The organism is Pseudomonas sp. GW823-FHT02E01 (genome assembly GCF_058797535.1).
This window is the reverse complement of sequence record NZ_JBXAJS010000002.1, coordinates 509861-622147: the sequence shown is the minus strand read 5'-3', so window position 1 is coordinate 622147 and position 112287 is coordinate 509861. Positions and strand designations below refer to the sequence as shown.

The following is a 112287-nucleotide window of genomic DNA, read 5'->3' as shown; positions in this document are numbered from 1 at the left end:
CTTCGAGGTGCCCACCGGCGCCACCGCCGAGCAAGCCTGCGAGTGTGCGGTACGGGGTTTGAACGATGTACGGGCGATGACCCTGCGGACCATGGTCAAACAGATGTACACCAGCAGCGCGACCATCTTGCCGGCGGTGCGCCAGGCGATCGACAAGCAGTTGTTGCCGGCGCTGGCGGAGTATCAGCAGAGCCACACAGGCCGATAAACAGCCTTCGCGAGCAAGCTCGCTCCCACATTAGATCTGTGTCGTTCACAAAACCAATGTGGGAGCGAGCTTGCTCGCGATGAAGGCGCCTCGGTCTAGAGCCTTACACTGGCAAACGTAGACTCATTACGCGCCTGGCTCAGCGCCGACAACGGCCCGGACAACGGCGACAGCACCAGCGCTTGAGGCAACGGCATCATCGCCACTTGCTGGGTGGTGTTGGACCCTACGCGCTCGTCACGCGGCGGAATGCCGAAGTATTCGCGGTAGCACTTGGAGAAGTGCGGCGTGGACACAAACCCGCACACCGAAGCCACTTCGATGATCGACATCGGCGTTTGCTTGAGCAGCTGGCGCGCGCGGATCAGGCGCAGCTTGAGGTAGTAACGCGACGGCGAGCAGTGCAGGTACTTCTGGAACAGGCGTTCGAGCTGACGACGGGACACCGCGACATACACCGCCAGTTCGTCCAGGTCGATCGGCTCTTCAAGATTGGCCTCCATCAACGCGACGATTTCCTGCAACTTCGGCTGGTTGGTGCCGAGCATGTGCTTGAGCGGCACACGCTGGTGATCCTGCTCGTTGCGGATGCGCTCGTAGACGAACATTTCCGAAATGGCCGCCGACAGTTCACGTCCGTGATCGCGACTGATCAGGTGCAGCATCATGTCCAGCGGCGCGGTGCCGCCGGAGCTGGTGAAGCGGTTACGGTCGAGGGTGAACAAGCGGGTGCTCATCGCTACACGCGGGAAAGCTTCCTGCATCGCCGCCAGGCATTCCCAGTGCACGCTGCAATCGAAACCATCGAGCAGGCCGGCGCAAGCCAGGGCCCAGCTGCCGGTGCACACCGCGCCGAGGCGGCGGGACTGACGAGCCTGGCTTTGCAGCCATGACACGTGTTCCCGGGTAACAGTGCGCTGGATGCCGATGCCGCCGCACACGATGACGGTGTCCATCGGCGGGGCTTTGTGCATGGAAGCGTCGGGGGTGATTTGCAGGCCGTCACTGGCCCAGACCTGGCCGCCATCGACGGTGAGGGTGGTCCAGCGATAAAGCTCGCGACCGGACAACTGGTTGGCCATGCGCAGCGGTTCCACTGCGGAGGCCAGAGAAATCAGCGTGAAATTGTCCAGCAGCAGAAAGCCGATGGATTGAGGCGCACGGTTCTGGGGTTGGGCCCCGGAGTTGAACGTCGTCATCGCGGTATCTCCTCACACAAAGCGGGTGATGGCCTCAGGCGGAGGCTCTTTTTATTGCCATCGTTCTCGCGTGGGAGACGGGCTTTGTAATGACAGAGCAATTGCCATGCCTAAATTTGAATGCGCGTTCAATAACTCCTAAAAACGACGTCGGAATGTGTCTATGTATGTCTTGCAAGGCATGGGGATTTAAATGGCCATCAGGACTGGCAAGCGCCCCGGCCCACAAGCTGTGAGCAATTCGGTAGCACTTGTGGGAACGGCGTTTCGCCGCATCGCAGAGGAGTGTCACCGCAAGCACGGGTGACGAATGGTCGAAGCCTTGAATGACCCCGACCGCTGGCAAGACGATTTATCTGTAAGCGACGCACTAAAAGATGGCGCGACTTCGAGCGGGTGTTCACTTGGCGCGCAGTTTTGACTGGTCTGCCGCCTTCGCGAGCAAGCTCGCTCCCACAGGGATCGAGGTGAACACAACTTTTGTGACCGACGCAAAACCTGTGGGAGCGAGCTTGCTCGCGATGGGGTCAACGCGGTCTCAACACTCCACCGCACTCACCGCCAACCCACCCCGCGATGTCTCCTTATATTTGTCATGCATGTCGGCACCGGTATCGCGCATGGTGCGGATCACCCGATCCAGCGAAATGAAGTGCTGACCATCACCGCGCAATGCCATTTGCGCGGCGTTGATCGCCTTCACCGCGGCAATTGCGTTGCGCTCGATGCACGGCACCTGGACCAGCCCACCCACCGGGTCGCAGGTCAGGCCGAGGTTGTGCTCCAGACCGATCTCCGCCGCGTTGCACAGCTGCTCTGGCGTGGCGCCAAGGATTTCCGCCAGCCCCGCCGCCGCCATGGCGCAGGCCGAACCGACTTCGCCCTGGCAACCGACTTCGGCACCGGAGATCGAGGCGTTCTTCTTGCACAGGATTCCCACCGCCGCCGCGCCGAGGAAGTAGTCGACGACATTGGCGTCGGTCACGGCCTCGCTGAATTTCATGAAGTAGTGCAGCACCGCCGGAATGATCCCCGCCGCGCCGTTGGTCGGTGCCGTGACCATACGCCCGCCGGCGGCGTTTTCTTCGTTGACCGCCAGGGCGAACAGGTTGACCCATTCCATGGCGCTCAAGGTCGAGCCGATCACGTTGGGTTTGTTCAGTTCCTGCAGGCTGCGATGCAGCTTGGCCGCGCGGCGGCGCACGTTCAACCCGCCGGGCAGGATGCCTTCGTGTTTGAGGCCCTGTTCAACGCAATCCTGCATGGCGCGCCAGAGCTTCATCAGGCCGCTGCGGATTTCATCCTCGCTGCGCCACACCCTCTCGTTGGCCATCATTAACTCAGCCACGCGCAGGTTGTGTTTTTTACACAGTTCCAGCAGTTCGGCGGCGCTGGAAAAATCATAAGGCAACACAGTGCTGTCGAGGTCGACGACACCGCTGGAAGCCTGCGCTTCATCGACGACAAAACCGCCGCCGACCGAATAGTAGGTGTCGCGATGCAACTCGCCGGCATCACCCTCGACAATCAGGGTCATGGCGTTGGGATGGAATGGCAGGTTCTCGTCGATCAGGCGCATGTCCCGGCCCCAGATGAAGGGCACCGGCAAGCGACCGTCGAGCAGCAGCGTATCGGTCTCGCGCAGGTTGGCGATACAGATGCCGATTTGCGACGGATCAATCGCATCCGGCCACTCGCCCATCAGCCCCATGATCACTGCATTGTCGCTGCCGTGGCCGATACCGGTGGCCGACAACGAGCCGAACAGCTGGACTTCGACACGCCGCACCTGCTCAAGCAACCCACGCTCGCGCAGGCCCTGCACAAACAACGCCGCCGCCCGCATGGGCCCCACGGTGTGCGAACTGGAAGGGCCGATGCCGATTTTGAACAGGTCGAAAACACTGATAGCCATTACTGCCGAACTCCTGGATGGGCCCACTGCGCACGCAAAAACGCACGGTGACGGAGCTGCTACGCTCAAGCTGCAATCCGCCGAGATGACCGCATCATCAAGCTTTTATCGTGTTGTTCGACGTCTCTAACCGACGCACTCATGCCCACCAGCGCCGCGTGTCTTTTACGCCGTGTTTTCGCCGTTTTTTTGCGGTTCAGAAGAGGAAAAGGGCCTGAAAAAATCTGTAAACGACGTCACCGACACTGGATGCGACCATCCCTGTACTGGATACGACGCACCCTGTAGGCGTCAGATTTTCACTGGTACATGATCATATCGACTCGATTGCAAGGCGCTGCGGTAGAGCTGTCTCCAGAACGCCATCCAACCGCAACCTATAAGTGCGGTGGTCCAGTCGGAACACTGCCAAAAAAAACACCAAGGAGTCCATCCATGAAAGGTTCCCCGTCGTTGTTGTTGGCCGCCATGCTTAGTCTGCCGGTTCTGGCGCAAGCCGCAGAACCGGCGCAGTGCAGTACCGTAAACTTCTCCGATGTCGGCTGGACCGACATCACCGCGACTACCGCGACCACCAGCGTCGTGCTCAACGCCCTCGGCTACAAGACCAAGACCACCATGATTTCCGTGCCCGTGACCTACAAGTCCCTGGCCGACGGCAAGAACATGGACGTGTTTCTGGGCAACTGGATGCCGACCATGGAAAACGACATCAAGGCCTACCGCGATGCCGGCACCGTGGAAACCGTACGCACCAACCTCAAGGGCGCCAAGTACACCCTCGCCGTCCCTCAGGCGCTGTACGACAAGGGCCTGCATGACTTCGCCGACATCGCCAAATTCAAGAAAGAGCTCGACGGCAAAATCTACGGCATCGAGCCTGGCAACGACGGTAACCGTCTGATCCAGAGCATGATCGACAAGGATGCCTTCGGCCTGAAGACCGCCGGTTTCAAAGTCGTCGAATCCTCCGAAGCAGGCATGCTGTCGCAGGTCGACCGCGCACAGAAACGCGACACCGCCGTGGTGTTCCTCGGCTGGGCGCCGCACCCGATGAACAAGCGCTTCAAAATTCAATACCTGACCGGTGGCGATGACTTCTTCGGCCCCGACTTCGGTGCCGCCACCGTGGCGACCAACACCCGCAAGGGTTACGCGCAGGAGTGCAGCAACGTTGGTCAGTTGTTGAAGAACCTGGAGTTCACCGTCGACATGGAAAGCGAACTGATGGGCAACATCCTGGACGACAAGATGAAGCCTGACGCGGCCGCCAAGGCCTGGCTGAAAAACAATCCACAGGTGCTCGATACCTGGCTCGCTGGCGTGACCACCATTGACGGTAAACCAGGCCTGGAGGCCGTGAAAGCCACACTGGCCAAGTAATCGCTTATGCCGGGCGGCCTCGGCCGTCCGGGCTGTTTATTTCCTTGCATGCGGACGTTCACTACCATGCTGATTGATCAGAAAATCCCCTTAGGCCAGTACATCGCGGGCTTCGTTGAATGGTTGACGCAACACGGCGCCAACACCTTCGACGCCATCGCCGTGTCACTGGAAACGATGATCCACGGCGTGACGTTTGCGCTGACCTGGTTCAACCCGCTGGTACTGATCGGCGTAATCGCACTACTGGCACACTTCATTCAACGTAAATGGGGCCTGACAGCGTTTGTCGTTGCCTCCTTTCTGCTGATCCTCAATCTGGGGTACTGGCAGGAGACCATGGAAACCCTCGCCCAGGTGTTGTTCGCCACCCTGGTCTGCGTGATCATCGGCGTGCCGCTGGGCATCGTCGCCGCGCACAAACCGATGTTCTATACTTTAATGCGTCCGGTACTCGATCTGATGCAGACCGTACCGACGTTCGTGTACCTCATTCCTACCCTGACCCTCTTCGGGCTGGGTGTGGTCCCGGGTCTGATCTCCACGGTGGTGTTCGCGATTGCCGCGCCCATCCGCCTGACCTACCTGGGTATCCGCGATGTCCCGGAAGAATTGATGGACGCCGGCAAGGCCTTTGGCTGCTCGCGCCGTCAACTGCTCTCGCGAATTGAACTGCCTCATGCCATGCCAAGCATCGCGGCCGGCATCACCCAGTGCATCATGCTGTCGTTGTCGATGGTGGTGATCGCGGCACTGGTTGGCGCCGACGGTTTGGGCAAACCCGTGGTCAACGCACTGAATACCGCTGATATCGCCCTGGGCTTCGAAGCAGGTCTGGCGATCGTACTGCTGGCGATCATGCTCGACCGTATCTGCAAACAACCCGACGCCAAAGTAGGGGGTGACGCATGAGCATTATTCGCTTCGATAACGTTGACGTTATCTTCTCCAAGGATCCACGCGAGGCACTCAAGCTGCTGGATCAAGGCATGACCCGTAACGAGATCCTGAAAAAGACCGGGCAGATTGTTGGTGTTGAAAAAGCCAGCCTGGACATCGAAAAAGGTGAGATCTGCGTACTGATGGGCCTGTCCGGCTCCGGTAAATCCAGCCTGCTGCGCTGCATCAACGGCCTCAACACCGTCAGCCGCGGCAAGCTGTTCGTCGAGCACGAAGGCAAGCAGATCGACATTGCCTCCTGCACCCCGGCAGAACTGAAAATGATGCGCACCAAGCGCATTGCGATGGTGTTCCAGAAGTTCGCCCTGATGCCCTGGCTGACCGTTCGCGAGAACATCAGCTTCGGTCTGGAGATGCAGGGTCGTCCCGAGAAGGAACGCCGCAAGCTGGTGGACGACAAGCTGGAGCTGGTGGGCCTGACCCAGTGGCGCAACAAGAAACCCAACGAGCTGTCCGGTGGTATGCAACAACGCGTGGGCCTGGCCCGTGCCTTGGCGATGGACGCCGACATTCTGTTGATGGACGAACCGTTCTCGGCGCTCGACCCACTGATCCGCCAGGGTCTGCAAGACGAGCTGTTGGAACTGCAACGCAAGCTGAGCAAGACCATCGTATTCGTAAGCCACGACCTCGATGAAGCCCTGAAACTTGGCAGCCGTATCGCGATCATGAAAGACGGCCGGATCATCCAGTACAGTGTGCCGGAAGAGATCGTGCTGAACCCGGCGGACGACTACGTGCGGACCTTCGTGGCCCACACCAACCCGCTGAACGTACTGTGCGGCCGCAGCCTGATGCGCACCCTGGACAACTGCAAACGCATCAACGGTTCGGTGTGCCTCGATCCGGGCGGCGATTCGTGGCTGGACCTGGCGGAAGGCAACACTATCAAAGGTGCACGTCAAAACGGTTCTGCTCTGGATCTGCAGAACTGGGTACCGGGCCAGGCTGTTGAAGGCCTGGGTCGTCGGCCAACCCTGGTGGACTCGAACATCGGCATGCGCGATGCGCTGCAGATTCGTTATCAGACCGGCAACAAACTGGTGCTGCACGATAACAACCATGTAGTGGGGATTCTTGGCGACAGCGAGCTGTATCACGCACTGCTCGGCAAGAACCTGGGGTAAGGCAACAGACACAAAAACGCCGCGAGAGTATCGCGGCGTTTTTGTTTGTGGGGATATCGGGTGACGCAGCTTTGTGGCCGATGGCCCCATCGCGGGCAAGCCCGTTCTCACATGGACGCAGAACAACCTGTGGGAGCGAGCTTGCTCGCGATGAGGGCTTAACATTCAACATGAGTGTTGACTGTCCCTCCGCTATCGCGAGCAAGCTCGCTCCCACAGGGGGTTGCGGAGCATTCACTGCACCGCAGTTCCTCACACCTTAGCTATAAACCCGGCCAAGGAGCTGCCGATGGCTTTCAAACTGATCGAGCACGTCACGGGTGATCTGATCCTGGGTGAAGCCCATCAAGTCGTAGTCCTGGCTACCGTTGTGCAGATACACCTCGGCACGATAGTAACGCTGACGCGCCTCATCGGATTGAGCCGATTCGGTTGGCGTGGCCAGGTAGCCATCCAGGCTGACTTCGTAGACAAACGGGTTGCCCTCTTCCATCTCGACCCGTACGCCCATGCAACGCTTGGACTTGCCCAGCAGCGTCTGCACTTCCAGGCCTTGCGTACGCAGCTGCACAGCCGCATCGTCCAGCGCCGGAGTCACGTGCTTGTCCATGAAGCGCTGGACCACCGACTGGCTCGGTTGCAGGTCCAGCTGGGTCAAGCGCTCAGTGAAACCACGGCGACCACGTGCCGCCAGTTCCGCTTGCTCCTGTTCGATCTGCACGTCCTGGCGCATGGCCTTGTGCAAGCCGAACATGAAGAACACCAGCACCACCGAGAACGGCAGACCGGCCAGCACCACCATGGTCTGCATGGCTTCGAAGTTGCCGGCGAACAGCAGGCCGATGGTCACCAGGGTGATCACCGCCGACCAGAAGATCCGCAGCCAGTGCGGCGCGTCTTCGTCGACATTGCCGCCCTTGCACGAAAGGTTGGCCATCATCACCGCGCCGGAGTCCGCCGGGGTCAGGAACAGCACGAAACCGACAAAGATCGACACGCCGATCACAACCTTCGACGCCGGGTAATGCTCAAGCAACTGGTAGATCGCCATGGACGGCTGTTCCAGCGCCGTCTTCCCGAGCTCCACCGCCCCATGGTTCATCACCAGGTCCAGGGCAGAGTTACCGAAGATCGACAGCCACGCCAGGGTGAAGCCCAGCGGAATCAGCAGCACGCCGGCCACCAGTTCGCGCACGGTGCGACCACGGGAAATACGCGCGATGAACATGCCCACGAATGGCGCCCAGGAAATCCACCAGGCCCAGTAGAACAGGGTCCACAGGCCCAGCCAGCGGTCGGACTTCTCACTGTCGCCTTCGTACACATACAGATCGAAAGTCTTCAGCACCACGCCGTTCAGGTAGTCGCCGACGTTCTGTACGAAGCCGTTGAGCAGGTGCAAGGTCGGGCCGAACAACAGGACGAAAATCAGCAGGCCGCTGAACAGCACGATGTTGAGGTTGGACAGACGGCGGATGCCGTTTTCCACGCCCGACACGGCAGCGATGGTCGCCACGGTGCTCATCACGATGATCACGATCAGCAGGTTGGTGTTGCTGTGCTCCATGCCGAACAGGTTTTCCAGCCCCGACGACACTTGCAGCGAACCGATCCCCAGGTTCGTCACCAGCCCCAGCAGGGTCACGAACATGCCGAAGCCGTCCACCGCGTGCCCGGCCGCGCCCTTGACCCAACGCTCTCCCACCAGCGGATACAACGCCGAACGCAACGCCAGCGGCTGGTTGTGCCGGTAGGCAAAGTACGCCACGGCCAGGCCGACCAGCGCGTAGATCGCCCAGCCATGCAAGCCCCAGTGCAGGAAGGTCAGCTGCACCGCCTGACGGGCCGCCAGGTTGCTGCCAGCCACGCCTTCCGGTGGGTTGAAGTAGTGGTCCAGCGGCTCGGACGCGCCGAAGTACAGCAGCGAAATACCGATACCCGAGGAGAACAGCATCCCCGCCCAGGCGCCATAGCTGAAGTCCGGGGTGTCGTCTTTGCTGCCCAGTTTCAATTTGCCGTAGGACGAAAACGCCAGACCAACGACAAAAATCAGGTAGGCGGCGATCACCACCATGTAGTACCAGCCGAAGCTGCGGGACAACCAGGCTTGCGCCGTACCCAGCATTCTGCCGGCCTCTTGCGGGGCGATGATCAGAATGGCGGTCAACAACAGAATCAACGCGGTAGAGGTGTAGAACACCCAACCGTTGACCGTCACCTTCTCGGGTGGGGTCTTTATTAGCGAGGCAGAACTCATGGCACAGATGCTCCGGGCAGTGCGAGAGAAGAACGCAAGACAAACGAGTTACCCGACCAATCGGTTAGTGGGCAGCCGACCGGCGGGTGATATAAAGACAGCCCGAAAAAAGCCCGAAGCCCTTGAGACGCCGTGGCGTATAGGCTTCGAGCTATTTCGGATGTCGGTTTGCCGCCATTTACATGTAGGAAAAATCTGTAAGCAGCGACGATTTGTCGCAGATCTTATTCTTTGTTGATTGAACGTTCAATCAAAACAAAATAGACTGGCCCTCAAGCCGATGGACGTTCTGCGTCTGCGGGAAGGCCTAAGGAGATGTGCAAGATGCCCAAGGTCGGTATGCAACCCATCCGCCGCCAGCAATTGATCGAAGCCACTTTGCAGGCCGTCGATCAGGTCGGAATGGGGGACGCCAGCATTGCGCTGATCGCCCGTTTGGCCGGTGTCTCGAATGGCATCATCAGTCACTACTTTCAGGACAAGAATGGCCTGATCGCCGCCACCATGGGGTACCTGATGACCGTCCTGAGCGAGAACGTCACCCTGCGCCGACAGGCGCTGACAGATGACAGCCCGAGGGCTCATCTGCAGGTGATCATCGAAGGCAACTTCGACGCCAGCCAGGTCAATGGCCCGGCAATGAAAACCTGGCTGGCCTTCTGGGCCACCAGCATGCACCAGCCGTCTTTGCACAGGTTGCAGCGGATCAACGATCACCGTCTGTATTCCAACCTGTGCTGCCAGTTTCGCCGCGTGCTGCCGCTCAATGATGCGCGCAGTGCGGCCCGAGGCCTGGCAGCGTTGATCGACGGCCTGTGGTTGCGCGGCGCGTTGTCGGGAGATGCTTTCGACACCGAGCAGGCGCAACAGATTGCTTACGAATACATGGATACCCAACTGGCCAAGCGGGTGAGTTAGAGCACACATAAACGCTCAACCACCGAACCGCGCCAGCCACTTAATGCTCTTGCGAGGACTTTATGGCCCGTTTCGAACTGCAAAAACTCTACATCGATGGCGCGTACAGCGACGCCAGCAGCGACGCCACTTTCGAAGCCATCAACCCGGCTAACGGTGAAGTCCTCGCAAAAGTGCAACGTGCTACCAAGGAAGACGTCGAACGCGCCGTCGTCAGCGCCGAAAAGGGCCAGAAGATCTGGGCCGCCATGACCGCCATGGAGCGTTCGCGCATCCTGCGTCGTGCCGTGGAAATCCTGCGCGAGCGCAACGACGAACTGGCCGCCCTGGAAACCCTGGACACCGGCAAGGCCTACTCCGAAACCCGCTACGTCGACATCGTCACCGGCGCTGACGTGCTGGAGTACTACGCAGGCCTGGTACCGGCCATCGAAGGCGAGCAGATTCCGCTGCGCACCACTTCGTTCGTCTACACCCGTCGCGAGCCGCTGGGCGTCGTGGCCGGTATCGGCGCGTGGAACTACCCGATCCAGATCGCCCTGTGGAAATCCGCACCAGCCCTGGCGGCCGGTAACGCGATGATCTTCAAGCCAAGCGAAGTCACCTCGCTGACCACCCTGAAACTGGCCGAGATCTACACCGAAGCCGGCGTGCCAAACGGCGTGTTCAACGTCCTGACCGGCAGTGGCCGTGAAGTCGGCACCTGGCTGACCGAACACCCACGCATCGAGAAAGTCTCGTTCACCGGCGGCACCGATACCGGCAAGAAAGTCATGGCCAGCGCTTCGAGCTCTTCGCTCAAGGACGTGACCATGGAACTGGGTGGCAAGTCGCCACTGATCATCTGCGACGACGCCGACCTCGATCGCGCCGCCGACACCGCGATGATGGCCAACTTCTACAGCTCCGGCCAGGTTTGCACCAACGGCACTCGCGTGTTCGTACCGGCTCACCTGAAGGCCGCTTTCGAAGCCAAGATCGCTGAGCGCGTTGCGCGCATCCGCATCGGCAACCCGGAAGACGAAAACACCAACTTCGGTCCGCTGGTCAGCTTTGCGCACATGGAAAGCGTGCTGGGCTACATCGCCAAGGGCAAGGAAGAAGGTGCCCGCCTGCTGTGCGGCGGTGAGCGCCTGACCGACGGTGAATTCGCCAAGGGTGCGTTCGTGGCGCCGACCGTGTTCACCGACTGCACCGACGACATGACCATCGTCCGTGAAGAAATCTTTGGCCCGGTGATGGCGATCCTCTCCTACGAAACCGAAGAAGAAGTGATCCGCCGCGCCAACGACACCGACTTCGGCCTGGCCGCCGGTATCGTCACCAAGGACCTGAACCGCGCCCACCGTGTGATTCATCAGCTGGAAGCCGGTATCTGCTGGATCAACGCCTGGGGCGAATCCGACGCGAAGATGCCGGTCGGTGGCTACAAGCAGTCGGGTGTCGGCCGTGAGAACGGCATCAGTTCGCTGAACAACTTCACCCGCATCAAATCGGTACAGGTCGAGCTGGGCGATTACGTCTCGGTGTTCTAAGTACTGCGAGGTCTCTGTGGCGAGGGGGCTTGCCCCCGTTGGGCTGCGAAGCAGCCCCCTCTCCAGACACCGCAAGTCTTCAGATAGAAAGCAGTCGCTGATTTTACGACTGCTGCGCAGCCGAACGGGGGCAAGCCCCCTCGCCACAGGTTGTGCAGTGTCCCAGCGACCGCGACCTGACCAACTTCAAAGAGGGTGCATTCAATGTCCCAAGAATTCGACTACATCATCATCGGTGCCGGCTCTGCCGGTAACACCCTGGCGACCCGTCTGACCGAAGACGCAGGCGTCACCGTCCTGCTGCTCGAAGCGGGCGGCCCGGACTACCGTTCCGATTTCCGCACACAGATGCCGGCCGCCCTGGCGTTCCCGCTGCAAGGCCGTCGCTACAACTGGGCCTACGAAACCGATCCGGAGCCACACATGGACGGTCGTCGCATGGAGTGCGGTCGCGGCAAGGGCCTGGGCGGTTCCTCGCTGATCAACGGCATGTGCTACATCCGCGGCAACGCCATGGACTACGACGGCTGGGCAAAATTGCCAGGCCTTGAGGACTGGTCGTACCTGGACTGCCTGCCGTATTTCCGTAAAGCGGAAACCCGCGACATCGGCCCTAACGACTACCACGGTGGCGACGGCCCGGTCAGCGTGACCACGCCGAAAGCCGGCAACAACCCGCTGTTCCACGCCATGGTTGAAGCCGGCGTACAGGCCGGTTACCCGCGCACCGAAGACTTGAACGGCTACCAGCAGGAAGGCTTCGGCCCGATGGACCGCACCGTGACGCCGAAAGGTCGTCGTGCCTCCACCGCCCGCGGCTACCTGGACGTCGCCAAGAAGCGTTCGACCCTGACCATCGTCACCCACGCCCTGACCGACAAGATCCTGTTCGAAGGCAAGCGTGCGGTCGGCGTGCGTTACCTGGTCGGCGCCGCCGAGGAGCGCGTTGAAGTCAAGGCGCGCAAGGAAGTGCTGCTGTGCTCCGGCGCCATCGCTTCGCCGCAGATCCTGCAACGCTCCGGCGTGGGCCCTGCCGAACTGCTGAACAAACTCGACATTCCGGTGGTCCACGATCTGCCGGGCGTCGGTGAAAACCTGCAGGATCACCTTGAGCTGTACCTGCAATACGCTTGCACCCAACCGGTCTCGCTGTACCCGTCGCTGCTCTGGTACAACCAGCCGGCCATCGGTGCCGAGTGGCTGTTCAACGGCACCGGCATCGGCGCCAGCAACCAGTTCGAAGCCGGCGGTTTCATCCGTACCCGTCCGGAGTTCGAATGGCCGAACATCCAGTACCACTTCCTGCCGGTAGCGATTAACTACAACGGCAGCAACGGTGTGAAAGAGCACGGCTTCCAGGCGCACATGGGCTCCATGCGTTCGCCAAGCCGCGGGCGCATCCAGGCCAAGTCCAAGGATCCGCGCCAGCACCCGAGCATCCTGTTCAACTACATGGCCACCGAGCAGGACTGGCAAGAGTTCCGCGACGGCATCCGCCTGACCCGGGAAATCATGCAGCAACCTGCACTGGACGCCTTCCGCGGTCGCGAGATCAGCCCGGGCATCGAGGTGCAAACCGACGAGCAACTGGACAAGTTCATCCGCGAACACGCCGAAACCGCGTTCCACCCGTCCTGCTCGTGCAAGATGGGCACCGACGAAATGGCCGTGGTCGATGGCGAAGGTCGCGTGCATGGCATGCAAGGCCTGCGTGTGGTCGATGCGTCGATCATGCCGATCATCACCACCGGCAACCTCAATGCACCGACGATCATGATGGCCGAGAAAATCGCCGACAAGATCCGTGGTCGCAAGCCATTGCCGCGCAGCACCGCCACTTACTATGTGGCGGGTGAAGCGCCGGTGAAGGGCAAGCCGGTGCGGGAAGTGAGCCAGACTGCATAAGTCGCTACACCGCGTCACGGCCAATCGCGAGCAAGCTCGCTCCCACAGGTTTCGGGTTGGATTGCAGATTTGTGATCCAGCCCGGACTACTGTGGGAGCGAGCTTGCTCGCGATGGGGCCCTGACAACCAACACACATCTTCCGGCCGAACCCGATAATCCCTCTCTACACCGTTTCACCCTTGATCCTCCCCCCTCGCAGGCCTAATCTAGCGCCACGCAATCGTTTCACCTCTCCCCTCGCAGCACCGCTCCATCGCCACTCCATACCCAGGAGGTTCACGAATGTTCGATTTCTACCCCCAGCTCAAGCAGCGCTTCGCTGCCTTGCGCACGGGTGCTGAATTCTTTTCCCTGCGTTATGTGCGCGAATCCGGGCAGTACCTGTCGGTGCGCAAGAACGTCGCCGAACCACCGAGCCTGAGCCGTGACGAAGGGGCGATGCTGACCGTGCGGGTCAATGGCGTCGAGGCCTATGCGGCCACTAACGACCTGTCGCAACAGGGCTTGCAAGCCGCCCTCGAACGCGCCGAATTCCAGGCCCGTCGACTCAAGCCCCACGCCTTGCTGGACCTACGCGAGCAGGCTGTTTCCAGCGACCGCGCCGATTACTTTTCACCCAACCTCGACCAGGCCTTCCCGTCCCTGAGCGACTGCTTCCAACTGCTTGGCACCGAGTCGGCCGCCGTGCCCAAGGACGAGCGCTTGGTGAACTGGCAGGTCAGCCTCGGTATCACCCACGTCGAGCAGATTTACCTCAACAGCGCCGGTGCCGAACTGCGCCAGGCCCAACGCTTTGTGTACCCCGGCCTGGACGTCACGGCCTACGACGGCAACGACAGCCAGACCCGCAGCCTTGGCCGCGAGAACTTCGGCCAGCAAGGCGCGGCGGACGTCATCAGCCGCTGCGGCCTGATCGGTGCCGGTGCCCAGGTGGCCGATCAGGCCCTGCAATTGCTCCTGGCGCCAAACACCCCGCAAGGCAAGCGCGACCTGCTGCTGATGCCCGACCAGATGATGCTGCAAATCCACGAATCCATCGGCCATCCGCTGGAACTGGACCGCATTCTCGGCGACGAGCGCAATTACGCCGGTACCAGTTTCGTCAAAGCCAGCGATTTCGGCCACCTGCAATACGGTTCCGGCCTGCTCAACGTGACCTTCGATCCCGACATCCCCGAGGAGCTCGCCAGTTACGCTCATGACGACGACGGTACACCCGCCAGCAAACAGTTCCTGATCCGCGAAGGCCTGTTGCTGCGCCCGCTGGGCGGTGCGTTGTCGCAATTCCGTGCCGGCATGGACGGCGTCGCCAACAGCCGCGCCTGCGGCTGGAACCGCCCACCCATCGACCGCATGGCCAACCTCAATATCGAGCCCGGCGATCAGTCCATCGAGCAACTGATCGCTGGCATCGAACACGGCGTGCTGATGTCGACCAACCGCTCATGGTCGATCGACGATGCACGCAACAAATTCCAGTTCGGCTGCGAATGGGGCCAACTGATCGAAAACGGCGAACTCAAGGGCGTGGTGAAGAATCCCAACTATAGGGGCATCTCCGCGCAGTTCTGGAAAAGCCTCAGCGCCGTCGGCGATGCCGGTACCCTCAAGGTCCTCGGCACACCGAACTGCGGCAAGGGCGAACCGAACCAGGTGATCCGCGTCGGCCACGCGTCACCGGCCTGCGTGTTCAGCAACGTTGATGTATTCGGAGGAGACGCCTGATGAATCCTTCAAACAGCCAGTCCGCGTCGTTCAAGGCGCTGGTCAACAGCCTGCGTGCAGCCCTGCAAGAGCCCGAGCAGTTCACCCTCAGCTACGCCGCCGAGTCGTCGGCCTTCGTGCGTTTCAACCACGCCAAGGTGCGCCAGGCCGGTCAGGTGCAGCAGGCGAGTATCGGCTTGAAGCTGATCAACGAAGGCCGTCATGCCGACCTGAACATCACCCTGGCCGGCGATCCCCAGGTTGATCTGCGACGGTTGACCGAAGGCCTGCAACAGCTGCGGGAAACCTTGCCGCTGCTGCCTCCGGATCCTTACTTACTGCTCAACCACAATGGCTGGCAGAGCAACAACGTGCAGTCGCATCCACTGCCGGACACCGAACAGGTGGTCGCGCAAATCACCCAGGCTGCCGAAGGCCTGGATCTTGTCGGTTTCTACGCTGCCGGACCGATCAGTCGCGGCTTTGCCAGTTCTTCGGGTGCCTTCGGCTGGCATCAGGCCAACAGCTTCAATTTCGACTTCAGCCTGTTCCACGAGAATGGCCAGGCCGTGAAAGCCAGCTACGCCGGGCATGACTGGAACAGCGAAGGCTTTGCCAGACGCTTCCAGCAAGCCCGCGAGCAGCTTGAGTTTCTGGGCCGGCCGCTGCGCACTTTGGCGCCCGGCCAATATCGCGCCTACCTGGCACCGGCGGCGCTGGAAGAAATCATGGGCATGCTGTGCTGGGGGGGATTCTCTGCACAGTCGATTGCCAGCAAAAGCAGCCCGCTGCAAAAGCTTTACGGAGGCGACAGCGCGTTCAGCCCGCTGGTCTCGCTGGATGAAAAAGTCAGCGGCTCGCTGAGCCCGGCGTTTTCCGATGAAGGTTATCCACGCAGCGACCTGGGGTTGATCGTCGACGGCAAGGCCGGGGCACAACTGGTCAGCTCGCGCAGCGCCGCGGAATACGGCTTGACCGCCAATGGCGCCAGCGGCGGTGAATCACCGAGTGCGCTGAACATGAAGGCCGGGGCATTGCCTGACGCGGACATCCTCAAGCAACTGGGCACCGGGTTGTACATCAGCAACCTGTGGTACCTGAACTTCTCGGATCAACCGGCCGCCCGCCTGACCGGCATGACCCGGTTTGCCACGTTCTGGGTCGAAAACGGCGTGATTCAGGCACCGGTCAGCACCATGCGTTTTGATGACAGCGCCTTCAGCCTGCTCGGTTCGCAGTTGGAAGCGTTGACCCAGGAGCGGGAATTGTTGCTGTCGGCGAGTACGTACAGCCAGCGGGCGACGGCGTCGGCGTTGTTGCCGGGGGCGCTCGTAAACCGGCTCACATTAACGCTGTAACCACAAACTCCCGGAACACCGGGAACCTTGTGGGAGCGAGCTTGCTCGCGATGAGGCCATTTCATTCAACATCATTGTCGACTGATCTACCGCTATCGCGAGCAAGCTCGCTCCCACAATGACTGTGATCACAAATCATTTAGCATTGACTTCATCCACAAGAGGTCCCATGCCCAACCGCCCGCCTCTCGACGCTGTGACTGCCCGCTGGATACCCTGGGTCGTCGCCATTGCCTTCTTCATGCAGTCCCTCGACGGGACGATCCTCAACACCGCCCTGCCCGCCATGGCCCGGGACCTGGCCGAAGATCCGCTGCGCATGCAAGGTGTGATCATCGCCTACATGCTCACGGTCGCCTTGCTGATTCCCGCGTCCGGCTGGATCGCCGATCGCTTCGGCACCCGGAAAATCTTCTTCAGTGCGATTTTGCTGTTCAGCCTCGGCTCGCTGCTCTGCGCATTGTCGACCAGCCTGACCCAGTTGATCGGCTCCCGGGTGATCCAGGGCTTGGGCGGCGCGTTGATGCTGCCGGTCGGGCGGCTGGTGGTGTTGCGCGCCTACCCGCGCTCGGAGCTGGTGCGGATCATGGGTTTCATCACCATTCCCGGGCTGCTCGGCCCGTTGATCGGCCCGACCATGGGCGGCTGGATGGTGCAATACCTGACGTGGCACTGGATATTCCTGATCAACCTGCCGGTGGGGCTGGTCGGCTGCTACGCCGTGTGGAAGTTCATCCCGGATCTGCGCGGCACCGAGCGCACCCGTTTCGATAGCCTGGGCTTTGTGCTGTTCGGCGCGGCTATGATTCTGATCACCATCGCCATGGAAGGCCTGGGCGAACTGCACCTGCCGCACCTGCGGGTGATGTTGCTGCTGTTCGGCGGCATGGCGTGCCTGGCGGCGTACTGGCTGCGTGCCGGGCATATCGAAAACCCGCTGTTCGCGCCGTCGCTGTTCAAGACCCGGACCTTTGCCGTGGGCATTCTCGGCAACCTGTTCGCCCGCCTCGGCAGCGGCGCCCTGCCCTTTCTGGTGCCGTTGCTGCTGCAAGTGGCGCTGGGCTATTCGCCGTCCCAGGCCGGGATGAGCATGCTGCCGCTGGCGGCGGCGGCGATGATCGCCAAGTGGGTGGCGCGGCCGCTGATCGAACATCTGGGTTACCGCATCGTGCTCACCGGCAACACCCTGGCGCTGGGGATCATGCTGGCGAGCATGGGCCTGGTCAGCGAGCAGACGCCGTACTGGCTGCTGCTGTGCCAGCTGGCGATCCTTGGCGCGATCAACTCCCTGCAGTTCACCGCGATGAACACCGTGACCCTGATCGACCTCGACGATGCCAGCGCCAGCAGCGGCAACAGCCTGCTGTCGGTGGTCGCGCAATTGTCACTGAGTCTGGGGGTAGCCTGCGCCGGTGCATTGCTCGGCGGGTTCACGGCCGAGATCGGAAATGACGGTGTGGACACGGTTTTGGGCGCCTTTCAACTGACGTTTGTGACGGTTGGAATCATGGCAATGCTGGCCGCGACGATCTTTTCCCAGCTGTCACGGAATGACGGACGGCGAGTCAAACGTCCGGAAGAACACATAGAGCCTTAGGGCGAATGGCCATCGGACTGGTACACTGCGCGACATTTTGTTTTGCAGGCCAGTCCCGTGACCACCATCGCCACCGAATTTAATACTTTGCCGCTGTCCGCCGCCATGCTGGCTAACCTCGACTCCCTCGGTTATGCCCAGATGACGCCGATCCAGGCGCAAAGCTTGCCGGTGATCCTCAAGGGGATGGACCTGATCGCCCAAGCCAAGACCGGCAGCGGCAAGACCGCCGCGTTCGGCATCGGCCTGCTGAACCCGATCAATCCGCGTTACTTCGGTTGCCAGGCGCTGATCCTGTGCCCGACCCGCGAGCTGGCCGACCAGGTCGCCAAGGAAATCCGTCGCCTGGCCCGTGCCGAAGACAACATCAAGGTCCTGACCCTGTGCGGCGGCGTGTCCCTCGGCCCGCAGATCGCTTCGCTGGAGCACGGCGCGCACATCATCGTCGGCACTCCGGGGCGCATCCAGCAGCACCTGCGCAAGGGCTCGCTGGTGCTCCACGGCCTGAACACCCTGATCCTCGACGAAGCCGACCGCATGCTCGACATGGGTTTCTACGATTCCATCGAAGAAATCATCATGCAGGCCCCGGAACGTCGCCAGACCCTGCTGTTCTCCGCCACCTACCCGGTCGGTATCAAGCAGCTGGCCTCGAAATTCATGCGCAATCCGCAGCAGGTCAAGGCCGAGGCGTTCCACGACGACACGCAGATCGAGCAGCGCTTCTACGAGATTTCCCCGGATGACCGCATGAGTGCGGTGACCAAGGTGCTTGGCCACTTCCGTCCGGCCTCCTGCGTGGCTTTCTGCTTCACCAAGCAGCAAGTTCAGGAAACCGTCGATCACCTGACCGCCAAGGGCATCTCCGCCGTCGGCCTGCACGGCGATCTGGAACAACGTGACCGCGACCAGGTGCTGGCGATGTTCGCCAACCGCAGCACTTCGGTGCTGGTGGCAACCGACGTCGCTGCGCGCGGCCTCGATATCGATTCCCTGGACATGGTGATCAACGTCGAACTGGCCCGTGATTCGGAAATCCACATTCACCGCGTCGGCCGTACTGGCCGCGCCGGTGAGAAAGGCCTCGCGATCAGCCTGGTGGCGCCGTCCGAAGCACAGCGCGCCCAGGCTATCGAGCAATTGCAGAAGACACCATTGACCTGGGATCAGGTGGACAACCTCACCTCCAAGGGTGGTGGTCCGCTGTTGCCGCAGATGAGCACCCTGTGCATTGCTGGCGGCCGTAAGGACAAGGTTCGTCCGGGCGACATTCTTGGCGCACTGACCGGTGACGCCGGCATCCCCGGTGCCCAGGTCGGCAAGATCGCGATTTTCGACTTCCAGGCCTATGTGGCCGTGGAGCGCGGCGTCGCCAAGCAGGCCTTGCAGCGTTTGAACGACGGCAAGATCAAGGGCCGTTCGTTGCGCGTTCGCATCCTGTAACAACACGCCCCCCCCTGTAGGAGCGAGCTTGCTCGCGAAAAACCTGAGCTCACCGCGGTGAGCCAGACTGCCAGCGTTATCGTTCACGCCCATCGCGAGCAAGCTCGCTCCTACAGGGACCGCAATAGTTTTTTGTGAGGACACCGTTTTGCGCTCTACCGAAGTCGTGATCATTGGCGCTGGCGCCGCAGGGTTGATGTGTGCGCTGACCGCCGCCGGGCGCGGGCGCAAGGTGTTGCTGCTCGACCATGCCAACAAGGCCGGCAAGAAAATCCTGATGTCGGGCGGTGGCCGCTGCAATTTCACCAACATGTACACTGAACCGAGCAATTTCCTCTCGCAGAACGCTCACTTCTGCAAATCCGCCCTGGCCCGTTATACCCAGTGGGATTTCATCGGCATGGTGGCCAAGCACGGCGTGCCGTACCACGAGAAAAAACTCGGCCAGTTGTTCTGCGATAACAAATCCAGTGACATTCTCGAAATGCTGCTCAACGAGTGCAATCAGGTCGGCGTCAGCCTGCACCTGGACACCTCGATCCAGACCATCGAGAGGCTTGAAAAAGGCTACTTGCTCGACACGACGCTTGACCAAATCACCTGCGAATCCCTGGTGATCGCCACCGGCGGCCTGTCGATCCCGACCCTGGGCGCCACCGGTTTCGGCTATCAAGTGGCCAAGCAGTTCGGCCACGAACTGCTGCCGACCCGCGCCGGCCTGGTGCCGTTCACCATTACCGATCAGCTCAAAGCCTTGTGCACCGAGTTGTCCGGCACGTCGGTGGATTGCCTGGTGAGCTGCAACGACCAGAGCTTTCGCGAGAACATCCTGTTCACCCACCGCGGCCTCAGCGGCCCGGCGATTTTGCAGATTTCGTCGTTCTGGGAATCCGGCGACACCGTCGAGATCAACCTTCTGCCGGATCACGACGTACCGAGCTGGCTGCAACAGCAACAGGCCGAACGCCCCAACAGCGAGCTGAAAACCCTGCTCGGTGAAATCTTCACCAAGAAGATGGCCAACCTGCTGGCGGACAACTGGTTCGTCTCCAAACCGATGAAACAGTACACCCACGCGGAACTGGCCGATATCGCGGAAAAACTGGCGAGCTGGAAAGTCGTGCCGGCGGGCACCGAAGGCTATCGCACCGCCGAGGTGACCCTGGGCGGCGTCAACACCAATGAAGTGTCGTCCAAGACCATGGAATCGCTGAAAAGCCCGGGGCTGTACTTCGTCGGCGAAGTGCTCGACGTGACCGGGCATCTGGGCGGGTTCAACTTCCAGTGGGCGTGGGCATCGGGCTACGCGGCTGCGCAGTACGTCTGATTCAAAAATCAATACAACCCCTGTGGGAGCGAGCTTGCTCGCGATGAGGCCATAACATTCAACAGAGATGTTGACTGACAGGCCGCCATCGCGAGCAAGCTCGCTCCCACAGTGGTTTGAAGTGCCTGACAAGGAACAGATTTTGCTGTCTGATGTGATCGACGCCATTGCGTCGGCGTCATTAGTGGCTCAATTTAGCGTCATTGCCTCGGAAGGCCTTCGCATTTCATGTCATCGACTTCGTTCCGCCAGTCTCTGCGTCGCCTTTGGGCGCTGGATAAGTTCAGCTACAGCGTGCGGGTATTCATTGCCCTGACCGGCACCATGGCGCTGTGTTGGTATCAGGATGAAATGGGCCTTCTGATCCCGTTGTTCCTGGGGATCATCGCCAGTGCCCTGGCCGAGACCGACGACAGCTGGCAGGGCCGTCTCAACGCACTGGCGGTGACGCTGGTGTGTTTCGCGGTCGCCGCCCTCTCCGTCGAACTGCTCTTCCCCTACCCCCCGCTGTTTATCATCGCCTTCGCCCTGGCCGCGTTCTGCCTGACCATGCTCGGCGCCCTCGGCGAGCGCTATGGCGCGATTGCCTCGGCGACGTTGATCCTTTCGGTCTACACCATGATCGGCGTGGACCAACGTGGCGGTGCGGTCATCGACGTCTGGCACGAGCCGATGCTGCTGGTGGCCGGTGCTGCCTGGTACGGCTTGCTGTCGGTGTTGTGGCAGGCGCTGTTTTCCAATCAGCCGGTGCAGCAGAGCCTGGCGCGGCTGTTCCGCGAGCTGGGCTTTTACCTGAAGCTCAAATCCTCGCTGTTCGAGCCGATCCGGCAGATGGACGTGGAGGCGCGGCGCCTGGAGTTGGCCCAACAGAACGGCCGGGTGGTGGCGGCACTGAACGCCGCCAAGGAGATCATCCTGCACCGGGTCGGCAACGGGCGCCCGGGGTCGAAAGTCAGCCGCTACCTCAAACTGTACTTCCTCGCCCAGGACATCCACGAGCGTGCCAGTTCGTCGCACTACCCGTACAACGCCCTGGCCGACGCCTTCTTCCACAGCGACGTGCTGTTCCGCTGCCAGCGCCTGTTGCGCCAGCAAGGCAAGGCCTGCCGGGCCTTGGCCGAATCGATCCAGATGCGCCAGCCGTTCACCTATGACGCCAGTTTCGCCGAGGCACTGAGCGACCTGGATGCCTCTCTCGAACACCTGCGCATCCAGAGCAACCCGGCCTGGCGCGGCTTGCTGCGTTCACTGCGGGCACTGGCGGCCAACCTCGGCACCCTCGACCGCTTGCTCAGCGATGCCAGTAACCCCGACGCCCTGGCCGACGCCACCGACAGCAGCCTGCTCGACCGTTCGCCGCGCAGCCTCAAGGACGTGTGGCTTCGCTTGCGCACGCAGCTGACGCCGACCTCGCTGCTGTTCCGCCATGCCCTGCGATTGCCCCTGGCCTTGAGCATCGGCTACGCCATGGTGCATTTGATTCACCCGTCCCAAGGCTACTGGATCATCCTCACCACGCTGTTCGTTTGCCAACCGAACTACGGCGCCACTCGCCGCAAACTCGGTCAACGGATCATCGGCACCGCCATTGGCCTGACACTGGCCTGGGCGCTGTTCGACCTGTTCCCGAACCCGCTGATCCAGTCATGCTTCGCCATCGCCGCCGGGGTGGTGTTCTTTACCAACCGCACCACCCGCTACACCCTGGCGACGGCGGCAATCACCCTGATGGTGCTGTTCTGCTTCAATCAGGTAGGTGACGGTTACGGACTGTTCCTGCCACGCTTGTTCGATACCTTGCTCGGCAGCCTGATTGCCGGGCTGGCGGTGTTCCTGTTCCTGCCGGACTGGCAGGGCAGACGCCTGAACAAAGTGCTGGCCAACACCCTGGCCTGCAACAGCATCTACCTGCGCCAGATCATGCAGCAATACGCTGCGGGTAAAAGCGACGACCTGGCTTACCGCCTGGCCCGCCGCAACGCGCACAACGCCGACGCGGCACTGTCGACCACACTGGCCAACATGCTGATGGAGCCGGGACATTTCCGAAAGGAGGCGGATGTGGGCTTCCGCTTCCTGGTGCTGTCACACACGCTACTCAGTTACCTGTCGGGCCTGGGCGCGCACCGGGAAACCCAACTGCCGACGGACGTGCGTGAACATTTGATCGAAGGGGCCGGAGTGAAACTGGCCGCCAGCATCGACGAGATCGCCCAAGGGCTGGCGAGCAAGTCTTCGATTGAAATTCAGAGCGATGAAGAAGAAGCACTGGCCAATGAACTGGAACAGATGCCTGATGAAATCGATGAGGGGCAGCGGTTGGTGCAGACGCAACTGGCTTTGATCTGCCGGCAGTTGGGGCCGCTGAGGACGTTGGCGGCGCATCTGATCAAGGACACCAGTGAGGATTGAGATCTGTGGTGTCTGGGCGGGCCTCATCGCGAGCAAGCTCGCTCCCACAGGGGGCTCTGGTGCTCACAAAACTTGTGTCGACTGAAGATCTACTGTGGGAGCGAGCTTGCTCGCGATGAGGCCATCAGCAACAACACAGAAACTGGCTAAACCCACTCACATCCCATGCCGTTTCATCAACTTGTCATAACTCCCGTCCACCTTCATCGCCGCTATCTCGCGGTCGAAACCGGCGACGATCCGTGCATGCTCGGGATTCTTCAGACTGACCATGATATGCAGGCTGTTCTCGCTCAATGGCTTGGGCAGGAACTCCACGGCGTTCCGCACCTTGGGTGACTCACGGGCCAGGTAGTAACGGGCGACGAATTCATCTTCCAGCGTCAGCTTGACCCGGTCGGCCGCGAGCATGCGCACCGCCATGGCGAAACTGTGCACAGGGACTTTCTGCAACGACTCGTCGTTGTCGAACGGGGGCGAATAGGCGTATCCACGCACCACAGCAATCGGATAGGTGTGCAATTGCTGCAGGTTATTGAATTCAATGGGCGCGTCCTTGCGCTTGAGAAAGCGCACGCGATTGAGCAGGTACTCGCCGGAGAACTGGCCAAGCCTGGTCCGCTCCTCCGAGTACCAGGCGTTGACCAGCACGTCGTATCGGCCCTCGCCCAATCCCATCAAGGCCCGTGCCCAGGGCACCTGCTCGAACTCACTGGCGTAGCCAGCCCTGGCGAGCGCGGTACTGACAATATCCGTCGCCAGACCGCCGTTGACGAGCGTGGAATCGGTAAAGGGAGGCCAGGCATCAGCGACCAGCCGCAGTTTTTCTGCCGCAGCTCCCTGACCCAGCAACAGCAATCCAATCAAGGCCAAAGCTCGATGCAATCGCGGCATGCCAGAAAATCCTTAGCGGGCGGCTTGCCCGACGTGTTTTCAGCCAAAACCCCAAGGCCCCTGTACCGGCAAGGCCCGGGTACTCAACATTCGCTCATCGAAGCCATAGCACAGCGCTTCGGTCCAGATTACACAAAGAAGACATCCGCGCGAAAAATGAATGATGGCATTTTGGCCTTTGTCACAGATTCTTCCGCCATAAAGACTTCTGGCGTGAGTGCGCTTAGTATCGGAACGACGTTTTCAGGGAATCAAAACATGACAGTCGACTGGATCTGCAAACACCACAGCGACCTGGGCAAGGAGCAGCTGTACGCCATTTTGCAGCTGCGTGCAGAAGTGTTCGTCGTTGAACAGAAATGCGTTTACCAGGATATCGATGGCCAGGATCTGGAAGGTGACACCCTCCACGTGATGGCCTGGGACGGTAACCGGCTGGTGGCCTACTTGCGCCTGCTTGACCCGCAATCACAGGGCGGCGACGTGGTGATCGGGCGGGTGATCATTGCACCCCAGGCACGCGGTGCCGGGCTGGGGCATGAGCTGATGGAACAGGCACTCAAACAGATCGAAAAATACTGGCCCGGTCTGCCGGTCTACCTCTCGGCCCAGGCGCATTTGCAGGGGTATTACGGGCGGTACGGGTTTGTCGTGGCGGGTGAGGAATATGTCGAGGATGGCATTCCACACATTGGCATGCGTCGCCCCTGAAGGCCCTATCGCGAGCAAGCTCGCTCCCACACTGGATTGGGTTCACAACTCAAATCAACTGTGGGAGCGAGCTTGCTCGCGATGGCGTCAGCTCAGGCACCGCAAATCTCAGGGATACTCCAACACCGCCTTGATCTGCCGCAGATTGCGCTCGATCCAACCGCGATCGATCGCACCCCACTCGCGAATCCGATAGCGCCCCGCATGGTTGCGCGCGCCCTCTTCCTGCTCGAACTCACAAATGATATCCAGATCCGCCAACGCCGCGATGGTGTCCTGTGCCGTGCGCCGGGGCATACCGGTGACTTCGGTCAGCGCCGGGACGCTGCTGGCCAGCCCGCTGTCGATCAGGTACGCCACGTACAACCGGCGATAGAAGCTGCTCTTGGTCTTGCTCACGTCCATCCAATGCTCCTTAAAAGGTCGCAGCCTGCGGCAGCTCCTACAGATCCCGCCACGTCAGGTACACCCGCACATCAAATTCCACCTGGTGATAACCCGGCAGCATGTGTTCGCACAGTTTGTAGAATGCCTTGTTGTGGTCCGATTCCTTGAAGTGCGCCAGCTCATGCACCACGATCATTTTCAGGAACTCGCAAGGCGCTTCCTTGAACAGCGAAGCGATGCGGATTTCCTTCTTGGCCTTGAGCTTGCCACCCTGCACCCGTGAAATCGTGGTGTGCAGGCCAAGGGCACGGTGGGTCAGGTCCAGACGGTTGTCGAACAGCACCTTGTCGATGGCCGGAGCGTTACGCAAGTACTCCTGCTTGAGGTCCAGAGCATAGGTGTACAGCGCCTTGTCGCTCTGCACCCCGTGCTTTTGCGGGTAACGCTGGTTCAGGTAATCGCCCAGCCGACCGTCGGCGATCAGCTGGCGTACCTGGTCCTGCAAGGTGGCGGGATAGGCCTGGAGATATTTCAACACGGTCATCGGGGCGGCAATACAGGTCACTAAAAGGTCGCCAGTGTAGCGAATTCAGCGGGGCAGCGCGCTCCAGTCAAACGGCTGGACAAAGACCCCGGTGTCTTCGGCCATCATCGGCCGGGCCACCAGAAAACCTTGCACATACTCACAGCTGTTGGCTTGCAGCCATTCATACTGAGCGACGGTTTCCACCCCTTCGGCAATCACCAATATTCCGAACTGCTTGCACAGGTCGATCACACTGCGCACCAGCGCCGCATCCCTTGCCGAATCCGGCAACCGGGCGATCAAATGGCGGTCGATCTTCAGAGTATCCAGCGCCAGGTCGCGCAAGTGCGTCAGGGAGCAGGGTCCGACCCCAAAGTCATCCAATGCCACGCGTACGCCCAGGTTGTGCAGCAGGCGCAATTGCTTGCGGGTTTCTTCAGGGTTGCGCATCAAGGCCTCTTCCGTGACCTCGACTTCCAGGTGACGCGGTTGCAGGCCATGGCGCTCCAGCACCTGGCGCAACTCAGTGACCAGGTTGGGCATACCGAACTGCGTACTGCTCAAACTGACGCCGAGCACCAGGTCCTCGGTAAACAGGGATTCCCAGGCTTTGCGTTGCCCGGCGCTGCGATGATAGATCCAGCTGCCCAGACGACTGATCAGCCGCGCCTCTTCCAGCAGCGGCAAAAACAGCCCCGGGGGGACATCGCCAACGCTCGGATGCTGCCAGCGCAACAAGGCCTCGAAGCCACGAATCCGCCCGTCGGCAATCGCAACCTGAGGCTGATACACCAGATTGAAATCCCGGTTCTCGATGGCTGCGCGCACACTTTCTTCCAGCATCAACCGCGAGCGCGCCCGGCCGTTCATATCGTGATCGTAGAAGCGATATTGCTGGCGACCGGCACGCTTGGCTTCGTACATGGCGATATCGGCCGCTCGCAGCATCCCGTCCAGATTGGCGCCACAATCAGGGAATGTGGCGATGCCGATGCTGGCACCCAGGGCAATATCGAGGCCGTCGACCTGCTGACAGATCGACACTCGCTCAATGAGCTTCTCGGCAATTTTCGCCGCCTGCTCGGGGAATTCCAGATCCAGCAGCGCAGTGAACTCGTCGCCGCCCATCCGCGCCAGAATGTCGAAGGGCCGCAGGCAAGCCTTCAACTGTTCGGAGACCCAGCGCAGCACCCGATCGCCGGCATCGTGCCCGAGCGAATCATTGACTCGCTTGAAGCCGTCGAGGTCCAGATACATCAGGACCCAGGAGCTGTCGGAACGCTCACCGCGCAACAGCAGGTTCTCTACGGTCTGGTAGAAACCCCGGCGGTTGAGCAATCCGCTCAGCGGATCGGTGACCGCCTGAAACTCCAGTTGCTGATGCAGATGGCGCACCACCGACATGTCCAGCACGGTCACGACCATCGCATGTTGCTCGACGGGCAATGGCGCGCAGGACAAGGCCACCGGCACTTGCTGCCCGGGTGCCGTACGTAGCAGGGCATCGTGCAGGCGCAAGGTTTCGCCTCGTTTGTATCCGGCCAGCAACTCGGAGTCGGCCCAGATCGGGATATGCGGTTTTTGCAGGTAGTCCAGAAACTCCTTGCCTTGCAGTTCCTGCACCGTGGCGTTGAGCAACCGTGACATCGCCGGATTGGCAAAACGAATCAGACCGTCCTCACCCAACACCAGAATGCCTTCGGCTGCGTTTTCCAGCACCGACGCATTAAAGGCACGAGCCGCTTCCAGATCATGACTCAGGCGCTGCAAGGCCCGGCGGTTACGCTGGTGCTCGAGCAACGCCTGGACCTTGGGCGTAAAGACCTGTGGGTCGAACGGCTTGAACAGATAATCCACCGCACCACTGGCATAGCCCTTGATCACGGCATCCTGGGACTGTTCGTTGGCGGTCAGGAAAATGATCGGCGTCAGACGGGTCCGCTGGCTACCGCGCATCAGGCGCGCCACTTCATAACCGTCCATGTCCGGCATCTGCACGTCTAGCAGCACCAGGTCGATATCGTGTTCAAGTAACAAGCCGAGGGCCTCGAAACCCGAGGTGGCAGTAATGACCCGCCAGCCCTGGCGCTGTAACAACGCGCGCATGCTGATCAGGTTTTCGGGGTAATCGTCGACGACTAAAAGGGTTGAGCTGCCTTCTACTGGCGTGGGTTGCGCGCATTCCATGCTGCTTCTCTAATTGCGGGGTGTCAGGCCGGTTTCTCGTGAAAACCGGACAAATACTGCGCCTTCACTCTAGACCCGGTTCTGCAAAAGCAGAAGGTGTCAGTAAGCCATCATTTAATCATAGTGTCTTTTTACCGACTAACGGTCGATGGTTCAGGCGATGGAAACCGGGAAAGATGTCGCTTCGACAGGATGTTGACGTCAGCCACCCGTCAGACGGGCATTAACAAAATCTCCCGCTACGCTTATAAAGGCCGCCCCCGAAGGTGCGGGCTAGAGCTTCTGGCACGTCCGTGCAGCATGAATCAAGTGGAAGAACCGACATGATCGATCTTGCAACCTGGAACCTCAGCGTCCCCGTTGGTAGCCCGCCGTACACCGTCGAAACCGCCAAACTGGTGGACGGTTTCAAGGATCAATACTTCCATTCCGACACCGGCACACTGTTTTTCTGGTCGCCCGTGACCGGCTCCCGTACCGAAAACGCAATTTATCCACGTACCGAATTGCGTGAAACCTACAGCAACGGTACGTTGAAAAACTGGTATTACCCGGAAGCCGACAATTTGTTGTATGCCACTCTGGCAGTGAACCAGGTGCCGAGCTCCGGGAAAATCGTCATCGGCCAGATCCATGCCTATCAAAGCCAGAAACCTCTGGTGAAGGTTGAATACCAATACAAAACCAGCACAGGCACCGGCAATATCGTCGCCAAGGTCCGGATGCATCCCGATGACGATACAGGCCGGGTGATCATCGTTGCGACGGGGGTGAAACTCGACCAGGAGTTCAACTACCTCATTCACCTCAGCCCCGGTGGCGCCTTGGGCATCAGCGCGGCAGGTTATCAATGGGATACGCAAATCAGCACAACCTGGCGTGACAAACCGCTGTATTTCAAGGCCGGGGTCTATGTACAGGACAACACCGGGTACACCACTGAAGGCGGCAAAGTGACCTTCAGCAAGCTGGATATCGATCACAACAATTGATATCGAGGCACTGTTGATCTTGTGGGAGCGGGCTTGCTCGCGAAGGCGTAGTGTCAGACGACATTAATGTTGAATGACACACCGCTTTCGCGAGCAAGCCCGCTCCCACACTGACCGCGTCGATCCTGGATCATCGCCCACAAAAAACCCGCCTCTCGGCGGGTTTTTCATGAAGGCAGTTTAACGCTCAGGCTTAGTTGACCTTGGCGTTCAACTCACCTTTCAGGTAACGCTGATACATGCCTTCCAGCGAGATCGCCTTGATCTTCGAAGCGTTGCCGGCAGTACCGAAGGCTTCGTAGCGAGCGATACACACGTCGCGCATGGCGGTGACGGTGGCGCCGAAGAATTTACGTGGGTCGAACTCGCTCGGGTTGGTGGCCATCAGGCGACGCATTGCGCCAGTGGACGCCAGGCGCAGGTCGGTGTCGATGTTGACCTTGCGCACGCCGTGCTTGATGCCTTCGACGATTTCTTCAACCGGTACACCGTAGGTTTCCTTGATGTCGCCGCCGTACTGGTTGATGATCGCCAGCCACTCTTGCGGAACCGAAGACGAACCGTGCATCACCAGGTGAGTGTTCGGAATGCGCTTGTGGATTTCTTTGATACGGTCGATGGCCAGCACGTCGCCGGTAGGCGGCTTGGTGAACTTGTAGGCGCCGTGGCTGGTGCCGATGGCGATGGCCAGGGCATCCACCTGAGTGCGTTTTACGAAGTCAGCGGCTTCTTCCGGGTCGGTCAGCATCTGGCTGTGATCCAGGACGCCTTCGGCGCCGATGCCGTCTTCTTCACCGGCCATGCCGGTTTCCAGCGAACCCAGGCAACCCAGCTCGCCTTCTACCGAAACGCCGCAGGCGTGAGCCATGGCTACGGTTTGTTGGGTCACACGCACGTTGTAGTCGTAGTCGGTCGGGGTCTTGCCGTCTTCACCCAGGGAGCCGTCCATCATCACCGAGCTGAAGCCCAGCTGGATGGAGCGCTGGCAGACGTCAGGGCTGGTGCCGTGGTCCTGGTGCATGCACACCGGGATGTGCGGGAATTCTTCGATGGCTGCCAGGATCAGGTGACGCAGGAACGGTGCGCCGGCGTATTTGCGAGCACCGGCCGAAGCCTGGACGATCACCGGGGAGTCAGTCTTGTCAGCGGCTTCCATGATGGCGCGCATCTGCTCAAGGTTGTTGACGTTGAAGGCTGGAACGCCGTAGCCGAACTCGGCTGCGTGGTCCAGCATCTGGCGCATGCTGATAAGTGCCATTGTGTATATCTCTCCCGGTTGAGGGTCGTTAATCGTGCCAGCCTGCCGTAGCGGCGGCGGCTATTCAAGTTATTGCAGATCGGGGGTTGGGCCCGGCTGCGAATTCAGGTGTTACCAAAATCTTAAATACGACACAAAAACCCTGTGGGAGCGAGCTTGCTCGCGATGGGGGCGGCACATTCGGCATTGATGTGACTGTGATACCGCTATCGCGAGCAAGCTCGCTCCCACAATTGGATCTCTGTATACCAAATCAATCGTATTATTCAGCCTTACAGCCACGCCCAATCAAATCATTGGTGGCGACCCAGTAAACCAGGCCTTCCTCACCTTTTATGTGAAACGCCAGCATGTCATTGCTGTACAGCGAACCCGATGCACCCGGCTCCTGTTTCAAGCGGTAGACCTGATCGGCACCGCCCAGACGCACGTCGACTTCCCTAAGGCTGGCGTCGGTGTAGCGCCACAGCACTTTGGCTTGGCTGTCGCAGGTCCAGGTGGTCCAGTTATCCACAGGCGCGGACGACTGGAACGGGTTCAACTGAGCACAACCAGCCAACAGCGCCAGCGCCGTAACGGCGATAAAACCTTTCATCCATGTCCCTCGACTGACGGCACACGCCGCCAGCCCTGAGTAAAGAGTCAGACCCGTCAAGGGCAGCCATGTTCCTTGGCGGGTGCCCGGGTCTCGTATTTGTCCAGGCCCTCGGGCCCGGAGCGCTTGTTGAGCACCGGGTTGGTTTCCGCCTGCCAGTCGGCCTGATAACAGCCGTTGCGCGACGCAGGCGCCTCGGGTTCCGGCGTGGCTTTCGGGCTGCTCCCGCAAGCCGCCAGTGAACCCGCGACGATCAACAGCGCTAACGTCTTGACCATGTCAACACTCCCTTGCCTGGTCAAACGGGCGACCCTCAGGCCTTGGCCCGGCTTTCCAGGACTTCAACGGCTGGCAGGACCTTGCCTTCGACGAATTCGAGGAACGCACCGCCACCGGTAGAAATGTAGGAGATCTGCTCTGCCACGCCATACTTGTCGATGGCCGCCAGGGTGTCGCCACCGCCGGCAATGGAGAACGCCGCGCTGTCCGCGATGGCCTGGGCCAGCACCTTGGTGCCATTGCCGAACTGATCGAATTCGAACACGCCGACCGGACCGTTCCACAGGATAGTCTTGGACGACTTCAGCAGCTCGGCGAAATTCGCCGCGGTCTGCGGACCGATGTCCAGGATCATGTCGTCGGCAGCGACGTCAGCGATCAGCTTGACGGTCGCAGCGGCGCTTTCCGCGAATTCCTTGGCAACCACTACGTCCACTGGCAGCGGTACGCTGACCTTGGCGGCGATGGCGCGAGCGGTGTCCAGCAGGTCCGGCTCGTACAGGGATTTACCGACCGGGTGACCGGCAGCGGCCAGGAAGGTGTTGGCGATGCCGCCACCAACGATCAACTGGTTGCAGATCTGGCTCAGGCTGTTCAGCACGTCGAGTTTGGTCGAGACCTTGGAGCCGGCAACAATAGCCGCCATCGGCTGGGCCGGAGCACCCAGGGCTTTGCCCAGTGCGTCCAGTTCAGCGGCCAGCAGCGGGCCGGCAGCAGCGACTTTGGCGAACTTGGCCACGCCGTGGGTCGAACCCTCGGCACGGTGAGCGGTGCCGAAGGCGTCCATCACGAACACGTCGCACAGGGCGGCGTATTGCTGGGCCAGTTCGTCAGCGTTCTTTTTCTCGCCTTTGTTGAAGCGCACGTTTTCGAACAGCACGATGTCGCCCGCTTTCACGTCAACACCGCCCAGATAATCGGCCACCAGCGGCACTTCACGACCCAGAGCACGGCTCAGGTAGTCGGCGACTGGCTTGAGGCTGTTCTCGGCCGAGAACTCGCCTTCGGTCGGACGGCCAAGGTGCGAGCAGACCATCACGGCCGCGCCTTTTTCCAGGGCCAGCTTGATGGTCGGCAGCGAGGCCAGGATACGCGCATCGCTGGTGACAACACCGTCCTTGACTGGAACGTTGAGGTCTTCGCGGATCAATACGCGCTTACCTTGCAGATCGAGGTCGGACATCTTCAACACGGTCATGGGTCGCACTTCCTACGGTTTTTTTGAAGTTGCTGTTTGCAGATAGTGTTCTGCAACGTCCAGCATTCGGTTGGCAAAACCCCATTCATTGTCGAACCAGGCCAGGATGTTCACCAGCCGAGGGCCGGAAACGCGGGTCTGACTGGCATCGACGATCGCCGAATGTGGGTCATGGTTGAAATCACAGCTTGCGTGGGGTAGCTCGGTGTAGGCCAGCAGGCCTTTGAGCGGGCCGCTGGTGGCGGCTTCGCGCAGGATCCGGTTGACCTCGGTGGCGTCGGTCGCGGTGGCGGTCTGCATCGTGATATCGAGGCAGGACACGTTGACCGTCGGCACCCGCACGGCTTTGGCCTGAATTCGTCCGGCAAGTTCCGGCAGCAGGCGTTCGATACCTCGTGCCAGACCGGTGGACACCGGAATCACCGACTGGAACGCCGAACGGGTACGGCGCAGGTCTTCGTGGTGATAGGCATCGATGACCGGCTGATCGTTCATCGCCGAGTGAATGGTGGTGATCGACACGTAGTCCAGGCCAATGGCCTGATTCAGCAGGCGCAACAGCGGCACGCCGCAGTTGGTGGTGCAGGACGCGTTGGACACCAGCAATTCGTCGCCGGTCAGGCAGTCCTGGTTCACGCCGTAGACGATGGTCGCGTCAACGTCCGTCTCGCTGGCCATCGGCTGGGAAAACAACACACGCGGGGCGCCGGCGTCGAGGAAACGCTGGCCGTCTTCGCGAGTGTGATAAGCGCCGGAGCACTCCAGCACCAGATCGACGCCCAGGGACGCCCAATCGATGCCTTCAGGGGTGGCACTGCGCAGGACCTTCACGCAGTCGCCATTAATATGCAGACAATCGCCCTCGACCTTCACTTCGCCGGGGAACCGGCCATGGGTGGAGTCAAAGCGTGTCAGGTATTCGATACTGGCCATGTCCGCCAGATCGTTGATCGCGACAATCTCGAACCCGGCCTTTTCGCCTCGCTCGAACAACGCACGCAAGACGCAACGACCAATCCGGCCGTAGCCGTTGAGTGCAACTTTGTAGGGACGCGGTTGAGGCATGGGGTTCTCGATAGACGCAGGCAAACGAATTCTCGTTAACAACACACCCCCCCTGTAGGAGCGAGCTTGCTCGCGATGGTGGCCCTGACAACGCGGGCATTCAGGCATCCAGCGTTATCGTTAACGACCATCGCGAGCGAGCTCGCTCCTACAGGGGGTACGCGGTGGTCAGAAACCACCGCGTTGTGCTTAGTCTTCCAGCAGCTCTTCAGCCTGACCCAGGATGTTTTCCAGGGTGAAGCCGAACTCTTCGAACAAGGCCGGCGCAGGCGCCGACTCGCCGTAGGTGGTCATGCCGATCACGCGGCCTTCCAGGCCCACGTACTTGTACCAGTAGTCGGCGTGGGAAGCTTCGATGGCGATACGGGCGCTGACCTGCAACGGCAGGACCGATTGCTTGTAGCCGGCGTCCTGGGCATCGAACACGCTGGTGCACGGCATGGAAACCACACGCACCTTGCGGCCCTGCTCGGTCAGTTTGTCGAAGGCCTGAACGGCCAGGCCGACTTCCGAGCCGGTGGCGATCAGGATCAGCTCAGGCTCGCCTGCGCAGTCCTTCAACACGTAACCGCCACGCGCGATCTCTTCGATCTGAATCGCATTGCGGGTTTGGTGCTGCAGGTTCTGACGCGAGAAGATCAGGGCCGAAGGACCGTCCTTGCGCTCCAGTGCGCACTTCCAGCTCACCGCCGATTCAACGGCGTCGGCTGGGCGCCAGGTATCGAGGTTCGGCGTGCAGCGCAGGCTGGCCAGTTGCTCGATTGGCTGGTGAGTCGGGCCGTCTTCGCCCAGACCGATGGAGTCGTGGGTGTAGACGTGGATCACCCGCTGCTTCATCAGGGCCGACATGCGCACCGCGTTACGCGCGTATTCCATGAACATCAGGAAGGTCGCGCCGTAAGGCACCAGGCCGCCGTGCAGGGCAACGCCGTTCATGATCGCGGTCATGCCGAACTCGCGCACGCCGTAGTACATGTAGTTGCCGCTGGCATCTTCGGCGGTAACACCTTTGCAGCCTTTCCACAGAGTCAGGTTGGAACCGGCCAGGTCAGCCGAACCGCCGAGGAACTCAGGCAGCAACGGGCCGAACGCATTCAGGGCGTTCTGGCTGGCTTTACGGCTGGCGATGGTTTCGCCCTTGGCCGCCACTTCGGCGATATAGGCCGAGGCTTTTTCGCTGAAGTCAGCTGGCAGGTCACCGCTCAGACGACGCACCAGTTCGTTGGCTTCAGTCGGGAACGCGGCGGAGTAAGCAGAGAAACGCTGGTCCCACTCGGCTTCAACAGCGCGACCGGCTTCCTTGGCGTCCCACTCGGCATAGATATCGGCCGGGATTTCGAACGGGCCGTGATTCCATTTCAGCGCCGCACGGGTCAGGGCGATTTCCGCGTCACCCAGCGGGGCGCCATGGCAATCTTCCTTGCCTTGCTTGTTCGGAGAACCGAAACCGATGGTGGTCTTGCAGCAGATCAGGGTTGGCTGCTCGCTTTTACGTGCAGTGTCGATCGCCGTCTTGATCTCTTCCGGGTCGTGACCGTCGACATTGCGGATCACTTGCCAGTTGTAGGACTCAAAACGCTTCGGGGTGTCGTCGGTGAACCAGCCTTCGACTTCGCCATCGATGGAGATGCCGTTGTCATCGTAGAAGGCGATCAGCTTGCCCAGGCCCAGGGTACCGGCCAGGGAAGCGACTTCGTGGGAAATGCCTTCCATCATGCAGCCATCACCCAGGAACACATAGGTGTGGTGATCGACGATGTTGTGGCCAGGACGGTTGAACTGCGCCGCCATGACTTTTTCAGCCAGGGCAAAACCCACGGCGTTGGCCAGGCCCTGGCCCAGTGGACCGGTGGTGGTTTCTACGCCCGGGGTGTAGCCGAGTTCCGGGTGGCCCGGGGTGCGGCTGTGCAGTTGACGGAACTGCTTGAGGTCATCGATCGACAGGTCGTAGCCGGTCAGGTGCAGCAGCGAGTAGATCAGCATCGAGCCGTGGCCGTTGGACAGCACGAAGCGGTCACGGTCGGCAAACGAAGGATTGCTCGGGTTGTGCTTGAGGTAGTCGCGCCAAAGCACTTCGGCGATATCTGCCATACCCATAGGGGCACCGGGATGGCCGCTGTTGGCTTTTTGCACGGCATCCATGCTGAGGGCACGAATGGCGTTGGCACGCTCACGACGGCTAGGCATCGCTGTTCTCCTGGGGGCTTGATTAAAACGAAACGGAAAAAAGGCGAGCATTTTCCCTCACCGGGCCGCCTCGGGGCAATGACAGATAGTCATCTGAAGGCGTTTTTCCAATGGATAACGACGTATTCGCCTGGTGAAACCTTTCCGCCGTCCGATTGTTGACAAAAGCTAACGTCGAGAAGTGCCATCTATCGAGCAATATCAAAACTTTTTGATATTGCTCTTGCGATACCTTCGACCCGTGACTAGACTGCCGGCCTTATGAATTTACGCGTGCCCTCCATTCAACATGACGATTGCGATGAGCTGGCGGCCTTGTGCAAGGCTGGCGGCGATCCCCTGCGGTTGAATGTCTTGCGCGCACTGGCCAATGACTCGTTCGGCGTACTGGAACTGGCGCAGATCTTCGGCATCGGCCAGTCAGGCATGAGCCACCACCTCAAGGTACTGGCACAGGCCGACCTGGTGGCAACGCGCCGCGAAGGCAACGCGATTTTCTACCGTCGCGCGCTGCCCCACACCGAACTGCTGGGCGGCAAACTGCACGCAGCATTGCTCGAAGAAGTGGACAACCTGACGCTGCCGACCGACGTACAGTCGCGCATCACCCAGGTCCATGGGCAACGTGCGGCGGCCAGCCAGGATTTTTTCTCAAGGGTTGCGGAGAAGTTTCGCGCCCAACAAGACTTGATCGCCGGTCTGCCGCAATACCGCGAAAGCGTGGTGGCCCTGCTCGACAAGCTGAGCTTCGACAAAGACGCCACGGCCATTGAAGTCGGCCCCGGCGATGGCGCATTCCTGCCGGACCTGGCGCGCCGCTTCGCGCAAGTCACGGCGCTGGATAACAGCAGCGCGATGCTCGAACTGGCGCGCCAGGTCTGCGAGCGCGACAAGCTGACTAACGTTAGCCTGCAACTGGCCGATGCATTGAACGGCGTCAGCCTCAAGGCCGATTGCGTGGTACTGAACATGGTGCTGCACCATTTTGCCGCACCGGCCGATGCGCTCAAGCACATGGCCCATTTGCTGCAACCAGGCGGTAGCCTGTTAGTGACAGAGTTATGTAGCCACAACCAGAGTTGGGCCAAGGAGGCCTGCGGTGATCTCTGGCTGGGGTTTGAACAGGACGATCTGGCCCGTTGGGCCACCGCTGCGGGACTCGTTCCCGGGGAAAGCCTCTATGTAGGCTTACGTAATGGTTTCCAGATCCAGGTCCGCCATTTTCAGCGACCGGCTGGCGACACTCACCATCGGTAATTTCAGGAAAACATCGAGATGAGCGAATACTCCCTTTTCACCTCCGAGTCCGTGTCTGAAGGGCATCCGGACAAAATCGCCGACCAGATTTCTGATGCGGTGCTGGACGCCATCATTGCTGAAGACAAGTTCGCCCGTGTGGCGTGCGAGACTCTGGTGAAAACGGGCGTGGCGATCATCGCCGGCGAAGTCACCACTTCCGCCTGGGTTGATCTGGAGCAGATCGTTCGTGACGTGATCACCAACATCGGCTACACCAGCTCCGACGTCGGCTTCGACGGCGCGACCTGCGGCGTGATGAACATCATCGGCAAGCAGTCCCCTGACATCAACCAGGGTGTCGACCGTGCCAAGCCTGAAGATCAGGGCGCCGGCGACCAGGGCCTGATGTTCGGCTACGCCAGCAATGAAACCGACGTGCTGATGCCTGCACCGATCACCTTCTCGCACCAGCTGGTACAGCGCCAGGCCGAAGCCCGTAAATCCGGCCTGCTGCCTTGGCTGCGCCCGGACGCCAAGTCGCAAGTGACCTGCCGTTACGAAAACGGCAAGGTTGTCGGTATCGATGCCGTCGTTCTGTCGACCCAGCACAACCCGGAAGTGTCGTACAACGACCTGCGCGAAGGCGTGATGGAGCTGATCGTCAAGCACGTGCTGCCTGCCGAACTGCTGAGCAAGGACACCCAGTTCCACATCAACCCGACCGGCCAGTTCATCATTGGCGGCCCGGTGGGTGACTGCGGTCTGACCGGTCGCAAGATCATCGTCGACAGCTATGGCGGCATGGCCCGTCACGGCGGTGGCGCGTTCTCCGGTAAAGATCCATCGAAGGTTGACCGTTCGGCGGCCTACGCCGGTCGTTACGTGGCCAAGAACATCGTTGCCGCCGGCCTGGCCGAGCGTTGCGAGATTCAGGTGTCCTACGCCATCGGCGTTGCCCAGCCGACTTCGATCTCGCTGAACACCTTCGGCACCGGCAAGATCAGCGATGACAAGATCGTCAAACTGGTCCGCGAAGTGTTCGACCTGCGTCCATACGCGATCACCACCATGCTCGACCTGCTGCACCCGATGTATCAGGAAACCGCTGCGTACGGCCACTTCGGTCGCACCCCGGCGACCAAGACCGTTGGTGACGACACCTTCACCACGTTCACCTGGGAAAAAACCGACCGCGCCGACGCCCTGCGTTCTGCTGCCGGCCTGTAAGATTCCCCCGCAGCACCCGAAGCCCCGCACGGTTCGCGCCCTGCGGGGTTTTTTATTGCCTTGCGCTTGAGACCGCGTGGCCGCCTTCGCGAGCAGGCTCGCTCCCACAGTTGATCTTTGGTGTGACAAAGACCCGTGGGCAAACGCAATTCCCTGTGGGAGCGAGCTTGCTCGCGATGAGGCCAGCACAACCACCAGAAATACCCGGCAAAACACCCCCTCGCTGCGCCAACTGATACTGACCTAGCCTTCACGCACCTCACCGAGCAAGGACGCTCAAGATGCTTCCCGACCTGCGCCTGTTTTTCGCCGCTCTACTGACCTTTGCCTACCTGACCGCCAGCGCCGCCGAGTGCCCGGAATGGCCAGCCGAACGCGCCCGGAACGAAGTCGGCAAACTGCAACAACAAATCGACCTCTGGGACGACAGCTATCACCGCCAGGGACGCTCACTGGTCGCCGATGAACTCTACGACCAGTCCCGCGCGCGACTCACCCAATGGCGCCACTGCTTTAACCTGAGCCCGCCCGCAGACCCCTTGCGCACTGCGCGCGGCACGCTGCCCCACCCCATCGCCCACACGGGTCTGGACAAACTGCACGATCAGCCCGCCGTGGAAAAATGGCTGCGTGACCGGGTGGATGTCTGGGTCCAGCCTAAAATCGATGGCGTGGCGGTGACCCTGGTTTACCGCAGCGGCCTGTTGGCCCAGGCAATCAGCCGCGGCGACGGCGAAAGCGGCCAGGACTGGACGGTTCCTGCGCGGCAGATTCCGGCCATCCCGCAACAGCTATCGCATGCCCGGGACTTGATCGTGCAAGGCGAACTGTATTGGCGCCTGACCGATCATGTGCAGGCCCGAGCCGGTAGCCTCAATGCTCGTGGCTCGGTGGCCGGCCTGATGGCACGCAAGGTCTTGAACGCCGAACAGGCCGCCGGCATCGACCTGTTTGTCTGGGACTGGCCCCAAGGACCGGCAAGCGTACCCGAGCGTGCCGCGGCGCTGACTGCGCTGGGCTTCCCGAGTACCACGGCATACAGCCAGCCCATCGCCTCCGTCATTGATGCCGAACGCTGGCGCGAGCACTGGTATCGTTCCCCCTTGCCCTTTGCCAGCGACGGCATCGTCCTGCGCCAGAATCAGCGCCCAGCCGCCGAACGCTGGCAGGCCAGGTCACCCTACTGGGCCATCGCCTGGAAATACCCCTTCGCCCAGGCACTGGCCGAAGTTCGCCAGGTTCACTTCAAAATCGGCCGGACCGGGCGGATCACTCCGGTTCTTGAACTGACCCCGGTAAAGCTCGATGACCGGCAGATCAAGCACGTCAGCGTCGGTTCGTTGCAACGCTGGCAGACGCTGGACATCCGCCCGGGTGACCAGGTCGCCATCAGCCTGGCCGGGCTGACCATTCCCAGGCTCGATAGGGTTGTATTGCGCAGCAGCGAACGCGCCGAATTGAACGCGCCGCGGGCAGAGGACTTTCATTCATTGAGTTGCTGGCAACCGACTCCGGGCTGTGAGAGCCAGTTTCTTGCGCGCCTGACCTGGCTCAGCAGCAAACAAGGCCTGGCGCTGCCCAATGTGGGTCCGGGCACCTGGGAAAAACTTCTTGCAACAGGTCGGCTGAACGGTCTGTTGGATTGGTTGACCCTCGATGCCCAAGAGCTTGCTACCATTGACGGTTTCGGCGAGCGCAGCGCGGCTCGTCTTGCAGACAGCTTCAACCGAGCCCGGCAACGCCCGTTCGCGCACTGGCTGAAAGCCTTGGGATTACCGCCGACAGGTCAGGCGCATCTCGGCGATTCATGGCTGGTACTGGCGCAGCGAGACATCGAACAATGGCGGGCCGAGGCCGATATCGGGCCAGGGCGCGCGGCGCAACTGAGCGCTTTTTTCCGCGATCCGCAGGTACTGGGCTTGAGTGAAACGTTACGTGATGCGGGGATTGACGGCTTTTAGTTGTCGGCCCTGCGCCCAGCGGGAACCACAAGGGACCGCTGGGCTCCAACAGCCATTGCCACAGTGGTCTGCTTGCTTTCCTACATGGAGCTTTTATGAAATTTCTTTCACCGCTCGCCCTGCTGACCCTTTGCAGCGTGCTGGCCACCCCGTTGATGGCGGACGAGGAAGCGCCGGGGCTGACCGGTTGCGCCGCCAAGAAGCAAGGCATCGTCAACCAGATCGAATTGGCCAAGGTCCGCGGCAACGCCGACCAGCAGGCAGGCCTGGAAAAGGCCTTGAGCGAAGTCGAAGCGAACTGCACCGACGCCTCGCTGAAGAAGGAACGGGAAAACAAGGTGCTCGACGCCAAGCACGAAGTCAGCAAGCGTCAGGCAGACCTCGACAAGGCCATGAGCAAAGGCGATCCCGACAAGATCAACAAGCGCAAAGACAAACTCGCCGATGCCCGCAAGGAATTGCAGAACGCACTCGATGAGTTGGATAAGTAACGCAGCAGTTTTTTTGTGGCGAGGGGGCTTGCCCCCGTTGGACTGCGAAGCAGTCCCAAAATCGCTGAACCGAACTCAGTCAGATATACCTGACAGTTCAAACAAACGACGGCTACGCCGTCGAACGGGGGCAAGCCCCCTCGCCACAGGTCATGCGTAGCGCCGAATCAATGATCCCGAAACGCCTTATGACAAGCACTGCAAGCATCTTCGACTTTCTGTACCGCCGGCCCCAGGTTGCTGGCCTTGTAGGGTTGGACCTGGCTGGCAATCACCAATTCACCGGTGGCGCTTTCAAGGTCGCGGGCCATTGCCTGAAAGCGTGTCTGTTGCTCCCAGACATCGCTCTTGGCGCTGGTGTGATCCTCCTCGCGCACTTGCGGAAAATGCTGCCACGGCTCACGGGACAACGCATCGAGTTTCACCGCACCTTCGGCGAACTTCGGGCCATCGAAGGCAATGCGCCCACGCAACATACCGCCCAGGTCTTCGCCAGTCTTGAGCATCTGCTTGAAAATGGCCTTGCGCTGGCCGAGCGGCGAGTTGGGGTCGATACCGCCACAAGCGGACAGCGTCAGGCAGGCCAGCAATACAACAGAAAGTCTTTTAAGAGTCATGGTGGCTTCAGGTCACGGGAAACGGCGGCCAGTATCCTCGCGTCATCGGCAAAGACCAATAGCCCTATTATCAATAAGGGTTGCTTGAGCGCATGGAGCGCTCAGGCAACCGGCAAAGGAACCACTCCATGAACAGCCGTTTCAAGGCATGGCGTCACAGCCTGGCCTGGACCCTGCCGATGGTGGCCCTGCTCGCAGGCTGCACCGGTGGCGACAGCCAACAACCGAAAACCCACGCCCTGGCCACCTACTCCAGCGCCACATGGGAAGCGCTGCCGGCGGTTTCCGACAGCGACCTGGTCGCCGGTTTCGGTTCCTGGCGCAGCGCCTGTACCCGACTCAAGGCCGATCCGGTCTGGGGTGGCACCTGCGCAGCGGCTGTCAACGTGCCGCAAACCGCCAGCGACATTCGCGGTTTTCTCAAACAGAACCTCGATGTCTATGGCCTGCGCGCCGCCAACGACAACCCCAACGGCCTGATCACCGGCTACTACGAACCGGTCTATCCCGGGAGCCTGACTCAGACCAGCGCTGCCAATGTCCCGGTCTATGGCGTCCCCGAGGACATGATCATCGTCGCCCTCGACAGCATTTACCCGGAACTCAAGGGCAAGCGCCTGCGCGGTCGACTCGAAGGTCGCGTGCTCAAGCCATACGACGATGCGGCAGCCATCGAAAGCAAAGGGGTCAATGCGCCGGTCGTGGCCTGGCTGACCGATCCGATGAACCTGCAGTTCCTGCAAATCCAGGGTTCGGGTCGTATCCAGCTCGACAATGGTCGCCAGTTGCGCATTGCCTACGCCGATCAGAACGGCCACCCGTATCGACCGATCGGCCGCTGGCTGGTGGAACAGGGCGAACTGAAAAAAGAAGACGTGACCATGGGCGCCATCAGCACCTGGGCCAAGGCCAATCCATCGCGGATCCCCGAACTGCTCGGCAGCAACCCCAGTTATGTGTTCTTCACCCGCAACCCGGACAGCAACGAAGGTCCGCGCGGCTCGCTGAACGTACCGTTGACCGCCGGTTACAGCGCGGCGGTGGATCGCAAGGTGATTCCGCTGGGCAGCCTGTTGTGGCTGTCCACCACCAGACCGGACGGCACGGCCCTGGTTCGCCCCGTGGCAGCACAGGACACCGGCGGCGCCATTGCCGGCGAGGTTCGGGCGGATCTGTTCTGGGGCACCGGGGATGCGGCCGGGCAACTGGCCGGGGACATGAAACAGCAGGGGCAGATCTGGATGCTCTGGCCCAAAGGCGCGACGTTGCCGCAAGTGCCGCAGGTGGCGGATGCCGAGAAGACCAAGCCCTGAGGCGAGTGTTGACCGTTAGATAGCTTTCGCGAGCAGGCCCGCTCCTACACTGGAACGCACACTCCTGTGGGAGCGAGCTTGCTCGCGATGAGGCCGGCAAAAACCCTGAAGATCTGTCAGGCTGACACCACAAAGAAACTCACGATCAACCCCATCCCCACGAACCACATCAACGACCGCAGTGTCGCCCAGTCCGCCAGGTAGCAAATGATGTAGAGCAGCCGGCTGGTAATGAACAGCACGGCCAGCACATTGATCGTCACCAGTTCGGCATTGCCGACCAGATGCGCCACGATCACCGCCGCAGCGAACGCCGGGGTCACTTCAAAACTGTTCAGTTGCGCCGCATTCGCGCGCCTGCCCAAGCCTTCCAGCGAATCGAGAAAGTCCCGGGGATCATGGTTGTCTCTCAACCTGAACCCGCCACTGATCTTGGCTACGCCCACACACACATACGGCAGGAAAATCGCGATCAAAATGCACCACAGAGCAACCGTCATAAAGCAGTCCCTTCTTCACGTTTCTGAACAGTCAAAATTTCATGACCAATATACCGATCAGCACCAGCCCACAGGCCAAGAGGCGCGGCCCGCCAAAAGGTTCTTTCAGGTAACGCATGCCAAACAGCACCACCAGAATTACGCTGATCTCGCGCAACGCCGCCGCTTCTGCAATCGAGCCCAGCTGCATCGCCCACAGCACCAGAGCGTAGCTGAACAACACGCAGAACCCGACGGCCAGGCCCAGTCGCCACTGCTCGCGCCAGAACAACATGAACGCGGGTCGTTTGCGCACCAACGCCAACAGCGGAAACGGCCAGGCACTGAGCAAGGTGACCCAGACCAGATAATCCAGTGGATGGGACCAGCGTCGCAATGCCTGCCCGTCAATGTAGGTGTAGCAACCGATGCACAGGCCGATCAGCGCCACCACCGGCAACATCGACCAGGGCAAACGCGCACCGCCGCCGCCCTGCCAGAGCAGGCACAGCATGCCGAACGGGATCAGCAGGATTCCGAAAATCTGCTGATGGGTCAGCACTTCCCCGGCAAAGATCAGCGTCAGCGCCAGCACCACCAACGGTGAAAGGCCGCGCATCAATGGATAGACCAGCCCGAGGTCGCCGACCCGATAGGCCTGGATCAGCAAATAGCGATAGAGCAACTCGAACGCCGCCGACGCCAGGATCCACGGCCAGATCTCCAGTGGCGGCATGCTCAGGAACGGCAGCATCAGCACGACAAAGAGCAGCGCCACGCTGTCCATGCAGGCCACCACCAACAGCCGCTCCGCACTGAACTTGATCAGGGTATTCCACGCCGCATGCAACAGCGCCGCCACCAACACCAACGCCGTCGCAAGCACGGCCTACTCCTTTTGTTGTCTCCACGATCCCCGTAGGAGCGAGCTTGCTCGCGAAAAACGTGAGGACAACGCGCTCAATCAGCGAGCACCCGTCATCATTCACGTCCATCGTGAGCGAGCTCGCTCCTACAGGGGCCGGGTAGAGAATTGATTCGCCATATTTCACTGTCTGTTTATACTGCAAGCGACCACGCCGCACTCAGTTGCGCACAAACTAATTCCAATAAAAATCCTGCCCGGCCCGCTCTCGTCGAGAACGGTCGTCGGCCTGCGTATGCCTGATCACAGCGTCAAGACTACCGACAGAGACCTTGCGCATGCCACTCGCTTTGCTTGCCCTCGCCGTTGCCGCCTTCGGCATCGGCACCACCGAATTCGTCATCATGGGTCTTTTGCCCGATGTCGCCCGCGACCTCAGCGTGAGCATTCCCGACGCCGGATTGCTGATCACCGGCTACGCCCTGGGCGTGGTGTTCGGTGCACCGATCCTCGCGGTCGGCACCGCCAACATGCCGCGCAAGGCCACGTTGTTGGGCATGACGCTGATGTTCATCCTCGGCAACATGCTCTGCGCGCTGGCGCCAAACTACGCCACGCTGATGGCCGCGCGCGTGATCACGGCACTGTGCCACGGCGCATTTTTCGGCATTGGTTCGGTGGTGGCCGCCGGGCTGGTGGCCCCCAACAAAAGGGCTCAGGCGATTGCCATGATGTTCACCGGCCTGACCCTGGCCAACGTGCTCGGCGTGCCACTGGGTACCGCACTCGGGCAATACGCAGGCTGGCGCTCGACCTTCTGGGCGGTGTCGGTGATCGGGGTGCTGGCGGCGATTGCGCAATGGGTCTGGCTGCCGAAAAACATCGCGATGGATAAAGCCAACCTGGCCAGCGAGTTCAAGGTACTGGGCAAGGCCAACGTACTGCTGGCCCTGGGCATGAGTGTGCTGGCCTCCACCAGCCTGTTCAGTGTGTTTACCTACATCGCGCCGATCCTGCAGGACATCACCGGCGTCAGCCCCCACGGCGTCACCCTCATGCTGCTGTTGTTCGGCGTTGGCCTGACCGCCGGCAGCATGCTCGGTGGCCGTCTGGCGGACAGTCGTTTGCTGCCTTCGCTGGTGGGCATGGCGCTGGCGGTGCTGGTGGTACTGGCGGCATTCACGCAAACCAGTCACTCGGTCATCCCGGCGGCCATCACACTGGTGTTGTGGGGGACGTTTGCCTTTGCCTTGTGCCCGATCCTGCAACTGCTGATCATCGATCAGGCCTTTGAGGCACCAAACCTGGGTTCGACCTTGAACCAGAGCGCCTTCAACCTCGGCAACGCCGCCGGGGCATGGATTGGCGGGTTGGTTGTGGCCAGCGGTGCCGATCTGGCGGACTTGCCCTGGACCGGCGCACTGGTCAGCGGACTGACCGTGTTGACCGCACTGTTTTTCATCTATCGCCAGCGTCGCGCTGCGGTTGCGCTTGATGCGGTGGGCTGAGGATCAGCTTGATGGTTTTTTGATTTTCTGCGGATCGGGCGCTTCGCTCTGATCCGCAGATTTTTTCGGCGGCCCGCTTTCGCTGCGAATCTGCGCATGGCTGATCAGCGCGAAAATAAAACTGCCACCGATGATATTCCCCGCCAGCGTCGGCCCGGCGAACACCAGCCAGAAATCACTCCACGGCAACTCGCCGGCAAATACCAGATACGAAACCTCCAGCGAACCGACCACGATGTGGGTGAAATCCCCCAGCGCCATGAGGTAGGTGATGAGGATGATGATCCACATCTTGGCGCTCTCCATGGACGGGATCATCCAGACCATGGTGGCGATCATCCATCCGGAAATGATGCCCTTGGCGAACATCTGGCTGGCGTGGTTTTCCATGACCTTGCGGCCGATATCGAGGAAGGCGACATCGGTCTTGCTGTCGAAAATCGGCAGTTCCAGCATCACGTACGCCACCAGCAAGGTGCCACAGAGGTTGCCGATCAGCACCACCGTCCACAGCCGTAGCAGCCGGCCGAAGTTGGCCAGCGTCGGTTTGGTCATTACCGGCAACACGGCAGTCAGGGTGTTTTCGGTGAACAGTTGCTGACGAGCGAGAATCACCGCGAGGAAACCGGCGCAATAACCGAAACTCGCGATCACCTTGAATCCTTCGCCATCCGGAAGACGTGAATTGAGCAAGCCCATGCCCATCAGCGACAGCCCCATGGTCAACCCCGCCGCGAGCGCCGACCACCACAACGCGGCAATGCTGCGCTCCAGTTCCTGGTCGCCCTGGGTACGGATGATCTCGTGCAGCACCGCGGCACGGGGTGGCTGGCTCTTTTCGACTTCGTGCTCTTCTTGCGCCGAAAGGTTCGGGGTCTTGCCGTCTTGTGCCGAGTTCATGGGATGCGCAACCGGTGGCGGGCTATTCAGCTATGACCTGTGCAGCAGGGATTCCGTTCTGTAGGAGCGAGCCTGCTCGCGATGGTCGTTAACGATAACGCCGGGCACCTGACACCCAGCGGTGTTCTCGAGTCCATCGCGAGCATGCTCGCTCCTACAGGTCTTGCATCACTCGACGCTGGCGTCGTCCTTGAACTGGTCCTTGACGTACTTGATCTCGGTCCGGCCGTGAGGCGCCGGCAAGCCGTCTTCACCGAGGTTCACGAACACCATTTTTTCAACGGTGAGGATGCTCTTGCGGGTGATCTTGTTGCGCACCTCGCACGTCAGGGTGATCGAAGTGCGGCCGAACTCGGTCGCCGTGATGCCCAGTTCGATGATGTCGCCCTGGCGCGAGGCGCTGACGAAATTGATTTCTGAAATGTACTTGGTGACCACACGCTGGTTGCCCAACTGAACGATGGCGTAGATCGCCGCCTCTTCGTCGATCCAGCGCAGCAGGCTACCGCCGAACAGCGTGCCGTTAGGGTTGAGGTCTTCGGGTTTTACCCATTTGCGGGTGTGGAAATTCATGTTCACTCCTGAGCGTCTTGCCGAATGATGCCGACCATCATGGCAGAGCCCGACCTAGAGCTCTATTGAGCATCGTCTATGGTCTCGATTACCGTTCGGACATTGACCGACAGAAACGCTTTGGAAGATCGGCATAGCCCGCTATAATCGCCACCGTTTCAAAACGGTCATCTTCAATTGCTACCGTTTCCCGCCACCTGTCCGAGGGGCGCTGCAGCAGGTTTGACCTGTCAGGCTCGGATGGGGCGTTGCCTGGCCTTCACTGGCTGGACACTAAACGCACAACGGCGCCCATTCGCATACATTACGAATGGAGGCTCTTCATGAGCGCTGTTATCACGCCTGCAGATTTTAACGATTACAAAGTTGCCGACATGTCCCTGGCTGCCTGGGGCCGTCGCGAAACCATCATCGCCGAATCCGAAATGCCAGCCCTGATGGGTCTGCGCAACAAGTATTCCGCCGAGCAACCGCTCAAGGGCGCGAAGATCCTCGGCTGCATCCACATGACCATTCAGACTGCCGTGCTGATCGAAACCCTGGTTGCCCTGGGTGCCGAAGTGCGCTGGTCGTCCTGCAACATTTTCTCGACTCAGGACCAGGCTGCTGCTGCCATCGCCGCTGCCGGCATCCCGGTTTTCGCCTGGAAAGGTGAAACCGAACAAGAGTACGAGTGGTGCCTGGAGCAGACCATCCTCAAAGATGGCGCGCCTTGGGATGCCAACATGATCCTCGACGACGGCGGTGACCTGACCGAGCTGCTGCACAAGAAGTACCCACAGGTTCTGGACCGCGTCCACGGCGTGACCGAAGAAACCACCACCGGCGTTCACCGCCTGCTGGACATGCTGGCCAAGGGCGAGCTGAAAATCCCGGCCATCAACGTCAACGACTCGGTGACCAAGAGCAAGAACGACAACAAGTACGGCTGCCGTCACAGCCTGAACGATGCGATCAAGCGCGGCACCGACCACCTTCTGTCCGGCAAGCAAGCGCTGGTCATCGGCTACGGCGACGTGGGCAAGGGTTCGGCCCAGTCCCTGCGTCAGGAAGGCATGATCGTCAAGGTTTCCGAAGTCGACCCGATCTGCGCCATGCAAGCCTGCATGGACGGTTTCGAAGTGGTTTCGCCGTTCATCGACGGTATCAACAACGGAACTGAAGCAAGCATCGACAAGGCATTGCTGGGCAAGATCGACCTGATCGTGACCACCACCGGTAACGTCAATGTTTGCGACTCGAACATGCTCAAGGCCCTGAAGAAGCGTGCCGTTGTCTGCAACATCGGCCACTTCGACAACGAAATCGACACCGCTTTCATGCGCAAGAACTGGGCATGGGAAGAAGTGAAGCCGCAGGTTCACAAAATCCACCGTACCGGCGCTGGCGATTTCGACCCACAGAACGACGACTACCTGATCCTGCTGGCCGAAGGCCGTCTGGTTAACCTGGGTAACGCCACCGGCCACCCGAGCCGCATCATGGACGGTTCGTTCGCCAACCAGGTTCTGGCCCAGATCTTCCTGTTCGGCCAGAAGTACGCCGACCTGTCGCCAGCCCAGAAAGCCGAGCGCCTGACCGTTGAAGTACTGCCGAAGAAACTCGACGAAGAAGTGGCCCTGGAAATGGTCCGTGGCTTCGGCGGCGTAGTGACTCAACTGACCAAGACCCAGGCCGACTACATCGGCGTGACCGTTGAAGGTCCGTTCAAGCCGCACGCCTACCGCTACTGATAGACCGGCTTTTCCTGTGTAGCAGCGAGCTCGCTCGCGATGGACGTCAACGATAACGCGTGTTGCCTGGATGAACGCGTTGCCTTGATGTTTTTCGCGAGCAAGCTCGCTCCTACAGGGGGCCAGCGTCCGCCTTATGAGTTTCCAAGGATATGACCATGTCCCAAGATCGTCGCTACAGCTTCGAGTTCTTCCCTACGAAGACCGATGCTGGGCATGAAAAGCTGCTCGCCACTGCTCGCCAGTTGGCCATCTACAACCCCGATTTCTTCTCCTGCACCTACGGCGCCGGCGGTTCGACCCGCGATCGCACGCTGAACACCGTGCTGCAGCTCGAAAGCGAAGTCAAAATCCCTGCCGCTCCGCACCTGTCCTGTGTGGGCGATAGCAAGGACGACCTGCGCGGCCTGCTGGCCCAGTACAAGGCTGCCGGCATCAAGCGTATCGTCGCCCTGCGCGGTGACCTGCCTTCGGGTATGGGCATGGCCAGCGGTGAGTTGCGCCACGCCAATGACCTGGTTGAATTCATTCGTGAAGAAACCGGTGATCATTTCCACATCGAAGTCGCCGCTTACCCGGAAATGCATCCGCAAGCGCGCAATTTCGAAGACGATGTGGCCAACTTCGTGCGCAAGGCCAACGCTGGCGCCGACAGTGCGATCACCCAGTACTTCTTCAACGCCGACTGCTATTTCTACTTCGTCGAACGCGTGCGGGCGCTGGGCGTGAACATCCCGATCGTGCCGGGCATCATGCCGATCACCAACTACAGCAAGCTGGCGCGCTTCTCCGATGCCTGCGGTGCGGAAATCCCGCGCTGGATCCGCAAGCAACTGGAAGCCTATGGCGACGACACCCAGAGCATTCAGCGCTTTGGCGAACAGGTCATCACCGAGATGTGCGAACAACTGCTGCAGGGTGGCGCTCCAGGGCTGCACTTCTACACGCTGAACCAGGCTGAAGCGAGCCTGGCGGTGTGGAACAACCTGAAGTTGCCGCGTTAAAAAGTCGTTGAAGCACGATTAAAAGATCGCAGCCTGCGGCAGCGCCTACAACGGAATGTCAAATCCCGTAGGCGCTGTCGCAGGCTGCGATCTTTTTGCTTTCAACGCACTATTAATGTGCGGCAATCCACGGAGTTAGAGCATCTGCGGTCAGTTTCTGGCTCTTTCCGGTTTCTCGTCGTAATCTCAGCCTATGCCTTTGATCACGCAGTTAATCGCCGTGCTTGTCTTCACTTGCCTGAGCTTCGCCGCCCGGGGCGAGAAGCTGCGCATTGTCACGGAGCCATGGGCGCCCTATGTGTACGAAGACAACGGCAAATCCCTGGGCCTGGACTACGAAACCACCGCCATTGTCTTCAAGCGCCTGGGCATCGAAGTGGAGTGGCAATTCCTGCCATGGAAACGCTGCTTGTCGATGCTTGAAACAGGCCAGGCCGACGGCGCCCTGGACATCTTTCACAGCGACGAACGCGAAGCGACGCTGCTCTACCCCAGCGAACCGCTCTCGGAAGTCCAGTTCGTGATGTTCTACGCCAATGACCGGCCCCACCCGTTTCGCAGCCTCGATGACTTGCGCGGCCTGACCATCGGCACCTCGCCGGGTTACCTGTACAGCAAGGACTTCAGCGATTCGACGCTGTTCACCCGCGAGCCGGCCCCCACCCATGAAGCCAACTTCGGCAAACTGGTACGCGGGCGAATTGACCTGCTGATCACCGACCGCCGGGTCGGCCAGCATTTGCTCGACGAACTGGGCATCCGCGACAAGATCACCGAAAACCCCACGGTCATCAGCCAGCAAAGCCAGTTTCTCGCGGTGCGGCGCAATGCGGGCATGGATCTGCTGGTGCAGCGTTTCGGCGCCGAACTCAAGCGCTTCAAGCGCGAGCCCGCCTACGCTGAACTGAGCGCCCGCTACGGCGCGGAACCGGCAGCCAGCGTGAAGTCTGAAAAGGCCACGGCCGCCACGGAAAAAACCGTTGAGCAGCAGGAAAGCGGCGCGCAGTGATAGCTCTGTTATACTCCGGCCTTCCCGCCAGGCTCACGCCCGGACGCTCGGAATCGTTAAAGGCATCTCAACCCCGCTACTGCGCAGCTTTCAGCCCGCGCGAGCGCTTGCAGACGAGCCTTCGAAACCCAGCAGGACCGGACGGGATTGCGTCCTCTTAAACGCCATTCGCGCCAGGCAAGACTCCCATTGGGCCAAGCCCTAACTAGAACAGGATTACTCATGTCCTTTGCTTCCCTCGGTCTCTCCGAGGCTTTAGTCCGCGCCATCGAGGCGGCGGGCTATACCGAGCCTACTCCGGTGCAACAGCGGGCCATTCCCGCCGTGTTGCAAGGTCGCGACCTGATGGTCGCGGCACAGACAGGTACTGGTAAAACCGGCGGTTTCGCCCTTCCGATCCTGGAGCGGTTGTTCCCCAACGGTCATCCGGACAAGTCCCAACGTCACGGCCCGCGCCAACCGCGCGTACTGGTCCTGACCCCGACTCGCGAACTCGCCGCGCAAGTGCATGAAAGCTTCAAGGTCTATGCCCGTGACCTGAAGTTCGTCAGCGCCTGCATCTTCGGCGGTGTCGGCATGAACCCGCAGGTTCAGGCCATGTCCCGCGGCGTAGACGTGCTGGTGGCCTGCCCTGGCCGCCTGCTCGACCTGGCCGGCCAAGGCAGCGTCGATCTGTCCCACGTGGAAATCCTCGTGCTGGACGAAGCCGACCGCATGCTCGACATGGGCTTCGTCCATGACGTGAAAAAGGTCCTGGCCCGTCTGCCGGCCAAACGCCAGAACCTGCTGTTCTCGGCGACCTTCTCCAAGGACATCACCGACCTCGCCGGCAAGCTGCTGCACAACCCGGAACGCATCGAAGTCACGCCGCCAAACACCACGGTCGAGCGTATCGAGCAACGCGTATTCCGCCTGCCGGCCAGCCACAAGCGCGCCTTGCTGGCCCACCTGATCACCGCTGGCGCCTGGGAACAGGTACTGGTGTTCACCCGCACCAAACACGGCGCCAACCGCCTGGCCGAGTACCTGGACAAGCACGGCCTGAGCGCCGTCGCGATCCACGGCAACAAGAGCCAGAACGCCCGCACCAAAGCCCTGGCCGACTTCAAGGCCGGCACTGTGCGCATCCTGGTGGCCACCGACATCGCCGCCCGCGGCCTGGACATCGACCAGTTGCCACATGTGGTCAACTTCGAACTGCCGAATGTCGATGAAGACTACGTACACCGTATCGGCCGTACCGGCCGTGCCGGTCGTTCGGGCGAGGCGATTTCGCTGGTAGCCCCGGACGAAGAAAAACTGCTGAAAAGCATCGAACGCATGACCAAGCAGAAAATCGCCGACGGCGACCTGATGGGCTTCGATGCAAGCACCATCGAGGCGGAAAAGCCTGAAGTGCGCGAGCGTCCGGACATGCGCAACCCGCGCAATCCACGTGGCCCGCGCGGCGACGGTCCGAACGGCAGCGGTGGCGGCGGTGGTCGCAAGGACAAAGGCAAGGACAAGGGCAAGGAAAAACCGGCCGGCGAACGCGGTGAGCGCCCGGCCCGTCAGCAGAAACCACGTGAAGGCACTCCGGCTCGCGAACAGCGTCCGTCGCAACCTCCTCGTGCCGCTGCTGACCGCGCCCCGGACGAGTTCCTGGACGACGATATCGATAACTTCGGTAACCGCGTCGACTACGTGCCGCAGCAGAAGCCCGCGCAAGGCCGTGGCCGTCGCCCGGGTGCTCCGGCACAAGGCACCGCGGCAGGTTCGGGCGCTCCACGTTCCGGCAAGCCACAAGGTCGCCAGAACGGTCCCCGCAACAGCGATGGCGCCAGCACCGGCACTCCGCCAGCCAAGCGTAACGGCCCTCGCAGTGGCGCACCGCGCGACGGCCAGGCCCGTCGCGAAGATTCGCGCAATCGCCGTCCGGCCCGTGACGACCAGCCACGTTCGGAACCTGCCGTACAGAACCCGCGTGGCCCGGCGCCGAAGATCATGCACAAGGAGTCGAAGGCGGATCGCTTCCCGACACCTGAGCAGCTGGATCAACTGCCAAGCCGTCCTCGTGGTGAGAAACCAGCGCTGCTGACCCGCAATCGCTGAGTTATCGCTGCAATGAAAAATGCCCCGGTTCGAAAGAGCCGGGGCATTTTTTTGATCAGTGCAAAAACCTGTGGGAGCGAGCTTGCTCGCGATGGTCGTCAACGATAACCCTGGAAGCCTGATGCTCCGTGGCGCTCTCAGGTCTATCGCGAGCAGGCTCGCTCCTACAGTCTCAGCATTACTTCGCTTTTACACCTTCAAAGGTCACGTACATTTCAACCGCATCGGACGATGGGCCCAGGTCTTTCTGCTTGCCGAAGTCGGAACGCTTGAGGCTGAAAGTACCCTCGAAGCCTGCACGGTAGCCGCCCCATGGATCCTTGCCTTCACCCAGGAAGGTAGCCTTGACCACGATTGGTTTGGTTACACCGAGGATAGTCAGGTCGCCAGCTACATCGGCAGTGTCCTTGCCAGCGGCGTTTTTGCCGGTGGGTTTGACGCTGGTGGAAACGAACGTGGCTTTGCTGCCGTTCAGGAAGTCTTTGCTGGAGATGTGCTTGTCACGCTCGGCGTTGTTGGTGAAAACGCTGGCGGTGTTCACGTTGAACTCGATCTTGCTGTCTTCAGGCTTGGCAGCGTCGAAGCTGAACTTGCCGTCGATGTCCTTGAAAGTACCGGTGATGAAGCTGTAGCCCAGGTGGCTGATCTTGAAGTCAACGAAGGCGTGCTGGCCTTCTTTGTCGACCACGTAGTCAGCGGCCATGGCGTTACCGGCGGACAACAGGGCGGAACTGATTGCCAGAGCGGCCAGAGTCTTTTTCAACATGCTTTGTTTTCCTTTGGAGTCGAGGTTGAACTTCAGGCTTTGCGACCCAGCATTCGCTTGAGGGTCACATCACGGTCGATAAAGTGGTGCTTCAATGCTGCCAACGCATGGAGGCCGGAAAAAATTACCAGCACCCACGCCAGGTAGAGGTGGATCACGCCAGCGGTATCTGCCTGGTCCGGCAGTCCGGATACCAGCGCAGGGACTTCAAACAAGCCAAACACCGGGATACCGACACCTTCTGCGGTGGAAATCAGGTAACCGGCAATCAACACGGCAAACAGACTGAGGTACAAAAAGCCATGGCCGAACCTGGCGCCGAGGCGCGTCATACGGCTGTAGCTGGCCAGGGTTGGCGGCGGTGGGCTGATGAAGCGCCACAGCACCCGCAGCAGCATCACACCCAGCAACACCAAGCCGATACTCTTGTGCAAGTCCGGCGCGTCTTTGCGCCAGGTGCTGTAGTAGTCGAGCCCGACCATCCACAGCCCAAGCGCGAACAGACCGAAGACCGCCAGTGCCACAACCCAGTGAATGACGATACTGACCCAGCCATAGCGGGAGGTAGAGTTACGTAGCTGCATTGCCTAGATCCTGTAAGTGCTGGCCCAAGACTATCGAGTTATCTATCGAATTAAAGCGGAAAAATTTGCTTTGAAATATCGAAAAATGCGATCAAGAGTCTGAAGCCTGCGAGTTAAGGAAAGATTAAAGGCGAAATTGTGAGAAAAAGTGAATACAAACCGGAGAACACCTGTATCAAAAGGTTTATTCGATTCTGGTCCCGGTTTTTCTCCAGGCAAAAAAAACGCGGCCCTTGAGCCGCGTTTTTTCGCCTGAACGTTGCTGAGTCTTGGTGTCAGTGGCCTCACTGCTCTCCGGTTCAACATTTTTGACCGGTGCCGTCCTGGCAGGCTCCGCCCTCCCCGATCCAGACACCTGATGGCTGCCGCTTATCATTTAGCTCCGAATCTTTTGTGAGAAGCTTCTGATGCATCGCAGCAGCATGTAGGACCGCACAGCCAAACCGGATGGTTGATGTTTGATGGCAAAAAAAAGCGCGACCCTGGGGCCGCGCTTTTTTACACCTGAACGTTACTGAGCCTTGGTCACAGTGTCCGTTGCAGGTTTGGCCGCTGGCTTCTTCGCCGTCTCGGCTTTCTTCACCGGAGCCTTGGCCGGGGCCTTTTTCGTTTCGGTCTTGGCTGGGGCCTTGGCCGGTGCCTTCTTCGCAGGCTCGGTTTTCACCGGTGCTGCAGGCTTCGGTGGTTCGACCGGTGCCGGAGCAGCAACCGGTGCTGGAGCAGGTGCCGGAGTTACCGGTGCTACCGGCTCAGGTGCCTTGACTGGTTCTGGTTTCTTCTCGTCATCCGAGCCGCCGAACAGGTTGCTGAAGAAATTGCCTTTCTTCGCCACCACCGCACCAGCGCCCGCCGCTGCGGCGGCCGGACCCACTTTCGCCGGTTCGAACGACTTGCCCGCCGCCAGGTCTTCAACCTGGCTGGCCGCACGCTGGCCAGTGCGCAGCGCACCTTCCAGGGTGCCCGGGTACAGGGTGTCGGTGTGTTCGCCAGCGAAGGCTACGCGCTGAATCGGGCGTTCCCACAGGCGCCAGAACTTGCTGATCTGGCCCGGGCCGAAGGCCAGGTAGGCACCGCCAGTCGACGGGTCGGTGCTGTAGCGACGGATTTCATAACCGGTGAACGAACCACGGGCCTGTGGATAAAAAGCGTGCAGGCGAATCAGTACCTGATCAGCCATCTGCTTGTCGCCGAACGCCTGCATGACGCGGGCGTTGTCGCCGGACAGGTTGATCACCACGTTGGCACCGCCCTTCAGGGCAGGCTCGACCCACAACATCCCCAGGCCGGTGTTGCTGTAGATCTCGCCGGACATGCGCGCCTTGCTTTCCCACACCGGCGTCTTGAACTTGAGCATGATCTGGTCACGCCAACCGTAGTTGGTGCCCTTGATCGCCGCCAGGTGCTGTGCGTCCAGCGCCGGGGTCATCTGGATCTTGTTCAGGGCGCGCAACGGCACAGCCAGCACCACGTAGTCGGCCTGGTAGCCGACGCTGCCGACCTTGACGGTGACGCCGTCCTTGTCCTGGCTGATGGCCGAGACCGGGGAAGCGGTCTTAATGGTTTTCAGCTGCTTGACGAAGGCCTGGGCCAGCACCGGGCTGCCACCAACCAGGCGCGAAGCACGCAGATCACGATCGGAGACGCCACGGTAGACGCGGCTCTGCTGCGCGAAGTACAGCAGCGACAAGCGCGAAGGTTCGTCGTAGCGGGTACGGATCTGCTGGTTGATCAACTGGCGGGCGGTGGCCGGCAGGTTCTGCTTGTCGAGCCAGCTCGACACGTTGATCTGATCCAGCGCGTGCAGGGTGTTGTTGGCGGCCGGGTTCAGCGGGTCGTCGATCGAGCGCGCCAGATCGTCCACGGTCTTGTCGAAACGCTTGAGCGCCTCGGCGGTGGCTGGCTGCTTGGTCGCCAGATCGGCGGCGGAGAAATACTCGCCATCGATCAGGTAGCTTGGGGTCCGCACGAATTCAGGGGCCGGCGTGGTGCTCAGCTTGAAGTTCGAAACGTACTTGTTCAGCACCGGCTGGACCTTGTCGTTGCCGATCCACTCGCTGGTGGCCATGCCGGAACGGCCGCCCAGGCTCGATTTGGCTTCCAGCAGCGTGACCTGCCAGCCCTTGTTCTGCAGCTCGTACGCGGCAGTCAGGCCCGACAGGCCGCCGCCGATCACGATCGCGGTTTTATCCTTGGCCAGCGCAGACACGCTGAACAGCCCCAACATCACCAGCGCACAGGCGCGCAGCCAACCGACAGACATTCAGCGAACTCCGGAATCACACGAGGAAAACAGTAGTTTTTGCGAGCCAGACGGCTCAAGAGCCGCGAAGGATACGTCAGCCTTCAGACGCCCGCCAGCAACGTCTATCGGCCTGTACAAAGTAGCTCATTCGACACAATGGGTTGTCCCCGCGGCACGCATTGCATAGGCTTGCGCGATTGTTTGTCCGCGCAGGTAACGGACCGCCTCCAGGAGAGTGAAAATGGGCCTGAATAATCAGTGGATGCAACGCGATCTCGCCGTGCTGTGGCATCCCTGCACCCAGATGAAAGATCACGAGCAACTGCCGCTGATCCCGATCAAGCGCGGGGAAGGCGTGTGGCTGGAAGACTTCGAAGGCAAACGCTACCTCGATGCGGTCAGCTCCTGGTGGGTCAATGTGTTCGGGCACGCCAACCCGCGGATCAACCAGCGCATCAAGGACCAGGTCGACCAGCTCGAACATGTGATCCTGGCCGGCTTCAGTCATCAACCGGTGATCGAGTTGTCCGAGCGCCTGGTGAAGATGACGCCGGAAGGCCTGACCCGGTGCTTCTACGCCGATAACGGTTCGTCCTGCATCGAAGTCGCGCTGAAAATGAGCTTTCACTACTGGCTCAATCGCGGTCAGCCGAACAAGAAGCGCTTCGTCACCCTGACCAACAGCTACCACGGCGAAACCATGGCGGCGATGTCGGTGGGTGATGTGCCGCTGTTCACCGAGACCTACAAAGCGCTGTTGATGGACACCATCAAGGTGCCGAGCCCGGATTGCTACCTGCGCCCCGAAGGCATGAGCTGGGAAGAACACTCGCGCAACATGTTCGCCGCCATGGAGCAGACCCTCGCCGAAAACCACGACACGGTCGCGGCGGTGATCGTCGAGCCGCTGATCCAGGGCGCCGGCGGCATGCGCATGTACCACCCGGTGTACCTCAAATTGCTGCGAGAAGCCTGCGACCGCTACGGCGTGCACCTGATCCACGACGAAATCGCCGTCGGCTTCGGCCGCACCGGGACGATGTTCGCCTGCGAACAGGCCGGCATCCGCCCTGATTTCCTGTGCCTTTCCAAAGCCCTGACCGGCGGCTATCTGCCGCTGGCGGCGTGCATGACCACCGACGAGGTCTACAGCGCCTTCTACGACGACTACCCGACCCTGCGCGCCTTCCTGCACTCCCACAGCTACACCGGCAACCCGCTGGCGTGCGCGGCGGCCCTGGCGACCCTGGACATCTTCGAAGAAGACAACGTCATCGAGAACAACAAGGCCCTGGCGCAGCGCATGGCTACGTCGACGGCGCATCTGGTCGACCACCCGAACGTGTCCGAAGTGCGCCAGACCGGCATGGTGCTGGCCATCGAGATGGTCAAGGACAAGGCCAGCAAAGAGGCTTGGCCATGGCAGGAACGTCGCGGCCTGAAGGTGTTCCAGCACGCCCTGGAGCGCGGTGCCTTACTGCGTCCATTGGGCAGCGTGGTGTATTTCCTGCCGCCGTATGTGATCACCCCGGAGCAGATCGACTTCCTTGCCGAAGTGGCCAGCGAAGGAATCGACATCGCGACCCGCGACAGCGTCAGCGTGGCGGTGCCGAAGGACTTCCACCCGGGGTTCCGTGATCCGGGCTAAAGGCACTGGTTACCTGTGGCGAGGGGGCTTGCCCCCGTTGGGTCGCATAGCGACCCCAAATCCGGCAACCTGGTTTCCCCAGACAAATCGAATCAGCAGGATTTGCGACTGCTTCGCAGCCGAACGGGGGCAAGCCCCCTCGCCACAAAAAGCTACGCCGACACACTTACGATGCCGAACATTAGATTCAGTAGAGACCCAGCATGAGATTGTCCCGCTTCTTCATCGACGCCCCCCTGAGCATCGGCGAGCACGAGTTGCCCGAAGCCCAGGCCCACTACATCAGCCGCGTGCTGCGCATGGCCGAGGGCGATGCGTTGCAGTTGTTCGACGGTTCGGGCCAGGAGTTTCGCGCCAGGCTGGTCGACGTCGGCAAAAAGCGCGTCGTGGTGCAGGTCGATGAATGCTTCGCCGGGCAGATCGAGTCGCCGCTGCAAATCCATCTCGGCCAGGGCCTGTCCCGGGGTGAGCGCATGGACTGGGCGATCCAGAAAGCCACGGAACTGGGCGTCACTGAAATCACCCCGATCTTCACAGAGCGCTGCGAAGTCCGACTCAAGGACGAGCGCGCCGACAAACGCCTGCTGCACTGGCGCCAGGTGGCGATCAGCGCATGCGAACAGTGCGGGCGTTCAAGGGTGCCGGTGATTCATCCGCCGCTGTTGCTGACTGACTGGTTGAAGCAGACACAAGCCGAGTTGAAATTGGTGCTGCACCCGGTGGCCGAACCGTTGGTGAGCCACGCCAAACCTTCAAGTCTGGCATTCCTGATCGGCCCGGAGGGTGGTTTGTCCGATGCCGAAGTCGATCAGGCCAAGGCCGGCGGCTTCCACGCCGCCCGCCTCGGTCCACGGGTGCTGCGCACCGAAACCGCGCCGGTTGTTGCACTGGCGGTGGCCCAGCAACTCTGGGGTGATTTCTAGGCTACTGCACCGGATCACTCACCGGTTTGGCAATGATCGCCTTGAGTTCGCTGGTCATCGGGAACTCAAGGTTCAAACCCTTCGGCGGGATCGGCTGCTCGAACCAGCGTTGGTAGATGCCATTGATCTCGCCCGAGCTGTACAGATCCGCCAACGCGCCGTTGACCAGCGCCAGGAACTGCGGATCGTCCTTGCGCACCATGCAGCTGTAGATCTCCCGCGATTGCTCCTCCCCGACCACCACCCACTTGTGCGGGTCATTGGCCTTGGCACGCTCACCGTAGAGCAGCGCGTCGTCCATGTAGAACGCCGCCGCCCGGCCCGACTGCAGCATCTGGAAGGCTTCGCCGTGGTCCTTGGCGCTGATCACGAACATGTCGATCTTGTGATCAACGTTATAGCTTTTCAGGAAGCGCTCGTTGGTGGTGCCGGCGGTAGTCACCACGTTCTTGCCGCGCAGGTCAGCGAAATTCTTGATCCCGCTGTCCTTCGCGGTCAGCAACTGGCCTTTGACATAGATGAAGCCATAGGAGAACGCCACCTGCTTCTGCCGTTCGGCGGTCACGCCGGTGGAGCCGCACTCCAGGTCAACGGTACCGTTCTGCACCAGTGGAATGCGGGTCTGCGAGGTCACCAGGTTGTACTTCACCTTCAGGTCCGGCAGCGCCAGTTGCTGCTGGATGCGCTCGACGATCTTGCCCGCCAGATCCACCGAGTAACCCATCGGCTTGCCGCTGTGATCACCCACGTAGGAGAACGGCACCGAAGCATCGCGATAGCCCAGGGTGATGCTGTTGGCGCTGGCGATCTTGCTCAGGGTGCCGGTCAGCGGCGCTTCATTGGCCTGAACCTGACTGCCGAGCAACAGGCCAAGCGTACAAGCGAGCAACGTGATTTTTTGCATTGTTATTCTCCGTTGTGGGTGTTGGTTTATCAGACGCGTGCAGCGATGACGGTGATTTCCACCAGCACCTGCGGGCGGGCCAGTTCGGCCTGCACGGTGGTGCGGCTCGGTGCCTGCCCCGGCGATAGCCAGGCCGACCAGACCTCGTTCATCGCGGCGAAATCCTCTGTGATGTTCTTCAGGTAAATGGTCGCGCTGAGCAGATGATCCTTGTCGCTGCCCGCCTCCGCCAGCAAGGTATCGATTTTCGCCAGCACTTCGCGGGTCTGGCCGGTGGCATCCAGGGCATCGCCCGGCACCTGCCCGGAGAGAAACACCAGGTCGCCAAAGGTCACGGCGCCAGACAGGCGCGGGTTGCTGTGCAGTCGGGTAATGGTCATTGCAGTGTCCTCTTCTGAAATCAGTATTCAGGCAGCCCGGTGGCTGAAACCCTGAAGGTCAATGGAAGGCCGGCGCTCGCCGATCAGCTCGCTGAGCAAGCGTCCGCTGCCGCATGCCAGGGTGAAACCCAGCGCGCCGTGGCCGAGGTTGAGCCACAGGTTGCGATACGCCGTCGCGCCCAGTAGCGGCACGCCGCTGGGGGTGGCCGGGCGCATGCCGGCCCACTCGACGGCTTCGTCATAGGCGCCGGCATTTGGAAAGGTGTCATGGGCCTGACGCTTGATCAGCGCCAGACGCTTGGGGTCCAAAGCAGGGTCGAAGCCGACGATGTCGACCATCGCCGCCACTCGCAATTGCTTACCGATGCGGGCGTAGACAATCTTGCGGTCATAGTCGGTGATGCTCACGTCCGGTGCCCGGTGACCGGCGCCGATCGGCACGGTCAGACTGTAGCCCTTGAGCGGATAAAGCGGCAGTTGCAGCCCGGGTAGCGCCAACAACGGACTGCGGTGACCGGCAGCGATCACCAGTTGATCGACCTGCAGCAATTGCCCGCCCAGTTCGATGGCGTTGACACTGCCGTTGCTGTGGCGAATGCCGGTCACTGCTTGCCCGAGGAGAAATTCGCAACGGCCGGACGCCTTCAGTCGTGCGGCCAGTTGCTGGCAGAAGCCATGGCAGTCACCAACCTCTTCGTCCGGGGTGTAGATCGCCCCGACAAAGGGCGCATCGATCAGCGCCGGTTCCAGTTGCGCGCATTCGGCCGGCGACAACACTTGCTGTTGCTGCGGGTCGGCCAGGCCTTGGCGCGCATGCTCGAAACTGCTGTTCTGGCGGAAAGTCACCAGTTTGCCATTGCGCCGCCACTGGAATCCCGCCAGTCCATCATCCTCGCGCCAGGACTTCAATGTGTCTTGGCTGAACAACGCCAGGCGCAGCAAGTGCGCGGCGTTCTCGCGGTTGACCGAGCGGCGGCAGGCGCCGAGGAACGACGCCATCCAGCGCCACTGGGCCGGGTCGAAGCGCGGGCGCAGCTTCAGCGGTGAGTCGCCGCGCAACATCCAGCCGATGGCTTGCAAAGGCACACCGGCGTCGGCCAGGGGCGCGACATAGCGATAGGACAACTGGCCGCCATTGGCGAAGCTGGTTTCGCTGCCCAGCGAGTCCCGTGCCTCGACCACCGTCACCTCGAAGCCGTCGCGCACCAGCGCATAGGCCGTTGCCAGGCCAATCACACCGCCACCGATGATGCACACACGCTGAGCCATGTCCGTCCTTAAAACCGTTGTGAAGACGACACCGAGGTTAGAGCCAGGTGACAGACGTTGAACAATGCATAAAGATGGCAAACCCATAAACAAAGGTTATGGACTTGCCATGCGCCTTCGCCATATCGAGATTTTCCAGGCCATCCGCCAGACCGGCTCAATCAGCGCCGCCGCGCAATTGCTGCATGTCTCGCAGCCGGCGGTGAGCAAGGTGTTGCAGCACGCCGAGCAGCAATTGGGCTTCCCGTTGTTCCTGCGGGTGCGCGGCAAGTTGCAGGCGACCCCGGAAGCGCTGGAGCTGGAGCGCGAAGTGGACAAGGTCAGCGAAAGCCTGCAAGGCGTGCGGCGCCTGGCGCAGAGCCTGCGCCGCGAACCTGGCCACAGCCTGCGCATCGGTGCCACCCCGGCGCTGGCCCTGTCATTGCTGCCACCGGCCATTCACGAATGGACCGGGCGCTACCCGGACATCGTTTGCGAACTCTCCAGCGCCCACAGTCGCGAACTGGTGCAGAACCTGTTGATGCGCGAAGTGGATGTCGCCCTGACCCTGCAACGCCCGGATCACCCGGGGCTCAAGGCTCAGGCGCTGGCGTCCGGCGTGCTGGTGGCGCTGGCGCCAAGTGGTTACTGGCCTCAGGAAGATGCGGGCAAACCGTTGCCGCTGATGGCGCTGGCGGATGCGCCGCTGATCGGTTTATCCAGCGCCGATCCGCTGGCCGCGCGGCTCGACAGTTACCTGGAAGCGGTAGAACCGCCGCCCCGGGTACGCATCGCCGTGCAAACCTACTCACTGGCACGGGCGATGGTGGAATCTGGCGCGGGCCTGGCGGTGATCGATCCGTTCACCGCCCTTGGCGCCTCTCCCGCCACCACAACGATCCGCCCTCTGGCACCGCCGTTACCCATCACCCTGTACGCAGTGACCCGCGCCGCCGAACCACCGCCCCACACCTTGAACGATCTGTTGCAGGTATTCAGCCGTCGAGCCCGGGAGCAGTTGGATCGCCTGGTCCCGGTGCAGCCTTAAAGGACATAAAACAAAATCGCCACAAAGTGCAGCAGGCTCCCGGCGATCACGAACAGATGCCAGATCCCGTGGGCATGGCGCAGGCGATGATCGAGGGCAAAAAAGATAATCCCCACGGTGTACAACACCCCGCCCGATGCCAGCCACGCGAACCCGGCGCCGCCCAGCGCCGCGAGCAACGGCTTGACTGCCACCAGTACAATCCAGCCCATCACCGCATAAATCACGATCGACAGAATCCGCGCTTCCGAACGCGGCTTTATCTCTTGCAGGATGCCGATCAGCGCCAGTCCCCAGACAATCCCGAACAACGTCCAGCCCCACGGCCCGCGCAGGGTCACCAGACAGAACGGCGTGTAGCTGCCGGCGATCAACAGGTAGATCGAAAAGTGATCGACCTTCTGCATGATCGCTTTCTTGCGCCCGCGCACGCTGTGGTACACGGTCGACGCGCTGTAAAGCACCATCAGGGTAAAGGCGTAAATCGCCATGCTGACAATCTTCCACGGACTGCCGTCGAGACTGGCCAGCACAATCAGCCACACCCCGCCGATAAACGCCGCCACGGCCCCGACAAGATGCGTCCAGGCGTTCAGTCTTTCCCCGTGATACATGCGTTGCTCACCTCGAAATTCGTTACCGCAGAGCGCAAGGCTCAGGCTTGAAGCGTAAAAGCGCAATGTTTCTGTACGACGGGCCCGGAGTAATTGGGCACAATCGAGTCATTCCAAAAAGAGTCCGCCCCATGCTGATCGATGAAGAGTTGACCCTGAAAAAACTCGAGGTGTTCCTGGCTTTCATGCGCACCGGCAACCTGGCGCGGGCCGCTGCCGAGTTGCAGACCAGTAACGTCAGCGTGCATCGGGCGATCCATTCCCTGGAAAGCGCCCTGCGCTGCCCCCTGTTCAAGCACGAGGGCCGCAGCCTGACGCCGCTGGAAAGCGCTTATGTGCTGGAAGAGCGGGCGCAGAAGCTGATTCAGGATGTCGTCGAAAGCGTGCGCCTGACCCGCGAAGCCGCCGGGTTCTCCGCCGAACGTTTCAAGCTGGGCTCGCTGTATTCACTGACGGTCAAGACCGTGCCGCAACTGATCATGGGTTTGAAGATCCGCCGCAGCGAGCTCAACATCGATCTGATTCTGGGCTCCAACATCGACCTGCTCTACAAGCTCAAGAACATGGAAGTCGATGCGGCCCTGGTGTCGCTGGACGACAGTGTCAACGACCCGGACTGCGAGCAGATCCCGCTGTTTTCCGACGACATCTTCCTCGCCACCCCCGCCGACTCGAAGTTTGCCCAGCGAACCGAAGTCGACCTGGCCGAGGTCCGCGACGAAACCTTCATCACCCTGACCCAGGGCTTCGCCACCCATCAGGACGGCAAGCGGGTATTCGAGCAGGCAGGGTTCGAACCGAAGGTGGCGATGCAGGTCAACGACATCTTCACCCTCCTGAGCATGGTCAGTTCGGGCGTGGGTTATGCGTTGCTGCCGGGGCGGATTGCGGCGGTGTACGAGAACCGGGTGAAGCTGATCCCGTTACAGGAAAAGTACCGGTTGCAGCAGCACATTGGCGTGGTGTTCCTGAAAGCCAAGGAGCGTGATCCGAATCTGCTGGCGTTGCTGGCGGAGTGTCGGATGTATGCCAATCGGCAGGCTTGAGACCTTATCGCCCCCATCGCGAGCAAGCTCGCTCCCACATAGGAATGCGATTCCCTGTGGGAGCGAGCTTGCTCGCGATGACGTCTGAACATTCAATGACGATGCAGCGGACTACCCGACAATCCCGCGAACAATGAAGTACAACAACGAAGGCCCCAGCAAGCACCCAAGCCCGGTGTGGAAGGTCGCGGTCAGCGCGCCATAAGGCACCAGGCGCCGATCCGTCGCCGCCAAACCGGCAGTCACGCCACTGACCGTCCCGGCCAGCCCACCGAACACCATCGCCGAGCGCGGATTGTCCAGGCCCATCCAGCGCGCTGCCATCGGCGTGCCGACCATCACCAGAATCGCCTTGATCAGCCCGGTGGCAATCGACAGCGCCACCACATCGGAACTGGCGCCAATGGCCGCGCCGGTCACCGGCCCGACAATGTAGGTCACCGCACCGGCGCCGATGGTGGTCATGCTCACCGCATCGCGGTAACCGAATGCCCAGGCCATGCACGCGCCGACAATAAACGGGAGCACCGTGCCCAACAGCAGCGCGATCACGCCGATCAAGCCGGCTTTTTTCGCTTCAGTGGCCTGCACCTCGAATGCCGTGGCGACGATAGCGAAGTCCCGCAGCATGGCGCCGCCCATCAGCCCGATGCCGGAAAACAGGGTCAGGTCCGCCAGGCCTTTTTGCCCGCCGGTCATCGTGCCGCCGACCCAGGCCAGTACCAGGCCGATGACGATGGCAATCGCCGAGCCGTGGATACGCCCGAAGGTCAGGCGTTTGGAGATCACCACTGACACCCACATGATCACGCCGACGAAAGCGAATGCAGTGACCAGACCGTTGTGTTCAAGACCGTTCTTGATGAGATCCCACATATCAGCGACCTCCTGCCGGTGCGCCAACCGCCGTTACATCCGCCGGTTCATCGGGCAAGGGTTCGCCTCTATGGGTCCGGCTGATCAGGGCAATGGTGCAGCCGCAGATCACCACCGAACCGATCGCTGCCAACACCGCCACCGGACCACCATGCAGCGCCGTGACCACGTTTTGTTGTGCCGCCATCGCCACCACCACCGGGATGTACATCGCGCCCCAGAAGCCGACGCCCATCTCGCAATCCTTGGTCATGCCGCCACGCTTGTGCATCCACAACCGTGCGCAAATCAGCAGGATCATCGCGATCCCGACACCGCCGACGTTTGACTTCACACCCAGCAACACCCCGAGCATGTCCCCCATGATCACCCCTGCCAGCGTACAGATCGCCAACAGCGCCACACCGTAAATAATCATTGCTGTAGTCCTCAAAGTGCATTTCGAATGTTGTTTTTGTTGTGCGAAGCCTTAAGTCAGATGATCTAAGGGTGGCGGCTTCCCTCCTCACGCATCAGCGCCTGCAAGGTGTCGAGCCGTGCACCGTCGAAGGCAATCACGGTGCCCTGCTCGAACACCCGGCGCGCCAGTCCGGTCAGCACCGCACCGGGCGGCAGTTCGATCTGTAGACGTACGCCGCGCTCGTAGGCGCTTTGTACCGTGCCGCGCCAATCGACGATGCGGCACATGTTGAAGGCCAGGTCGTCACGCAAGGCTTCAGGCTTGATCAGCGGACGCGCGCGACTGCCGCTCAGGTAGCCCATCTTCGGGGTGTGCAGCGGCACCTTGGCGAAGGCTTCGGCCAACCGTTGCGCGGGCGCCTCAAGCAATGGGCAGTGGGACGGCACGCTCACTGCCAGACGCTTGGCCAAGCCCGCTCCGCAACCTTTCGCCAACCCGGCCACCGCTTTCATCGCCGCGTCGCTACCGGCAATCACCACCTGGTTATCGGCGTTGATATTGGCCAGATAAACCGGCATTTCTGCGCTATGCACCCGGGCCAGTAATCCTTCCACCGTGGCCAGGTCCAGACCGATGATCGCGGTCATGCCGTAGCCCTGTGGATAAGCCTGCTGCATCAGCTCACCGCGCAGGCTGACCAGATGCAGCGCATCGCTGAAACCCAAGGCGCCAGCCACCACCGCTGCCGGGTAAGCGCCGATCGACAAGCCGGCCACGTAGTCCGGGGCCATGCCTAACTGGCGTGAAGCAGCGACGCCGGCGATCAGCAGGCAAAGCTGAACCGCCCTCGTCGACTGCAACGCCTCGGCAGAATCCAGCTGCGTCACATCTTCACCGAGCAGGTCGCTCGCCTCGTTCAACGTTTCCCGAGGTAAACGCGCCAGCATTCCGGGTTGTTGTGCACCCTGGCCGGGGAACACCAGCAAGCTGCTCATGCTGCTTGCTCCTGTGGATTCCACGGATCAGTCACCAGGGTGGCTTGAATGGCATTTTTCAGCAGGACTCGCGACGAAGCACCGGCCCATTCGCGCAAGGCAACGGCACCCGACGGCGCCTGCAGTTGCAGGTCCACGCGGCACACGGCTGTATCAAGAACGGCCACCAACGCCTGGGCGTCGACACGACTCAACGGACGTGGCGTACGCAGGATCAGGTCGAGGTCGCTGCCCTCGTGCAAAGCGGCAAACCCGCTGGCCAACTCGAACCCGGCGCTGCCGCTGACACCCCAGACCCAGCCACTGCCATCGAGGTGCGAGCGCAGTTGCGCCAAGGCACGCAGTGCCGGGAAATCGCACCGGCCTTGAACATGGCAGAGCTCTTCCGGCTGCACCCGCCGCGTGATGGCGGCGACGTCCATCACCGCGGCAAATCGCTGTTCGCGCAACAGCCCACGCACGCCCACGGCCACCTGCCCTGCCGCGCTCAAGGCACGACGGACCACCACCGGCTGGCCGGCACTGATCGACTCGATCACCCACGCAGGCGCATCCGTAGGCAACTGCTGCGGGGTCATGCCCCACAGCAGGTCGTGAGCCAGTAGCGTGCTCACCACTGCGCTCTCAGCAATTGACGAACCTTGCTCGACGCCGCCCGATTGGCCGCACCCAGCCGACCGCTCAGATCACGGCCAGCGGTGGCCACATCGTCAATCGCCTGATGCAGGCACTCGGTCACCCGCGCCAGATCCGCCGCCGTCGGCTGCTCGATCTTCTCCACCGCCAAGGTTTCCCACAGCAACCCGAGGCTGGCATAGCTGTCGATGTCATAGGCCATCGGCGGCACGCTGGCAGCCAAGGCTTCGAGCTCTTCGACGCTGCGCAAGGTCACCCGCGCGGCCGACGCCTTGCCCATGGCGTGCACCATCACTCCCGGATCGCGCAGGGCGATCAAGCGATTGGCCTGATAGCCGTGGGCCAGAAACGCGCCCGACATCGCCTTGCCCACCAGCAAACCGATCACCGCATGACCGGCCAGACGGGCACGGGCATAACTGCCCGCCGCAGCGGCCAGCGCCTGATGAATGCCGAGGGCTTCCTCCCGTCGACCGTAAGCCTGGCTCGGCACGTCGACGATGGCGATCAGAGCGCGCTTGCGTGCCTTGTTTTGATCGGCGGCAATGACTTCATCCACGGCCTTGGCCAGGCCCCAGCCTTCGAGCAAACCCACTTCGCCGTTACGTGCACGGACGAAGCGGTTTTCCGGGTCGGCCACCACCGCGAGGAAACGCACAGGCTGATCGCCCAGCACGGCGTCCGCGACCTTCAGCGAAGCCGGCAAACCCTCGACCGCTTTCGCTCCGGCGCTCAAGGCGTTGAACCAGTTCAAGCCTCGCAGGGAATACGAACTCATGGGCGTTCTCCTTGGTACAGATCGCGAACCACGGACGGCTCGATTTGCGGTTCGGCATCCAGACGCGCCAACCGTTGCAGGAACAACCCGGCCTGTTGGCTACGCGGTTGCGCTGGCAATCCTTGCTGGAGTAACTCACCCACCTGCTGGCGGATCTGCGCCACGTCGTCGGCAACATAGCGATCCACCAGACCACTGGCGAAGCGTTGCTCGCCACCGGTCAGGCTCCAGATGAAGGGCCGGTCGCGGGAGTCGTACTCCTCGAGTCCGGCTTCCTGTTCGATCACCTGCGGGCCGTTCAGGCCGAGCCGCGCTTCCTGGGTCACCAACAGATAGCTGCACAACCCGGCGGCAATCGACATGCCGCCAAAGCAACCGACGCTGCCCGCCACCACACCGACCACGGGTTGGTACTGCTGCAAATCGACAATCGCCGCGTGGATGTCGGCAATTGCCGCCAGGCCGAGGTTGGCTTCCTGCAAGCGCACGCCGCCGGTTTCCAGCAGCAGCACGGCGCGGGTCGGGATACCGTTGCGGTTGTCTTCGGCGGCCAGTTCCAGCGCGCCGGCAATTTTTGCTCCGCCGACTTCACCGAGGCTGCCGCCCTGGAACGCGCCTTCGATGGCCGCGATCACCACCGGCAAACCATCGAGGTTGCCCTTGGCGATCACCACGCCGTCGTCGGCTTGCGGCACCACGCCCTGGCGCGACAGCCACGGCGACATGATCCGTTGAAAGGGGTCGAGCAGTTCGCGGAAGGTGCCGGCATCGAGCAGGGTCTTGGCCCGTTGCCGGGCACCGAGTTCGACGAAGCTGTGCTTGTTGAGCAAAGATGCGCTGTCAGTCATGGCCGATCTCCTCGAAGCCTTGCTCCAGACGCAGGCGCACCACACCGGGTGTCGCGCCGAAATCGTGGATATCGATATCCATGGCCGGGGGCGTCTGGCCGTCGAACATCCGTGCAAACAGATGCCGCCAGCGTTGTTCGCTGCCGTTGACCGAGGTCTGCACATTGATCGTCAACTTGCCGGCCTGACCCGGTTCGATCAGCACTTCCAGATCGCCAGAGCCGACACAACCCACCAGGGTGCGACCGCGTGGCGGCTGCCCGGCGGGGAATTCAAAGGATAAGGTTTCCATCAAAACACTCCCTGGATAAGGCCGTCGCCAGACGCGATACGGTCGATGAACAGGCAGGCTGCGAGCAGGTCGGCAGCGCCACCGGGCGAGGCATTCAACGCGATGAGTTGTTGGTCCAGCTCATGCAGGCGGCGACGTCCGCCGAGGCTGGCGCTGCCGCCCGCATCGAGCACCGCCCGGGCGCCCAGTTGCATGGTGTTCAGGCCTTCTTCACCGGCGCGGTAAAGTACGCAGGTGTCGGCCAGACTCGTCATGATCGCCAACAGCGCGTCGAGCCGGGCGTTCTGCTCGCCATGACCGGCGGCGCGGCTGAGCAGCAGTTGTGGCAGTGCACGTTGGGTCACCGCCGGAAAACCCAGTTGCGCTTCTTCACGGGCGCCGCGAGCGCCGTAGCGTTGGGCGACTTGCGCACCGTGACTGAGCGGACGTGACGCAAAACGGTCGTCGAGCAGGGCCAGCCGCGCCGCCCGTAATGCCACGCTATTGGCGTTGCAGGATTGAGGTTCCAGTGCAGCGGCAGTGATCAGCAAGCCCAAGGCCCAGATCGCCCCGCGATGGGTGTTCACGCCGCCGGTGGTGTCGAGCATGGCTTGCTCACCTTCGCGACCGATGCGGCCCACGGCTTCGCGCAGGGGCAAGCCGATCTCGCCGAACTCGATGGCGACTTCCGCCATTTCTTTAAAGGCCGGCCACAAGGACAGCGCCGAGGCGTGCATCAGCCCCAGGTGCAAATCGGTGTGGGCGCCATTGCCGCGACGGTCGACCAGTGCCGGTTTCGGCGACAGATCAGCCTCGTCGATCAGCGCATCCACTGCCAGGTCCGCCAGCCGTTCGGCCAGGCTCAGGCTTTTTGGTTGCAGGTTAAGTGCGTGCATTACCAGCTCCTGAACTTGGCGGGCGGGTTGTAGAGGCCACCGGACCACTCCACCAGATCGGCCACGCTTTTCGCCGCGAGCAGTTCGCGGGTGGCGTCGGTGCGGCGGATGCCGAGGTCTTCGGGCAAGGCGATCAGGCCTTCGCGGCGCATGCGCGCGGTGTCTTTGGGGTTGTGGCGCAGGCCGATGGCGGTCACCCCGGCGACGGCGGCGATCATCGCCTGGCGTTCTTCCAGTGAGCGCGCCTTGTACAGGTAGGCGATGCCTTCTTCGGTCAACAAGTGGGTGACGTCGTCGCCGTAGACCATGATCGGCGCCAGTGGCATGCCGCTTTTCTTCGCCACATCCACCGCATCGAGGGTTTCGACGAAGGTCGGTTTTCCGCCCTCCTGGAAGGTCTCGACCATCTGCACCACGAGCTTTTTGCCGCGTTCGAGCATCGGCTCGGCCACATCGGTATTGCGCATGTCGAGCCAGGCCGGCGTGCCATGGCGACGACCTCGCGGGTCGTGGCCCATGTTCGGCGCTCCGCCGAAACCGGCCAGGCGCCCGCGAGTCACGGTGGACGAATGGCCGTCGCCATCAACTTGCAAAGTCGCGCCGATGAACAGGTCCACAGCGTATTGCCCGGCCAATTGGCTGAACATCCGGTTGGAACGCAGGGAGCCGTCGCGGCCGGTAAAGAACACATCCGGCCGCGCCGCAATGTAGTTCTCCATCCCCAGTTCGGTGCCAAAGCAATGCACGCTTTCGACCCAACCACTTTCAATCGCCGGGATCAGCGTCGGGTGCGGGTTGAGCGTCCAGTTGCGGCAGATCTTGCCTTTGAGGCCGAGGGATTCGCCGTAGGTCGGCAGAATCAATTCGATGGCAGCGGTGTTGAAACCGATGCCGTGGTTGAGCGACTGCACGTTGTGTTTTTCGTAGATCCCGCGAATCGCCATCATCGCCATCAGCACGTGCACAGGCTTGATGTGCCGAGGGTCGCGGGTGAACAGCGGTTCGATATAGAACGGCTTGTCGGCCACCACTACGAAGTCGACCCAGGACGCAGGGATGTCGACGCGCGGCAGGTCGCTGACGTCGTCCACCAACTGGTTGACCTGGACGATGACGATGCCGTCGCTGAAGGCCGCCGGCTCGATCAGCGCCGGGGTGTCTTCGGTGCTCGGCCCGGTGTAGATGTTGCCGGCGCGGTCGGCCATGAACCCGGCCGACAACACGACGTTGGGAATAAGGTCCACCACCAGCCGTGCGTAAAGTTCGATGTAGGTGTGGATCGCGCCGACTTCCAGCAGGCCGTCTTCAAGCAACTGGCTGATGCGCAGGCTCTGGGTGCCGGCGAAAGAGAAGTCGAGTTTGCGGGCGATACCCCGTTCGAACAGATCCAGGTGCTCGGAGCGTCCGACGCTGGGCATGATCATGTGCAGGTCATGCAGCTTCGCGGGGTCGGCCTTGGCCAGGGAGCGCGAAAGGAAATCCGCCTGCTTCTGGTTGTTGCCTTCGAGCACCACGCGGTCGCCGGGCAGAATCAGCGCTTCAAGCGCCGCGACGATGTTGTCGGTGGGCAACACCACACCGTCGGCAAGACCTCGCACCAGCTCGAGGCGCCGCTGCTTTTCGCTGCGCCGCCGCGTCCATCGCGAGTCGGGGGATATTGTTGTTGTCATGACCACTCCACGGGTTCGCTGTCGTGGGGGTCACCTTAGGAGTGTTGGTTGGGGGTATCAATCAAGCAGAGTGGTGGATCGTTACGCTCAGGTTAATGATCGAGATCTGCGTCGTTCATGCGGGCCTCTTCGCGGGCAAGCCCGCTCCCACAGTTGATCTGTGGTGAACACAAAACCCTGTGGGAGCGGGCTTGCCCGCGAAGAGGCCGGTGCAGTCAACGCAAGACCGCGATCAGATGGTCAATCCGGCATCCACCAACAACGCCTCCAGTGCCAACAAGTTCGGCACCTTGGCCACTTGCTCGCCCACCTGCACCGCTGCCTGCTCCAGCGGACACAACGGCACATCCACATAACTCAACTGGCTATCGAGCTTGCAGGAGCGCGGAATCCCCTGCACCAGCAGGGCGATGAATTTCAGCTCGGGGCGCCCGCCCAGGGCGTTGAGAATGACGATCCGCGCGCGTTCGCCGATGACGATTTTCTGCGCGCATGCCGACTCGAAACTCAGCAGCGGAATCTGCCGGTCGCGCCACGTCACCAAGCCCAGGTACCACGGCGGCGTGTCGAGGTCGAACGTCCCCGGCTGCTGGTAATCGATCAGCTCGGCAACGGCGACGTTGGGCAGGATCAGGTTGCGGTCGGCCAACGGCAGCAACAGGCCGGTGAGGTTGCTGGTGCGGTGCTCAAGCATGGGTCTTGCTCCACAAGGCGATGCTTTCGAGCAGCACCGATTCCTGGTACGGCTTGCCAAGGTAGTCGTTGACGCCAATGGCCATGGCGCGATCGCGGTGTTTCTGTCCGGTGCGGGAGGTGATCATGATGATCGGCAGGTGTTGCAGGCGTTCGTCGTTGCGCACCTGGGTCGCGACTTCGAAGCCATCCATGCGCGGCATCTCGATGTCCAGCAGCATCAGGTCGGGCATGTGCTCTTCCAGCAGCAGCATGGCATCGACTCCGTCCTTGGCGGTCAGCACGCTCATGCCGTGGCGTTCGAGCAAGCGGCTGGTGACCTTGCGCACGGTGACCGAGTCGTCGACCACCATCACCAGCAGCGGCCGATGCGGTTCGGCCTCGACCTCTTGCCCCGCCGGACGCTGGGGCACACGGGCCTGCATGGCGCGGATCGGCGCCAGCAAATCCAGAATCAGCACCACCCGGCCGTCCCCGAGAATCGTCGCCCCGGACACCCCTTGCACCGCCGCAAATTGCGGCCCCAGGCTCTTGACCACGATTTCGCGAGTGCCGGCCATGGCATCCACCAGCACCGCGATGTGCCGTTCGTTGCACTGCACCAGCAACACCGGCAATGGCAGGCTCTGGCCCAACAGCTTCGGGCGCGGGCTGGTTTTCAGCAGCTCACCCAGATAGCACAGCTCGTAATGTTGGCCGGCGTATTCGTAGGTTGGCGAATCGAAGCGGAAATACCCTTCGAGTTCATTGGGCAGAACGCGAACGATGCCGTCGATGGTATTGAGCGGGATCGCGTATTGGTCCTCACCGCACTGCACCATCAACGCCCGGTTGACCGATACGGTAAACGGCAGGCGAATGCGGAAATGCACGCCCTGCCCGGGCACCGAGTCGATGCTCATGGTGCCGCCCAGTTGTCGCACCTCTTCGTGCACCACGTCCATGCCGACGCCGCGCCCGGAGATCTGGGTGATTTTTTCGGCGGTGGAAAACCCCGGTTGCAGGATGAACTGCAACACGTCGTGATCACTGATGATGCTGTCCGGGGCGAGCAGGCCGCGCTTGATCGCCTTGCGCCGCACCGCGTCCAGCGGTACACCGGCGCCGTCGTCGCGGATGTCGAAAATGATGTCGCCGCCTTCGCGCAGCAGATCGAGGGTGATTTTTCCCTTGGCCGGCTTCCCCGCCGCCAACCGCACTTCAACGGACTCCAGGCCATGGTCGACGGCGTTGCGCAGCATGTGTTCCAGCGGCGCGGCCATGCGTTCGAGAACGTTGCGATCCATCTCGCCTTCGGCGTTGTCGACGATGAAGTCCACGTCCTTGCCCAGTTCGCTGGACACCTGCCGGACGATGCGCTGCAAACGCGGGAGCATGCGTTCGAACGGCACCATGCGCGTGCGCATCAGGCCTTCCTGCAGTTCGGTGTTGATGCGGCCCTGCTGTTGCAGGAGGTTTTCCGTGTCCTGATTGCGTCGCTCGAGGGTTTCCTTGAGGTCGAGCAAGTCAGAAGCCGACTCGAACAATGCCCGGGACAGTTGCTGCAACTGTGAGTGGCGGTCCATTTCCAGCGGGTCGAATTCCTCGTAGCCCAGGCGTTCGGCCTCGACTTGCTGGCGGCTGAGGATCCGCCCCTGGGTTTCGGTATCGAGGCGGCGCAACTGGTCGCGCATTCGCTCGATAGTGGTCTCCATCTCATTCAGGGCGATGTGCGCATCGTTGACCTGTTGTTCGATTCGGCCACGGAAGATCGATGTTTCACCGGCCAGGTTGACCAGATCGTCGAGCAGCTCCGCCGAGACCTTGACCATGTCCGCGCCGGCATCGGACGGCGGCGCCAGCGGCTCGGGCTTGGGCGTGGCCGACGGCGCAACCGACGCGGGCGTTTCGGGCACGGCCGGATGGCTGAAGTTCTTGATCGCATCGATCAAGCGATCGGCCGGCGGCATCGGCTCACCGGCGCGGGCCGCATCGAGCATCTGCGCCAGGCGGTCATGGCTGCGCTGCAACAGCGCGAACAACGGCTCCGTCGGTTGCAGCACGCCGGTGGACAGGCCTTCGTAGAGGAACTCCAGTTCATGGGCCAGATCACCAATCGCGGCGATTTCCACCATGCGCGCACCGCCCTTGAGGGTGTGCAGGTCGCGCAGCAGGGTTTCCACTTCCTGACGACTCGAAGGCTGGGCCTGCCAGCGCTCAAGCGCCGCCCCGGAGCTTTCGATAATGTCGAAACCTTCCTCGAGGAAGATCTCCAGCAATTCAGTATCGTGCGCAGCCGTGTCGCTGCCGGTCGTCTGCCGGGCCCCCTCGGCGATACCCGCATGCCCTTGACGGTAGGCACGAATGGCTTCGATCAGCTCACGGGAATCGTCCAGCGGCTGACTGAGTTGCAACTGTTCAAGGTACAACGCCAGTCGCTCATGGCTCTGTTTGAGCAGCACCGCCAGTGAATCGCTGAAGGCATAACGACGGTCCACCAGACCCTGGTAAAGGCTTTCCAGCTCATGGGCCAGATCGCCGACCGGCCCGACCCCGGCCATGCGTGCACCGCCTGTGAGGGTGTGCAAATCCCGTTGCAGGGACGACAGCGGCGCGGCGTTGTCCGAGTCGCGCAACCAGCGCTGCAAGGCCTGACCGGCGCTTTCGAGGATATCCACCGCTTCTTCAAGGAAGATCGCAACGATTTCCTCGTCCAGCTCGCACCCCTCTCCTGTAGGAGCGAGTTCGCTCGCGATGGGCGTTAACGATGACGCGTTGTCATTGGATAAGCGCGGTGCATTTGAGTCCATCGCGAGCGAGCTCGCTCCTACAGGGGCAGGAGGTAGCGTGCGCTCAAGTTCCTCGGTGGCAGAACCCAGTTCGCGGATGCTCAGGCTTCGGCTGCCATCGCTGCGGATCAAGCCCATTGCCGACGGGTCAAGGCTCTCGTCGAGCAGCTCGCGCAAGGCCCTGATCCGTAGCGGCTGCGGGCTGACTTCCTGCCCGGCGGCCAGTTCGTCGAGCATGTTGATCAGTGCTTCGTGGGCACCCTGTGCTTCATGGAAAAACCGCTCGCTGACCGCCAGGCTGCTTTCTTCCACGGCACCGTACAGGTCGAGCAACGCTTCGCACAACTCGTCCACCGGGTGCAGGTCGGCCAGATGGGCGCCTTCGCCGAGGGTGGTCAATTCGTCCAGCAGCGCGCTGAGTTCCTGACGTTCGCCGGGGTGTTGCTGCCAACGCTGCAACAGGCTTTCGGCGTCCAGCAGGATGTCCATGCCCTGGGCGAGGAAGTTGTTGATCAGTTGCGGGTCGCGCTTGATTCGCAGCCCGGTGTTCGGTGTGCTCAGGAGGTTTTCCAGGCGCTCGGCCAGCTGCGCCCTGGCGCGCTCGGTCAAACCCCGGGCACCGGGAATTTCCGCCAGCGGATCGCGCTTGAGCTGGCGCAAGCCGAGGCGAAACAGTCCTTCTGCCTCCAGTAACAATTCGACTTCATCCAGATCCAGTGCGATCAGGTGCGCCTTGTATTCCCGGGCCAGTTGATCCAGCGGTGCGGCCAGTTCGGCAATCGGCAACACGCCGGCCATGGAGGCGCTGCCCTTGAGGGTGTGCAAGGCGCGCTGCAATTCGTCGCTGGCCTGCAACGGCACATGCTCGGCGGCCTGATCAAGGAAGCGATTGAGGCTGCCCAAGTGGGTTTCGGCCTCTTTGCGAAAGATCTCCAGCAACAGCGGGTCGAGGGCCGCGACATCTTGCGTATCCTCATCGGACACCGGTTCATCGCCCTTGGCCAGGGCATGGGCGCGGGCGGCCAACTGATCGACATCGTTGCGCTGACGCTGGGCATTGGCGGCGTATTCAGCCACCAGCTCCGGCAGCAGATGCAGCACATCGCCGATCAGTTGCTGCACCGTAGCACCCGGCTCCACACTGTTCTCCAGTACGCGATTGAGCAGGTTTTCCACGGCCCAGGCCAGCTCGCCCAGCACCAGGGCGCGCACCATGCGGCCACTGCCCTTGAGGGTATGGAAGGCGCGGCGCAACTCACTCAGGGCCGAGCGGTTGTCTGGGTTGGCGGACCAGCGCGGCAAGTAATCGCGCAGGATTTCCAGGACTTCGTCGGTTTCTTCGAGGAACACTTCGCGCAGTTCTTCGTCCACCGGCTCTTCGCCTGCGGGTGGCGGCAGCAGGCTGCCCGGGGTGTTCAGCGCGGGCGGATTCAGAGTCGAAACCGGACTGGCGAGCACATCGGCCAAGGTCTGGACGACCTGTGGATTCTCCAGCTCCTGCATCATCTGCATGACCTGCGCCTGGGTCGGGTTGAGCACATCATCAAGCACTGGCACATGCTGCTCACTGGGGAAAAAACCGAGGTTCGCCAGGCTTTTTTCCGCGACATCGAGCAGGTTTTCGCCCTGCGCTTGCGGGTCATCACCGAGGCGTTCGAGATAGTACTCGATGCTGGTGATCACGTCGGCCAGGCTGTCCAGTTCCTGCCAGCCCGGTTGACCCGGCTCGAGCAACAGGTGCTCACGAATAAAGTGGTTGCAGGTTTCGACCAGGCTCGCCGCCCGGCTCAACGGAATCATCGCCAGCGCCCCGCGCACCTGGGTGAGCAAGGCCGGCAACGCCTGCAAGTGCTGGCGGTCCCAATCGGCGTCGATGTAGTCGACAATCATGTCCTTGGCCTGCTGCAAACAGATGCGGGCCTCCTTGATCACGATCTGATGGATCTGCGTCAGGTCGGTGGTGGGCAGGCGGTTGTCGTCCTGGCTCTCCGGCTCCACGGTACCGACCATGCCGGCCAGCGTCGCTTCGACGTACAACAAGGCCCCTGCAACGTCCATGAGGATCGCATCGTTGGGTTCGCGCTGGCCCTGAGCGAGGCTGAGCACCACCGCCAATTGATCGATGATCACCTTGCGCGGCTGGCCGAAGCCCAGGACCGCCAGGGTGTCGGCGATTTGCCGCAGCGGCGCCAGCAGGCTGTCGAGGTCGGAAGTGTGCTGGCGGTCACTGCGCACGAACAGGTCCAGGCGCTCCTTGACCCGCACCAGCTCTTCGCACAGCGCAGCCAGCACCGAGCGCATGGCGTCGCGGTCGGGACCGGCCAGGCGCGCGCGTTCTTCATCGACCATCACGCTGTCGGGCAGCGCGTCGTCCAGTGAGTAGCGTTCTTTCATGGTCAGCATCTGCCCGGTGGGATGTTCGGCCTTGGCAATATAGAAGAGCAAACTCTTGAGCAGCTCCGGCGGGGCCGGCTGGTTGATACCGGGCATGCCTTGTTCGAGCAGGCGCTTGAGTTCCTTGTCGGCATCCTTGAACAGGCTGCGCAAGGCCGGGCTATTGGCGATCGCACCGCCCTGCATGCCTTCGACCAGCGCCGATGCCACCTGCCATAACGGGCTCAGGGGGGCGTTGTCGCACAGTGCTTCGAGGCGGGTGAATACCTTGGCCAGGTAATCGAGGTTGGTGTCGTTGTCCTGTTCACGCAAAAATCCGACCAGCGCCATTTGCAGCATCTGCCGCAGCTTTCGCAGCACACCGGGCAATTCGGCCGGTTCCAGCTGCGCCAGCGCTTGTGCGTCCAACGCTGGCAACTCGGGCAATTGCGGGCTGAACAGGCTGGTTTCCGACAGCAGGCTTTCGCCGCGGGCGCTGCGCAGGTCGTTGATCAGTGGCAACACCACCAGTGGCAAGTCGCGGCGCGCGCCTTGCACCCGGTCCAGGTAGATCGGCAACTGCCCCAGGGCCTGCATCAACAGGTGCAACGCCTCGTCGCGATGGCTGACACGGTTGCCCTGCAAGGCCATGGCCAGCTGTTCCATTTCTTCGGCGAGCAACGCCGCACCGTAGAACTCGACCATCTGCAAACTGCCGTGAACCTGATGGATGCACGAAAGGCTTGCATCCAGCGCTTGCGTCGCCTGCGGGTCATCGAGCAGGTTTTCAATCGCGTGATGAGCCTGTTTCAGCGTTTCGGCAATCTCGCCCTTGACCCACTCGAGGGCCACATAGTCGTGCCGATCACCCATAACCACTCCAATCACAATTCAGATACCCATGGGCGGTTCAAGCTTTGTCCACAACCTGCGCCTTGGCATCCGGCAAGGTGAAACCGGACACCGAACGACGCAACTGACTGGCCATTTTCGCCAGGTTGCCGATGCTGTCGGCCGTAGCGGTGGAACCCGACGATGTCTGCGAGGTGATCTGCTGGATCACGTTCATTGTCAGGGAAATCTGACCGGCCGACGACGTCTGCTGTTGCGCCGCATTGGAAATACTCTGGATCAACGCCGCAAGAGTCTTGGAGACGCCTTCGATTTCTTCCAGGGCCACACCGGCATCCTGCGCCAGACGGGCGCCACGCACCACTTCGGTCGTCGTTTGTTCCATGGAGATGACCGCTTCGTTGGTATCGGTCTGGATCGCCCGCACCAGGGTTTCGATCTGCCGGGTGGCGGCGGACGAGCGCTCGGCCAGGCGCTGCACTTCATCGGCGACCACGGCGAAACCGCGACCGGCGTCACCGGCCATGGACGCCTGGATGGCCGCGTTGAGGGCCAGGATATTGGTCTGATCGGCAATGTCATCGATCAGGCTGACAATGTCGCCGATTTCCTGAGAAGACTCGCCAAGGCGCTTGATGCGTTTGGCGGTGTCCTGAATCTGCTCGCGAATGTTGTCCATGCCGTGGATGGTGTTGTGCACCACCTCGTTGCCCTTGTTGGCGATTTCCACCGAGCGTTCGGCAACCGCCGAAGATTCCGCCGCGTTGGCCGACACCTGGTCGATGGACTCGGCCATGTCGTTGATCGCCATCGACGCTTCGGAAATCTGCTGGGCCTGGTGCTCCGACGCCTGGGCCAGGTGCATGGCAGTGGCCTGGGTTTCCTGCACGGCGGCGGCCACCTGGCCGGCGGTGAGGTTGATGGTTGCGACCAGATCGCGCAACTGGTCGACGGAGTAATTGATCGAGTCGGCGATGGTGCCGGTAAAGTCTTCGGTTACCGAGGCCGTCACTGTGAGGTCGCCGTCGGCCAGGTCTTCGATCTCGTCGAGCAAGCGCATGATCGCGTTCTGGTTACGCTCGTTTTTCTCCGCGGTCTCGCGCAACTGACGATTGGTTTCGCGCACCATCACCAAACCGATCAGGATGATTGAAGCCAGCGCCAACAGGCCCAGCACATAGCCGCCAATGGTGTCGGTGGTTCGCCCGCCGACCATGTTTTCAAAACCGCTGGCCAGGTGTGAGGCTTCGTCGAGCAGGGTTTGCGACAGACTGAAAATGTTCGAGGCCGATTCGCGGACCTTGAACAGCTCCGGCGAGGTTTCGAGGATCTCGTCCACCGAGCCCGAGACGAACTCGAACAGCTCGGAGATTTCCGCGAGTCGCGCACGGGCGTCGCGGTCTTCGACCTGGCTGACCTTGAGCGCCGGGTCGCCCTGGAGCATGCCGTTGAGCACCTTGCCGAACTGCGTTGCGTCACGCCCGAACGCATCGGCGGCCTGTTGTGAATTTTCGTCGCCGGCCAACACCGTGTTGACTGCGCCGAGGATCCGCTCGGCCAGCAGCGATTGGCGCTGAGCCATGGCCACCTGGGCCGCCGGGGCGCCCCGCTGCAGGAGAGTCTCGACGACTTTCTCGTACTCGACCTGCAATTGCGGCACGGTTTCGGCCAGGGTCGCGGCGACCTGATGCAGCGACAGTACGGTTTGCTCGCTGGAGAGAATCGCATCGGTGTTCTTCAGCAGCCGCTCCCAGTCCTGTTGCACCGCGCGCATCTCCGGACGCACGGTGGCGGGGGCCGGCGGCAGGCCCGTGGCCGGGTCACCCTTCTTCAGGAAGCCCCAGCGCCGGGCAAAATCGTTGCGCGCATCGCTGAGCAACTTGAACGCGGCAGCCTTGCCGGCGGCGGCTTCGGTGGCGTTCTTGGCGATACGCTGGGACAGCACACGCAGTTCGCCGGCGTGGCCGATGTACTGTTTGTCGTAGATAGCCTGGGTGTTGAGGTACGCGAAGTTGGCGAACAGCAGCATGATGAAGACAATCAGCGCGATGAACAGCACGATAATCTGCGACCGGCTGCGCGACCCTTCCATTGGCTTGCCTGCTTTTGCTTTTATCATCGGTCCTCGCCTGTTAACCCACACCTTCCAAGACTTACCGAGGAACCTGTGGGAGCGAGCTTGCTCGCGATAGCGGTGTGTCAGTCGACATTAATGCTGGCTGCAAGTCCGTCATCGCGAGCAAGCTCGCTCCCACAAGGTTCTCTGTTGCTCCAACTACACCGCGACGCTCATGAACCCCTGGGACTGCGTCAACGCAAACGGGCTGAACACCTGCCAGCACTGCTCACGCTGAAACCGGCCTTTGACGAACGTCGCCACCGGCCCCTTCAATTCGTCTGCCGGCACCGGCTCCAGGCTGTCCCGGGCAAAGTGCTGGAGGCCGAAGACCTCATCGACCAGCAACCCGGCAAACACCTCTTCATGTTCCACCACCAACACCCGCCGCTGTCGACGCACCGCCGAAAGCTCGTGCCCGAAGAAGCCGCACAAGTCCATGACCGGCAGCAAACGTCCACGCAGGTTGGCGACACCCTTGACCCAGGGTTTGACCCCTGGTAGCTGAGTGCAGCGCGGCTCGTGCAAGACTTCGCTGACTTCGCTCATGGGCGCGACATACCAGTGCTCGCCCAGGCGAAAACCGATGCCGCTCCAACTGTCCCGCCGGGCCGGCTGGGACGGCAAGTCCGCCGCCAGCAAACGACAGCGCTGGTCGATCTGCAGCAGCAGTTCGAAAGCCGTCAGCGACTCGTTCATGGTCTGACGATCAACCGGCCAGCACGTTGTTCAGGGTCTTGATCAGGGTGTCTTCATCGACCGGCTTGGTCAGGTAGTCCTTGGCGCCCTGGCGCGTGCCCCAGACTTTGTCGGTTTCCTGATCCTTGGTGGTGATGATGATCACCGGGATGTGCCCGGTTTCCGGGTCCTTGGTCAACTGGCGGGTGGCCTGGAAGCCATTGAGGCCAGGCATGACGATGTCCATCAGCACCGCATCGGGCTTTTCCTGGCGGGCCAGGGCCACGCCGTCGGCACCGTTTTCGGCTTTCAACACTTCATGACCGTGCTTTTCCAGCATGCCGGTCAGTTTGTACATTTCGGTCGGCGAATCATCGACGATCAGAATACGTGCCATGGTCTTCCCCATTCTTGTCGACGCCTGGCCCGATGGCCGAGCGTCACTGTGCGTGTCCTACTGCGGCAAAACGGCGGCGAAGCCAGGAACATGGGCCTGGATCGCATCAAGCAATTCTTCCTTGCTGAAAGGCTTGGTCAAAAACTGGTCGGAGCCGACGATGCGCCCCTTGGCCTTGTCGAACAGCCCGTCCTTGGACGACAGCATAATCACTGGCGTGGACTTGAACGCGCTGTTGTTCTTGATCAGGGCGCAGGTCTGATAACCATCCAGGCGCGGCATCATGATGTCGACAAAGATGATGCCGGGATGGTTGTCGACAATCTTGGCCAGGGCATCAAAACCGTCGATGGCCGTGATGACCTCACAACCCACGTTCTTGAGCAGCGTTTCGGCGGTGCGACGGATCGTCTTCGAATCGTCGATCACCATGACCTTCAAGGCGCTGGGGTGCTGTTCCATAAAATGCTCTACCGTCGCCTTTGCGAAACAAATTGTCCGTTTGCCGGTTAACGCGGCTCGAAACCCTTGGTGCTCAAGGGCCGGCACGACATGGCAGCCTTTTTAGCACAGTCTCCAACACCAATCTATCGGCCGACCCGCAAGGTGGTTTTTCCTTGACCGGGAACACACTCAGCGCCACTCTGACGCCACTTTTATACGCTGATCTTTTGTAGGAGCGAGCTCGCTCGCGATGGCCGTCAACGATAACGCGTGCTGGCTGGATAAGCGTGTTGTTCTCGGGTTCATCGCGAGCGAGCTCGCTCCTACAGAGATCGACATAGCCCCCCAAATTTCGAGGAAACACCCATGAGCGTTCGCGTCGGGATTGTCATGGACCCTATTGCCAGCATTTCCTATAAAAAGGATAGCTCGCTGGCCATGCTGCTGGCCGCGCAAAAGCGTGGCTGGGAGCTGTTCTACATGGAACAGCGCGACCTGTATCAGGGCGAAGGCCAGGCCCGGGCCCGGATGCGCCCGCTGCAGGTTTTTGCCAACCCGGAAAAATGGTTCGAACTGGGGGCCGAAAGCGACGCGCTGCTGAGCGATCTGGACGTGATCCTGATGCGCAAGGATCCGCCGTTCGACCTAGAGTTCGTCTACTCCACCTATTTGCTGGAGCAGGCCGAGCGCGCCGGCGTGCTGGTGGTCAACAAGCCGCAAAGCCTGCGCGACTGCAACGAGAAGCTGTTCGCCACGCTGTTCCCGCAGTGCACACCGCCGACCGTGGTCAGCCGCCGCGCCGACGTGTTGCGTGAGTTCGCCGCCAAACACGGCGATGTGATCCTCAAGCCGCTGGACGGCATGGGCGGCACGTCGATTTTCCGTCACCGCGCGGGCGATCCGAACCTGTCGGTTATCCTCGAAACCCTGACCGCCCTCGGCGCCCAGCAGATCATGGGCCAGGCCTACCTGCCGGCGATCAAGGATGGCGACAAGCGCATCCTGATGATCGATGGCGAGCCTGTGGATTATTGCCTGGCGCGGATTCCGGCCCAAGGCGAAACCCGTGGCAACCTCGCTGCCGGGGGGCGTGGCGAAGCCCGCCCGCTGACCGACAAGGACCGCTGGATCGCCGCGCAAGTCGGCCCGACCCTACGTGAAAAAGGCCTGCTGTTCGTTGGCCTGGACGTGATCGGCGAGCACCTGACCGAGATCAACGTCACCAGCCCGACCTGCATTCGCGAGATTGATAACGCGTTTGGCACCGACATCGGCGGCATGCTGATGGATGCCATCGATCAGAAGCTCAAGGCACGTTGATTAGCCAAACCAACATTGCGTTATCATGCGCGGCCTGTGAAAACGCGATGTTGGTTTCCTTGTCATGACACTCCCGTCCGATCTGCCTGCCGAACTCGCCCACCGTGGCGTGCGCCCGGTCGATCGCCTCGGTTTTACCCTGTTTCTGGCAGCGCTGATCCACTTGGCCTTGCTGTTGGGTGTCGGGTTTGCAGTGGTCGAGCCCAAGCAAATCAGCAAAACCCTGGAAATCACCCTCGCCACCTTCAAAAGCGAAAAAAAGCCCGAGAAAGCCGATTTCCTGGCCCAGGAGAATCAGCAAGGTAGCGGCACCCTGGATAAAAAGGCGATTCCCAAGACCACCGAGGTCGCGCCGTTCCAGGACAACAAGGTACAAAAAGTCACGCCACCGCCGGCTGCCAAGCCTGAAGTGCAGGAAGCCCCGCCCAAGGCTGCCGTGACCACCGTGGCGCCGAAGCCGAAAAAAGCCCCCGCCAAGACCGAGGAGCCCAAGACCGAGGTAAAAACCCAGGTCCAGGCGCCGACCTTCGACAGCGAGCAACTGTCCAGCGACATCGCCAGCCTGGAAGCGGAACTGGCCGCCGAACAACAGCTGTACGCCAAGCGCCCGCGCATTCACCGCTTGAGCGCGGCCTCGACCATGCGCGACAAGGGCGCCTGGTACAAGGACGAATGGCGCAAGAAAGTCGAGCGCATCGGCAACCTCAACTACCCCGACGAAGCGCGGCGCAAACAGATCTATGGCAACTTGCGCCTGATGGTGTCGATCAACCGTGATGGCTCGCTGTATGAAGTGCTGGTGCTGGAGTCTTCAGGCCAGCCGCTGCTGGACCAGGCGGCGCAACGGATCGTCCGGCTGGCGGCACCGTTTGCACCGTTTACCGGGGATTTGTCGGATATTGACCGGCTGGAGATCATCCGCACCTGGAAGTTTGCGCGCGGCGATCGCCTCTCCAGTAACTGACCACCCCCCCCCCACCTGTAGGAGCGAGCTTGCTCGCGATAAACCTGAGAGCACCGCGGGGTGTCAACCTGGCAGCGTTATCCTTGACGACCATCGCGAGCAAGCTCGCTCCTACAGAATTGCGCTAATTCCTGTGCATCCCCAGCTTGTCAGTTCGCCCCTCGAACGCCACACTAGCGGTCATGAAAAACGTCAGCCCCAGCTACCTCAAGCATCAATTCCTGATCGCCATGCCGCACATGGCCGACCCGAACTTTGCGCACACCTTGACCTACATCGTCGAGCACACGGCCAATGGCGCCATGGGACTGGTGGTCAACCGTCCGCAAGATCTGAACCTGGCCGATATCCTTGAGCAATTGCGCCCGGAAATTGAACCTCCAGCGCTCTGCCAGCATGTACCGATCTTCATCGGTGGCCCGGTGCAGACCGATCGCGGTTTCGTCCTTCACCCCAAGGGTCAGAGCTTCCAGGCGACCGTTGATCTGGAAGACGAGTTGGCCCTGTCGACCTCCCAGGACGTGCTGTTCGCCATCGCTGACGGCGTCGGCCCGGCAAAAAGCCTGATCGCCCTCGGCTACGCCGGTTGGGAAGCCGGGCAACTGGAGGCCGAACTGGCGCAGAACGCCTGGCTGAACTGCCCGTTCGACGCAGACATCCTGTTCAACACCAGCAGCGAACTGCGTCTGGAAGCGGCCGCCAAGCACCTGGGCGTCAACCTCAGCCTGCTGACCAGCCAGGCGGGGCACGCCTGATGGCCCTGAAGCTGATTCTGGGTTTTGACTACGGCACCAAACAGATCGGCGTTGCGGTCGGCCAGGTGATCACCGGCCAGGCCCGCGAGCTGTGCACCCTGAAGGCGCAGAACGGCATTCCTGACTGGAACCAGGTCGAAGCCCTCATCAAAGAGTGGAAACCCGATGCCGTGGTGGTCGGCCTGCCGTTGAACATGGACGGTACGCCCAGCGACATGTGCGCCCGCGCGGAAAAGTTCGCACGGCGCCTGAACGGCCGCTTCAACCTGCCCTTCTATACCCACGATGAACGTCTGACCACCTTCGAGGCCAAGGGCGAACGCTTGGCTCGTGGCGGCCAGAAAGGCAGTTACCGCGACAATCCGGTCGATGCCATTGCCGCCGCCCTGCTGCTGCAAGGCTGGCTCGACGAAAACACCGCACTGTTTGAATCCTGAAGAGCCGCTGTGCGTCTCTCTTAGCTACAACCCGAGCCACTTCCCGCACAGGCTGGCTCGGGCCCAAGAAGGAGCAACCATGAGCCTGCCCAATCCCGCCGAACTGATCAGCCAGATGGCGACCCGACTTGACGCCTATCTGGCCAAACGAGGCATCAGCGACCCGCGTTTCATCGGCATCCGCACCGGCGGCGTCTGGGTGGCCCAGGCTCTGCTCAAGGAGCTGGGCAGCAATGACCCCCTCGGCACCCTGGACGTGTCCTTCTACCGCGACGATTTCAGCCAGAACGGCCTGCACCCGCAGGTTCGCCCTTCGGCGTTGCCGTTCGAGATCGAAGGCCAGCACCTGGTGCTGATCGACGACGTGCTGATGAGCGGCCGGACCATCCGCGCCGCCATGAACGAACTTTTCGACTACGGCCGCCCGGCCAGCGTAACGCTGGTGTGCCTGCTGGACCTGGACGCCGGCGAACTGCCGATCCGCCCGAACGTGGTTGGCGCGACCCTGTCGCTGGCGGCCCACGAACGGGTGAAGCTGTCCGGTCCCGAGCTCGCGCTCGAACTGCAAGACCTCGCCCTTTAATTCGCCCTATTGAGAGTCCCCCTTGCGATGACGCCTCTAGAAACCAAGCGCCCGCTGCAGCTCAATGATCAGGGCCAGCTGCGCCACTTCCTCTCGCTCGACGGTTTGCGCCGCGAACTGTTGACGGAAATCCTCGACACTGCCGACTCCTTCCTTGAAGTCGGCGCCCGGGCCGTGAAGAAAGTCCCGCTGCTGCGCGGCAAGACCGTGTGCAACGTGTTCTTCGAGAACTCCACCCGTACCCGTACCACCTTCGAACTGGCGGCCCAGCGCCTCTCGGCGGACGTGATCACCCTCAACGTGTCGACATCGTCGGCAAGCAAGGGCGAAACCCTGCTCGACACCTTGCGCAACCTGGAAGCCATGGCTGCCGACATGTTCGTCGTGCGCCACGGCGATTCGGGTGCCGCGCACTTCATCGCCGAACATGTTTGCCCACAAGTGGCGATCATCAACGGCGGTGACGGCCGGCACGCTCACCCGACCCAGGGCATGCTCGACATGCTCACCATCCGCCGGCACAAGGGCGGGTTCGAAAACCTTTCGGTGGCCATCGTCGGCGACATCCTGCACTCGCGGGTTGCGCGCTCGAACATGCTGGCCCTGAAAACCCTGGGTTGCCCGGATATTCGCGTGATTGCGCCGAAAACCCTGCTGCCGATCGGCATCGAGCAATACGGCGTGAAGGTCTACACCGACATGACCGAAGGCCTGAAGGACGTTGACGTGGTGATCATGTTGCGTCTGCAGCGTGAACGCATGACCGGCGGCCTGTTGCCGAGCGAAGGCGAGTTCTACCGCCTGTTCGGCCTGACCACCGCGCGCCTGGCCGGCGCCAAGCCCGATGCCATCGTGATGCACCCGGGGCCGATCAACCGTGGCGTGGAAATCGAGTCTGCGGTGGCCGACGGCCCGCACTCGGTGATCCTCAACCAGGTGACCTACGGGATCGCCATTCGTATGGCGGTACTGTCCATGGCCATGAGCGGGCAGACTGCGCAACGCCAATTCGAGCAAGGCCAATTCGAGCAGGAGAAAGCCCAGTGAAGCTCAGCATTCTCGGCGCCCGCGTGATCGATCCGGCCAGCGGCCTGGATCAAGTGACCGATATCCACATTGAAGCCTGCAAAGTCGTCGCCCTTGGCGCGGCGCCAGCCGGTTTTGTCGCCGTCGACACGATTGACGCCAAAGGCCTGGTGGCCGCTCCCGGCCTGGTCGACCTCAACGTTGCCCTGCGCGAGCCGGGTTACAGCCGCAAAGGCTCGATTGTCAGCGAAACCCGCGCGGCGGCGGCTGGCGGCGTGACCAGCCTGTGCTGCCCGCCAAAGACCAAACCGGTGCTGGACACCTCGGCGGTGGCCGAACTGATCCTCGACCGTGCCCGCGAGGCCGGCAACACCAAAGTCTTCCCGATCGGCGCCCTGAGCAAAGGCCTGGACGGTGAACAGCTGGCAGAGCTCGTAGCACTGCGCGATGCCGGTTGCGTGGCCTTCGGCAACGGCCTGGAGAGTTTCCGCAACACCCGCACCCTGTGCCGCGCGCTGGACTACGCAGCGACTTTCGACCTGACGGTGATTTTCAACTCCCAGGATTACGACCTGGCCGAGGGCGGCCTGGCTCACGAAGGCCCGACCGCCAGCTTCCTTGGCCTGCCGGGCATCCCGGAAAGCGCTGAAACCGTCGCCCTGGCCCGGGATCTGCTGCTGGTTGAACAGACCGGCGTGCGCGCGCACTTCAGCCAGCTCACCAGCGCACGCGGCGTAGAGCTGATCGCCCAGGCCCAGGCCCGGGGCCTGAAGGTGACAGCGGATGTCGCCCTGTACCAGCTGATCCTGACCGACGAAGCCCTGATCGACTTCAGCAGCCTGTATCACGTCCAGCCACCGCTACGCACCCGCGCCGACCGCGACGGCCTGCGCGCAGCGGTGAAGTCGGGCGTGATCTCGGCCATCTCCAGTCATCACCAACCCCATGAGCGTGACGCCAAACTGGCACCGTTCGGTGCGACCGAGCCGGGCATCAGTAGCGTTGAACTGCTATTGCCACTGGCAATGACCCTGGTCGAAGACGGCTTGCTGGACCTGCCGACACTGATCAAGCGCTTGAGCGTCGGCCCTGCAGAGGCCCTGCGCCTGCCGGCAGGCAAACTGGCGGTAGGTGGCGCGGCGGACATCGTGCTGTTCGACCCTGCGGCCTCGACCGTGGCCGGTGAAACATGGCTGTCCAAGGGCGAAAACTGCCCGTTCATTGGCCACAGCCTGCCGGGTGTGGTGCGTTACACCCTGGTGGATGGACGGATCAGCCACCAGGCTTAAGACCGCTTCGCTCCAATCGCGGGCAAGCCCGCTCCCACATTGGTTCTGCGATGAACACAGTATTTGTGAACACCAAAGATCAAATGTGGGAGCGGGCTTGCTCGCGAAGGCGATTTAGAAGGCGCCTCTATTCTGAGCATTACGCACAGAAACCTGGTCATTCAACGTCCAGAAGTCATACAGCACCCCGAGAAAGAACAACCCGCCCGTCAGCAGGTACAGCAACCCGCTGATCCATTTCCCCTGATACATCCGGTGCACGCCGAACACCCCGAGAAACGTCAGCAGGATCCACGCCACGTTGTATTCGACGGGGCCTGCGGTGAACCGCAGGTCCGCTTCACGGTCCATGGACGGGATCAGGAAAAGGTCGATCAGCCAACCGATCCCCAGCAAGCCGAAGGTGAAGAACCAGATCGTCCCGGTCACCGGCTTGCCGTAATAGAAGCGGTGAGCCCCGGTAAAACCGAAAATCCACAGCAGGTAACCGATCACTTTGCTGTGGGTGTCTTGCTGCTGGACAGCCTGTTGATAGGGGTTCATGAATGACCTCGATTCACACGATAGATAAATATTCTTTAATTCTTTGTGACTTTTTTACAGGCACCCGACGTATGGCAAGTGCTACCTTCACTCCCGTCAAAGCCTTGTAACACCGGACTCCTGTCCGACAATTGCACCATTTTGCCGCTTTTTTGCCACCATTGCCCCCCGGATTGAATCGACCAACGGCCTCGGAAGCGGCAAAAAAGCTGTTATAAAGTTGCGCGCTAACCTATTAAGAGCCTTGCCTAATGCGTTCATTTTTCAAGACATGGCTAACCATTTGCCTTTTGATGCCACTGGCCGCCCACGCCACCAATCGTGAGCAACGTCTTCCAAACGTTAATGGTTACACCCCAAAATCCCATGCCTCTGCTCCTTCGAGCAAAGACAAGAAATCCGCTAAATATGCTCCAAGCCTGGCCAGCAGCAAAAGCGGCCTGGTTCCACCGATGGGCACCAAGGAAAGCAGCGACGTGCTTAGCCGCGCGGTGAACGTCCTCGGTACCCCTTATCGTTGGGGCGGCAGCAGCCCAAGCAAAGGCTTCGATTGCAGCGGCCTGGTGAAATACGCGTTCAACGACGCCACGTTCGACCTGCCACGCACCTCCAACGCCATGGCCAGCGGTCATGGGGAGAAAGTCGATCGCAACGACCTGAAGCCGGGCGACCTGATTTTCTTCAACATCAAGAGTCGTCGGGTCAATCACGTTGCCATTTACCTGGGTAACGACCGCTTCATCCACGCGCCACGTCGTGGCAAGTCGGTCTCCATCGACACTTTGAAGAAACCGTACTGGGAAAACCACTACGTGGTTGCCAAGCGGGTTCTGCCGAAAGAACAAAATGCGTTGCGGGTTGTTCAGCGCTGATTTCATCGCCCTGAATCTGCATCGAACATGATGACCCCATCGCGAGCAAGCTCGCTCCCACAGGATTGATGCAGTCCATGTGGGAGCGAGCTTGCTCGCGAAGAGACCCTTGAAAGCACCTCAAATCTTCCTCAAAAATTATCCGGCGACCGCGCCTTCTCCCGCGCATGGTCACGACTGACCAACCCCTTGGTCACCAGGTCCTTCAAGCTCATATCCAGCGTCTGCATCCCCAGCGACCCTCCCGACTGAATCGCCGAGTACATCTGCGCCACCTTGTCCTCGCGGATCAGGTTCCGGATCGCCGATGTCCCCAGCATGATCTCGTGGGCCGCGATGCGTCCGCCGCCGATTTTCTTCACCAGGGTCTGGGACACCACCGCCAGCAGCGACTCGGAGAGCATCGAGCGCACCATCGACTTCTCGTCCCCCGGAAACACATCGACCACCCGGTCGATGGTTTTCGCCGCCGACGTGGTGTGCAGCGTGCCGAACACCAGATGACCGGTTTCGGCCGCGGTCAACGCCAGGCGAATGGTTTCCAGATCGCGCATCTCCCCCACCAGGATCACATCCGGGTCTTCCCGCAGTGCCGAACGCAAGGCGGTGGCGAAACTACGGGTATCACGATGGACTTCACGCTGATTGATCAGGCATTTGCGCGACTCGTGAACGAACTCGATGGGGTCTTCGATGGTGAGGATGTGGTGATGACGATGGGTATTGAGGTAATCGATCATCGCCGCCAGCGTGGTGGACTTGCCGGAACCGGTAGGGCCGGTTACCAGCACCAGGCCACGGGGAGCGTCGGTCATCTTGCGGAACACGTCGCCCATGCCCAGCTCATCCATGCTCTGCACTTTCGCCGGGATGGTGCGAAACACCGCGCCCGCGCCACGGTTCTGGTTGAACACATTGACCCGAAAACGCGCCACGCCGGGTACTTCAAAGGAAAAGTCGGTTTCCAGATGCTTTTCGAACTCCACCCGCTGGGCGTCATTCATGATGGCATGGATCAGAGTCTGTACCTGTTGGTGATCCAGGGCCGGCAGATTGATGCGTCGCACATCACCGTCGACGCGAATCATCGGCGGCAGGCCGGCGGACAAGTGCAGATCGGATGCCCCCTGTTTGGCGCTGAATGCCAGCAGCTCAGTGATATCCATAGCGCCTCTCAATTCCAGTAGAATGCCGCGAACCTTCAGACCGCTGGCGCCTCTTGATGTCCACCATAGCAGACAACATTCTTCAGGTTAGTTCGCGCATACATGCTGCAACACTTGCCGCGAACCGCGCCGAAAACAGCGTCCAGTTGCTGGCTGTGAGCAAGACCAAACCCGCTCAAGACCTGCGTGAAGCCTACGCCGCCGGCCTGCGCGACTTTGGCGAGAACTACCTTCAGGAAGCGCTGGGCAAGCAACTCGAACTGGCCGACCTGCCCTTGATCTGGCACTTCATCGGCCCCATTCAATCGAACAAGACTCGCGCTATCGCCGAGCACTTCGACTGGGTGCATTCCGTGGATCGCCTGAAAATCGCACAACGGCTGTCCGAACAACGTCCCGCCGATTTGCCGCCCTTGAACATCTGTATTCAGGTCAATGTCAGCGGCGAGGCCAGCAAGTCCGGCTGCACCCCGGCCGATCTGCCGGCCCTGGCCAACGCCATCTGCGCCCTGCCGCGCCTGAAACTGCGCGGGTTGATGGCAATCCCCGAGCCGACGGAAGATCGCGCCACCCAGGATGCCGCTTTCGCTACCGTGCAAAGTCTGCAAGCCAGCCTGAACCTGCCGCTCGACACACTTTCCATGGGCATGAGCCACGATCTCGAATCGGCCATCGCCCAAGGCGCCACTTGGGTGCGGATCGGTACCGCCCTGTTTGGCGCCCGCGACTACGGCCAGCCTTGAAAAATGGCTGACTCTTCTCTTTATAAGGACCTGACATGAGCAAGACACGTATTGCCTTTATCGGTGCCGGCAACATGGCCGCCAGTCTGATCGGCGGCCTGCGGGCCAAGGGTCTGGAAGCAGCACAGATCCGCGCCAGCGATCCGGGCGAAGAAACCCGTGCCCGCGTGAGCGCTGAACACGGCATAGAAACCTTTGCCGACAACGCCCAGGCCATCGACGGTGCCGACGTGGTCGTGCTGGCGGTCAAACCCCAGGCGATGAAAGCCGTGTGCGAAGCCATTCGCCCAAGCCTCAAGCCCCATCAACTGGTGGTTTCGATTGCCGCAGGCATCACCTGCGCCAGCATGAACAACTGGCTCGGCGCCCAGCCGATCGTGCGCTGCATGCCCAACACCCCGGCGCTGGTACGTCAGGGTGCGAGCGGTCTGTTCGCAACAACCGAAGTGTCAGCCGAACAGCGTCAGCAGGCCCAGGAACTGCTGTCCGCGGTGGGCATCGCCCTATGGCTGAATGACGAGCAGCAATTGGATGCCGTCACCGCCGTTTCCGGCTCGGGCCCGGCGTATTTCTTCCTGCTGATCGAAGCCATGACCGCCGCCGGCGTGAAACTCGGCCTGCCGGCGGACATCGCTGCGCAACTGACCCTGCAAACCGCCCTGGGCGCCGCACATATGGCGGTCTCCAGCGACGTCGACGCGGCCGAGTTACGCCGCCGTGTCACCTCGCCTGCCGGCACCACGGAAGCTGCAATCAAGTCGTTCCAGGCCAATGGCTTTGAAGCCTTGGTCGAAAAAGCACTCGGCGCTGCCGCGCATCGCTCGGCCGAGATGGCCGAACAACTGGGTCAATAAGGAGCTTTTCATGATTGGATTGAATACTGCAGCGGTCTACGTGCTGCAAACCCTCGGCAGCCTGTACCTGCTGATCGTGCTGATGCGTTTCGTACTGCAACTGGTGCGGGCGAACTTCTACAACCCGATTTGCCAGTTCATCGTGAAGGCCACCCAGCCGCTGCTCAAGCCGCTGCGCCGGATCATCCCGAGCGTATTCGGCCTGGACATGTCCTCGCTGGTGCTGGCGATCCTGGTGCAACTGGCGCTGATGGCCCTGACCCTGCTGCTGACCTACGGCACCATCGGCAACCCGCTGCAATTGCTGATCTGGTCGATCATTGGCGTGACCGCGCTGTTCATGAAGATTTTCTTCTTCGCCCTGATCATCAGCGTGATCCTGTCCTGGGTCGCCCCGGGCAGCCATAACCCGGGCGCCGAGCTGGTGAACGACGTCTGCGAACCGGCCCTGGCGCCGTTCCGCAAGTTCCTGCCGAACCTGGGCGGCCTGGATCTGTCGCCGATCTTTGCGTTCCTGGCACTCAAGCTGATCGACATGCTGGTGATCAACAACCTCGCCGCCATGACCATGATGCCGCAAATCCTCCGTGTGTTGATCTGACCCGGTGAGCTGGTTTCGCTGGGACGGTGACGACCTGATTCTGGAGTGTCACCTGCAACCGGCAGCCCGCAGTGATGACTTCTGCGGGCTGCACGGCGATCGCCTGAAGATCCGCCTGACCGCGCCGCCGGTCGAGGGCAAGGCCAACGCGCATCTGATGGCGTTTCTGGCCAAGGCCTTTGGCGTGTCAAAGAGCCGGGTCAGCCTGATCAGTGGCGAGTTGAACCGGCAGAAACGGGTGCGAATCTGCTCACCGAAGAAGTTGCCGGACTTGCCTGATCTCGTGCGTCCGGCAGGCTGACCGCGTCATCGTTCATCGCGAGCAGGCTCGCTCCCACATGGACCGCATCAATCCTGTGGGAGCGGGCTTGCTCGCGAAGGCCGCACCGCGGTTCTGCTGAATGAAATCAGGCCCGATCGTTGCTTGCCGCTAACCCCAGCGGTCTTTAGACTTACGCCTCATTTCAATGAGAGCAGGGTCGATGCCAGCTGCCTTCCCCCCCGATTCTGTTGGTCTGGTGACGCCGCAAGTGGCGCACTTCAGCGAACCCCTGGCGTTGGCCTGCGGTCGCTCGCTCCCGGCCTATGACCTGATCTACGAAACCTACGGCACGCTCAACGCCACGGCGAGCAACGCCGTGCTGATCTGCCACGCCCTGTCCGGCCATCACCACGCCGCCGGCTACCACAGCGCCGACGACCGCAAACCCGGTTGGTGGGACAGCTGCATCGGTCCCGGCAAGCCGATCGACACCAGCAAGTTCTTCGTGGTCAGCCTGAACAACCTCGGCGGCTGCAACGGTTCCACCGGCCCGAGCAGTATCAACCCGGACACCGGCAAGCCGTTCGGCGCCGACTTTCCGGTATTGACCGTGGAAGACTGGGTGCACAGTCAGGCGCGTTTGGCGGACCGTCTCGGCATCGCCCAGTTCGCGGCCGTTATCGGCGGCAGCCTCGGCGGCATGCAGGCGATGCAATGGAGCATCACTTACCCTGACCGCATCCGTCACTGCCTGGCCATCGCCTCGGCACCCAAGCTGTCGGCGCAGAACATCGCGTTCAACGAAGTGGCGCGCCAGGCGATCCTCACCGACCCGGAATTCCACGGCGGTTCGTTCCAGGAACACAACGTGATCCCCAAGCGCGGCCTGATGCTGGCGCGGATGGTCGGGCACATCACCTACCTGTCCGACGACTCCATGGGCGAGAAATTCGGCCGCGGGCTCAAGAGCGAGAAGCTCAACTACGACTTCCACAGCGTCGAGTTCCAGGTGGAAAGCTACTTGCGCTATCAGGGCGAGGAGTTCTCCGGACGCTTTGATGCCAACACTTACCTGTTGATGACCAAAGCGCTCGACTACTTCGATCCGGCGGCGAACTTCGACGATAACCTGGCGAAAACCTTTGAAGGCGCCAAGGCCAAGTTCTGCGTGATGTCGTTCACCACCGACTGGCGCTTCTCCCCTGCCCGCTCGCGGGAACTGGTGGACGCGCTGATGGCCGCGCGCAAGGACGTCTGCTACCTCGAGATCGACGCTCCGCAAGGCCACGACGCCTTCCTGATTCCGATCCCGCGCTACCTGCAGGCATTCGGCAATTACATGAACCGCATTACGTTGTGAGAAAGCCATGAGAGCTGATCTGGAAATCATCCAGGAATGGATCCCCGCCGGCAGCCGCGTGCTCGACCTCGGGTGCGGCGATGGCGAACTGCTGACCTGGCTGCGCGATAACAAGCAAGTCACCGGTTATGGCCTGGAAAACGACGCCGACAATATCGCCGAGTGCGTGGCCAAGGGCATCAACGTCATCGAACAGGACCTGGACAAGGGCCTGGGCAACTTTGCCAGCAACAGTTTCGATGTCGTGGTCATGACCCAGGCGCTGCAAGCGGTGCACTACCCGGACAGGATCCTCGAGGAAATGCTGCGCGTCGGTCGCCAGTGCATCATCACCTTCCCCAACTTCGGCCACTGGCGGTGTCGCTGGTACCTGGCGAGCAAGGGCCGCATGCCGGTTTCCGAGTTCCTGCCCTACACCTGGTACAACACGCCGAACATTCACTTCTGCACCTTCGCCGACTTTGAAGCCTTGTGTCGCGAACGTGAAGCGAAGGTCATTGATCGGCTGGCCGTGGATCAACAGCATCGGCACGGGTGGGCCAGCAAGCTATGGCCTAATCTGTTAGGTGAGATCGGTATCTACCGCGTCAGCAGTCCGGGACTTTCCGACCACAAGGTCGCGGTCTGATCCACCCTACTTCAAGGAGAACGATCATGGGTCGTCTAGCGTTGTTTCTACTCACTGCCTGCCTGAGCGTCACCGCCATTGCCGCCGACGCCATCAAGAGCGAACGCAAGGAAACCTTCGGTGACGTGACGGTGCACTACAACACCTTCAACTCCACCTACCTGCTACCGGACGTTGCCAAGGCTGCCCAGCTGACCCGCAGCAAGGATCAGGGCGTGATCAACATTTCGGTGATCAAGGCCGGCACGCCGATGGCGGCCGACGTCAGCGGCACCGTCAAAGACCTGACCAGCCAAAGCTACACACTGAACTTCAAGCAGGTCACCGAGCAAGGAGCGATTTACTACATCGCCCAATACCCGGTACCGCAGCAGGAAATCCGCACCTTCAACATCAAGGTGCAGACGGGCGACAAGATCAACACCATCAATTTCAACCAAGAGCTCTTCCCTGGCCAATGATCAACTTCACGCAACTCGTACTGGCCAGCCATAACGCCGGCAAACTCAAGGAACTCCAGGCCATGCTCGGCGAGTCGGTGCACCTGCGCTCGATCGGCGAGTTCAGCAGCGTCGAGCCCGAAGAGACTGGTTTATCGTTCGTCGAGAACGCCATCCTCAAGGCCCGCAATGCCGCGCGCATTTCCGGCCTGCCGGCGCTGGCCGACGATTCCGGGCTGGCGGTGGATTTCCTTGGCGGCGCGCCCGGTATCTACTCGGCGCGTTATGCCGATGGCAAGGGCGATGCGGCGAACAACGCCAAGCTGCTCGACGTGTTGAAAGACGTGCCTGAAGCCGAACGTGGCGCGCAGTTCGTATGCGTGCTGGCACTGGTGCGCCACGCCGATGATCCGTTGCCGATCCTCTGCGAAGGTTTGTGGCACGGGCGAATCCTGACCCAGGCCAGCGGCGAACACGGTTTTGGCTACGACCCGCTGTTCTGGGTGCCGGAGCGCGATTGCTCCAGCGCCGAGCTGAGCCCAGGCGACAAGAACCAGATCAGCCACCGCGCCCGTGCAATGGATCTGCTGCGCCAGCGTCTGGGCTTGAAATGACCCGTGAATCATCCGCGTCGCCGCTGATCTTCGGCGGCGATGCTCTATCGCCTCGGGCGGCCCTGCCTGTGCTGCCGCCGCTGGCGCTGTATATCCACATCCCGTGGTGCGTGCGCAAATGCCCTTATTGCGACTTCAACTCCCACACGGCCAGCCCCGTGCTGCCGGAAGAAGAGTACGTCGACGCATTGCTGGCCGATCTCGATCAGGACCTGCACGCCGTTTATGGTCGTGAGCTGAGCTCGATTTTCTTTGGTGGCGGCACGCCAAGCCTGTTCAGCGCTGATTCGCTGGGTCGTTTGCTCAAAGGCGTCGAACAGCGCATTCCGTTTGCCAGCGACATCGAAATCACGCTGGAAGCCAATCCGGGGACATTCGAGCAAGACAAGTTCGTGGCGTACCGGAAACTGGGGATCAATCGCCTGTCGATCGGTATTCAGAGCTTTCAGCAAGAAAAGCTCGAGGCCCTGGGACGGATTCACAACGGTGACGAAGCCGTACGCGCCGCCGGTATGGCGCGGCAGGCCGGGTTCGACAACTTCAACCTGGACTTGATGCATGGCTTGCCGAATCAGTCCCTGGACGATGCCTTGGCGGACCTGCGCACAGCCATCGCCCTGAAACCGACTCACCTGTCGTGGTATCAACTGACCCTGGAGCCGAACACAGTATTCTGGAACCAGCCACCGACTCTGCCGGAAGACGACACGCTGTGGGACATTCAGGAGGCCGGGCAAGCACTGCTGGCTGAACATGGTTACGTGCAATACGAAGTTTCGGCCTATGCCCTGCCCGGTCGCCCGGCGCGCCACAACCTCAATTACTGGAGTTTTGGCGACTTCATTGGCATCGGCGCCGGCGCCCATGGCAAGCTCAGCCATCCGGACGGGCGCATCATTCGCACCTGGAAGACCCGCCTGCCCAAGGATTACCTGAATCCGGCGAAAAGCTTTAAGGCCGGCGAGAAAGCGCTGACCAATGAAGAGATGCCGTTCGAGTTCCTGATGAACGCGCTGCGCCTGACTGAAGGCGTCGAATCGAGGCTGTACCCGGAACGTACCGGCATGACGCTGGAAAGCCTCGCTGAAGGCCGCCGTGAAGCCGAACAAAGCGGCCTGTTGCAGGTCGAACCTTCACGTCTGGTAGCCACCGAGCGCGGACAACTCTTCCTCAACGACTTGCTGCAGAAATTTCTGACATAAGGAAATCGAATGGATTTGGTACTCGACCTGCTTGCCACTGTGTCTCGCTGGAGCCGCAGCAACCTCTCGGAAATCGCCCTGGCCCTGGTGGGCTGCCTGCTGGTGCTGTTTGGTGCGGATTTCAAAGGCTGGGTCGAGCAACGCCTGGGCAGCATCGCCGGCGCCTTGCGTGTGCCGCTGATGTCTCTGCTGTGCATGATCGGCAGCGGCGCGGCACTGATCTATGCCACGCCCTGGGTCGTGCGCGGCTTGAGCCAGTTCAACAACTACAGCCTGGCGCCGGTGTTGCTGGTGGTGCTGGTGTTGATTGGCGTGGTCGCTGACCGCCGCTGATCTCAGCCACACCCTAAAACAACTGTGGGAGCGAGCTTGCTCGCGATGAGGCCATAACATCCAACATCTCTGTTGACTGCCAGGCCGCCATCACGAGCAAGCTCGCTCCCACAGGTTTTACGCCAGTTTTTCGAACTTCAAATCCCACACCCCATGCCCAAGACGTTCGCCACGGCGTTCGAACTTGGTGATCGGGCGCTCGGCCGGGCGTGGTACGCACTTGCCGTCTTCGGCGAGGTTGCGGTAACCCGGCGCGACGTTCATCACTTCCAGCATGTATTCGGCGTACGGTTCCCAGTCAGTGGCCATGTGCAGAATGCCGCCGACTTTCAATTTGCTGCGCACCAACTCAGCGAAGGACGCCTGAACGATACGACGCTTGTGGTGACGGCTCTTGTGCCACGGATCCGGGAAAAACAGCATCAGGCGATCGAGGCTGTTATCGGCCACGCAGCGGTTGAGCACTTCGATAGCATCGCAATCGTAGACCCGCAGGTTGGTCAGGCCTTGTGTCAGCACGCCATTGAGCAGCGCACCGACACCCGGACGGTGAACCTCAACGCCAATGAAATCCTGATCCGGCGCAGCCGCTGCCATTTCCAGCAGCGAATGGCCCATGCCGAAACCGATTTCCAGCGAGCGCGGTGCCGAGCGACCGAACACCTGGTCGAAATCCACCGGCGCGTCGGCCAGCGGCAGCACGAACAGCGGAGTGCCCTGCTCCAGGCCCTTTTGCTGGCCTTCGGTCATGCGCCCGGCGCGCATCACGAAACTCTTGATGCGGCGGTGTTGGCGCTCGTCGCCTTCTTCCGTCTGGATAGGCGTGTCGTTCGATTCAGTCATCAATGGCTCTTACTTGATCAGACCATCCAGCGGCGAAGAGGCGCTGGCATAGAGTTTTTTCGGCATGCGGCCGGCGAGGTAGGCCAAGCGGCCTGCGACGATCGCATGTTTCATGGCTTCAGCCATCATGACCGGCTGCTGGGCGTGGGCGATGGCCGAGTTCATCAGCACCGCATCACAACCCAGTTCCATGGCGATAGTGGCGTCGGAAGCGGTACCGACACCGGCATCCACCAGCACCGGGATCTTGGCTTCTTCGAGGATGATCTGCAGGTTATATGGATTGCAGATCCCCAGGCCCGAACCGATCAGACCGGCCAGCGGCATCACCGCGATGCAGCCGATTTCCGCCAATTGACGGGCGATGATCGGATCATCACTGGTGTAGACCATCACGTCGAAGCCTTCCTTGACCAGCGTTTCGGCAGCCTTGAGGGTTTCGATCACGTTGGGGAACAGGGTTTTCTGATCCGCCAGCACTTCCAGCTTGACCAGGTTGTGGCCATCGAGCAGCTCACGGGCCAGGCGGCAGGTGCGCACAGCCTCGATAGCGTCATAGCAACCGGCGGTGTTCGGCAGGAAGGTGTAGCGGTCCGGCGACAGCACTTCGAGCAGGTTCGGCTCGCCCTCGATCTGGCCAAGGTTGGTGCGGCGCACGGCGAAAGTGACGATCTCGGCACCCGAGGCTTCGATGGCCAGGCGGGTTTCTTCCATGTCACGGTACTTGCCGGTACCGACCAGCAAACGCGACTGGTAAGTACGACCGGCCAGGACGAAAGGCTTGTCGCTGCGAACGATGCTCATGGGAAATCCTCTGTAGGGGTGAGGTACTTGCAGAATTCTGTGGCCACTGGGGCGAGGCTGCTAGCCGCCGCCGATGGCGTGCACCACTTCGACGTTGTCGCCGTCGTTCAACGTGGTGTCTGCGTGCTGACTGCGCGGGACGATATCCAGATTGAGTTCGACCGCCACCCGGCGTCCGGTCAGGTCCAGACGGGTCAGCAGGGCCGCAACGGTTTCACCGTCGGGCAGTTCAAAGGATTCGCCGTTCAACTGAATGCGCATGCCGGATGCCGCCATCATTTTTAGGGGCTGGCATTCTAGCCCGATCGTGACCTAAAGGTCAGCAATAAGCGTCAAGTGGTCAGCGGCAAGCGCCAGGCGGCGAGGCCCAGGCAGAGCCAGCCCGCGAGGAAGGCCAGGCCACCGAACGGGGTGACAATGCCAAGCTTGCTGATACCCGTCAGCGTCAGCACGTAAAGGCTGCCGGAGAACAGCAGGATCCCGACGGCAAACGATGCGCCGGCCCATGTGAGCAAACGGCCGGGAATCTGCGTGGCCAGCAGCGCCACGCCCAGCAGCGCCAGGGTGTGCACCAGCTGGTAAGTGACGCCGGTATGAAAAATCGTCAGATATTCAGGTGTCAGACGGTTTTTCAGGCCATGGGCGGCAAAGGCCCCGAGGCCGACACCGGTGAAGCCGAAAAAAGCGGCCAGCATCAGAAAGCCACGCAGCATGCAGAACTCCAGTCAGTTTCGATCCAAAGGGTCTGTATAATGGCCCGCTCAACGGGTTCGGCCAAGCCATCTCTATGCTGCGTATCTATTTCCGTCATTTCTCCAAGGCCGTGCTCTGGTTCATGGGTGGCAGCGTATTGCTGGTGCTGATCTTTCGCGTGGTGCCGCCACCGGGGACGACGCTGATGGTCGAGCGCAAGATCGAATCCTGGTTTGACGGCGAACCCATCGACCTGCAACGGACCTGGAAACCCTGGGACGAAATCTCCGATGACCTGAAAGTCGCGGTGATTGCCGGCGAAGACCAGAAATTCCCGGAGCACTGGGGCTTCGATATCGGCGCGATTCAGGCGGCGTTTGCCCATAACGAGCGCGGCGGTTCGATCCGTGGCGCCAGTACCCTCAGCCAGCAAGTCTCGAAAAACCTGTTCCTGTGGTCTGGCCGCAGCTGGCTGCGTAAAGGCCTGGAGGCCTGGTTCACCGGACTGATCGAAGTGTTCTGGCCCAAGCAACGAATTCTTGAGGTGTACCTCAACAGTGTCGAGTGGGATGACGGCGTGTTTGGCGCCGAAGCGGCGGCCCGGCATCACTTTGGCGTGAGCGCCAGGAACCTCAGCCGTCAGCAATCGAGTTTGTTGGCCGCCGTGCTGCCCAACCCTCGCGTGTGGAGTGCGAGCCATCCGACCGCTTACGTGGCGCGACGTGCAGGCTGGATTCGGAGACAGATGAGCCAGTTAGGTGGCGACAGCTATCTGGTCGGGCTGAACGATTCGCGCCGGGCGCCTTGGGCCCAATAACTGATCCCAATTTTTCAGACCCTGAAAACCACTGTGGGAGCGGGCTTGCCCGCGATGACGGCCTGACATTCAACTTTTATATTGAATGTTCGGGCCTCATCGCGAGCAAGCCCGCTCCCACAGGATCAATGATCGGGGCGTTTTTTATTGCCTGCTCGCCAGTTACGCAGCGATCGACAACTTGAGCTTGTTCATCGCGCTTTTCTCAAGCTGACGAATACGCTCGGCCGACACGTTGTACTTCTGCGCCAGGTCGTGCAGCGTGGCTTTTTCTTCCGCCAGCCAGCGCTGGTAGAGGATGTCACGGCTGCGGTCGTCCAGCACTTCCAGCGCTTCGTGCAGGTTGTGGTTGGAGTTGTCGCTCCAGTCGGCATCTTCCAGTTGACGGGCCGGATCGTACCGGTGGTCTTCCAGATAGTTGGCCGGCGACTGGAATGCACTGTCGTCGTCCGCTTCGGCAGCCGGATCGAAGGCCATGTCATGGCCGGTCAGGCGGCTTTCCATCTCGCGTACTTCCCGAGGCTCTACACCCAGGCTTTCCGCTACGCGATGGACTTCTTCGTTGTTCAGCCAGGCCAGACGCTTCTTCTGGCTGCGCAGGTTGAAGAACAACTTGCGCTGGGCCTTGGTGGTCGCGACTTTCACGATGCGCCAGTTGCGCAGGATGAACTCGTGGATTTCCGCCTTGATCCAGTGCACGGCAAAGGACACCAGGCGCACGCCCATTTCCGGGTTGAAGCGCTTCACGGCCTTCATCAGGCCGACGTTGCCTTCCTGGATCAGGTCAGCCTGAGCCAGACCGTAGCCGGAATAGCTACGGGCGATATGTACGACAAAACGCAGGTGGGCGAGCACCATCTGCCGAGCCGCCCCCAAATCCTGCTCATAATAGAGACTCTCGGCCAGTTCACGCTCCTGCTCCGGCGACAGCAATGGAATGCTGTTGACGGTGTGCACATAGGCCTCCAGGTTCGCACCCGGGACCAGAGCATATGCAGGTTGCAAAGAATTGGTCATACGAAAAAACCTCCGACTTACAAACTCGTGCAGTTCAGCACTGCGAAAATTGACCGGAAACCGAAAGACAAGTTCCCTAAAACCCAAAAACGCTGAAAGGTCAATACGAGCAAAATGATACTACTTAGGCGCAAGCTCCCTCAGGTGGCGTGCGACTGCAATCCATGCACCGATATACCCCAACAGCACCGCGCCAAGCAAGAGAGACAGACCGTCGGCAACTGGCACTCCAGCCAGCGCAAAATCACTGCCGTACAAACCGGCCAGCCCCACCACCGCGTCGTTCAGCCAATCAAGGCCGAACGCCAGAACGCCCCAGGACAGAATCCCCGCACCGAAGCCATACAGCGCACCCATATACAGAAAGGGCCTGCGCACATAGCTGTCAGTGCCGCCGACTAGTTTAATCACTTCTATCTCTGTGCGGCGGTTTTCAATATGAAGACGAATGGTATTGCCTATCACCAAAAGTAATGCAGAAACCAGAAGCACGGTCAGACCGAAGACAAAACGGTCACCCAGCTTGAGGATGGCTGCCAGACGCTCGACCCAGACTAAATCAAGTTGCGCCTGTTGTACCTTCGGCAGCTCGGATAGTTTTTGTCTTAATGCTTCAAGGGCCGGCTTGTCGACTTCAGTCGGCGTCACCAGGACCACGCCCGGCAGCGGGTTCTCCGGCAATTCCTTGAGCGCCTCGCCCAGCCCGGACTGTTGCTGGAACTCTTCCAGCGCCTGATCCCGGCCAACGTATTCGGCCTCGGCGACGCCAGGCATGCCCTTGATCTGATCGCGCAGCGCTTCGCCTTCGGCCGGCTTGGCCTCAAGGTCCAGATACAGGGAAATCTGCGCCGCGCGCTGCCAGGAACCGCCCAGACGCTCGACGTTACTTAGCAAAAGTGACAGCCCCATGGGCAAACTCAGGGCCACCGCCATCACCATGCAGGTGAAGAAACTGCCGATAGGCTGCTTGCCCAGGCGGCGCAGGCTGTCCACCAGACTGGCGCGATGACTTTCGATCCAGGCGCGGAACAACGTGGCAAAGTCCGGCCCGTCGTCATCGTCGTGTTTTTTCTTTTGCGGTTGCGGATCGGCGGCCTTCGGGGCCACACGCTCGGAAACCTTGGGGCTACGTGTTGCACTCATACCGCGGCCTCCCCGTCACCGATCAATCGACCGCGTTGCAAGGTCAGCATGCGATGGCGCATGCGGGCGATCAGGGCCAGGTCGTGACTGGCGATCAGCACGCTGGTACCCAGGCGATTGATGTCTTCGAACACACCCATGATCTCGGCGGCCAGGCGCGGGTCGAGGTTACCGGTCGGCTCATCCGCCAGCAGCAAGGCCGGACGGTGAACGATGGCGCGGGCGATGCCGACGCGCTGTTGCTGACCGGTGGACAGGTCACCCGGGTATAGATCGGTTTTATCCGACAGCGCCACGCGCTCCAGTGCCGAGTCCACGCGCTTGGCGATCTCGGCCTTGGACAGCCCCAGGATCTGCAAAGGCAACGCGACGTTATTGAACACCGTGCGATCGAACAGCAACTGGTGATTCTGGAACACCACGCCGATCTGCCGACGCAAGAAAGGAATCTGCGCGTTGCTGATGGTGCTCAGGTCTTGCCCGGCGAGCAGCAACTTGCCGCTGGTCGGGCGTTCCATCGCCAGCAACAGGCGCAACAGCGTGGATTTACCGGCGCCGGAATGGCCGGTGACAAACAAGAACTCGCCACGACGGACTCGAAAGCTCAGCTCATGCAAGCCGACGTGACCGTTCGGGTAGCGCTTACCGACCTGTTCGAAACGAATCATGAACGCTCCCGCTCGGCAAACAATGCCTGGACAAAGGGTTCTGCTTCAAAGGTACGCAAATCGTCGATGCCTTCGCCGACGCCAATGTAGCGGATCGGCAGGCCGAATTGCTTGGCCAGGGCGAAAATCACCCCGCCTTTGGCGGTACCGTCGAGCTTGGTCAGCGCCAGGCCGGTCAGTTCGACGGTCTGGTTGAATTGCTTGGCCTGGTTGATGGCGTTCTGGCCGGTACCGGCGTCAAGCACCAACAGCACTTCGTGAGGTGCGTCAGCGTCGAGCTTGCCAATCACCCGGCGAACCTTTTTCAGCTCTTCCATCAGGTTGTCTTTGGTGTGCAGGCGGCCGGCGGTGTCGGCGATCAGCACATCGATGCCACGGGCCTTGGCGGCCTGCACGGCGTCGAAGATCACCGAGGCCGAGTCGGCACCAGTGTGCTGCGCGATCACCGGGATCTTGTTGCGCTCACCCCATACCTGCAATTGCTCCACCGCCGCGGCACGGAAGGTGTCGCCGGCGGCGAGCATGACTTTCTTGCCTTCCAGCTGCAGTTTCTTCGCCAGCTTGCCGATGGTGGTGGTCTTGCCGGCACCGTTGACGCCGACGACCAGAATCACGAACGGCTTGTTTTGCGAGGCGATTTTCAGCGGCTGCTCGACAGGCTTGAGCATCGCTGCCAGCTCGGCTTGCAGGGATTTGTACAGGGCATCGGCATCGGCCAGCTCCTTGCGCGCAACCTTCTGCGTCAGGCGCTGAATGATCACCGAGGTGGCTTCGACACCCACGTCGGCGGTCAGCAAACGGGTTTCGAGGTCTTCGAGCAACTCGTCATCAATGACCTTTTTGCCCAGGAACAGGCTGGCCATGCCTTCGCCGATACTGGCGCTGGTCTTGGACAGGCCCTGCTTGAGGCGGGCGAAGAAACCGGCTTTGGTTTCTTCGGTGCGTACCGGCTCGACCGGAGCTTCGACGGGCGCCGCGATCGGCTCAGGAATCGGAGCGGGTGCCGGTGCTTGAGCAACCGGAGCAACCGGAGCAACCGGAGCAACGAATACCGGAACCTCTGGCTGACTGACAACGGGCACAGGCTCGGCCACGACGACTGGCTGAACAATCGGTTCGACCACAGGCGCGTGAACCGGTGCAGGCGTAAACGCTGCCGGAGCCGGAATCGGTGGTGTCACGTGAGGAGCCAGGTCATTTTCGACCAATGCCACGGGTTCTTCGGCCACTGGCAGGGTCAACCACGGTTCGGCCGTCGGGACCGGAGGCTGTTCGGTGTCGATTTCGCTGACTGGCTGGGGAACGGCTTCAACCTTGGGTTGCAGCGACGGCTCGGCAATCGGCAGAACAACCGGCGCGGGCGTTTCTTCTATTACCGGGACCGGCGTCGGCGCAGGTTCAGGAATGGCTTGTGGCTGTTCGACGACGGGTTCCTGCGGCTTTTTGCGCAGCCATCCGAACAGGCTTTTCTTCTCGCCAGCCGCAGCTGGGGTCTTCTTGTCGTCGTTGGAACCAAACATGGAGGACGGCTATCTCACGGTAGCGACGCGCCAATGGCGCCCCGGCAATTAAATATTCGATGCAGAACAGACTGCGATTGACCCAGCTTGTTCACGCGCAACATTTTGTCGAGGTGCGAACGGCACCTCACGGAAACGTTTTTACGAAGGACTAAAGCAGCAAAATCGGCGAAAAAGCAGAGTTTAGTTGATAAATTCCAACCTTCTGCTGCAAACCCATACAACCTGATCAAACGCAAAGGCCTGATAGGCGTGGCCGCCAGTAAAACGGATCAGTATCCTAGCACCCTCTCGCCCGCTGACGCTAAGAACAAGCGGGCAGCCCCAAAGGTTTGAAAACGAATGAATGCTCTTGCCCGCCGCGCCGCAGGCCTGCTGCTCAGCACAGTTTGCCTGCCCCTTTCGGCCCTGGCTGCCGACCCGCAACCCACCCACGAATTCACCCTCGACAATGGCTTGAAGGTGGTCGTGCGCGAAGACCACCGTGCGCCCGTGGTAGTTTCCCAGGTCTGGTACAAGGTCGGCTCCAGCTACGAGACACCGGGTAATACTGGCCTGTCCCACGCCCTGGAACACATGATGTTCAAGGGCAGCGAGAAAGTCGGCCCCGGCGAAGCCTCGCTGATCCTGCGCGACCTCGGCGCCGAAGAGAACGCATTCACCAGCGATGATTTCACCGCCTATTACCAGGTGCTGGCCCGGGATCGCTTGGGCGTGGCCTTCGAACTGGAAGCCGACCGCATGGCCAGCCTGCGCCTGCCACCCGACGAGTTCGCCAAGGAAATCGAGGTTATCAAGGAAGAGCGTCGCCTGCGTACCGACGACAAGCCGATGGCCAAGGCCTACGAGCGTTTCAAGGCCATGGCTTACCCGGCAAGCGGCTATCACACGCCGACCATCGGCTGGATGGCCGACCTTGAGCGGATGAAAGTCGAAGAGCTGCGCCACTGGTACGAAACCTGGTACGTGCCCAACAACGCCACGCTGGTGGTGGTTGGCGATGTCACCCCGGACGAAGTCAAAACCCTGGCCCAACGCTATTTCGGCCCGATCGCCAAGCGTGAAGTGCCCGCCGCGAAAAAACCGCTGGAACTGGCCGAACCGGGCGAGCGCCAGATCACCCTGCACGTGCAGACCCAACTGCCTAGCCTGATGCTGGCCTTCAACGTGCCGAGCATCGCCACAGCCGAAGACAAGCGCCTGGTCAATGCCCTGCGCCTGATCTCGGCACTGCTCGACGGCGGCTATAGCGGACGTATCCCGACGCAACTGGAGCGCGGAGAAGAACTGGTGTCCGGTGGCTCGTCGAGTTACGACGCCTATACCCGTGGCGACAGTCTCTTCACCCTGTCGGCATCGCCAAACTCGCAGAAACATAAGACCATCGCCCAGGCGCAAGCCGGTTTGTGGAAGCTGCTCGACCAGCTGAAAACCACGGCGCCAACCGCTGAAGAGCTGGAGCGCGTACGCGCACAAGTCATCGCCGGCCTGGTCTTCGAGCGCGACTCGATCACAAGTCAGGCCACCGCCATCGGCCAACTGGAAACAGTCGGCCTGTCATGGAAACTGATGGACACCGAACTGGCCGATCTGGAAAGCGTCACGCCGGAAGATATCCAGAAAGCCGCCAAGCTGTATTTCACTCGCGAACGTCTCAGCGTCGCCCATGTACTGCCTCTGGAGACGACTCATGAGTGAGCGTAAACCCTCCCGCCTGGCCCTGATCGGCCTGATCGCCGTCACCGTTATCGGTTCTGCAGCGTTCTATTTGTCGCGCTCTGTCGAAACCAATGCCAGCGAAGCCCTCGACAAGGCCAAGGCCAGTCAGAAACTGCAGTCGCTGACCGAACTCAACGGCAAGGCACCGAACCACCGCAAGCTGGACGTGCAGACCTGGAACACCGCCGAAGGCACCAAGGTGCTGTTTGTCGAAGCCCATGAGCTGCCGATGTTCGACATGCGCCTGATCTTCGCTGCCGGTAGCAGCCAGGACGGCGATGCACCGGGCGTGGCGGTGTTGACAAACGCCATGCTCAATGAAGGCGTGGCCGGCAAAGACGTCGGTGCCATAGCCCAGGGCTTCGAAGGCCTGGGCGCCGATTTCGGCAACGGCGCGTTCAAGGACATGGCAATCGCTTCGCTGCGTAGCCTGAGTGCCAAGGACAAGCGCGAGCCGGCCCTGAAGCTGTTCGCCGAAGTCATCGGCAAGCCGACTTTCCCTGCCGATTCGCTGGCCCGCATCAAGAACCAGATGCTTGCCGGTTTCGAATACCAGAAACAGAACCCCGGCAAACTGGCGAGCCTGGAGCTGATGAACCGCTTGTACGGTGATCACCCGTATGCACACGCCAGCGACGGCACGGCGAAAACCGTACCGGAGATTACCCAGGCCCAGCTGCGTGCTTTCCACGAGAAAGCCTACGCAGCCGGTAACGTGGTGATCGCACTGGTCGGCGACCTGTCCCGCACGGAAGCCGAAGCGATTGCCGCCCAGGTTTCCGGCGCCCTGCCCAAAGGCCCGGCCTTGCCGAAAATTGCGCAACCCGCTGAGCCCAAGGCCAGCGTCGGCCATATCGAGTTCCCGTCCAAGCAGACCAACCTGATGCTCGCGCAATTGGGCATCGATCGCGATGACCCGGACTATGCGGCATTGTCCATGGGTAACCAGATTCTCGGTGGCGGCGGCTTCGGCACCCGCTTGATGAGCGAAGTGCGCGAGAAGCGTGGCCTGACTTACGGCGTGTATTCGGGCTTTACGCCGATGCAGGCGCGTGGCCCGTTCATGATCAACCTGCAAACCCGCGCCGAGATGAGCGAGGGCACCCTGAAACTGGTGCAGGATGTGCTGGCCGACTACCTTAAAACCGGTCCGACCGAAAAAGAGCTCGACGACGCCAAGCGCGAACTGGCCGGCAGCTTCCCGCTGTCCACCGCCAGCAACGCCGATATCGTCGGCCAACTGGGCGCCATCGGCTTTTACAACTTGCCGTTGAGTCACCTGGAGGACTTCATGCAACAGTCCCAGTCTCTGACCGTCGAGCAGGTCAAAGCCGCCATGAACAAACACCTGAGCACGAACAAGATGGTCATCGTCAGCGCTGGCCCGACCGTGCCGCAAAAGCCGTTACCGGCCCCTACTGATAAACCTTCCGAGCAGCCGCTCGGGGTTCCGGAGCATTAATGGCTACTCATTCGAAAAAACCTGCCCGCAACGTCCACAACGGCGTGAACCAGCTGCGCATCATCGGCGGCGAATGGCGCAGCCGGAAGCTGAGCTTCCCCGACGCCCCGGGCCTGCGTCCGACACCGGACCGCGTGCGTGAAACCCTGTTCAACTGGCTCGCGCCTTACGTGCCGGGCGCCAAGGTGCTCGACCCGTTCACCGGCAGCGGCGCGCTGTTCCTCGAAGCCCTGTCCCGTGGCGCGGCCATGGGCCAGGCGCTGGACGCCAGCAGCATCGCGGTGTCCAGCCTGAAGGAACACCTGGGCACATTGCGCTGCACCAACGGCCAGGTCCAGACCGCCGACGCCCTGCGCTACCTGGAAACCCAGACCGCAACGGCCTACGACCTGGTGTTCCTCGATCCACCGTTCAACCAGAACCTGCTGCCCGCCGTTTGCAAGTTGCTCGAAGAGCGCCAATGGCTGGCCGAAGACGCCTGGGTGTACACCGAAAGCGAGTCGGCGCCGTCGACCCTGGGCCTGCCGCAGAACTGGCGCCTGCACCGGGAGCAGAAATCCGGGCGCGTCTACTACTCGTTGTGGCAACGTATGGCAGAGATCGTCGGTTAACCGACCGACCTGAAAAAGGTGCGTACCCGCTACGCACCGCTGCATCGAGAATGATCGTGTCTCATCCGCCAGAACGCTTCACCCCCGCCTTCGGCCTCGGCAATCCGCACTTGCAAACCTTGTGGGGGCCGCTGTGGCGTAAAACCGTGCACATCGGTCGCGAACGCGAGCGTCTTTGGCTTGAAGACGGCGATTTTCTCGATCTCGACTGGCACGGCCCGCACAGCGCCGACGCACCGTTGGTGCTGGTATTGCACGGGCTCACCGGGTCCTCGAATTCGCCTTATGTCGCCGGCATGCAAAAAGCCCTGGGCGACCGAGGCTGGGCGAGCGTCGCACTGAACTGGCGCGGCTGTTCGGGCGAACCCAACCTGTTGCCGCGCAGCTACCATTCCGGCGCCAGCGAAGACCTGGCCGAAACCATCAGGCACTTGCGGGCCAAACGGCCTCTCGCGCCACTGTATGCGGTGGGTTACTCCCTGGGCGGTAATGTCCTGCTCAAGCATTTGGGCGAAACCGGCAGCGACAGCGGCGTGACGGGCGCCGTGGCGGTGTCGGTGCCGTTCCGCCTGGACCAGTGCGCCGACCGTATCGGGCAAGGCTTCTCCAAGGTTTACCAGGCGCATTTCATGCGCGAGATGGTCGCCTACATCAAGAACAAGCAGCGACAATTCCAGCATGACGGACGCGAGGAGGGCCTGGCAGCCCTGGCGGCCCTCGGATCCCTGGAAAACATGCGCACGTTCTGGGATTTCGACGGACGCGTCACTGCACCACTGCACGGTTTCGCCGATGCCGAGGATTACTATCGCCGCGCCTCCAGCCGCTATTTCCTTGGCGAAATTCGTACGCCGACCTTGATGATTCAGGCCGCCGACGACCCCTTCGTGTTTCCCCACAGCCTGCCGCAGGTCGATGAGTTGTCCGCTTGCACGCAATTCGAACTGCAAGCCAATGGCGGGCATGTCGGCTTCGTCGACGGTACGCTCAGGCAACCGGGTTACTACCTGGAGCGACGTATCCCCGAGTGGCTGGCCGCCATAGGGCGCTCTTGAATCATGGACGCTGACCAAGGCGAATCAATCCACTTCTGGCAAACCCCGCCACTGGCCGGGGTCGAGTTATTGTCCGCCCGCTACATCGACCATCGTTTCGCCCCACATGTGCATGACGGCTATGTGATCGGCATGATCATGGCCGGCGCCCAGCGTTATCGCTATCGCGGCGCCGAACACCTGGCGGGCAGCGGCACGCTGGTGCTGATCAACCCTGATGAACTGCACACCGGTCACAAAGGCACCGAGGATGGCTGGCTTTACCGGGCGTTCTATCCGGACAGCGGGCAGATGACCTCGCTGCTGGCCGAACTCGAACTGCCAACCCACCACTTGCCGGCCTTCGGTGCCACGCTGTATCGCGACCAGGATCTGGTGAACGGCTTCTGCCAACTTCACCGCTTGCTGGAAAGCCCCGCCAGCGCATTGCAGCAACAAACGGTCTGGCGTGAACTGGTGCTGTCGCTGTTGCAGCGTCATGCGGCGGTGCCTGATGCCGGAAAACCCGGCAAGGAACACCGGGCCGTGAGCCTGGCCAAGGAATTGCTGCACTCGCAATTGGCAGCACCGCCCTCACTGGAAGCGCTGGCGACGGCGGTCAATCTCTCGCCATTCCATTTTGCCCGGGTGTTCCGCCGGGCCACCGGTATGCCGCCGCACACCTGGCTGATGCAACAGCGCATCGCCCGGGCGCGGGCGTTGCTGCAAAGTGGTTGTCTGCCGCTGGAAGTCGCGATGCAACTGGGGTTTGCCGACCAGAGCCATCTGAGCCGGCAGTTCAAGCAGGTGTATGGGGTTGGACCGGGGGCGTATCGCAGTGCAAAGCGGGGACTTGAGGCTTGATGAGGTCTCACAAACCCCATCCATCCCCGTGGGAGCGAGCTTGCTCGCGATGGCGGCTTAACAATCAGCATCAATATTGAATGTTATGGCCCCATCGCGAGCAAGCTCGCTCCCACAAGGTTTCGTGGCGTTCATTCGCCGGTGGCAATGCCCCGCGCAGGCTCGTTGATCCACTCGCTCCACGACCCGGCATACAACGAACCCAACGGATAACCGGCCAGACACAACGCAAACAGGTTGTGGCACGCCGTCACGCCGGAACCGCAGTACGCCACCAGATCATTTGGCGAACGATCGCCCAGTTTCGCGGCAAAACGCTGCTTGAGCTGATCGGCCGGCAGGAAGCGCCCGTCGCTGCCCAGGTTCTCGGTAAACGCAGCACACTGGGCGCCGGGGATGTGCCCGGCTATCGGATCGATCGGCTCCACCTCACCCTTGAACCGCGGCAGTGCGCGGGCATCGAGCAGGGTCAGTTCCGGCCGTGCAAGGCGCTTTTGCAGCTGCTCGGCACTGATCAGTAACGCCGTATCAGGACTGCCGGTGAAGGAGCCACAGGGCATCGCCGGCGCATCCAGGCTCAGCGGCAAACCGGCCGCGTGCCAGGCCTTCAGACCGCCATCAAGGATGAACACACCGTCGCGCTTGCCCAACCATGCCAGCAACCACCAGGCCCGCGCCGCATAGGCCCCCGGACCGTCGTCATACAGAACCACTTCGCTATCGGCATTGATGCCCCAGGCTTGCAGGCGTTCGATCAGTTGCGCCGGCTCGGGTAACGGATGACGCCCGGTCACGCCCTTGACCACGGCGCCACTCAGGTCACGCTCGAGGTCGGCATAGCTCGAACCGGCGATGTGCCCTTCGGCATAGCTGCGCTGACCGTAATCCGGGTCTTCGAGGGCAAAACGACAATCCAGAATCACCAGCCCCGGCTGGTCCTTTTTCAGGTCCAGTGCTTGCGGGCTGATCAGTTGCGCAATGGGCATAGCGGGCTCCTGTGATTAACTCGGCTTTGATCCTACTGTACTTCTTCCAGTGCCTGGGCCAGGGGCACGTAAAACTCTTCGAACAAGGCGCTGACCGCATCGCGGGCCTGGTCCGTAACGAACCCGGCCTCCAGCACCAGCACCTGATACACCCCGCGTTTAATGGCCTGCTCGCTCAAGTGGCTGGAGTTCTCCCGCGTGGTGCACAGGAAGCGCACCCAGGACGTGAGGATGATCCAGGCATTGAGCGTCAAGGATTCGATCTGCACCTTGTCCATCTTCAGGATGCCGGCGGCGACGAAACCTTCGTAGATCGCCCCCCCCTGTATCAGGCAGCGCTGGGAGAAACGTCGATAGCGGTCGGCCAGGTCCGGATCGCTGTCGAGCAAATGTTCGAGATCGCGATGCAGAAACCGGTAGCGCCACATCGCCGACAGCAGCTCCTTGAGGTAGAAGCGTTTGTCTTCCACCGTGGCGGCAC

The 112287-nt window shown here is 61.2% G+C and carries 105 protein-coding genes and 1 riboswitch (2 of these 106 only partly in view); of the genes, 53 read left to right on the top strand and 52 right to left on the bottom strand.

What is annotated here, in order from left to right; genetic code table 11:
• Nucleotides 1–208, top strand: partial view of a hypothetical protein gene (locus AC1RDQ_RS06660; protein ID WP_007995656.1) — the 3' portion only. The gene continues 59 nt to the left of window position 1, outside the view; 208 of the gene's 267 nt are visible here — the last part of the coding sequence; its start codon lies beyond the left edge, outside the window; the stop codon is at nucleotides 206–208.
• 95 nt (nucleotides 209–303) lie between these two features.
• Here the strand turns inward: AC1RDQ_RS06660 and gbdR are convergent, their stop codons facing one another.
• Nucleotides 304–1407: a choline metabolism transcriptional regulator GbdR gene (gbdR, locus tag AC1RDQ_RS06655; RefSeq protein ID WP_007975492.1), complete on the bottom strand. Its 1104-nt coding sequence runs from the start codon at nucleotides 1405–1407 to the stop codon at nucleotides 304–306.
• A gap of 538 nt (nucleotides 1408–1945) precedes the next feature.
• Nucleotides 1946–3322 carry an L-serine ammonia-lyase gene (locus AC1RDQ_RS06650; RefSeq protein ID WP_223502263.1) on the bottom strand — a complete coding sequence of 459 codons (1377 nt, stop codon included), beginning with the start codon at nucleotides 3320–3322 and terminating at the stop codon, nucleotides 1946–1948.
• 435 nt (nucleotides 3323–3757) lie between these two features.
• On the opposite strand from AC1RDQ_RS06650, the gene AC1RDQ_RS06645 reads away from it, so the two are divergent.
• From AC1RDQ_RS06645 to choV, 3 genes are all read left to right on the top strand, one after another.
• Nucleotides 3758–4705, top strand: coding sequence for a choline ABC transporter substrate-binding protein (locus tag AC1RDQ_RS06645; protein WP_223502262.1), 948 nt, complete (start codon nucleotides 3758–3760; stop codon nucleotides 4703–4705).
• Nucleotides 4706–4771: 66 nt separating this feature from the next.
• Complete coding sequence (choW, locus tag AC1RDQ_RS06640) at nucleotides 4772–5617, top strand: choline ABC transporter permease subunit (RefSeq protein ID WP_057716544.1); 846 nt, start codon at nucleotides 4772–4774, stop codon at nucleotides 5615–5617.
• Nucleotides 5614–6792, top strand: a complete 1179-nt coding sequence (gene choV, locus AC1RDQ_RS06635; RefSeq protein ID WP_047534342.1) for a choline ABC transporter ATP-binding protein — start codon at nucleotides 5614–5616, stop codon at nucleotides 6790–6792. Before choW ends, choV begins: the two co-directional genes overlap by 4 nt.
• 259 nt (nucleotides 6793–7051) lie before the next feature.
• Here choV and AC1RDQ_RS06630 read toward each other — a convergent pair whose 3' ends face one another.
• Nucleotides 7052–8992 carry a BCCT family transporter gene (locus AC1RDQ_RS06630; protein ID WP_223473802.1) on the bottom strand — a complete coding sequence of 647 codons (1941 nt, stop codon included), beginning with the start codon at nucleotides 8990–8992 and terminating at the stop codon, nucleotides 7052–7054.
• A 381-nt stretch (nucleotides 8993–9373) separates the two neighbouring features.
• Here AC1RDQ_RS06630 and betI point away from each other — a divergent pair, with 381 nt between their 5' ends.
• From betI to yccS, 9 genes are all read left to right on the top strand, one after another.
• On the top strand, nucleotides 9374–9967 hold the full coding sequence (betI, locus tag AC1RDQ_RS06625; RefSeq protein ID WP_007985937.1) for a transcriptional regulator BetI: 594 nt from the start codon (nucleotides 9374–9376) through the stop codon (nucleotides 9965–9967).
• Between the two features lie 62 nt (nucleotides 9968–10029).
• Nucleotides 10030–11502, top strand: a complete 1473-nt coding sequence (gene betB, locus AC1RDQ_RS06620; protein WP_057712979.1) for a betaine-aldehyde dehydrogenase — start codon at nucleotides 10030–10032, stop codon at nucleotides 11500–11502.
• 204 nt (nucleotides 11503–11706) lie between these two features.
• Entirely contained in the window at nucleotides 11707–13407 is a 1701-nt protein-coding gene (betA, locus tag AC1RDQ_RS06615) for a choline dehydrogenase (protein WP_218494726.1), read from the top strand.
• Between the two features lie 284 nt (nucleotides 13408–13691).
• Nucleotides 13692–15134, top strand: coding sequence for a TldD/PmbA family protein (locus tag AC1RDQ_RS06610; protein WP_492586750.1), 1443 nt, complete (start codon nucleotides 13692–13694; stop codon nucleotides 15132–15134).
• On the top strand, nucleotides 15134–16471 hold the full coding sequence (locus tag AC1RDQ_RS06605) for a TldD/PmbA family protein (protein WP_223500971.1): 1338 nt from the start codon (nucleotides 15134–15136) through the stop codon (nucleotides 16469–16471). The genes AC1RDQ_RS06610 and AC1RDQ_RS06605 overlap by 1 nt, the downstream gene beginning before the upstream one ends.
• A gap of 169 nt (nucleotides 16472–16640) precedes the next feature.
• Nucleotides 16641–18068 (top strand): multidrug transporter subunit MdtD, encoded by a 1428-nt coding sequence (mdtD, locus tag AC1RDQ_RS06600; RefSeq protein WP_057712975.1) that lies wholly within the window; start codon nucleotides 16641–16643, stop codon nucleotides 18066–18068.
• 105 nt (nucleotides 18069–18173) lie between these two features.
• The gene (gene dbpA / locus AC1RDQ_RS06595; protein WP_235863953.1) at nucleotides 18174–19511 is read left to right on the top strand and encodes an ATP-dependent RNA helicase DbpA; all 1338 of its coding nucleotides are present in this window, start codon (nucleotides 18174–18176) and stop codon (nucleotides 19509–19511) included.
• 148 nt (nucleotides 19512–19659) lie between these two features.
• Nucleotides 19660–20838 (top strand): BaiN/RdsA family NAD(P)/FAD-dependent oxidoreductase, encoded by a 1179-nt coding sequence (locus AC1RDQ_RS06590; protein ID WP_407516194.1) that lies wholly within the window; start codon nucleotides 19660–19662, stop codon nucleotides 20836–20838.
• 228 nt (nucleotides 20839–21066) lie between these two features.
• Nucleotides 21067–23250: a YccS family putative transporter gene (gene yccS / locus AC1RDQ_RS06585; RefSeq protein WP_349736382.1), complete on the top strand. Its 2184-nt coding sequence runs from the start codon at nucleotides 21067–21069 to the stop codon at nucleotides 23248–23250.
• 156 nt (nucleotides 23251–23406) lie between these two features.
• Here the strand turns inward: yccS and AC1RDQ_RS06580 are convergent, their stop codons facing one another.
• The gene (locus AC1RDQ_RS06580; protein WP_340312887.1) at nucleotides 23407–24144 is read right to left on the bottom strand and encodes a substrate-binding periplasmic protein; all 738 of its coding nucleotides are present in this window, start codon (nucleotides 24142–24144) and stop codon (nucleotides 23407–23409) included.
• 258 nt (nucleotides 24145–24402) lie between these two features.
• On the opposite strand from AC1RDQ_RS06580, the gene AC1RDQ_RS06575 reads away from it, so the two are divergent.
• The gene (locus AC1RDQ_RS06575) at nucleotides 24403–24855 is read left to right on the top strand and encodes a GNAT family N-acetyltransferase (protein ID WP_057712970.1); all 453 of its coding nucleotides are present in this window, start codon (nucleotides 24403–24405) and stop codon (nucleotides 24853–24855) included.
• A gap of 108 nt (nucleotides 24856–24963) precedes the next feature.
• On the opposite strand, the gene AC1RDQ_RS06570 is transcribed toward AC1RDQ_RS06575, so the two are convergent.
• From AC1RDQ_RS06570 to AC1RDQ_RS06560, 3 genes are read right to left on the bottom strand one after another with little or no spacing between them, the layout of a single operon-like run.
• Entirely contained in the window at nucleotides 24964–25260 is a 297-nt protein-coding gene (locus AC1RDQ_RS06570) for a winged helix-turn-helix domain-containing protein (protein ID WP_090178776.1), read from the bottom strand.
• Between the two features lie 37 nt (nucleotides 25261–25297).
• Nucleotides 25298–25786 carry a YgjP-like metallopeptidase domain-containing protein gene (locus AC1RDQ_RS06565; RefSeq protein ID WP_057712969.1) on the bottom strand — a complete coding sequence of 163 codons (489 nt, stop codon included), beginning with the start codon at nucleotides 25784–25786 and terminating at the stop codon, nucleotides 25298–25300.
• Nucleotides 25787–25831: 45 nt separating this feature from the next.
• Entirely contained in the window at nucleotides 25832–27955 is a 2124-nt protein-coding gene (locus AC1RDQ_RS06560) for a putative bifunctional diguanylate cyclase/phosphodiesterase (RefSeq protein WP_492586748.1), read from the bottom strand.
• Between the two features lie 323 nt (nucleotides 27956–28278).
• Here AC1RDQ_RS06560 and AC1RDQ_RS06555 point away from each other — a divergent pair, with 323 nt between their 5' ends.
• The gene (locus AC1RDQ_RS06555; protein WP_150813775.1) at nucleotides 28279–28947 is read left to right on the top strand and encodes a polysaccharide lyase family 7 protein; all 669 of its coding nucleotides are present in this window, start codon (nucleotides 28279–28281) and stop codon (nucleotides 28945–28947) included.
• A 193-nt stretch (nucleotides 28948–29140) separates the two neighbouring features.
• Here the strand turns inward: AC1RDQ_RS06555 and fba are convergent, their stop codons facing one another.
• From fba to tkt, 6 genes are all read right to left on the bottom strand, one after another.
• Nucleotides 29141–30205, bottom strand: a complete 1065-nt coding sequence (gene fba / locus AC1RDQ_RS06550) for a class II fructose-bisphosphate aldolase (RefSeq protein ID WP_007981624.1) — start codon at nucleotides 30203–30205, stop codon at nucleotides 29141–29143.
• Nucleotides 30206–30467: 262 nt separating this feature from the next.
• Complete coding sequence (locus AC1RDQ_RS06545) at nucleotides 30468–30800, bottom strand: MliC family protein (RefSeq protein ID WP_492586746.1); 333 nt, start codon at nucleotides 30798–30800, stop codon at nucleotides 30468–30470.
• A gap of 56 nt (nucleotides 30801–30856) precedes the next feature.
• Nucleotides 30857–31078, bottom strand: a complete 222-nt coding sequence (locus AC1RDQ_RS06540; protein ID WP_150813772.1) for a hypothetical protein — start codon at nucleotides 31076–31078, stop codon at nucleotides 30857–30859.
• A gap of 35 nt (nucleotides 31079–31113) precedes the next feature.
• Nucleotides 31114–32277 carry a phosphoglycerate kinase gene (locus tag AC1RDQ_RS06535; protein WP_057712964.1) on the bottom strand — a complete coding sequence of 388 codons (1164 nt, stop codon included), beginning with the start codon at nucleotides 32275–32277 and terminating at the stop codon, nucleotides 31114–31116.
• Nucleotides 32278–32289: 12 nt separating this feature from the next.
• The gene (gene epd, locus AC1RDQ_RS06530) at nucleotides 32290–33342 is read right to left on the bottom strand and encodes an erythrose-4-phosphate dehydrogenase (protein WP_057716543.1); all 1053 of its coding nucleotides are present in this window, start codon (nucleotides 33340–33342) and stop codon (nucleotides 32290–32292) included.
• Between the two features lie 189 nt (nucleotides 33343–33531).
• Nucleotides 33532–35529, bottom strand: a complete 1998-nt coding sequence (tkt, locus tag AC1RDQ_RS06525) for a transketolase (RefSeq protein WP_057712963.1) — start codon at nucleotides 35527–35529, stop codon at nucleotides 33532–33534.
• Nucleotides 35530–35790: 261 nt separating this feature from the next.
• Between tkt and AC1RDQ_RS06520 the strand changes: the two genes are divergently transcribed.
• From AC1RDQ_RS06520 to AC1RDQ_RS06505, 4 genes are all read left to right on the top strand, one after another.
• Nucleotides 35791–36786: an ArsR/SmtB family transcription factor gene (locus AC1RDQ_RS06520; protein WP_057712962.1), complete on the top strand. Its 996-nt coding sequence runs from the start codon at nucleotides 35791–35793 to the stop codon at nucleotides 36784–36786.
• 18 nt (nucleotides 36787–36804) lie between these two features.
• Complete coding sequence (gene metK / locus AC1RDQ_RS06515; protein WP_008050251.1) at nucleotides 36805–37995, top strand: methionine adenosyltransferase; 1191 nt, start codon at nucleotides 36805–36807, stop codon at nucleotides 37993–37995.
• A 281-nt stretch (nucleotides 37996–38276) separates the two neighbouring features.
• Entirely contained in the window at nucleotides 38277–39956 is a 1680-nt protein-coding gene (gene ligB / locus AC1RDQ_RS06510; RefSeq protein ID WP_492586744.1) for an NAD-dependent DNA ligase LigB, read from the top strand.
• 95 nt (nucleotides 39957–40051) lie between these two features.
• Complete coding sequence (locus tag AC1RDQ_RS06505; protein ID WP_218494718.1) at nucleotides 40052–40447, top strand: DUF1090 domain-containing protein; 396 nt, start codon at nucleotides 40052–40054, stop codon at nucleotides 40445–40447.
• Nucleotides 40448–40614: 167 nt separating this feature from the next.
• On the opposite strand, the gene AC1RDQ_RS06500 is transcribed toward AC1RDQ_RS06505, so the two are convergent.
• Nucleotides 40615–41064: a c-type cytochrome gene (locus AC1RDQ_RS06500; protein WP_057712959.1), complete on the bottom strand. Its 450-nt coding sequence runs from the start codon at nucleotides 41062–41064 to the stop codon at nucleotides 40615–40617.
• Between the two features lie 128 nt (nucleotides 41065–41192).
• Between AC1RDQ_RS06500 and mltA the strand changes: the two genes are divergently transcribed.
• Entirely contained in the window at nucleotides 41193–42377 is a 1185-nt protein-coding gene (gene mltA / locus AC1RDQ_RS06495; RefSeq protein ID WP_218494717.1) for a murein transglycosylase A, read from the top strand.
• Between the two features lie 116 nt (nucleotides 42378–42493).
• Here mltA and AC1RDQ_RS06490 read toward each other — a convergent pair whose 3' ends face one another.
• Nucleotides 42494–42877 carry an MAPEG family protein gene (locus AC1RDQ_RS06490; RefSeq protein WP_218494716.1) on the bottom strand — a complete coding sequence of 128 codons (384 nt, stop codon included), beginning with the start codon at nucleotides 42875–42877 and terminating at the stop codon, nucleotides 42494–42496.
• A gap of 31 nt (nucleotides 42878–42908) precedes the next feature.
• On the bottom strand, nucleotides 42909–43742 hold the full coding sequence (locus tag AC1RDQ_RS06485; protein ID WP_090451887.1) for an EamA family transporter: 834 nt from the start codon (nucleotides 43740–43742) through the stop codon (nucleotides 42909–42911).
• 317 nt (nucleotides 43743–44059) lie between these two features.
• Between AC1RDQ_RS06485 and AC1RDQ_RS06480 the strand changes: the two genes are divergently transcribed.
• On the top strand, nucleotides 44060–45229 hold the full coding sequence (locus AC1RDQ_RS06480) for an MFS transporter (protein WP_492586742.1): 1170 nt from the start codon (nucleotides 44060–44062) through the stop codon (nucleotides 45227–45229).
• Between the two features lie 3 nt (nucleotides 45230–45232).
• Here the strand turns inward: AC1RDQ_RS06480 and AC1RDQ_RS06475 are convergent, their stop codons facing one another.
• On the bottom strand, nucleotides 45233–46129 hold the full coding sequence (locus tag AC1RDQ_RS06475) for a formate/nitrite transporter family protein (RefSeq protein ID WP_090451891.1): 897 nt from the start codon (nucleotides 46127–46129) through the stop codon (nucleotides 45233–45235).
• A 168-nt stretch (nucleotides 46130–46297) separates the two neighbouring features.
• Nucleotides 46298–46702: an acyl-CoA thioesterase gene (locus AC1RDQ_RS06470; RefSeq protein WP_056853937.1), complete on the bottom strand. Its 405-nt coding sequence runs from the start codon at nucleotides 46700–46702 to the stop codon at nucleotides 46298–46300.
• A gap of 197 nt (nucleotides 46703–46899) precedes the next feature.
• Nucleotides 46900–47002, top strand: a riboswitch (S-adenosyl-L-homocysteine riboswitch).
• 23 nt (nucleotides 47003–47025) lie between these two features.
• On the opposite strand from AC1RDQ_RS06470, the gene ahcY reads away from it, so the two are divergent.
• The 4 genes from ahcY to rhlE2 all read left to right on the top strand — a co-directional run bounded on the left by ahcY (nucleotide 47026) and on the right by rhlE2 (nucleotide 52539).
• The gene (gene ahcY / locus AC1RDQ_RS06465) at nucleotides 47026–48435 is read left to right on the top strand and encodes an adenosylhomocysteinase (RefSeq protein ID WP_090451894.1); all 1410 of its coding nucleotides are present in this window, start codon (nucleotides 47026–47028) and stop codon (nucleotides 48433–48435) included.
• A 158-nt stretch (nucleotides 48436–48593) separates the two neighbouring features.
• Complete coding sequence (metF, locus tag AC1RDQ_RS06460; RefSeq protein WP_150815197.1) at nucleotides 48594–49439, top strand: methylenetetrahydrofolate reductase [NAD(P)H]; 846 nt, start codon at nucleotides 48594–48596, stop codon at nucleotides 49437–49439.
• A 193-nt stretch (nucleotides 49440–49632) separates the two neighbouring features.
• On the top strand, nucleotides 49633–50448 hold the full coding sequence (locus AC1RDQ_RS06455; protein ID WP_090451896.1) for a substrate-binding periplasmic protein: 816 nt from the start codon (nucleotides 49633–49635) through the stop codon (nucleotides 50446–50448).
• A gap of 222 nt (nucleotides 50449–50670) precedes the next feature.
• The gene (rhlE2, locus tag AC1RDQ_RS06450) at nucleotides 50671–52539 is read left to right on the top strand and encodes an RNA helicase RhlE2 (protein ID WP_090451898.1); all 1869 of its coding nucleotides are present in this window, start codon (nucleotides 50671–50673) and stop codon (nucleotides 52537–52539) included.
• A gap of 178 nt (nucleotides 52540–52717) precedes the next feature.
• Here rhlE2 and AC1RDQ_RS06445 read toward each other — a convergent pair whose 3' ends face one another.
• The 3 genes from AC1RDQ_RS06445 to AC1RDQ_RS06435 all read right to left on the bottom strand — a co-directional run bounded on the left by AC1RDQ_RS06445 (nucleotide 52718) and on the right by AC1RDQ_RS06435 (nucleotide 56149).
• Nucleotides 52718–53305 carry a YceI family protein gene (locus tag AC1RDQ_RS06445; protein ID WP_090451900.1) on the bottom strand — a complete coding sequence of 196 codons (588 nt, stop codon included), beginning with the start codon at nucleotides 53303–53305 and terminating at the stop codon, nucleotides 52718–52720.
• Nucleotides 53306–53337: 32 nt separating this feature from the next.
• Entirely contained in the window at nucleotides 53338–53889 is a 552-nt protein-coding gene (locus tag AC1RDQ_RS06440; protein WP_407516184.1) for a cytochrome b, read from the bottom strand.
• 511 nt (nucleotides 53890–54400) lie between these two features.
• Complete coding sequence (locus tag AC1RDQ_RS06435) at nucleotides 54401–56149, bottom strand: flavin monoamine oxidase family protein (protein ID WP_492586740.1); 1749 nt, start codon at nucleotides 56147–56149, stop codon at nucleotides 54401–54403.
• Nucleotides 56150–56372: 223 nt separating this feature from the next.
• On the opposite strand from AC1RDQ_RS06435, the gene AC1RDQ_RS06430 reads away from it, so the two are divergent.
• Together AC1RDQ_RS06430 and AC1RDQ_RS06425 are read left to right on the top strand one after the other, a co-directional pair.
• Nucleotides 56373–57779 (top strand): adenosylmethionine--8-amino-7-oxononanoate transaminase, encoded by a 1407-nt coding sequence (locus tag AC1RDQ_RS06430; protein ID WP_057712946.1) that lies wholly within the window; start codon nucleotides 56373–56375, stop codon nucleotides 57777–57779.
• Between the two features lie 203 nt (nucleotides 57780–57982).
• Complete coding sequence (locus AC1RDQ_RS06425; RefSeq protein ID WP_090451906.1) at nucleotides 57983–58702, top strand: 16S rRNA (uracil(1498)-N(3))-methyltransferase; 720 nt, start codon at nucleotides 57983–57985, stop codon at nucleotides 58700–58702.
• Between the two features lies 1 nt (nucleotide 58703).
• Here the strand turns inward: AC1RDQ_RS06425 and AC1RDQ_RS06420 are convergent, their stop codons facing one another.
• Genes AC1RDQ_RS06420 through AC1RDQ_RS06410 form a run of 3 tightly spaced genes read right to left on the bottom strand, consistent with a single transcriptional unit; the run spans nucleotide 58704 to nucleotide 61255 of the window.
• Nucleotides 58704–59606: a transporter substrate-binding domain-containing protein gene (locus AC1RDQ_RS06420; RefSeq protein WP_218494709.1), complete on the bottom strand. Its 903-nt coding sequence runs from the start codon at nucleotides 59604–59606 to the stop codon at nucleotides 58704–58706.
• A gap of 29 nt (nucleotides 59607–59635) precedes the next feature.
• Complete coding sequence (locus tag AC1RDQ_RS06415) at nucleotides 59636–59986, bottom strand: RidA family protein (RefSeq protein WP_057712943.1); 351 nt, start codon at nucleotides 59984–59986, stop codon at nucleotides 59636–59638.
• Between the two features lie 27 nt (nucleotides 59987–60013).
• A complete protein-coding gene (locus AC1RDQ_RS06410) occupies nucleotides 60014–61255 on the bottom strand; it encodes a D-amino acid dehydrogenase (protein ID WP_223500877.1) in 1242 nt (413 codons plus the stop codon).
• 109 nt (nucleotides 61256–61364) lie between these two features.
• Here AC1RDQ_RS06410 and AC1RDQ_RS06405 point away from each other — a divergent pair, with 109 nt between their 5' ends.
• Nucleotides 61365–62282, top strand: a complete 918-nt coding sequence (locus AC1RDQ_RS06405) for a LysR family transcriptional regulator (RefSeq protein WP_102672868.1) — start codon at nucleotides 61365–61367, stop codon at nucleotides 62280–62282.
• Here AC1RDQ_RS06405 and trhA read toward each other — a convergent pair.
• The gene (gene trhA / locus AC1RDQ_RS06400; RefSeq protein ID WP_057712940.1) at nucleotides 62279–62896 is read right to left on the bottom strand and encodes a PAQR family membrane homeostasis protein TrhA; all 618 of its coding nucleotides are present in this window, start codon (nucleotides 62894–62896) and stop codon (nucleotides 62279–62281) included. The two genes, AC1RDQ_RS06405 and trhA, sit on opposite strands and share 4 nt — an antisense overlap.
• A gap of 131 nt (nucleotides 62897–63027) precedes the next feature.
• On the opposite strand from trhA, the gene AC1RDQ_RS06395 reads away from it, so the two are divergent.
• The gene (locus tag AC1RDQ_RS06395) at nucleotides 63028–63942 is read left to right on the top strand and encodes a LysR family transcriptional regulator (protein WP_057712939.1); all 915 of its coding nucleotides are present in this window, start codon (nucleotides 63028–63030) and stop codon (nucleotides 63940–63942) included.
• A 111-nt stretch (nucleotides 63943–64053) separates the two neighbouring features.
• On the opposite strand, the gene madM is transcribed toward AC1RDQ_RS06395, so the two are convergent.
• The 15 genes from madM to pilG form a co-directional block, all read right to left on the bottom strand.
• Entirely contained in the window at nucleotides 64054–64818 is a 765-nt protein-coding gene (gene madM, locus AC1RDQ_RS06390; RefSeq protein ID WP_085716398.1) for a malonate transporter subunit MadM, read from the bottom strand.
• A 1-nt stretch (nucleotide 64819) separates the two neighbouring features.
• On the bottom strand, nucleotides 64820–65236 hold the full coding sequence (gene madL, locus AC1RDQ_RS06385) for a malonate transporter subunit MadL (protein ID WP_150815077.1): 417 nt from the start codon (nucleotides 65234–65236) through the stop codon (nucleotides 64820–64822).
• A 65-nt stretch (nucleotides 65237–65301) separates the two neighbouring features.
• Nucleotides 65302–66213, bottom strand: a complete 912-nt coding sequence (mdcH, locus tag AC1RDQ_RS06380; protein ID WP_150815078.1) for a malonate decarboxylase subunit epsilon — start codon at nucleotides 66211–66213, stop codon at nucleotides 65302–65304.
• Nucleotides 66210–66830, bottom strand: coding sequence for a malonate decarboxylase holo-ACP synthase (locus AC1RDQ_RS06375; protein WP_492586738.1), 621 nt, complete (start codon nucleotides 66828–66830; stop codon nucleotides 66210–66212). Before AC1RDQ_RS06375 ends, mdcH begins: the two co-directional genes overlap by 4 nt.
• On the bottom strand, nucleotides 66824–67627 hold the full coding sequence (gene mdcE, locus AC1RDQ_RS06370; RefSeq protein WP_429521780.1) for a biotin-independent malonate decarboxylase subunit gamma: 804 nt from the start codon (nucleotides 67625–67627) through the stop codon (nucleotides 66824–66826). Before mdcE ends, AC1RDQ_RS06375 begins: the two co-directional genes overlap by 7 nt.
• Entirely contained in the window at nucleotides 67624–68475 is an 852-nt protein-coding gene (locus AC1RDQ_RS06365; RefSeq protein ID WP_218494703.1) for a biotin-independent malonate decarboxylase subunit beta, read from the bottom strand. The genes mdcE and AC1RDQ_RS06365 overlap by 4 nt, the downstream gene beginning before the upstream one ends.
• Nucleotides 68468–68767 (bottom strand): malonate decarboxylase subunit delta, encoded by a 300-nt coding sequence (locus tag AC1RDQ_RS06360; protein ID WP_057712932.1) that lies wholly within the window; start codon nucleotides 68765–68767, stop codon nucleotides 68468–68470. Before AC1RDQ_RS06360 ends, AC1RDQ_RS06365 begins: the two co-directional genes overlap by 8 nt.
• A complete protein-coding gene (locus AC1RDQ_RS06355; protein ID WP_492586736.1) occupies nucleotides 68767–69642 on the bottom strand; it encodes a triphosphoribosyl-dephospho-CoA synthase in 876 nt (291 codons plus the stop codon). Before AC1RDQ_RS06355 ends, AC1RDQ_RS06360 begins: the two co-directional genes overlap by 1 nt.
• Nucleotides 69642–71312: a malonate decarboxylase subunit alpha gene (gene mdcA / locus AC1RDQ_RS06350; protein WP_008001151.1), complete on the bottom strand. Its 1671-nt coding sequence runs from the start codon at nucleotides 71310–71312 to the stop codon at nucleotides 69642–69644. Before mdcA ends, AC1RDQ_RS06355 begins: the two co-directional genes overlap by 1 nt.
• Before the next feature lie 232 nt (nucleotides 71313–71544).
• Nucleotides 71545–72006, bottom strand: a complete 462-nt coding sequence (locus AC1RDQ_RS06345) for a chemotaxis protein CheW (protein ID WP_218494701.1) — start codon at nucleotides 72004–72006, stop codon at nucleotides 71545–71547.
• Complete coding sequence (locus AC1RDQ_RS06340) at nucleotides 71999–78019, bottom strand: Hpt domain-containing protein (protein WP_492586734.1); 6021 nt, start codon at nucleotides 78017–78019, stop codon at nucleotides 71999–72001. The genes AC1RDQ_RS06345 and AC1RDQ_RS06340 overlap by 8 nt, the downstream gene beginning before the upstream one ends.
• Before the next feature lie 37 nt (nucleotides 78020–78056).
• Nucleotides 78057–80117: a methyl-accepting chemotaxis protein gene (locus AC1RDQ_RS06335; protein ID WP_057712927.1), complete on the bottom strand. Its 2061-nt coding sequence runs from the start codon at nucleotides 80115–80117 to the stop codon at nucleotides 78057–78059.
• Nucleotides 80118–80273: 156 nt separating this feature from the next.
• A complete protein-coding gene (locus AC1RDQ_RS06330) occupies nucleotides 80274–80813 on the bottom strand; it encodes a chemotaxis protein CheW (RefSeq protein WP_057712926.1) in 540 nt (179 codons plus the stop codon).
• Between the two features lie 10 nt (nucleotides 80814–80823).
• Entirely contained in the window at nucleotides 80824–81189 is a 366-nt protein-coding gene (gene pilH, locus AC1RDQ_RS06325) for a twitching motility response regulator PilH (RefSeq protein ID WP_007897961.1), read from the bottom strand.
• A gap of 57 nt (nucleotides 81190–81246) precedes the next feature.
• Nucleotides 81247–81651 carry a twitching motility response regulator PilG gene (gene pilG / locus AC1RDQ_RS06320; protein WP_090451937.1) on the bottom strand — a complete coding sequence of 135 codons (405 nt, stop codon included), beginning with the start codon at nucleotides 81649–81651 and terminating at the stop codon, nucleotides 81247–81249.
• Nucleotides 81652–81999: 348 nt separating this feature from the next.
• On the opposite strand from pilG, the gene gshB reads away from it, so the two are divergent.
• The 7 genes from gshB to AC1RDQ_RS06285 all read left to right on the top strand — a co-directional run bounded on the left by gshB (nucleotide 82000) and on the right by AC1RDQ_RS06285 (nucleotide 88007).
• Nucleotides 82000–82953 (top strand): glutathione synthase, encoded by a 954-nt coding sequence (gene gshB, locus AC1RDQ_RS06315; RefSeq protein ID WP_150814825.1) that lies wholly within the window; start codon nucleotides 82000–82002, stop codon nucleotides 82951–82953.
• A gap of 64 nt (nucleotides 82954–83017) precedes the next feature.
• Entirely contained in the window at nucleotides 83018–83917 is a 900-nt protein-coding gene (locus AC1RDQ_RS06310) for an energy transducer TonB (protein WP_057712923.1), read from the top strand.
• Nucleotides 83918–84099: 182 nt separating this feature from the next.
• Nucleotides 84100–84672, top strand: coding sequence for a YqgE/AlgH family protein (locus AC1RDQ_RS06305; protein ID WP_057712922.1), 573 nt, complete (start codon nucleotides 84100–84102; stop codon nucleotides 84670–84672).
• Entirely contained in the window at nucleotides 84672–85109 is a 438-nt protein-coding gene (gene ruvX, locus AC1RDQ_RS06300) for a Holliday junction resolvase RuvX (protein WP_056726497.1), read from the top strand. Before AC1RDQ_RS06305 ends, ruvX begins: the two co-directional genes overlap by 1 nt.
• Nucleotides 85110–85188: 79 nt before the next feature.
• Nucleotides 85189–85692, top strand: coding sequence for a bifunctional pyr operon transcriptional regulator/uracil phosphoribosyltransferase PyrR (pyrR, locus tag AC1RDQ_RS06295; protein WP_057712921.1), 504 nt, complete (start codon nucleotides 85189–85191; stop codon nucleotides 85690–85692).
• Between the two features lie 27 nt (nucleotides 85693–85719).
• Complete coding sequence (locus tag AC1RDQ_RS06290) at nucleotides 85720–86739, top strand: aspartate carbamoyltransferase catalytic subunit (RefSeq protein ID WP_046039254.1); 1020 nt, start codon at nucleotides 85720–85722, stop codon at nucleotides 86737–86739.
• Nucleotides 86736–88007 carry a dihydroorotase gene (locus AC1RDQ_RS06285; protein ID WP_150814824.1) on the top strand — a complete coding sequence of 424 codons (1272 nt, stop codon included), beginning with the start codon at nucleotides 86736–86738 and terminating at the stop codon, nucleotides 88005–88007. Before AC1RDQ_RS06290 ends, AC1RDQ_RS06285 begins: the two co-directional genes overlap by 4 nt.
• Before the next feature lie 114 nt (nucleotides 88008–88121).
• On the opposite strand, the gene AC1RDQ_RS06280 is transcribed toward AC1RDQ_RS06285, so the two are convergent.
• Entirely contained in the window at nucleotides 88122–88550 is a 429-nt protein-coding gene (locus tag AC1RDQ_RS06280; RefSeq protein ID WP_090451942.1) for an NINE protein, read from the bottom strand.
• A 251-nt stretch (nucleotides 88551–88801) separates the two neighbouring features.
• Between AC1RDQ_RS06280 and AC1RDQ_RS06275 the strand changes: the two genes are divergently transcribed.
• Nucleotides 88802–89422, top strand: a complete 621-nt coding sequence (locus tag AC1RDQ_RS06275; protein WP_057712918.1) for a C40 family peptidase — start codon at nucleotides 88802–88804, stop codon at nucleotides 89420–89422.
• 131 nt (nucleotides 89423–89553) lie between these two features.
• Here AC1RDQ_RS06275 and AC1RDQ_RS06270 read toward each other — a convergent pair whose 3' ends face one another.
• Nucleotides 89554–90588, bottom strand: coding sequence for a type IV pilus twitching motility protein PilT (locus AC1RDQ_RS06270; RefSeq protein ID WP_090451945.1), 1035 nt, complete (start codon nucleotides 90586–90588; stop codon nucleotides 89554–89556).
• A 56-nt stretch (nucleotides 90589–90644) separates the two neighbouring features.
• Here AC1RDQ_RS06270 and AC1RDQ_RS06265 point away from each other — a divergent pair, with 56 nt between their 5' ends.
• The 10 genes from AC1RDQ_RS06265 to AC1RDQ_RS06220 all read left to right on the top strand — a co-directional run bounded on the left by AC1RDQ_RS06265 (nucleotide 90645) and on the right by AC1RDQ_RS06220 (nucleotide 97625).
• On the top strand, nucleotides 90645–91331 hold the full coding sequence (locus AC1RDQ_RS06265) for a YggS family pyridoxal phosphate-dependent enzyme (protein WP_057712916.1): 687 nt from the start codon (nucleotides 90645–90647) through the stop codon (nucleotides 91329–91331).
• 35 nt (nucleotides 91332–91366) lie between these two features.
• Entirely contained in the window at nucleotides 91367–92185 is an 819-nt protein-coding gene (proC, locus tag AC1RDQ_RS06260; protein ID WP_090451947.1) for a pyrroline-5-carboxylate reductase, read from the top strand.
• Nucleotides 92186–92195: 10 nt separating this feature from the next.
• Complete coding sequence (locus AC1RDQ_RS06255; RefSeq protein WP_489339391.1) at nucleotides 92196–92786, top strand: YggT family protein; 591 nt, start codon at nucleotides 92196–92198, stop codon at nucleotides 92784–92786.
• A gap of 4 nt (nucleotides 92787–92790) precedes the next feature.
• Nucleotides 92791–93087, top strand: coding sequence for a DUF167 domain-containing protein (locus AC1RDQ_RS06250; protein WP_492586731.1), 297 nt, complete (start codon nucleotides 92791–92793; stop codon nucleotides 93085–93087).
• Between the two features lie 181 nt (nucleotides 93088–93268).
• Nucleotides 93269–94408 (top strand): homoserine O-succinyltransferase MetX, encoded by a 1140-nt coding sequence (metX, locus tag AC1RDQ_RS06245; RefSeq protein WP_008046479.1) that lies wholly within the window; start codon nucleotides 93269–93271, stop codon nucleotides 94406–94408.
• Nucleotides 94409–94415: 7 nt separating this feature from the next.
• Nucleotides 94416–95036 carry a methionine biosynthesis protein MetW gene (gene metW / locus AC1RDQ_RS06240; RefSeq protein WP_056726485.1) on the top strand — a complete coding sequence of 207 codons (621 nt, stop codon included), beginning with the start codon at nucleotides 94416–94418 and terminating at the stop codon, nucleotides 95034–95036.
• A 26-nt stretch (nucleotides 95037–95062) separates the two neighbouring features.
• Nucleotides 95063–95497, top strand: coding sequence for a DUF4426 domain-containing protein (locus tag AC1RDQ_RS06235; protein ID WP_492586730.1), 435 nt, complete (start codon nucleotides 95063–95065; stop codon nucleotides 95495–95497).
• Nucleotides 95494–96090 carry an RdgB/HAM1 family non-canonical purine NTP pyrophosphatase gene (rdgB, locus tag AC1RDQ_RS06230; RefSeq protein WP_007987823.1) on the top strand — a complete coding sequence of 199 codons (597 nt, stop codon included), beginning with the start codon at nucleotides 95494–95496 and terminating at the stop codon, nucleotides 96088–96090. The genes AC1RDQ_RS06235 and rdgB overlap by 4 nt, the downstream gene beginning before the upstream one ends.
• Nucleotides 96087–97292 carry a radical SAM family heme chaperone HemW gene (gene hemW, locus AC1RDQ_RS06225; protein ID WP_256353203.1) on the top strand — a complete coding sequence of 402 codons (1206 nt, stop codon included), beginning with the start codon at nucleotides 96087–96089 and terminating at the stop codon, nucleotides 97290–97292. Before rdgB ends, hemW begins: the two co-directional genes overlap by 4 nt.
• 9 nt (nucleotides 97293–97301) lie before the next feature.
• Complete coding sequence (locus AC1RDQ_RS06220) at nucleotides 97302–97625, top strand: DUF3392 domain-containing protein (RefSeq protein WP_007987827.1); 324 nt, start codon at nucleotides 97302–97304, stop codon at nucleotides 97623–97625.
• Nucleotides 97626–97742: 117 nt separating this feature from the next.
• On the opposite strand, the gene trmB is transcribed toward AC1RDQ_RS06220, so the two are convergent.
• The 4 genes from trmB to AC1RDQ_RS06200 all read right to left on the bottom strand — a co-directional run bounded on the left by trmB (nucleotide 97743) and on the right by AC1RDQ_RS06200 (nucleotide 99985).
• Complete coding sequence (gene trmB / locus AC1RDQ_RS06215; protein ID WP_057712910.1) at nucleotides 97743–98468, bottom strand: tRNA (guanosine(46)-N7)-methyltransferase TrmB; 726 nt, start codon at nucleotides 98466–98468, stop codon at nucleotides 97743–97745.
• A 9-nt stretch (nucleotides 98469–98477) separates the two neighbouring features.
• Nucleotides 98478–99272 (bottom strand): thiazole synthase, encoded by a 795-nt coding sequence (locus tag AC1RDQ_RS06210; RefSeq protein ID WP_007975390.1) that lies wholly within the window; start codon nucleotides 99270–99272, stop codon nucleotides 98478–98480.
• A gap of 60 nt (nucleotides 99273–99332) precedes the next feature.
• A complete protein-coding gene (thiS, locus tag AC1RDQ_RS06205) occupies nucleotides 99333–99533 on the bottom strand; it encodes a sulfur carrier protein ThiS (protein ID WP_007953386.1) in 201 nt (66 codons plus the stop codon).
• Between the two features lie 71 nt (nucleotides 99534–99604).
• Nucleotides 99605–99985 carry a DUF423 domain-containing protein gene (locus tag AC1RDQ_RS06200; protein WP_489339393.1) on the bottom strand — a complete coding sequence of 127 codons (381 nt, stop codon included), beginning with the start codon at nucleotides 99983–99985 and terminating at the stop codon, nucleotides 99605–99607.
• A 74-nt stretch (nucleotides 99986–100059) separates the two neighbouring features.
• Here AC1RDQ_RS06200 and mtgA point away from each other — a divergent pair, with 74 nt between their 5' ends.
• Nucleotides 100060–100782: a monofunctional biosynthetic peptidoglycan transglycosylase gene (mtgA, locus tag AC1RDQ_RS06195; RefSeq protein WP_057712908.1), complete on the top strand. Its 723-nt coding sequence runs from the start codon at nucleotides 100060–100062 to the stop codon at nucleotides 100780–100782.
• A gap of 162 nt (nucleotides 100783–100944) precedes the next feature.
• On the opposite strand, the gene rpoH is transcribed toward mtgA, so the two are convergent.
• The 4 genes from rpoH to ftsY form a co-directional block, all read right to left on the bottom strand.
• A complete protein-coding gene (rpoH, locus tag AC1RDQ_RS06190) occupies nucleotides 100945–101799 on the bottom strand; it encodes an RNA polymerase sigma factor RpoH (protein ID WP_007975386.1) in 855 nt (284 codons plus the stop codon).
• A gap of 120 nt (nucleotides 101800–101919) precedes the next feature.
• Nucleotides 101920–102942, bottom strand: a complete 1023-nt coding sequence (ftsX, locus tag AC1RDQ_RS06185; protein WP_057712907.1) for a permease-like cell division protein FtsX — start codon at nucleotides 102940–102942, stop codon at nucleotides 101920–101922.
• The gene (gene ftsE / locus AC1RDQ_RS06180) at nucleotides 102939–103610 is read right to left on the bottom strand and encodes a cell division ATP-binding protein FtsE (RefSeq protein WP_007975383.1); all 672 of its coding nucleotides are present in this window, start codon (nucleotides 103608–103610) and stop codon (nucleotides 102939–102941) included. Before ftsE ends, ftsX begins: the two co-directional genes overlap by 4 nt.
• Nucleotides 103607–105130, bottom strand: a complete 1524-nt coding sequence (gene ftsY / locus AC1RDQ_RS06175) for a signal recognition particle-docking protein FtsY (protein ID WP_492586728.1) — start codon at nucleotides 105128–105130, stop codon at nucleotides 103607–103609. The genes ftsE and ftsY overlap by 4 nt, the downstream gene beginning before the upstream one ends.
• 342 nt (nucleotides 105131–105472) lie before the next feature.
• On the opposite strand from ftsY, the gene AC1RDQ_RS06170 reads away from it, so the two are divergent.
• From AC1RDQ_RS06170 to AC1RDQ_RS06150, 5 genes are read left to right on the top strand one after another with little or no spacing between them, the layout of a single operon-like run.
• Nucleotides 105473–106828, top strand: a complete 1356-nt coding sequence (locus AC1RDQ_RS06170) for a M16 family metallopeptidase (protein WP_057712905.1) — start codon at nucleotides 105473–105475, stop codon at nucleotides 106826–106828.
• Nucleotides 106821–108311 carry a M16 family metallopeptidase gene (locus tag AC1RDQ_RS06165; RefSeq protein ID WP_489339395.1) on the top strand — a complete coding sequence of 497 codons (1491 nt, stop codon included), beginning with the start codon at nucleotides 106821–106823 and terminating at the stop codon, nucleotides 108309–108311. Before AC1RDQ_RS06170 ends, AC1RDQ_RS06165 begins: the two co-directional genes overlap by 8 nt.
• Entirely contained in the window at nucleotides 108311–108922 is a 612-nt protein-coding gene (gene rsmD, locus AC1RDQ_RS06160; RefSeq protein WP_057712903.1) for a 16S rRNA (guanine(966)-N(2))-methyltransferase RsmD, read from the top strand. Before AC1RDQ_RS06165 ends, rsmD begins: the two co-directional genes overlap by 1 nt.
• A 56-nt stretch (nucleotides 108923–108978) precedes the next feature.
• Complete coding sequence (locus AC1RDQ_RS06155; protein WP_057716541.1) at nucleotides 108979–109977, top strand: hydrolase; 999 nt, start codon at nucleotides 108979–108981, stop codon at nucleotides 109975–109977.
• Nucleotides 109978–109980: 3 nt separating this feature from the next.
• Entirely contained in the window at nucleotides 109981–110820 is an 840-nt protein-coding gene (locus tag AC1RDQ_RS06150; RefSeq protein WP_057712902.1) for an AraC family transcriptional regulator, read from the top strand.
• 131 nt (nucleotides 110821–110951) lie between these two features.
• Here the strand turns inward: AC1RDQ_RS06150 and AC1RDQ_RS06145 are convergent, their stop codons facing one another.
• Complete coding sequence (locus AC1RDQ_RS06145) at nucleotides 110952–111806, bottom strand: sulfurtransferase (RefSeq protein WP_489339397.1); 855 nt, start codon at nucleotides 111804–111806, stop codon at nucleotides 110952–110954.
• A 32-nt stretch (nucleotides 111807–111838) separates the two neighbouring features.
• On the bottom strand, nucleotides 111839–112287 hold the 3' portion of the coding sequence (locus AC1RDQ_RS06140; protein ID WP_057712900.1) for a TetR/AcrR family transcriptional regulator. 223 nt of this gene lie beyond the right edge of the window; the window shows 449 of its 672 coding nt (coding positions 224–672); its start codon lies beyond the right edge, outside the window; the stop codon is at nucleotides 111839–111841.

What these genes read in the sequence shown, in the direction of transcription:
- gbdR (WP_007975492.1), bottom strand. Translation starts at nt 1,407, where the DNA reads ATGACGACGTTCAACTCCGGGGCCCAACCCCAGAACCGTGCGCCTCAA.
- AC1RDQ_RS06650 (WP_223502263.1), bottom strand. Translation starts at nt 3,322, where the DNA reads ATGGCTATCAGTGTTTTCGACCTGTTCAAAATCGGCATCGGCCCTTCC.
- AC1RDQ_RS06645 (WP_223502262.1), top strand. Translation starts at nt 3,758, where the DNA reads ATGAAAGGTTCCCCGTCGTTGTTGTTGGCCGCCATGCTTAGTCTGCCG.
- choW (WP_057716544.1), top strand. Translation starts at nt 4,772, where the DNA reads ATGCTGATTGATCAGAAAATCCCCTTAGGCCAGTACATCGCGGGCTTC.
- choV (WP_047534342.1), top strand. Translation starts at nt 5,614, where the DNA reads ATGAGCATTATTCGCTTCGATAACGTTGACGTTATCTTCTCCAAGGAT.
- betI (WP_007985937.1), top strand. Translation starts at nt 9,374, where the DNA reads ATGCCCAAGGTCGGTATGCAACCCATCCGCCGCCAGCAATTGATCGAA.
- betB (WP_057712979.1), top strand. Translation starts at nt 10,030, where the DNA reads ATGGCCCGTTTCGAACTGCAAAAACTCTACATCGATGGCGCGTACAGC.
- betA (WP_218494726.1), top strand. Translation starts at nt 11,707, where the DNA reads ATGTCCCAAGAATTCGACTACATCATCATCGGTGCCGGCTCTGCCGGT.
- AC1RDQ_RS06610 (WP_492586750.1), top strand. Translation starts at nt 13,692, where the DNA reads ATGTTCGATTTCTACCCCCAGCTCAAGCAGCGCTTCGCTGCCTTGCGC.
- AC1RDQ_RS06605 (WP_223500971.1), top strand. Translation starts at nt 15,134, where the DNA reads ATGAATCCTTCAAACAGCCAGTCCGCGTCGTTCAAGGCGCTGGTCAAC.
- mdtD (WP_057712975.1), top strand. Translation starts at nt 16,641, where the DNA reads ATGCCCAACCGCCCGCCTCTCGACGCTGTGACTGCCCGCTGGATACCC.
- dbpA (WP_235863953.1), top strand. Translation starts at nt 18,174, where the DNA reads ATGCTGGCTAACCTCGACTCCCTCGGTTATGCCCAGATGACGCCGATC.
- yccS (WP_349736382.1), top strand. Translation starts at nt 21,067, where the DNA reads ATGTCATCGACTTCGTTCCGCCAGTCTCTGCGTCGCCTTTGGGCGCTG.
- AC1RDQ_RS06580 (WP_340312887.1), bottom strand. Translation starts at nt 24,144, where the DNA reads ATGCCGCGATTGCATCGAGCTTTGGCCTTGATTGGATTGCTGTTGCTG.
- AC1RDQ_RS06575 (WP_057712970.1), top strand. Translation starts at nt 24,403, where the DNA reads ATGACAGTCGACTGGATCTGCAAACACCACAGCGACCTGGGCAAGGAG.
- AC1RDQ_RS06570 (WP_090178776.1), bottom strand. Translation starts at nt 25,260, where the DNA reads ATGGACGTGAGCAAGACCAAGAGCAGCTTCTATCGCCGGTTGTACGTG.
- AC1RDQ_RS06565 (WP_057712969.1), bottom strand. Translation starts at nt 25,786, where the DNA reads ATGACCGTGTTGAAATATCTCCAGGCCTATCCCGCCACCTTGCAGGAC.
- AC1RDQ_RS06560 (WP_492586748.1), bottom strand. Translation starts at nt 27,955, where the DNA reads ATGGAATGCGCGCAACCCACGCCAGTAGAAGGCAGCTCAACCCTTTTA.
- AC1RDQ_RS06555 (WP_150813775.1), top strand. Translation starts at nt 28,279, where the DNA reads ATGATCGATCTTGCAACCTGGAACCTCAGCGTCCCCGTTGGTAGCCCG.
- fba (WP_007981624.1), bottom strand. Translation starts at nt 30,205, where the DNA reads ATGGCACTTATCAGCATGCGCCAGATGCTGGACCACGCAGCCGAGTTC.
- AC1RDQ_RS06545 (WP_492586746.1), bottom strand. Translation starts at nt 30,800, where the DNA reads ATGAAAGGTTTTATCGCCGTTACGGCGCTGGCGCTGTTGGCTGGTTGT.
- AC1RDQ_RS06540 (WP_150813772.1), bottom strand. Translation starts at nt 31,078, where the DNA reads ATGGTCAAGACGTTAGCGCTGTTGATCGTCGCGGGTTCACTGGCGGCT.
- AC1RDQ_RS06535 (WP_057712964.1), bottom strand. Translation starts at nt 32,277, where the DNA reads ATGACCGTGTTGAAGATGTCCGACCTCGATCTGCAAGGTAAGCGCGTA.
- epd (WP_057716543.1), bottom strand. Translation starts at nt 33,342, where the DNA reads ATGCCTCAACCGCGTCCCTACAAAGTTGCACTCAACGGCTACGGCCGG.
- tkt (WP_057712963.1), bottom strand. Translation starts at nt 35,529, where the DNA reads ATGCCTAGCCGTCGTGAGCGTGCCAACGCCATTCGTGCCCTCAGCATG.
- AC1RDQ_RS06520 (WP_057712962.1), top strand. Translation starts at nt 35,791, where the DNA reads ATGAATTTACGCGTGCCCTCCATTCAACATGACGATTGCGATGAGCTG.
- metK (WP_008050251.1), top strand. Translation starts at nt 36,805, where the DNA reads ATGAGCGAATACTCCCTTTTCACCTCCGAGTCCGTGTCTGAAGGGCAT.
- ligB (WP_492586744.1), top strand. Translation starts at nt 38,277, where the DNA reads ATGCTTCCCGACCTGCGCCTGTTTTTCGCCGCTCTACTGACCTTTGCC.
- AC1RDQ_RS06505 (WP_218494718.1), top strand. Translation starts at nt 40,052, where the DNA reads ATGAAATTTCTTTCACCGCTCGCCCTGCTGACCCTTTGCAGCGTGCTG.
- AC1RDQ_RS06500 (WP_057712959.1), bottom strand. Translation starts at nt 41,064, where the DNA reads ATGACTCTTAAAAGACTTTCTGTTGTATTGCTGGCCTGCCTGACGCTG.
- mltA (WP_218494717.1), top strand. Translation starts at nt 41,193, where the DNA reads ATGAACAGCCGTTTCAAGGCATGGCGTCACAGCCTGGCCTGGACCCTG.
- AC1RDQ_RS06490 (WP_218494716.1), bottom strand. Translation starts at nt 42,877, where the DNA reads ATGACGGTTGCTCTGTGGTGCATTTTGATCGCGATTTTCCTGCCGTAT.
- AC1RDQ_RS06480 (WP_492586742.1), top strand. Translation starts at nt 44,060, where the DNA reads ATGCCACTCGCTTTGCTTGCCCTCGCCGTTGCCGCCTTCGGCATCGGC.
- AC1RDQ_RS06475 (WP_090451891.1), bottom strand. Translation starts at nt 46,129, where the DNA reads ATGAACTCGGCACAAGACGGCAAGACCCCGAACCTTTCGGCGCAAGAA.
- AC1RDQ_RS06470 (WP_056853937.1), bottom strand. Translation starts at nt 46,702, where the DNA reads ATGAATTTCCACACCCGCAAATGGGTAAAACCCGAAGACCTCAACCCT.
- ahcY (WP_090451894.1), top strand. Translation starts at nt 47,026, where the DNA reads ATGAGCGCTGTTATCACGCCTGCAGATTTTAACGATTACAAAGTTGCC.
- metF (WP_150815197.1), top strand. Translation starts at nt 48,594, where the DNA reads ATGTCCCAAGATCGTCGCTACAGCTTCGAGTTCTTCCCTACGAAGACC.
- AC1RDQ_RS06455 (WP_090451896.1), top strand. Translation starts at nt 49,633, where the DNA reads ATGCCTTTGATCACGCAGTTAATCGCCGTGCTTGTCTTCACTTGCCTG.
- rhlE2 (WP_090451898.1), top strand. Translation starts at nt 50,671, where the DNA reads ATGTCCTTTGCTTCCCTCGGTCTCTCCGAGGCTTTAGTCCGCGCCATC.
- AC1RDQ_RS06445 (WP_090451900.1), bottom strand. Translation starts at nt 53,305, where the DNA reads ATGTTGAAAAAGACTCTGGCCGCTCTGGCAATCAGTTCCGCCCTGTTG.
- AC1RDQ_RS06440 (WP_407516184.1), bottom strand. Translation starts at nt 53,889, where the DNA reads ATGCAGCTACGTAACTCTACCTCCCGCTATGGCTGGGTCAGTATCGTC.
- AC1RDQ_RS06435 (WP_492586740.1), bottom strand. Translation starts at nt 56,149, where the DNA reads ATGTCTGTCGGTTGGCTGCGCGCCTGTGCGCTGGTGATGTTGGGGCTG.
- AC1RDQ_RS06430 (WP_057712946.1), top strand. Translation starts at nt 56,373, where the DNA reads ATGGGCCTGAATAATCAGTGGATGCAACGCGATCTCGCCGTGCTGTGG.
- AC1RDQ_RS06425 (WP_090451906.1), top strand. Translation starts at nt 57,983, where the DNA reads ATGAGATTGTCCCGCTTCTTCATCGACGCCCCCCTGAGCATCGGCGAG.
- AC1RDQ_RS06420 (WP_218494709.1), bottom strand. Translation starts at nt 59,606, where the DNA reads ATGCAAAAAATCACGTTGCTCGCTTGTACGCTTGGCCTGTTGCTCGGC.
- AC1RDQ_RS06415 (WP_057712943.1), bottom strand. Translation starts at nt 59,986, where the DNA reads ATGACCATTACCCGACTGCACAGCAACCCGCGCCTGTCTGGCGCCGTG.
- AC1RDQ_RS06410 (WP_223500877.1), bottom strand. Translation starts at nt 61,255, where the DNA reads ATGGCTCAGCGTGTGTGCATCATCGGTGGCGGTGTGATTGGCCTGGCA.
- AC1RDQ_RS06405 (WP_102672868.1), top strand. Translation starts at nt 61,365, where the DNA reads ATGCGCCTTCGCCATATCGAGATTTTCCAGGCCATCCGCCAGACCGGC.
- trhA (WP_057712940.1), bottom strand. Translation starts at nt 62,896, where the DNA reads ATGTATCACGGGGAAAGACTGAACGCCTGGACGCATCTTGTCGGGGCC.
- AC1RDQ_RS06395 (WP_057712939.1), top strand. Translation starts at nt 63,028, where the DNA reads ATGCTGATCGATGAAGAGTTGACCCTGAAAAAACTCGAGGTGTTCCTG.
- madM (WP_085716398.1), bottom strand. Translation starts at nt 64,818, where the DNA reads ATGTGGGATCTCATCAAGAACGGTCTTGAACACAACGGTCTGGTCACT.
- madL (WP_150815077.1), bottom strand. Translation starts at nt 65,236, where the DNA reads ATGATTATTTACGGTGTGGCGCTGTTGGCGATCTGTACGCTGGCAGGG.
- mdcH (WP_150815078.1), bottom strand. Translation starts at nt 66,213, where the DNA reads ATGAGCAGCTTGCTGGTGTTCCCCGGCCAGGGTGCACAACAACCCGGA.
- mdcE (WP_429521780.1), bottom strand. Translation starts at nt 67,627, where the DNA reads ATGAGTTCGTATTCCCTGCGAGGCTTGAACTGGTTCAACGCCTTGAGC.
- AC1RDQ_RS06365 (WP_218494703.1), bottom strand. Translation starts at nt 68,475, where the DNA reads ATGACTGACAGCGCATCTTTGCTCAACAAGCACAGCTTCGTCGAACTC.
- AC1RDQ_RS06360 (WP_057712932.1), bottom strand. Translation starts at nt 68,767, where the DNA reads ATGGAAACCTTATCCTTTGAATTCCCCGCCGGGCAGCCGCCACGCGGT.
- AC1RDQ_RS06355 (WP_492586736.1), bottom strand. Translation starts at nt 69,642, where the DNA reads ATGCACGCACTTAACCTGCAACCAAAAAGCCTGAGCCTGGCCGAACGG.
- mdcA (WP_008001151.1), bottom strand. Translation starts at nt 71,312, where the DNA reads ATGACAACAACAATATCCCCCGACTCGCGATGGACGCGGCGGCGCAGC.
- AC1RDQ_RS06345 (WP_218494701.1), bottom strand. Translation starts at nt 72,006, where the DNA reads ATGCTTGAGCACCGCACCAGCAACCTCACCGGCCTGTTGCTGCCGTTG.
- AC1RDQ_RS06340 (WP_492586734.1), bottom strand. Translation starts at nt 78,019, where the DNA reads ATGGGTGATCGGCACGACTATGTGGCCCTCGAGTGGGTCAAGGGCGAG.
- AC1RDQ_RS06335 (WP_057712927.1), bottom strand. Translation starts at nt 80,117, where the DNA reads ATGATAAAAGCAAAAGCAGGCAAGCCAATGGAAGGGTCGCGCAGCCGG.
- AC1RDQ_RS06330 (WP_057712926.1), bottom strand. Translation starts at nt 80,813, where the DNA reads ATGAACGAGTCGCTGACGGCTTTCGAACTGCTGCTGCAGATCGACCAG.
- pilH (WP_007897961.1), bottom strand. Translation starts at nt 81,189, where the DNA reads ATGGCACGTATTCTGATCGTCGATGATTCGCCGACCGAAATGTACAAA.
- pilG (WP_090451937.1), bottom strand. Translation starts at nt 81,651, where the DNA reads ATGGAACAGCACCCCAGCGCCTTGAAGGTCATGGTGATCGACGATTCG.
- gshB (WP_150814825.1), top strand. Translation starts at nt 82,000, where the DNA reads ATGAGCGTTCGCGTCGGGATTGTCATGGACCCTATTGCCAGCATTTCC.
- AC1RDQ_RS06310 (WP_057712923.1), top strand. Translation starts at nt 83,018, where the DNA reads ATGACACTCCCGTCCGATCTGCCTGCCGAACTCGCCCACCGTGGCGTG.
- AC1RDQ_RS06305 (WP_057712922.1), top strand. Translation starts at nt 84,100, where the DNA reads ATGAAAAACGTCAGCCCCAGCTACCTCAAGCATCAATTCCTGATCGCC.
- ruvX (WP_056726497.1), top strand. Translation starts at nt 84,672, where the DNA reads ATGGCCCTGAAGCTGATTCTGGGTTTTGACTACGGCACCAAACAGATC.
- pyrR (WP_057712921.1), top strand. Translation starts at nt 85,189, where the DNA reads ATGAGCCTGCCCAATCCCGCCGAACTGATCAGCCAGATGGCGACCCGA.
- AC1RDQ_RS06290 (WP_046039254.1), top strand. Translation starts at nt 85,720, where the DNA reads ATGACGCCTCTAGAAACCAAGCGCCCGCTGCAGCTCAATGATCAGGGC.
- AC1RDQ_RS06280 (WP_090451942.1), bottom strand. Translation starts at nt 88,550, where the DNA reads ATGAACCCCTATCAACAGGCTGTCCAGCAGCAAGACACCCACAGCAAA.
- AC1RDQ_RS06275 (WP_057712918.1), top strand. Translation starts at nt 88,802, where the DNA reads ATGCGTTCATTTTTCAAGACATGGCTAACCATTTGCCTTTTGATGCCA.
- AC1RDQ_RS06270 (WP_090451945.1), bottom strand. Translation starts at nt 90,588, where the DNA reads ATGGATATCACTGAGCTGCTGGCATTCAGCGCCAAACAGGGGGCATCC.
- AC1RDQ_RS06265 (WP_057712916.1), top strand. Translation starts at nt 90,645, where the DNA reads ATGTCCACCATAGCAGACAACATTCTTCAGGTTAGTTCGCGCATACAT.
- proC (WP_090451947.1), top strand. Translation starts at nt 91,367, where the DNA reads ATGAGCAAGACACGTATTGCCTTTATCGGTGCCGGCAACATGGCCGCC.
- AC1RDQ_RS06255 (WP_489339391.1), top strand. Translation starts at nt 92,196, where the DNA reads ATGATTGGATTGAATACTGCAGCGGTCTACGTGCTGCAAACCCTCGGC.
- metX (WP_008046479.1), top strand. Translation starts at nt 93,269, where the DNA reads ATGCCAGCTGCCTTCCCCCCCGATTCTGTTGGTCTGGTGACGCCGCAA.
- metW (WP_056726485.1), top strand. Translation starts at nt 94,416, where the DNA reads ATGAGAGCTGATCTGGAAATCATCCAGGAATGGATCCCCGCCGGCAGC.
- AC1RDQ_RS06235 (WP_492586730.1), top strand. Translation starts at nt 95,063, where the DNA reads ATGGGTCGTCTAGCGTTGTTTCTACTCACTGCCTGCCTGAGCGTCACC.
- rdgB (WP_007987823.1), top strand. Translation starts at nt 95,494, where the DNA reads ATGATCAACTTCACGCAACTCGTACTGGCCAGCCATAACGCCGGCAAA.
- hemW (WP_256353203.1), top strand. Translation starts at nt 96,087, where the DNA reads ATGACCCGTGAATCATCCGCGTCGCCGCTGATCTTCGGCGGCGATGCT.
- AC1RDQ_RS06220 (WP_007987827.1), top strand. Translation starts at nt 97,302, where the DNA reads ATGGATTTGGTACTCGACCTGCTTGCCACTGTGTCTCGCTGGAGCCGC.
- trmB (WP_057712910.1), bottom strand. Translation starts at nt 98,468, where the DNA reads ATGACTGAATCGAACGACACGCCTATCCAGACGGAAGAAGGCGACGAG.
- AC1RDQ_RS06210 (WP_007975390.1), bottom strand. Translation starts at nt 99,272, where the DNA reads ATGAGCATCGTTCGCAGCGACAAGCCTTTCGTCCTGGCCGGTCGTACT.
- thiS (WP_007953386.1), bottom strand. Translation starts at nt 99,533, where the DNA reads ATGCGCATTCAGTTGAACGGCGAATCCTTTGAACTGCCCGACGGTGAA.
- AC1RDQ_RS06200 (WP_489339393.1), bottom strand. Translation starts at nt 99,985, where the DNA reads ATGCTGCGTGGCTTTCTGATGCTGGCCGCTTTTTTCGGCTTCACCGGT.
- mtgA (WP_057712908.1), top strand. Translation starts at nt 100,060, where the DNA reads ATGCTGCGTATCTATTTCCGTCATTTCTCCAAGGCCGTGCTCTGGTTC.
- rpoH (WP_007975386.1), bottom strand. Translation starts at nt 101,799, where the DNA reads ATGACCAATTCTTTGCAACCTGCATATGCTCTGGTCCCGGGTGCGAAC.
- ftsX (WP_057712907.1), bottom strand. Translation starts at nt 102,942, where the DNA reads ATGAGTGCAACACGTAGCCCCAAGGTTTCCGAGCGTGTGGCCCCGAAG.
- ftsE (WP_007975383.1), bottom strand. Translation starts at nt 103,610, where the DNA reads ATGATTCGTTTCGAACAGGTCGGTAAGCGCTACCCGAACGGTCACGTC.
- ftsY (WP_492586728.1), bottom strand. Translation starts at nt 105,130, where the DNA reads ATGTTTGGTTCCAACGACGACAAGAAGACCCCAGCTGCGGCTGGCGAG.
- AC1RDQ_RS06170 (WP_057712905.1), top strand. Translation starts at nt 105,473, where the DNA reads ATGAATGCTCTTGCCCGCCGCGCCGCAGGCCTGCTGCTCAGCACAGTT.
- AC1RDQ_RS06165 (WP_489339395.1), top strand. Translation starts at nt 106,821, where the DNA reads ATGAGTGAGCGTAAACCCTCCCGCCTGGCCCTGATCGGCCTGATCGCC.
- rsmD (WP_057712903.1), top strand. Translation starts at nt 108,311, where the DNA reads ATGGCTACTCATTCGAAAAAACCTGCCCGCAACGTCCACAACGGCGTG.
- AC1RDQ_RS06150 (WP_057712902.1), top strand. Translation starts at nt 109,981, where the DNA reads ATGGACGCTGACCAAGGCGAATCAATCCACTTCTGGCAAACCCCGCCA.
- AC1RDQ_RS06145 (WP_489339397.1), bottom strand. Translation starts at nt 111,806, where the DNA reads ATGCCCATTGCGCAACTGATCAGCCCGCAAGCACTGGACCTGAAAAAG.